The sequence below is a fragment of the Sphingomonas sp. Leaf23 genome (assembly GCF_001421585.1).
Lineage (GTDB): Bacteria > Pseudomonadota > Alphaproteobacteria > Sphingomonadales > Sphingomonadaceae > Sphingomonas.
This window is the reverse complement of record NZ_LMKR01000007.1, coordinates 1-107,569: the sequence shown is the minus strand read 5'-3', so window position 1 is coordinate 107,569 and position 107,569 is coordinate 1. Positions and strand designations below refer to the sequence as shown.

The window sequence follows — 107,569 nt, the reverse complement described above, 5'->3', positions numbered from 1 at the left end:
GCCTATGATCTGATCCTCGGTAAAACGGCCTCGCCGCATCGCTCGTCTCCATCTGACGAGCTAACTTACCAGTGGCATGATTCCCGGGGAGCACGTCAGCGACACTGAACGTTCAGACCCATGTCGGTTTCAAAGATAGGTTTCGTTACATATTCACGCGAAAAGGAGATGACTGGCGCCTCTCCAAAAGACAGATATTTGACGAAATTTCTGACGGTTGGAAATCGCATCATATTTGATAGGGCAGATACGCCTGACGTATTTTCCATATCCGATCGATAATGGCATCAATCCGGGAATATATCGTGGCGGACGCTTCAGCAGCACGAAACAGGTTCGTCGAATTCCAAACGGTGATGAACCGGTGGGAACTTTATTATTTCCCGCTCATCCAATCCGATTGGTCGCAGCATGCGGAGCAGGCCAGACACGATCTTCGCGCGATCTTCGACGAATATGTCCACGGCTACCGCTCCGATGCAGGGCGCATGGCCGGGCCCGATGTCGGGTTTCCGCCCGATCACGATCCGCAGTGTGACCTGATCGAGAGGGTCGAAGCCGGTCGTTCGAACGTGACGATCCATGTGCGGAAGCAAACGCAGTTCGGCGACAGATTCCGTCACATCCTCAGCCTGCATGATGGCCGCTGGATGATCGAGAAAAGCCATATTTTCCGCGACCAGACCGGGAAATGGGAAAGATACCTGCTGTAGATAGGCATCGGCCGACATGTCCCGAGTTATAGCGGGTCCCGGCCATGGGATTACACCGCTAGCCGGCAACGATAGTCACACTTCGCCAGATGTCCTAAATCGACAGGTTAGCTCGTCGATTTCCTTCGCTGCACCGCCTGCAACATTCCAGAATGCCGGAGATTCTACCGTACCTCGTATCGAGAAGTGGGAAGCATGGCTTTGCACACCACATTCGGCTCGTCGTCGCTGTCCGATCACGACGTCATGTCCACCGAACGCGTGATAGGCCCGATCCCGGATACCCTTCTCGCAATCTACCGTCGTCAGAATGGTAGTGTCATGGAACGATCGCTGTTCGTCAGCGATGCCGGGGATGACTATGCCATGGACTATCTCTTCCCCATCCCGGAAGAAGGATTGGAACCCGCCGGACAGGATATCGTGCGCGTCAACACCGCGTTGCAGCAGCAACAGCTGATCCCTGCCGATCATCTGGTGTTCGGCATGGATGGCGGCGGCAACTATTTTTCGGTTGCTCGCTGTGATGGCAGTGTCTGGTATCATCCGCTCGACACTTGGGAAGAAGACCAGTCGCCCGCGGAAAACCATGCCCGCACCATGGAGCGGCTCAGCGATCAGGTTACCGATTTCTTCGACAAGCTGACCGAATAGTGAGGGCCCCCGCCACCCTCACCGCAACAAATTCGCCCGCGCCAGCTCGATCACCTCGTTGCCGCGCCCGCTCATGATCGCGCGGAGCGTGTAGAGGCTGAAGCCTTTCACCTGTTCCGCCTTGATCTTGGGCGGCATGGCCAGTTCCATCGTCTCGGTCACGACATCGACCAGCGCCGGGCCGTCATGGGCGAAGGCGGCGCGCAACACGTCCTCCAGTTCGTCCGACCGGGTCACACGGCGTCCGAAAAAGCCCATCTGCGCCGCGATCGCCCCGAAATCGGGGTTCTTCAACGCGACATTGGTGTCGACATAGCCCGCCGCCTTCTGCTCCAGCTCGACAAAGCCCAGGGTCGAATTGTTGAAGACGACGATCTTGATCGGCAACCCCATCTGCACCGCGGTCAGCATGTCGCCCATCAGCATGGTCAGCCCGCCATCACCCGACAGCGACACGACCTGCCGCTGGGGAAACGCCGCCTGCACGCCCAGCGCCTGCGGCATCGCGTTCGCCATCGACCCGTGGTTGAACGAGCCCGTAAGCCGCCGCTTGCCGTTCATCGTCAGATAGCGCGCCGCCCACACCGCCGGGGTGCCGACATCGACGGTGAACGCCGCATCGTCGGCAGCGACCGCATCGATCACCCGCGCGACATATTGCGGATGCAGCGGCTTGTCGCCGTCGCGCGGGGTGGCGAGGTCGTCCAGACCCTTGCGCGCATCGGCATAATGGGCGCGTGCCCTGGTCAGAAAACCCTCGTCACGGCCGGGCGCGATCAGCGGGGTCAGCGCCGCCGCCGTCTCTGCCACATCGCCGACGATGCCGATGTCGATCTGCACCCGCCGCCCCAATGCCGAGGGGTCCCGGTCGACCTGCGCAACCTTCGCCTTGTCCGGATAGAAGTTGCGATAGGGGAAATCGGTGCCGAGCATCAGCAGCGTGTCGCATTCCATCATCGCGTGATAGCCCGACGAAAAACCGATCAGCCCGGTCATGCCGACGTCGTAGGGGTTGTCCCATTCGATCCATTCCTTAGCCCGATAGGCATGGACGATCGGCGCCTTCAGCTTCGCCGCCAGCGCGACGACCGCGTCATGCGCCCCCGCCACACCCGCGCCGCACAGCAAAGTCACCGCCGCTGATCCGTTGAGCAGTTCGGCGAGGCGCTCGATTTCCCCCGCCTGCGGCACGATGCGCGGGGGGAGGGGGGCCGCGAAGTCGGCGCGCGTGCCCTTCGGCGCGTCCTTCAGCGCGACATCGCCGGGAATCACCAGCACCGCCACGCCCTGTTGCCCGATCGCGGTGCGCAGCGCCCGATGGAGCAGTTCGGGCAACTGTTCGGGGGTCTGCACCATCTCGCAGAAATGGCTGCATTCGCGGAACAGCTCGGTCGGGTGCGTCTCCTGGAAATAGTTCAGGCCGATCTCGCTCGACGGGATATGCGCGGCGATGGCCAGCACCGGCACGCGGTTGCGCTGGCAATCGAACAGCCCGTTGATGAGGTGCAGGTTGCCCGGCCCGCAGCTGCCCGCGCACACCGCCAGCTTCCCCGTCGCGGCGGCCTCCGCGCCCGCCGAAAAGGCGGCGACCTCTTCATGGCGGACATGCATCCAGTCGATCTGGCCCGAGCGGCGCAGACTGTCGTTGATCGCGTTCAAACTGTCGCCGGTCACGCCCCAGATGCGCTCCACGCCGGCGGCGACCAGCGTGTCGGTGATGAGGTCGGCGATCTGCATGGGATGTCCTTCGCGAAACGGGTTCGGGAGGGGAAACCGGCGAGCACGCGATTGGCTTCGTGCGAAGTGCGCAAGATGGGTTGCGAAACCAACGCAACGCCTTCGCCGCCTCGACGGTTCAGCGCGTGCGGCAACCACAGCGGGGGTGGAATGGACAAGCGACAATTAGGTTGGGAACGTCATTCGATCGACCTGACCGGCCCGCAGAGCCATGTGCTGGTGAGGGAGCCGGGGGTCGGATCGCTGTCGATCGGGCCGGCATCGCCCGGCCGGCAGGTCGACCTGGTGGTCGCGGCGGACGATCGGATCGACTGGCACGTCTTCGACCCGTTTCGCACGCTCTCCGATTATCCGTGGCCGCGCTTCATCACCTATACCGGCAGCGATGGCGGGCTGTTCGACTGGGCACGCACCCGCAGCATCGAGGATGCGACATGGGTCCCGCTGCTGACCGGGGACCGAACGATCGATGCGCGCGATTCCCGGCTCCACAAGCTAAGGCTGCACCTGACCGAACCGGGCGGTCGGCTGCACCTGATCCTGCCCGACCGGTCGGCATCGCCGCATTTCACGCTGGAGCTGGAAGGCGATCTTTCGCGCTTTTCGTGCGAGGGGGTGGCCCCGAAATATCTGACCCTCGCCCCCGCCACCCGGCGACGCGACGCGAACCGGCCGGTCGATCTGCCGGCGCGGGGGGTGCTCGAGCAGGTCGAGCGCCTGACGCTATGGAACGACCCGCTGGCGCAGCCGGTGTCGTTGTGCTGCCTTGCCCACTTCCCGAACCTGCGCTCGCTGACGCTCAGGGGCGCGATCGCCGATCTCGACCGGCTTGCCGATCATCCGCAGCTGACGGGGCTTGAGCTTCGCGACATGCCCGACCTCAGCGGCCTGCCGCCGCTTGCCACCTGGCCCGATCTGGACGGCTTCATCGCGATCGATATCGACGATGGCGTCGGCAAGCGCCTGCGCCGCGAACTGAACGCCCGCGCCAGGCAACGCCCGTTCGCCACCCACGCCCGGATCGCAAAGCTGCGCCAGCCCGACTGGTGGGCGCGCGAATATGGTCGGCCGTTCGCCGCCTGGCCGCCCCGCCGGGCGAAAGCCGCCAATGCCGCGTTCGACACCGCACAGGCCGCGATCGCGGCGGCGACGGCGCTGGCTGAGGTTCAGGCGGCGATCACCGCCTTTACCCTGCATTTCAACAAGGTGAAGGGGATCGAAACCACCGAGCGCGAGACGCTGGCGGACGCGGTGTGGCAGCTGGGCCGTGCCGATGCGGCGACGGCGCTGGGCACCACCGATGCGCTGGCGCTGCAATGGTTCGACGCCGCGCGGGACTATTAGCGCCCGGCCGTCACCCCAGCGTGCAGACCTTCTGCACAATGCCCTCGGGCGTGCGATAGGTGCGGAAGCCCATCGCCTCGTAATAGCGTAGCGCGCCGGCGTTGTCGGCCGCGATATAGGCGTCGATCTTGGTCAGCCCTGCCGCCTGTGCCGCCGCGTGGGTAGCGCGGAACAGCGCGGCTCCCACGCCCTGCCGGTGGGCGTGCGGGGCGATATGGGTGCCGATGATGCCCCAGCCCGGCGGCACGGCGTAACGGTTGCCCGCCTCCGCCCGGACCAGCGACTGGAACCCCATGACCTCGCCCGCCGCATCGATCGCCACCGTGCAACATATGCCGGCCGGGTTGGCGATATAGTGGTTGGTCACGAACGCCACGTCGCTTGGCCGTTCGCGCCCGGTTCGGGCGATGATCGCGCGCAGCACGCGGTGCATCCCCTCCGCATCCGCGATCGCTGCCCTGCGTGTCTCCATATGCCCTCCCGATACGCGATGTATTACAATGGTGTGTCGTTCGGGCAACATATCGTTACAATATGTTAGGACTTGTATCGGCCTGCTTTACTCGGGTGAGACACTCGAACATCTGTCGCGCATGACGCGGCGGTTCGGGGGGGATCGTTCGCCTCGACCGGAGGGAATACAACCTATGAAGATCGTTTTCGGTCGCTCGCGCTTCGTCGCGGGTGCCGCCACCTGTGCGCTTGCCACCGCGTTGATCGCCGGCCCCGTCGCCGCGCAGACCACGCCCGCCACGCCCGGCACCCTTGATGCGCGCGACCAGGCGACGAACCCGACGACGACGCAGGGCACTGCCGACCAGGGCGCCGACGACACGATCGTCGTCACCGGCTCGCTGCTGCGCCGCACCGACAGCGAAACCCCCTCGCCGGTCACCGTGCTGACGTCGGACACGCTGGCGAAGGCCGGCATCACCAACGTGTCGGACGCGATCCGCTCGATCTCGGCCGATGGCGCCGGTTCGATCGGCACCGGCTTCCAGAGCGGTTTTTCGGCCGGCGGTTCGGCCGTGTCGCTGCGTGGCCTGGGCGTATCGTCGACGCTGGTGCTGATCGACGGGCTGCGTTCGGCCAATTTCCCGCTGAACGATGACGGCCGCAACGCCTATGTCGACCTCAATTCGATCCCGTTCAGCCTGGTCGACAAGGTCGAAGTGCTGAAGGACGGCGCATCGTCGACCTATGGCGCCGATGCGATCGGCGGCGTGGTCAACGTGATCCTGAAGAAGCACTTCACCGGCATCGACGGCCTGGTCGAAGGCGGCGTGGCGGAACGCGGCGATGCCTCGCACCAGCGCGCGCACCTGACGATTGGCACCGGCGACTATGACGCCCATGGCTGGAACGTCTTCATCAACGGCGAATATCAGCGCGACGGCCGGGTTTCGAACCACAGCCGCGGCTTCCCGTACAACACGCAGGACCTGACCTCGATCGGCGGTCTCGACAACAACCCGTCGGACAATTCGCTGACGGTCAATGTCCCCACCGCCTATGTCACGCGCGTTCGCCAGACCGACCTGAACAACCCGCTGAGCGGTGCGGCCGGTTCGCCGCTGACCAGCCAGTATCGCGCGCTGGGCCTGGGCAACTGCGCCCGCGACACCTTCACCCTGAACACGACCGCGGTCCAGGGCACCGGCTGCAAGTACGACCTGGTCGACCTGTATCGCCAGATTCAGCCGCTGCAGGAACGCTATGCGCTGAACGCGCGCCTCAGCGTCCGCCTGAGCGACACGACCGAAGGCTATGTCACCGCCAGCTACAGCCGCAGCGACGTCAGCATCAACGGCACGCCGTCGGTCATCCGCGCGACGCAGCCCTTCGGCGCGGCACCGTCGGTCGCATCGGCGAACCCGGGCATCGTCCTGCCGATGTACATCTGCTCGGCCGGCACCAACTGCGCCACCGCCGCCGATCGCCAGCTGAACCCGAACAACCCGTTCGCGGTGGCCGGTGCCGATCCGACGGCCAGCGCCGCGCGCATCTATTACATGTTCGGCGACATCGCCGGTGGCAGCGACCGCAAGAACGAAGTGTACCGTGCCGCCGCCGGCCTGACCGGATCGTTCGACGACGAACGCTTCGCGTGGCGCGTCGACGGCGTGTACGCCCGTGACGAGATGCAGATCACCCAGCACGGCCTGCTGAACATCCAGCAGCTGCTGCGCGCGATCAACACGGGCTCGTACAACTTCGTCAATCCGCAGGCGAACAGCCAGGCGGTGCGCGACCTGATCGCCCCGGACAAGGTCACGCCGTCCTTCTCGACCATGGCATCGGCCGATGCGTCACTCAGCGCGCGCCTGCTCGACCTGCCGGGCGGCCCGCTCCAGCTCGCCATCGGCGGGCAGGTGCGGCGCGAGACGCTGGAAAACAACAACCAGAACGTGAACCTCGACACGTACGGCCTGACGACCGCTTCGGCGTTCGGCGCGCACACCGTGTCGGCGGCGTATTTCGAACTGGGCGCCCCGATCGTCAAGCAGCTCGAAGTGAACGCGTCGGGCCGCTACGACCATTATTCGGAAGGGTTCAGCCACTTCTCGCCCAAGGTCGGGGTGAAGTTCACGCCGATCCGCGAACTGGCGTTCCGCGGCACCTATAGCGAGGGCTTCCGCGCGCCGACCTTTGCGGAATCGGGCGCACGCAGCCAATATGCCGGCTTCGTCACCACCACGCCGCCGTGCAACTTCATCCTGCAGCATGGCGGGACCGGCACCACCACGTCGTGTTCGGCCAACGGCAACCCGTACAACCTGCAATATTCGCTGGGTCGCGGGTCGGCGGGCAATCCCGACCTGAAGCCGGAAATCTCGCGCAGCTTCACCGCCGGCATGATCTTCCAGCCCGTCCGCTGGTTCAGCTTCACCGTCGATTACTATAATGTGCGCAAGAAGGACCTGATCGTCAGCGGCCCGTTGGTCGGCGATGCGGTCAAGGCCTATTACAACTCGGCCAACCTCGCCGCCGCACAGGCCGCGGTCGCGGCGATCGGGCAGGGGTATTCGGTCAACAGCGTCGATGCGGTCGATCCGAACTTCCCGAACGCGCTGCCGCGCGTGCTCATCATCAACGTGCCCTATGTGAACGCGAATTACTCGACCACGTCGGGCATCGATTTCGCGGCGACGCTGACCGCGCCGATCGCGGACGACGCGAACTTCACGAGCCGCGTCGAGGTGACCCACATCCTCGAATACAACCTCAATGCGGGTGAGGCGAACGGCAACGTCCAGAACTATGCCGGGACGATGGGGCCGTACAACCTGTCGTCGGGCAACGGCACGCCGGCATGGCGCGGCAACTGGCAGAACACGTTGCAGGTCGGGCCCTACGCCCTGTCGGCGACGACCTATTATGTCAGCCGGATCAAGGCGGTGTCGGAGGACCAGAACCTGCCGCGCGATTGCGCTACCGGCAATCTCTACACCCGCTCGGCCCCGCAGAACCAACAGTTCTGCTACGTCAAATCGTTCATCAACGTCGACCTGAACGGCACGGCGAAGGTCAACGACAACTTCTCGTTTTTCCTGAACGTGAAGAACCTGTTCGACGTGAAGGCTCCGCTGGCCCCGGCCGCCTATGCCAGCGCGCCGAACTTCCTGACGACGTGGCATTATGCCGGCCTGATCGGCCGTCAGTTCCGCGCAGGCGCGAGCTTCCGCTTCTGATCGGTTTGCTTTAGCCAACAGCGAAACGGCGGTCCTCCCGACAAGGGAAGGCCACCGTTTTGCGTTGCGAGCATTACTGGAGCGTACCCCCGCGCAGGCGGGGGTCCAGGGCCACAAGCGTGTCCCTTACCCGATGCGGTGCGCCCGTGCCTCGCCGAACAGGTCGGCGGTCATCAGCTTGTCCCATGCGCCCACGAAGTCGCGCACGAAGCGTTCCTGCCCGTCCACCGCCGCATAGACCTCGCTCACCGCGCGCAGCTGGTTGTTGGCGCCGAAGATCAGGTCGTAACGGGTCGCGTCGTAGCGTTTGTTCCCCGATGCCCGGTCGTTGACCGCGAAACGCTGCCCGGCCTCGTCGGCCTTCGCCCACACATGGTCCATGCTGGTGACGGTAACGAAGAAGTCGTTGGTCAGCGTTTCGCGGCGATCGGTGAACACGCCCGCCTCGCTGCCGTCCCAGTTCGCGCCCAGCACGCGCAGGCCGCCGGTCAGCGCCGCCCATTCGGGCACGCTCAGGCGCAGCAACGCCGCCTTGTCGAGGAACAGCTGTTCCGGCGCGACACGGCCCGCCGTCACCTCGGCGAAATGCGGGTCGGTATAGTTGCGGAAGCCGTCGACGACCGGGCGCAGCCATTCGAAGCTGTCGGCATCGGTCAGCTCGTCGGTGGTGTCGCGCCGCCCGGCGGTGAACGGTACTTCGACCGCGTGGCCGGCATCGGCCGCCGCACGCTCGATGGCGACGACGCCGCCCAGCACGATCAGGTCGGCGAGCGACACGCGCTTGTCGCCCGCGCCACCGTCGAACGCGGCCTTCACGCCCTGCAACGCCTCAATGACCGGGCGGGTACGGGCGTTGATGTCCCAGTCCTTTTGCGGGGCGAGCGCAAGGCGCGCACCGTTCGCGCCGCCGCGCTTGTCGCTGTCGCGATAGGGGAGTGCGGCCGACAGCGCGGTATAGGCGAGGTCCGACACCGACAGGCCAGTGCCCGCAATCGTCTGCTTCAGCGCGGCCACGTCGCCCGCATCGATCAGCGCATGGTCGCGCTCCGGAATCGGGTCCTGCCACAGCAGGTCGGGGGCGATCGTCGCCTCCGGCCCGATATAGCGCTCACGCGGCCCCATGTCGCGGTGGGTCAGCTTGTACCACGCCTTCGAAAACTGCTCGGTGAAGTAATCGAAGTCGTTCAGGAACCGCTCGCAGATCGCGCGGTAGACCGGATCGACCTTCAGCGCGATGTCGCTGGTCATCATCATCAGCGGATGGGTCTTGCCCGGAATATGCGCGTCGGGGGTCTGCGGCGCGTTTTTGTCGACCGGGGTCCATTGCAGCGAGCCCGCCGGGCTGCGCGTCTGTTCCCATTCGTTGCCGAACAGATTGTGGAGATAGTCATTGTCCCAGCGCGTCGGGTGCTGGGTCCAGCTGCCCTCAATGCCGTTGGTCATGGTGTTTTCGGCGTTGCCGCTGCCTTCAGGGTTATGCCAGCCCAGGCCCATCGCCTCGACCGGGGCCATTTCGGGCGGCGCGCCGATGCGATCGGGCGGGACCATGCCGTGGCTCTTGCCGAACGCGTGACCACCGGCGATCAGCGCCACCGTCTCCTCGTCGTTCATCGCCATCCGGGTGAAGGTCACGCGGATATCGCGCGCCGATGCTTCCGGATCGCCCTTGCCATACGGCCCTTCGGGATTGACGTAGATCAGCGCCTGGTTCGACGCGGCCAGCGGCTGTTCGAGGTCGTAATCGGCATCGCCATTCTGGCCCCGCCAGCGCTTGTCGCGCATCGTCATCGAATCGAACGATTCGATATGCTCGGGGTCCCACACTTCCGGACCCCAATAGGTCGCGTCGTCGGCAATCCACGCATCCTCGCGCCCGCCGGCAAAGCCGTAGGTCGGAAAGCCCATGATCTCCAGCGCGCAGGTGCCGGTCAGCACGATCAGATCGGCCCACGACAGCGACGCGCCATACTTCGCCTTGATCGGCCACAGCAGGCGGCGCGACTTGTCGATATTGCCGTTGTCCCACCAGCTTTCGATCGGGGCGAAGCGCTGCATCGCCTCACCCGCACCGCCGCGCCCGTCGGCGATGCGGTAGCTGCCGGCCGAATGCCACGCCATGCGGATCATCTGCGGCCCGTAATTGCCATAGTCGGATGGCCACCAGTCGACCGAGCTGGTCAGGAAGCCCTTGATTTCGTCTTTCAGCGCGGCGAGGTCGATCTTTGCGAACGCCGCCGGATAATCGAAATCGGCGCCCAGCGGGTTGGCCGAGGGGGCATTGCGGGCGAGCAGCTCGATGCGCAGCCGGTCGGGATACCAGTCGGCCAGCGTCGGCGGGGTGCCGATGGTGCCGCCGATCCGGTCGCCGCCAAAGGGGCATTTGCCAGCCAGCACCGTCTTGTAATCCTGCATGTTCGGCCTCGTTCTCGCCATGGTCGCGGGCGCTTGTCGGATGGGGGCGCCCCGAACCGCGAAACCACGGCGGCGGGACACAGGGGTCGACCGCCGGGCAGAACGTATAACCTACGCGCAGGTTGCGGATGTTGGCGGACCAACGCGGCACCTTGCCCGCACCGCCCGCTTGCGGCTATGGGCGCACCATTCGCAAGGACCCGGTGCAATTCCGGGTGGCTATTCCGGCCGCCGATCCGCCGGACAACATCCCCCGCAGCCATGATCCGCGCCCGAGTGATGCGCGCTGCGGCCCGATGTGGAATTTCCATGACGTTCCATTTTGCAACCTACCGCCGCCAATGGTTCGGCGGCGCCGTCCAGATCCGCCGCGACGTGCTCGCAGGGGTCGTCGTCGCGCTGGCGCTGATCCCCGAAGCGATCGGCTTTTCGATCATTGCCGGGGTCGACCCGCGCATCGGCCTGTACGCCTCGGTCGCGATCGCGATGACGATCGCGTTTCTGGGCGGCCGGCCGGGCATGGTTTCCGCCGCGACCGCCGCCGTCGCGGTGCTGGTGGGGCCGCTGGTCCGCGACCACGGCGTCGAGTATCTGTTCGCCGCCACCATCCTGATGGGGCTGATCCAGATCGCCGCCGGGCTGCTCCGGCTCGACCGGGTGATGCAGTTCGTGTCGCGCTCGGTCATCACCGGCTTCGTCAACGCGCTCGCCATCCTGATCTTCCTGGCGCAGCTGCCGCAGCTGACCGGGGTCAGCTGGCACAGCTATGCGCTGATCGCACTCGGCCTCGCCATCATCTACCTGCTGCCGCGCATCACCCGCGCGGTGCCGTCGCCGCTGGTCGCGATCCTCGTGCTGAGCGGCATCAGCATCGCGATGGGCCTGCCGGTCAACACGGTCGGCGACATGGGGCAATTGCCCGAGGGGCTGCCGAGCTTCGCGCTGCCGCAGGTGCCGCTGACGCTCGAGACGCTCTGGATCATCCTGCCCACGTCGCTGACCATGGCGGCCGTTGGCCTGCTGGAATCGCTGCTGACCGCGCAGATCGTCGACGACATGACCGACACCGACAGCGACAAGGCGCAGGAATGTGCGGGCCAGGGCGGCGCGAACATCGTCGCCGCGCTGTTCGGCGGCATGGGCGGCTGTGCGATGATCGGGCAGTCGGTCATCAACGTGACCTCGGGTGGTCGCGGGCGGCTGTCGACCTTCGTTGCGGGCGCGTTCCTGCTGTTCCTGCTCGCCGTGCTCGGCCCCTGGGTCGGGCGGGTGCCGATGCCGGCGCTGGTCGCGGTGATGATCATGGTGTCGATCGGCACGTTCAGCTGGAATTCGATCGCCAATCTGCGGCGCCACCCGCCGACCTCCTCGATCGTCATGCTGGTGACCGTCGCGGTCGTCGTCGCGACGCACGACCTGTCGCTGGGGGTGCTCGCCGGCGTGCTGCTGTCGGGCGTGTTCTTCGCAGGGAAAGTCCAGCGGATGTTCGCGGTCGAGCGGACCGAGGATGCGGCCGGCGTGACCTACCGGGTGAGCGGGCAGATCTTCTTCGCCTCGGTCGACCGCTTCCGCCGCGCCTTCGCCGTGGAAGCGCCGGGGCTGGTCATGATCGACGTGTCGGCGGCGCATTTCTGGGACATTTCCGGCGTCGATGCGCTCGACAAGATCGTCGCCCGCCTGCGCCAGCAGGGCGCGACCGTCACCGTCATCGGCTATAACCGCGCCAGCGCCGATCTGATCGACCGCTTCGCGCTCCACGACAAGACCGGCGTCGAACTGGGCGTCGTGCCGCATTGATCCACCGGCACTGGCCTTCGCAATGGCCACCCCCGAAGCCACCTGCTCTCGCCGGAGAGCATCGCGCCGGCGCAAGCCGGTGCGCCCCGCAGGTTCCGCTGGCGGTCGGCTTTTGGATGCGTGCTGCTCTTTCCTCATCATAGCCGTCAGGCTTGGTGCCGTTGGCCGGCAAGGCCAACGACATTTGTCGTCCTATGATAAGACTCTGATAGCGGTTGCGGATCGGAATGAGACTCGCACGCGGCACGATCGATAGCTGCGCCGAGGGAAGCCAACACCCGACCAAGCGCACCACCCAGCGTGACTTCGGCCAGCTCCTTGCAACTGAGCGTCGCGCGCATCGCCGCGAGCTCGGCTACCGCTTCCGCCTGATGCACGATCGCGTCGCACGGAAGCGGTGCTGGGTGCAGGCTGCGCGGCAGCAAGCGCAGCAGCTTGCCCGGCAGCAGTGCGCGATAGATGTTCGAGGTCTGGCGATAGCGCGGGCCGCTGCCAGTCGTGCGGCAGAAGCGCCGCTGGCGGATCAGGAACCCCGCCGTCTCCAGCGCCGACAGCGCCCGCGCCACCGTCGCCCGGCCGAGCGCGGTCGCCCGGGCCAGATGGTCATAGGTCGGAAAGACCTTGCCGGCATTCAGCCGGGCGAGCGTGCAGATCTCCTCGAACACACGCACGGCGGCTGCGGTGAGGCCGGCCAGCGCCGCCTCGGCTGCGTCCAGCATCCGCCCCTCCGCGCGCGCGGTGCGACGGGCACGGCGACCGGCATCCAGCGCGGCGCGCGCGGCGCGCAGCAGCCGGTCGGTCTCGCCCTTGGCCGGCACCGCAAAGAAATTGTCCTCGACCGTCCCCGCCTCGACGCTGCCGCGCCGTACCGGCATGCCGGTGCGATGCAGGCCGCCGCGGCGCGGTGCCCGCGGTTCGGTCGCCGTACCGCTCCCCACCACGCCGATGCGCGCGCCCTGGTCCAGCGCGCCGATGCGCGCAATCGCCTGCGCCAGAATGAGCGCCATCATCGTCCCCCTTGTCCGGGGCCGGGACCATTTTTGCAAAAAAGGGGCGTGGCGCGAAGCGCGCGTCCTTGAACCGGCAAGCGATCGGGGGTATTTGGAGAACCTGTTGAGATGAGTTCGACGTTTGGCGACGTCGCTCCAAATACCCTTGGGACGCCCGGCCTTCGTGCCGGGCTTTCCTTTATGTGGTCACGGCTATTCCCTCATCTGCCGGCCCCGCTGCCGACTGCTGACGCGACCTTTGCAGATGAAATCCAACATCGGAAGCGTTCCCGGTTCGTGCTTTCGAGTAAGAAAGCCGAAATTGCACCCGTTTCGGCGCAAACTCCGCCGTTCGATTCGTGCTTTCGAGTAGGAAAGCGCCTGTCGATTCGTGCTTTCGGATAGGAATACGCCGCGCAACTTCGTGCTTTCGGGTAGGAAATGCGCCGCTCAACCAGCGGGTGATTCGCCGGCTTCCGAATCACTGCCGCCCAGCTGCGCCGGACGCCGGGTCAGCACCACCTGCACCGGTGCGCTGCGCCGCCCACGCCGGGGGGCATCGCTCTCGTCCATCGCCTGTTCGATCAGCTCGAGCCGATAGTCGGGGATGCTGTCGGCCGCCGCTATCTGCTTCAAAGCATTGCGGAAATTAGGAAGGGGGTTCTGGTAGCCGATCTGCAGGCGGAACGTCGCGAGGTCGGTTTCCAACCGCTCCTCACCGCTCGATCGCGCCACTTCATAGATGCGCCGCTCGATCGGGCCGAGCTGGAAATACGCCGCGGCATAGTCGAGCACGTGCCGGTCGAGCAGGATCGCGCGGAACAGCCAGTCGCACAGCCGCACCTTGACCGCCTTCAGCCGCCGCTCGCCGCCGCGCGTGCGCGAATAATGCAGCTTGGCCTCGGACAGCCACGAGAAGAAGCCTTCCTCGCCCTCACCGCCCGCTTCGATGTTGGTCTTGATCTGCGTACCCTGCAGCCGCTCCAGCGCCTCCGACAGTCGCCCGTACGACCGGGCCGAGTGATTGGCCCCGGTCACCGTGAACAGATCATGCGCGGTGAAGACGAAATCCTGGGTGACGCTCTCACCCACCTCGATCTTCGCCAGCATCAGGCTGGCGATATAGAGAACGATTTCCTTGTCATAGATGGTCGCGACCCCGCTCGCCGACGGGCGGACCTCGATCGTGACGTTGTTCGCCTGATAGGTCAGCGGCTTCATCCACGCATTCTTGGCCAGCGCGAAGAACGGGAACGCCATCAGCGACCGCTCGCCCCGAATTTCGGCGGTCAGCGGGCTGTCGAGCCGGAACAGGTCGCCTTGCGGACGGGTGGGGGTACGCGGAGCGGGAGGCTTGCGGGTCATGGGGTATTTCTACTCGAAAGCACGAAGATGCGACGGAAAACCGGGCCTGTCCGCACGGGGTGCTGGCAGACGACCGCGCCCATTCGTGCTTTCGAGTAGGAAATGGTCGGACGGGCACCGGCGGCCCGCCCGGACGATCACCGCCGCGACCGCCCGGCGGCACGCGCCTGTTCACCGGCGACCTCGAACGGCGATGCCGCATTGGCCTGCGGGTTGTAATAGCGGTCGATCCGGTTGCGTATCCGCGACTGCACCCGGTTCTGAATCCGCCCATTGATCCGCGCCATCGGTTCGATGCCGGCATCCTGCGCGATCTGCTCGCGGGTCTGTCGCTGACCGGCCTGGCCGGCCGCCGAGCGGGCCGTTTCACCCTGGCGGGTTTCGGGGAGCGGCTGCTGGACGGGCGGTGCCTGATCCTGCTGGTCTGAATAGCGGTCCTGCGCCATGGCAGGAGCAGCGCATAGGAACAAGGCGACAGACAGGATCGAACGCATCGACGGCGTCATACACCGATCGGTGCCTTTCGCATAGCGCACCCATGGCCACCCGACGGCGGTCATGGGTGAAAAGGGTTCAGCGTCCGGCGGTTGCCACATGGTCGAGGAACCAGCGATACGTCTCACGTACGCCATCCGCGAGCGCGACCGATGGCTTCCAGCCCATGGCCTCGAGCCTGCTCGAGTCCATCAGCTTGCGCATCGTACCGTCGGGCTTGGTCGCATCAAACACGATCTCGCCTTCGAATCCGGTAACCTGCGCAACGAGCCGCGCCAGATCAGCGATCGTCACATCCTCGCCATAACCGACATTGATGTGGCTCAGCATGGGTTCGGTGTTGGCCTGATAAAGCTCGGGCGGTAGATCGAGGATAAACAGTGACGCCTCTGCCATGTCGTCGACATGCAGGAACTCCCGGCGCGGCGTGCCCGTGCCCCAGATCGTGACCTGCTTGGCTCCTGCCTCGGTCGCCTCATGAAAGCGCCGGATCAGCGCCGGCATCACATGGCTGTTCTCGGGGTGGAAATTGTCACCGGGCCCATAAAGATTCGTGGGCATGACGCTGCGATAGTCAGTCCCATACTGTCGGTTGTAGCTTTCACACAGCTTGATCCCTGCGATCTTAGCGACCGCGTAAGGTTCGTTGGTCGGCTCTAGGATGCCGGTCAGCAGGGCGTCCTCGCGCATCGGCTGAGCAACCGCACGGGGATAGATACACGACGAACCGAGGAACAGAAGTCGACGAACCCCACTCGCGAACGCCTGATGAATGACATTACATTCGATCATCAGATTTTCGTAGATGAAGTCGGCCGGATAGGTGTTGTTGGCATGGATGCCGCCTACCTTGGCCGCCGCAAGCACGACCCCATCAACCGCCTCGGCCACGAAGAAATCACGCACCGCATGCTGATCGGTAAGGTCGAGCTCGGTCCGCGTACGTGTCACCACCTCGACGCCGCGTTCGGTCAGCTTGCGCGCGATCGCACTGCCGACCATGCCGCGGTGTCCGGCCACGAAAATCCGCATGGGTATTCCTTACGATTCGAGCGAGACGGGCAGCGCATAGCCGTGCTGCTTGAGCAGCGCGTGGCGCTTCGCCGACTTCAGATCCTCGGCGACCATTTCCTCGCACATCTCCTGCACGGTGATCTCGGGAACCCAACCCAGCTTGTCCTTGGCGCGCGTTGGATCGCCCAGAAGCGTATCGACCTCGGCCGGGCGGAAATAGCGCGGATCGATACGGACGAGAACGTCACCCGTCTTCACCGACGGCGCATCCTCGCCTTCGACCTTGTCGACGATACCGATCTCATCGACACCTTCACCCTCGAACCGCAAGGTGATCCCGAGGTGCGCGGCCGACCAGGTGATGAACTCGCGCACCGAATATTGCACGCCGGTGGCGATGACAAAATCCTCGGCCTGGTCCTGCTGCAGCATCATCCACTGCATACGGACATAGTCCTTGGCATGGCCCCAGTCGCGCAGCGAGTCGATGTTGCCCATGTACAGGCAGGGTTCTAGGCCCTGTGCGATATTGGCGAGGCCGCGGGTGATCTTGCGGGTCACGAACGTCTCGCCGCGGCGCGGGCTCTCGTGATTGAAGAGCACACCGTTGCAGGCATACATGCCGTACGCCTCGCGGTAGTTGACCGTGATCCAATACGCATAGAGCTTTGCGACGGCATAGGGCGAGCGCGGATAGAAGGGCGTCGTCTCGCGCTGGGGGATTTCCTGCACCAGGCCGTACAACTCCGAGGTCGATGCCTGATAGAAGCGCGTCTTCTTCTCAAGGCCCAGGAAACGGATCGCCTCAAGCAAGCGCAGCGTACCAAGGCCATCGACATCGGCGGTATATTCGGGCGCCTCGAAGCTTACCGCTACATGGCTCTGCGCGCCGAGATTGTAGACCTCGTCAGGCTGGATTTCCTGGATGATGCGCGTCAGGTTCGACGTGTCGGACAGGTCGCCGTAATGCAGCTTCAGATCGGGCGAGGGCGCGTGCGGATCCTGATAGATATGATCGATGCGCTGGGTGTTGAACAGCGACGCGCGCCGCTTGATCCCGTGCACCTCATAGCCTTTTTTCAGCAGCAATTCGGCCAGATACGAACCGTCCTGGCCCGTGATGCCGGTGATGAGTGCGACCTTCTTCCCGCTCAACGTTATTTCCCTTGTATCTCAGACGATCCGCAGCGCCGCCTGATCCGATGCGGATCCGGCGACACGAACAAATCTGTGCGCTCATTCTGCTCGATAGCGCCAGCGGTACGATTAGCAATAACTGCCTTTTTGATTGGAACAGCCAAGCCCTGCATATTCATGCGCTTGACGCCACACCCATGCAATTGACGATGCGGCTAACTGGCCAGACATATTTCCAGCATGTTCACGGACAAATGCACACGGTCTTGGAAATTTTCTGCCACTGGATCATCGGCAGTAGTGGATTAGCGCCCCTGTATAGCAGGAACGAGTTGCACGCGCTCGATTTGACCGCTCACCCCACCGATATTGGACGATGGTCGTATGACCAGACGCAGCATCTGAGCAGGGCAATCGGCCCCAACGGCCATGTCGCCAGCGAAGCGTCCGCCGTTTTGATCCGAAGCGGGCATCTCCACATGCCCTATTTCACGGCCATCAGTGCAGATAAGCTGCCAATAGGGCCGCTCACCCAGCGCCTGACTAATCCCAGCGCTCACACCTTCGAGACGGTAACGTCCGGAAGGCAAGAGTTGAGTTTGTTGGAGGACTGCACCTCCTACAGTTGAGGAAGCGGCAAAATCAAAAACCCCACCCTTTGCCAAACTTTGGATCGACGCGCTGATACCAGTATCGTTCGCAACCGGAACCCAATCAAATGCTGCAGGCGTCTCGACGCTTGAAACAAATTCAGGGTCGCGCGATCGATCGCGCGCTACACCCTTATGAAACGAAGCATAATATGCCCAGCCATCCTCGAGCTTCCCTGAGTTGACAAGGGCATTGACCATGCTGATCTGCGCCGCCTGGGAAATTGGTACGCCGCGTTCGGCAAGACGACGAAGAAAGACCGAACTGACAACAGGCGCCTTGTTGACTGCAGCAAGATACCCGATGAATGCTTCACTCCACGGCGGACGAGCCGCAATTGTGGTGCTCAATGCCTGCGCCAGTGCAGGATCAGAAATTGCTTCGGAAAGTATCGGAAAAAGAAGCGCAGGTGCCGCTTTTTCCGTCCGCAACGCGATATCGTAATGGTGCAGAGCGCCGGCAACGTCGTTGCGGCCGACAGCATCTTCGATCAGCCACAAACGCGTGCCGAGTTCACGGCGTGACAGGGCATCCGAATGGACGAACAGCTTGCGCGCGGCAGCGGTGTCGCCACGAAGCTGGACGTTAAGAGCAAGGGCAGTCAGCGCCGGAACTGCGAGCGCTTCGTCGATAAGCGCTTGCCGGGCGAGCAGGGTCGAACGCGCACGCTGGTCGGCAAGCGGAGTACCCGCCGCAATCTGCTCAGCTAACTCGCCCGCAATTCGACCGTCGTTAGGCGCTAGAGCATATGCTCGCTCAATATTCGACTTGCGGATGGCAAAGGCCGCTGTTTGCATCGTTGAAACAACGCCAAGGACACCAGCAAGGGCAGCAAGCCCACCACGAAGCGCCCATTCAGCAAGCGGGCGCTTCGTTGACCGACGGGGGGACCGAGCCGCTGACATCATCCTTTGTCACGACCATAGCCATAGCCATAATCATAACCATAGCCGTAATGGGCTTTGCGTGCCTCGAACTTGGTAAGAACACCACCCAGGATATGCGCATTTGCACCGAGCAATCGCTGAAGCGCCGTCTTGACTAGACTGGAGCGAATCCCGTGCGATTCCACAGCGTACACTACGCCTTCTACCCGGCTCGCAATCAACGGGGCGTCGGCCAGTCCCATTACCGGCGGGCTGTCGATCACGACATGATCGTAGGTCTCAAGCAATCGGGCGATCAACAATTCTAGGCGATGACCAGTAAGCAGTTCGGCAGCATTCGGCGGGATCGGCCCAGCAGACATGGCCGTGAACCCCAAGTCGCGCATATCAAACGTGAGTTGGTTGATATCATCTTGGCCGGCAAGGAAGTTCGACAAGCCTCGATCATGATCGACACCACCCAGATGATGCACCGACGGAGAGCGCATATCGCCATCGACCAAAATAACCCTCTTGTGCGAGCGCGACAGGAGCGTCGCAATGGCAAGGGCTGTAGTCGACTTGCCTTCAGCCGGTCTTGTAGACGTAACCGATAGCGACCGCGGCACCCCATGCTCGGTGGTAAAACCAAGGCTCGTTTGGATCGCGAGATAGGCATCGACAAGATCGGACTTCCGATCCATCAGCGCTTCACGCGGCTCGACATCGTCAACTCTTGGCACGGAACCAAGCAGCGGCAGACCAAGCCGGCGCTCCACTTCACCAGGGTCGGCAATTGCTTCGTCCATTTGCTCAAGCGCGAAAGCAAGAACTGCGCCGAGTACCAGCCCCGCCAGGAGGGAAACAGCCAAATTCAGCAGCAAACGCGGGCTAGACGGCTTTTGCGGAACATCGGCAGGATCTACGATCGCAACGTTGTTTACACCCACACCGCCAGCAACGCCGATTTCCTTGAAGCGCTGAAGCAAGCCATCATACAGCGCGCGATTGGTATCTACCTCCTGCTGATAGATATTATACTGAATGCTACGGCGACGAAGGTCTAGATAGCTGGATTTCAGCCCTTCAACGCGCTTCCGCAGAACATTCTCCCGCTCGGCGGCCTGACGGTATTCGGCTTCAACTGTTCCCGAAACCCGACTTTCTTCACGGCTAATCGAAAGATCAAGCTGATTGAGCTGCGACTGAATCGCACGCGCCGGTGGATAGCTGGGCTCGAACTGCACCATCAGCCGCTGATACTCGGCAGCCAGTTCAGCGCGGCGCTGGCGCAACGAATTGATCGCTTGGTTCCGCAAGGCTTCACTCGACTGACCGCCCCGCCCAGCCTCTCGGAAACGCGCCTCAGCAGCGATCCGCTCAGCAATCGCTTGGGACAGCGCACTATTTAGCGAGGCAAGTTCGTCGGCTACGATCGACCGTTCACTGGTCTGATTGTCGCCAGTCCCCTGCGCGGGCAGATTGATGATCCGCTGCTGCTCGGCATAGGCCACAAGCTGCCGTTGCGACTGGTCCAGGCGCTCCTTGGTCTGAGCCAATTCACGCTGAAGCAGATTCCTGCCGTACGAAGTTGCCTGAACCTTTCGCTCTAGATTGGTCTGGATGAAATTTTCCGCCCAAGCGTTTGCAACGCGTTGCGAAAAGACCGGGTCCGGACTGGTGAAATGAATTTCAACAAGGCGTGACAAACGTGCCGGAGCAATAACAAGGCTGTTCAGCAGAATTTCGCCGGCAATGCGCTGCCGTTCGGCACGGCCCGCCGCAGCATAGCGGCCATTAATCTGCTTGAACGCTGCAGCATCCTGATTAACACCAAATCGTTCGAAGAACGCTTTGTCATCAACGAAGCGAAGCTGCGTAGCCACGCGTTCGGAAAGCATTCGCGAACGCAACAGGCCATATTGAGTCTGATAGAACTCCTGATCGGCAACGCCGGCCTCTCGCTCAACGCCCTGGAAATTAGTAACCTGACTCGATTCTCGTGAAATTTCGATCGTCGAGGTTGCGGTAAACTTGGGCGTCATCAGCAATGTAGCGATCAGGCCGAGAATACCGAACGCAGCCATCGCGCCTAGGATAACGTACCGCCAACGTAACGCGATCCGCAAATACTGACGTATAATGGGCATCTTGTCGTTGTTTGCAGACGCCGAAAGCGCACTTGGCGATAGACCAGGGCGAAGCGTAGGACTGAGCGTGTTCATCGGTAGGCCTTACTGCAGCACGGCGATCAGCGGCGCCGCAATCAGCGGCGACACCGAAACAAGGTCGCGGAAAAGTCGCCGCTGCGGGGAGTCGCCGACGATAATGACATCATTGGCGTAGACGGACGGGTCGTCATAGGCGCCACGGCGGATCGCTGCGATGTTATAGAGACCGGCCATGCGACGCTCACCCACGGTTCGCAGGATAACAACGTCGTCCTGGCGGGCAAACTCGGTAAGTCCCTTTGCAGATGCAACTACGCGCATGAGGGTCATCTGATTTGTAACCGGATAAAGACCCGGCTCAACGACCGAGCCATCAATTGTCACGACTTGACTAACCGAACTTTTGATATTCACGGTCACTTGCGGATTGCGGACGTAGTGCGCGCGCAGCGCCGCCTCGATCAAGCCCGCCAATTCGGCGGCAGTCTTGCCACGTGCATCGATGGTGCCAGCTAACGGCATCGCAATACGACCGCTGGCGTCTACCAGCATCTCCCGATCCAATTCGGTAATGCCGAACACGCTGACTTCGATCGTATCCAGTGGCCCGATCAAAGCGGGCCGGTCGGCGGCGATAAGGTCGCCACGGTTCGGTGGCGGCAGAACACCCGTGCCCTCGATAACGGTCAGGCTGCCGGTCGACTGCAACGGCTCGTGAGAGGCGCAGCCAGTCGCCACGAGCGCAAGGCACAAGGCAGGGATTGTAAAGCGCATGCGCGTGAGGGTTCCGCAGAAGAGGGGAGAATGCCACCGCTCTATAGTTTTAGGGATCACAACGGTAAAGCGGCCTGCGAACGGATTGGACGAGCTCGTGCCAACCAGACTGCCGCGATGACAATGGCAGCCATGAACGTCGGTGTCCGTGCCGGATAATCAGTAACGCTGGCAGCGAGGATCAGGAAAATAATCGCCGAACCCAAGCGCCCCAAGAGCGCTCCGTCGTTATCCGATCGCCAGACACGGATCGTGGACACCAGCCACCACATGATAGCTGCGGCCAGCACAGCAACACCAAAAATGCCCGCGTCCAACAAGATGCCAAGGAAGTCGTTATGTGCTTGGTTGAAATATGTGAGCTTGAGAAGGGCGAACGGTTCGTGGATGCGGAATACGGGATCAAAGCCGCCTAGGCCTGATCCAAACGGGAAGTACAGGCCGATCATCGACAGCAGGGTCGGCATCGCCCGCGACCGCATGTCCTGATCGCTTTCGAGCGCGATCAGGCGGTTGATTGCATCAGCACGGTCGGCTGCAAAGCTCAGCATAACAAAACCAGCGACAATTATGATCGCCAGCACAGCCAGTGCCGGCAGGAGCCAACTCGGTCCCCCTCTTAGCCGTCGCCGCAAACGCCTGCCGACAAGCACGAGCGCCAACGCCAGGGCCAGACCGCCCAGCAGCATGCCGCTACGCGATCCTGTTGCGAGAATCGTAAGCTCAAAAAGCAAGACTAGCCCGGCGGCCAACGGACCACGCCAGCGCAATGCGTCACGATTAAGAAACGCCCAGACCGGAGCTATTAGGCAACCGATTGCCAAGAAGAGCGCAAAATGATTGCGATTGGCGAAAATGCTACTGACGATCCCGGGCGTATCGTTGAGAAAAGGACTATTAAAGCCCGCACCCGAGAATTGCAGAAGCCCTAGGATAACCGCAGCGCCGATCATGGTCAGCAGCATGCCCGGCATCCAGCGATTCACCCGGGGGTCTGCACTAACCAGCAGTGCAAACATCGTGACCGGTACGACCAGCGAGAAAAGGGCGTTACGCGTTGCACCTGGCGTCATTGTCAAAGGGCGCCACGGCACGGCTTCACCCGGAATCAGGAGGATCTGACGACCAGGCAGCGCTTGCCACAAGGCCGGCGGTAGCGGAACCAACTGAAGCATCGGCAATGCGATCGCAGCAAGGATCAGGAGCAACACTGGACGCAGGCCATCCAATGCAGGCCGCGGGCTTGCAAAAATCAAAGTGGCAAGGATCACCCACGAACCTGCTCGTACCACGACTTGCCCCATGGCATCAGCACGCGAAGCACCGCCTGCAACCCAGAGAAGCACTATCATCACTATCGCGAGCATGAGCGATAGGCTGGGTTTAGAAAGTGGCCGCTGGGCCGATCTCGAATGAACCATGCCCGCCCCGTTAGTCGATCGTCACGAAATTCAAAACCGCGAAGGTGGCTTTCGAAAGCCCCTAAGCCTCCAGGCTTAGCGAAAAAAAATTGCCTTGAGTTGAACCCGCAAGATCGGGCGGGTCTCTCGAAAACAGGCATTAAGCACTAATCCGGTTGCTAATTGCGTCAGCACAGCTGCGAAAGCTGCACCAATCACACCGAATGCCGGAATCAGGAGAAGGCACGCGCCGACATTCACAGCCGCCCCAACCAGAGCTTGATAGACACCGATGTGCAGCAACCTGCGATTGACCAGCGCACCGCTGACCGCTTGGCCGAGTGAGCTGAATACGGTCGCCCAACCATGGACCATCAGCACCGGGCCTGCGGCGACAAAGGCGCTACCATACAGAATGTTGACTGCAGTCGGCGCCACCGCCGTAACAATCAGCGCCACCGCAACCGACCCCCAGGTAACGACCCGGACCACAAGAACGAGCGCAGTGTCATAGCGATCGTTGTTGAAATGAAACGTATGCGCCAAGCGCGGCGTTACCGCCAACATGACGGCTGTTATCACGAGATACCAAGCTTCGATCAGCCGGGTGGCGGCGGTATAGATGCCAACCTCGGCATCCCCCAGCATCTGGCCGATCAGCAGCTGGTCGGCGCGCATATATACTCCAATGATGGCAAGCCGCAGGATTTGGGGTGCTACCTCCCGAAAAAGACGCCTCATCTCCTCAACCCGCGCGTCGCTGATTGAAAAGCCATAGCCGTCATGAACGGCGGCAGCATACATCAGCGCAGCTACAACAAATAGTTCGAGCGAATATAGCAGAGCGAAGGTGACTATACCGGCGCCCATCAGGATAGCGCCGACTTTTATTACCGAGAAGAGAAGGAAATTGAGGTTGCGTAGCAGGACAATACGGCTGACTTTACCACGGCTTTGATACTCGGAATCGATGACATCCATCGACTGCGCAATTTGCGCGCTCGCCAAAAACGCCATGATGACCCAAGTCGATGGCTCAGTCGGGCGGGTCACGATGATGAACATCATCGACAGCAGCAGCACCAACACCGCGCCTCCCACTCGGAGGATGAAGGCGCTAGCCAGGATCAGCCGCTTCCGCTCGGGCCAACCCACCAAATCCCGCATCAGGATTTCGGGCAATCCCAGCGTCGACGCGAACGAAAACATGGTTGCAATCGCTTGAGCGTAGTTGAACAATCCGAACTTCGTCGGCCCTAAATAGCGGGCAATCCAGATATTGATGAATAGTCCTACACCAAGCCGGACCACACGATCGGCAACCAGCCAGCTCGCATTGGCCGCAAGGCTACGCAGCACTGCGCGTTCCTTGAGCGTTGCCCGCAACGCGCTTGGGCTGAACCTGGCCAACTGCGCGGCAAATCCCTTCGGAGATGCACCCGCTTCCTCATCAGGTACCGACATTGCGCACCGTATCGATCATTCGCAATGCCTCTGCACGGGGGGACAACACCTCTTCGTACCAGCGCAGGCCTGCCCCCTGTAGCGCCTGAAGGCGTTGCGGATCACGCAGCAGCGTCTCCACATGCAGCAATCCCTGATGCCAGTCGTCAATGCACTGGATAGGGGCATCCCGGTACAGGAAAGTATCGGGTAGGCGTTCGGAGACGACCACCGCCCCCGCGCGCAATGCCTCAAGATGGCGGAACGTCTCGGCACTAACGAACCCACGCGGTGCAAGGACGATCCGGCTATCGGCAAGCAGGCTGCCATAGTCGCTACGGCTCAGTCCCTGACCAAAACCATTTGTAAAAGTGACAATGCGCCGACCTGTATCGGCCGCGCTGAAATCCTGCTGCAACAGCCCCCGCAAAGGCGATCGCATAAAGAGATGAAACAAACGATTCCGGGCCAGCGCTGGAAATCTTCGCAGCAGTGGATGAAAGGCAAAATACAAAGGATATCGGTTACGGTTCAAATTTCCGGTAAACAACAAATCGACCGAACGTTCAGCCATAGGCTTGGGAAACGATGCCGGTACGCCATTCGCCAATCCAAGGCTCATGGTAAATATGTTGGAGCCAGCTATTTCCGTGCGCATGCTGGGCTTGAAGATGGCAATATACTGCGAGGATAATGCGGTCGGCGTTACCGAATCCGCCTCATCCGACAGAAAAATCAGAACCTTGCGCTCATCGACGAAATCCGCGGATGCGGGACGCTGCTTGGCATCGAGCGGACTGAAAACGTAGAAGCGGACATCCTGCAGTTCCGGCGGCAGTCGCTCGGTCAGAACCTGGAATATTTCCGCCAAGAAATCCCGCTGGATGAGATTGTCCCACTGATGACCCGAATTCGGATCAAGGAACACGGGACCAATAATATGGGCTGACTCGGCAGGCATGTCCAATGCCCTATGCCGTCATCGCTTATCGAGGCAAGGCGTATGACGACCTTTGCCGGCCGATCAGGCGATCTTTTAGCCCAGGTAAATCTCCTGCCGAGAGAACCCTCACAGCGGCGCAAGCGCAATCAACGCAGGAGGCTGCTCCTCAAGACCGACCAATGACACGCGTTCGGAGGACTGGCCGTCGAGGATCACAGGGCCGGCGGCTTCGACATGCCATATGATACGCGGCTTGCCTTGATAACGGACGATCTGGCCCGGCCGGGGCATTGCACCACTGCGCCCCCATCCCCCCATCGGAGCAATCGTACCCCCTCCTGCCTTCGCCACACGCCAACCCGCAGGTTGCCCGCGGACGACGTCGCTGTTGTCGATGAACGTTCCCGCAGGCCACGTTCCCGATCGTGGCTGTCCCGATGAGGACAGGCGCAATGGGCCCCCTACGACCTGTGGCGTCCGGATTTCAGTACCGCGTACCATGCTGGCATTGATCGCACCCAGTGCGATGAGGGCTCCGCTATCCGGCGCGGCTTGCGCATCAATGTCGCAATGGTCGATCAGATAGGCGTAGAAATCGACACCATCAACGCCTGGAGGCGTAGACGGCGACTGCCAGGACCAACCGCGTAGCACGGGTTGGCGCCGGGGATTGCGACGATCGAAATCGACCTGTGCGATACCCGAACTGACAACCATCGAACCGCCTTGGCACTGCAGGTTCTGAAAATACGAAGTGCCAATCGGCGCATCAAGGAAATGGACGACACCGCTAGGCCCGAACACTTCGAAGTGGCATCCAAACCACCCAACCGGCCCATTGAATATACCCTTCTCGGGTGCATAGGTTACCAGACGGGTGTTAGCTGCTTCCCCGGCAATAATGGTGCAGCCAAAGAACATTGCTCCCGCACTACCGCGCAGATGTACCGGAGCAGCGTCGGAATAAGGCGTGTAGAAATCGCAGCCGAAGAAACGGTTATCGGTATTGGGGCCCTCTACCCAGTTCTTATCATCGCCGAGACCTGCGAGTTGCGGCGCATGGCTTGAGATCAAACAGGCATGCCGGGCGGGCGCATGGGAGTTATGGAAATGACATTCGCTCCACACCATGCTCTCAGCCGCCACGGACACGACAGCCGCATGAGCAAACGCCCCCTGCACCCGAACATCGCGTAGGTGCGTGCCGTTACAATTGGGACTTTCACGCCGCCGCGCGAGGAGCAGACCGATCCGCGACAGCCGTGTCGTACTGTCGATCGAGATTGATTCCATTCGAAAACCCGAACGGCCCGAAGCATCTATGAGCACTGCATCCGTCATCATCGGTATGATGCTGGATACCGCCGGACCAGCCCCGAGCAATCGCAGAACCGAATTAAAACTAGCGGGATCACGATTGACGCAGGACAGGGTACGCACCGCATAGCGCCCAGGGGGAAACCATATGGTTCCACCGTCATGCTGGGCTGCAGCACGATCGATGGCGCGCTGGACGGCGGCCGTGTCGTCACTCTTTCCGTCGCCCACCGCGCCCATATCCCGGACGGAGATTAGATCGCTTGCCGTGGATTGCGGCACAGACTGGGCGCAAGCCGTAGGCACTCCGGCCAAGCCCGCACCCGACAAGGCGGCTCCAAGCGCGCGACGGCGGGTCAGAAAGAAGTTGGTCATCGCGGGCCTGCTACCATACCCGCCGATCCAAGCGAACGACTAGTGTTGCCGGTTGCACCCCCCGAACCCCTTCGGCTATGCGCCAAGCACCAGTTTGTCGCCAACAAGGTTGCCCAGTATGTTAACGGCCAGTCTGGCGCTAGCCGTAGCGCTGATCTTCCTGTCGCGCAGCGTAAGGGGACCAATCTGGGCAGCCGGTTTTGCGTGGGCCGTCTGTATTGCTCCTATCGTCTTGGGCATCATCGATTATCGCTATCTCGATTATAGCGACTCTAGCCTAGGCTTGGTCCTTTCGATGGCAATGCTCGCCTTTGCCGCCGGCGCCGGAATAGAGCATTTCTATCGCGGGCCAATCGTTCGCCTAAGCGTGCCTACCACCGTAGCGCAGCAGGATTTTCAGGCGATGATGCCGATAGCCCGTGTCTGCTGGCTGATCGGCATGATTGGCGGCACCTGCCTGGTCCTGGATTTCGTTATGAACGGCGGCGGCAGCCTGTTGAATCTGGCAGATCTTCGTGACAGTTTCGTTAGTAAGGAGTCAGCAAGCGCACTCTCACGTGCTGCATCAGTCATGACATGGGCATGTCTTTTTTCTTATCTGTTCGCGTTGATATTTCGCCGAGAACTGGGTGTTGAAAGAACAATATTCTTTGCCTTGCCGGTAATAGGTTTCCTGTTGAATGCCGTTCTAGCTGCCGGCCGCCAAGCCGCGCTTCAGATGATCCTAGTAACGGTTATCGGGCAGATATTCTGGAAAATACGCACTCCCGATGCCCCATCTACTGAAACAAAAAACAAGAGCGGTTCTGGCTTTGTTCTTGCCATTTCGGGCCTGATGGTAGCCTATATGGGCTATGTAGCGATTGCCCGAAACGATAGCAGAATTTCCAGTGTTAAATCGGAAGTTTTAGCACGATTGTTCGACTTTGATCTTTCTGGGACCTTTGACGCAATCATTAGCCTTTTTGGAAATGGCGTAAGAGAAACAGTCATCGAAGCGCTCGTATATTTTTCCAGTTCGATAGCTTTGTTCGATCGATTTTTAAAGACTGATCTTTTCGGCATTTCTAAAGGTGCAATGAACTTTCCGTTCTTGTATCGTCAGATCGAACCACTGACGCATATTAACGTCGCAGACATGTATCAGCTCCGCGTAGCGGCACTAGACTCACAATTCGTGATTGGTGTCGGCTGGACCACCGCGATCGCGAATATCATTATGGATTTCGGATATGTCGGAATGGTGATTTTTTTGATGGCTCAAGGGTTTTTGAGCGCGATCGCTTGGCGGGCAGCGGTAAGTGGAGGATCTTTCCTTGACTGCGTACTTGCGACACTAGGATTGATTGGTGCAATCTACTTACCATTGATTCCCGCTTTTTCGGATAATAATATCTTTTTTCTCTTATTGTTTTGCTTGGCAGTGAAATGGTTTGATGTGCGGCGGTCAGGGCTTATCCAACCGAGCAAGGCAACGTTCTAATGCTGCGTCACCTGATCAACCTTTTACTGTGGGCAATGCCACCGAGCCGGCTTTTCGCTCTTCGCCGCATCATGCTTCGCATGGCCGGCCTCAATCTCGATGAAGGCGTATCTGTTTGCGGCCAAGGCTGGTTCTTTGGTCCTGGCCAAGTGTACATCGGCAAGGACACCTGGCTCAGCCCAAGGGTTCTTATCTACACCCATGCTGACGCTCCCGTGCGTATCGGCCCTTCGTGCGATATCGGACCCTTCGTGCGCATTCTCACGGGCGGGCACGAGATCGGCCCTGCCGATCGTCGCGCCGGTTCCGGTACGGCGCGCGCCGTATCCATCGGTCCTGGCTGCTGGATTGGCGCAAACACTTTGATCTTGGGAGGCACTACAATCGGCGCAGGTACCATCGTGGCTGCAGGATCGGTCGTTACCAGCGACCTTCCTTCAAACTGCCTTGCCGCAGGGGTTCCTGCTCGCATCAAACGCATGCTTGACGCATGACCAAACCCGAACTGTTCATCCTGTGCAACGCCGTCGCCGATGAGGTGAGGCTGGAACGTGGCATCACCACCGACAGCCCCGCGGCGACGCGCAAGGTATCAATGATGGCAGAAGTGCTTCGTACGGTTGGCGTCCGCACAATCCTGCTCAGCCTAGGCCGAGGGCGCCAGGATGGCTCGGGTCGATACTTCCGCCCGCGGATCGGCAGACAGCGTGGCGTAGCGACTGTTTACGGGGGAATGCTACACCGCCCGATCCTGTCCGAGTTGCTATCCTGCTGGGCACCGTTACCGATACTCTGGCGCAGGCGTCACAAAGGGCAGGGGAGCTTGTTATTGCTCTATAACCGGATGCCGGCCTATGTGCCGGCGATCTGGCTTGCCCGGCTACTCGGCTATCGGATTGCACTAGACCTTGAGGACGGTGAAACGGTTCTGAAGGGCTGGAGTATGCGGGCAATCAAGGCGCGAATGCTGATTGCGCTCACCGATAGTGCCTGCAACGCCGGCGCGCTACTCGCATGCGAAGCACTGTCGCTCGCAACGCGGTTACAGCCTCAAGAAGCATATTATGGTGTCAGCAGTAAGCCAGGATCGACCAGGCTTTTTGACAAGCGCGAAATTCACCTTCTGCTAGGGGGCACAATAGCGCCTTCGACCGGTGCCGACATGCTGGCCGCAGCGATTGAACACCTACGCCATCATTCGTCATCAAAGGCACGCCCTCTTCACTTGCACGTTACCGGTACCGGCGAGAGTCTTGCGCAGTTCACACGACTATCGACAGACAATTCACATGGTCCAACGGTGACCGTACACGGTAGACTCGACAATACGGGCTATACAGGTCTTCTTGCGAAGATGGACGTCGGCCTAGCCTTGAAACCCAATAGCGGGCCATTGGCACACACTACCTTTCCTTCAAAGGTGGTAGAAATGGCGAACGAAGGATTGCTGGTACTAACAACCGACATCAGCGACGTACGGACCGTACTTGGTGCTGGCGCCCTGTACCTTGAGCGCGACGATCCTGTTTTGCTTGCCGAAAAGTTGCGCTGGATTGCCAACAATCCGGCCGAGGCGGCAGCAATCGCACGCGGCGGTATGATCAATGTGATTGATCAATGCAGTCCTGCGCGCGCGGGCGCCAAGCTGCGTCGTTTCCTGTTTCCGGAGATCGTGTGACAATACGCTATATCTGTTGGCAGCCATTACTGACCGATCATCAGGCATATACCTATTCGGCATTGCGTGACGAAGCGGATGGACAGCTATCCGTTAATGTCAGTCGTACACACGACTCTATCCGTGACGCGCAAGGATGGATCAGTACGGGCGGCAGCAATTTTGAAAAACGCCAAATTCCCGAGAAAAACTGGCAAGAATGGGCTGAGGATCAATTTAACCGCCATCCCGATGCAATCCACCTGTTTGGCAGCCCCTTTGAACAGCGTCGACAGATACAGATCATGGCAATGGCCTGCCGAAAGGGGTGCAAGGTCGCCATCATCTCCGAACCGTTTTCGACGAATCATGTTGGTTATCTGGCGGATAGTGGAAAAATCCGCGGATGGTTGAAGGCAAAATTACGACCACTGTTGTACCGGGCGTACGGCTTTTATTTCGGCCGCCGAATCCATGCTGTGTTCGGTATTTCCCCTCTCGCTTGCGATCAGTATGCTACAATGGGAGTAGCGCCCAAGCGTATTTTTCCCTTTGGCTATTTTGTACCCTCTTTGTCCATTACACGGATTGCCCCAGAACCTAGCCCAACAGCCTCTTTGCGACTGATCTTTGTCGGCGCGTTGATCGCTCGAAAGGGTTTGACGATTGCGATCGACGCCGTTCAAAGATTGCGTCACGAAGGGCACGACGTGACGCTTGATGTATATGGCGCCGGTGACCCTGCAGGCTATTCGCTTGACGATGCGGTACGCTACATGGGCGTCATTCCATTTGGCCGCGCAGGTGAGACTATAGCTGGATACGACGCTTTGATCGTACCTAGCCTTTTCGACGGGTGGGCAGTCGTTGTTAACGAAGCGCTTCAGAGCGGCACGCCAGTTTGCTGCAGTGATTCCGTCGGTGCGGGGGCATTGGTACGGACACACGGCGCAGGCGCGACATTCCCGGTCGGTGACTTCACAGCGCTCAGCGCAGTGCTACGGCAGTGGATGAACGATCGCGACGCACTGGCCGCTGCACGAGCGGGTGCCCGGACAGTGGCCCCGCTGCTGGAACCGGTCGTAGCCGCACGCTACATCCATCAGGCGCTCATAGCACTGGAGGGCGAAGCCGCACGCCCTGAAGCTCTTTGGTATCCGTGGCGCGATGGAACACCGGCGTGAAGGTCAGCAATAGCAGAACGTTGCGGATCAGCCTTACCAACGTGACCGGGCTTGGTGCCACGCAACTTGTTCAATCCCTTCTTCCCGCTCTAGAGCGGGCGGGATTGGTCGGTGACATTCACCTTCCGGCGACTGGCCCCTTGGCACACTACGAGCGGCATTCGCCAGGCCCTGCCCCGCTACCGATCCGTCGTCGCTTACCCAATGCGTTGTCGCGGCTTGTAGAGTGCACGGTGCAGGCCGGTGCCTTCGATGGCGATACGCCGCTACTCGTACTTGGGGACCTACCCTTGCGCATTCGAGGACGACAGATCGTTTTTGTGCACACCCCACACCTCTTGCTGGAACCGGCGGGTGCCTCGCCAGCGCAACGCATCAAATTCGGCATCGCCCGAACCATCTTCCGCATGAATGCCAAGCGCGTGACCGCTGCCATTGTCCAGACAGAGACCATGCGCATCGGACTTGAGGCTGCATATTCCGCTCTCAAGGGGCGCGTTCATGTCATCCCACAACCTGCGCCGGAATGGCTCCTCGAATCCGGACTACGTCGAACGGGACGGGTAAGATCTGGCAAGCTACGGCTCTTCTACCCCGCAGCAGGCTATCCGCATAAGAACCACGCACTTCTGTACGATGCCGCCACCCAAGCGACGTGGCTGAACCTTGTTGAAACCGTTGTCGTCACCCTCCCCCGGACGATCGATCGCCAAGGCGTCTACCCAGCAGGACGGCTAGAACCAGCTGCAATGCGTAACGAATATATGCAGGCCGACGCACTGGTTTTCCCCTCGCTCGCTGAGAGCTACGGACTGCCCCTGGTCGAGGCAATGTGGCTAGGGCTTCCGATACTGTGTGCAGATCTGCCCTATGCGCATGACCTATGCGGCGACACCGCCATATATTTTTCTCCCAACGATGGGCGATCATTAACGGCCGCCGTCATCGAACTTAATCAACGCCTGGCAAGGGGGTGGTGGCCCGATTGGATGGAACGGTTGAAGAATATACCGAATGGATGGGACGGAGTTGCAACTCGTATGACTGAGCTTGCCCATTATGCCGGACAACCATCCTCGTGATCATTTGCTTACATCGCCCAATCGCTGCAGGACCCATGGCATGAAGATTAGCATCGTCACCGTAAGCTATAACGCCGCGGCTACGATCGCTGACACGATCGCTTCGGTCCAAGCGCAAGATCATCTCGACATTGAACACATAATCGTCGATGGCGCTTCGTCCGACGGTACTGCCGAAGTCGTAGCGCGCATGGCGGATGCACGCACCCGGTGGATCTCCGAACCGGATCGTGGACTGTACGATGCCATGAACAAGGGCATCGCCCTGGCAACGGGCGACGTCATCGGCATTCTCAATGCGGATGATTATTTTGCCAATACCCGCTCGGTGTCTGCCATTGTCGACGGTTTCGCCAACAATCCGGATCGTGACGCGATACTGGGGGACATTGCGTTCGTCGATGAACACCAGCGGATAACACGCCATTATCGCAGCAGCAGATTCAGGCCGGCACTAACTCGATGGGGGTGGATGCCAGCGCATCCTGGCATGTATCTGACCCGTGAAGCATATGATCGGGTCGGTTCTTATCGCACAGATCTCAAGATCGCAGCCGACTTCGATTTTGTAGTTCGCGCCTTCAATGTAATCGGCTTACGCTACGACTATCTACCGCGGGTACTTGTCCATATGCGCCTTGGCGGCGCGAGCACAGATGGGTGGCGCGCAAAGCTGACAATTAATCGCGAAGTCGTTCGCGCATGTCGAGAAAATGGCATCTACACCAACCTTGCCATGATCATGAGCAAATACCCGTTGAAGGTGCTGGAGTTTCTTCAATGAAGATCGCATTGACCGGAGCAACTGGCTTTGTCGGACGAACGCTTGTGCGTCGCCTTGAAGATGCTGGCCACGATGTCGTGCGGATCGTCCGTCATAGCACAGGAAATGCCGGAGATATCATTGCAGGCCCGCTCGAAAGAAGCGATCCTAATTTTTTGTCGACGAGCCTGAGTGGAACTGACGCTATCGCGCATCTAGCTGCGCTGACGCATGTGGCCACAAATGCGAAAGACGCGCGTGAAGCATTCTGGCGCGTAAACGTTGAAGGTACGCGGCGGCTACTCATGGCCGCGACTAGCGCCAAAATTCCGCGGTTCGTGTATATGAGCTCAGTCAAGGTCAACGGCGAAGCAACTCTGCCTGGACAACGATTTTCTGGCGCAGATGTACCACAACCCGAAGATGATTATGGTCATACGAAGCATGAAGCGGAACAATTGGTTCGTGCCGCGAGCATCGAAAATGTCGTATTACGCCCTCCAATGGTATACGGCGCTGAGGTCGCAGGTAATTTCGCACGCCTTGTGGATTCAGTCCGCCGCGGCGTTCCATTGCCATTAGGACGGATCGACAATCGCCGGAGCCTGATTTCGGTCGATAATCTTGCCGCTGCGACGGCATGCGCGCTGACACATCCAGATGCAGGGGGAGCAGTGGTAACGCTCAGCGATGGTGAAGATTACTCCACGGCCACACTGGTACGGGCGATCGGTGATGCTATCGATCGCCCTGCTCGACTGCTCCCTGTTCCCGTTGCGCTACTGCAGCTTGCAGGGAGGTTGACGGGCCGCACTGGAGTTGTCCGACGGATCGTAGGCAATCTACAAGTTGACAACGAGGAAGCCTGCCAACGTTTGGGCTGGACGCCAAACGACACCATCCACACAGCATTGCCACGCATGCTAAAATCTTATGACCCAGCAACGTCGTAAAGAATTTTCTTTGCCAAATAATATTCCGGCGCAGCTTCAAAGATTTCCGATGATCTAGGATATTGCTGTTCGTTCGCGACGCTCCAGATACACATGATCCACAATCCCGGCATTCGGACTAAATTCTTGAACCGCATCACACAGGATCGCACGGACCTGTTCCGGTTGGCCTGATCGAACTGCACCGCGTAGCCGATCGAGCTGTTTGTGCAGCTCATCAGGGGCCAAGAATCCCTCGATAGCTTTGCGGATACGCGGATGTTCCGTAACGATCGGAGCATCTTTAATCAAAAGCTCTTCGTAAAGCTTCTCACCTGGCCGCAAGCCAACCGTCTTTAGTTCGATGTCACCAAACGGATTGGATGCATCACGTACTGTCAGCCCGGACAGTTCGATTATGTTGCGAGCAAGGTCGATGATGCGGACGGGCTCACCCATATCCAGCACGAAAACTTCGCCACCCGACGCCATTGCTCCTGCTTGGATGACAAGTTGCGCCGCTTCGGGAATCGTCATGAAAAACCGGGTTATACGCTCGTCGGTAATCGTCACAGGGCCACCCGCAAGAATTTGCTGGCGAAATAGCGGAACAACCGATCCCGAAGAACCAAGAACATTTCCAAATCGGACCATTGATAGGCAGGTTTCACTGCTATCCTGCGCCAATGCCTGCAATACCATCTCAGCAAGTCGCTTCGTAGCTCCCATGATATTGGTCGGACGCACCGCCTTATCTGTACTAACAAGAACGAAATGTGGAATCTTATATTCTACGCATGTCCGGGCAACCATCATAGTCCCGAAAACATTATTCTCTACGCCTTGTATTGGATTATGCTCAACCAGCGGTACATGTTTATATGCAGCTGCATGGTACACTTGGCTGGGTAGCCAAGACGATATTACCTCCTCTACCCGGCGCTGGTCGTAGACCGAACCTAGCAACGGGACCAATTCGGTCGCCCAGTCCACTCCCTCATCCCGATTTTTTTCGAGAAGCAACTCCAGTTCGCGATGAATACTATATAATGCGAATTCGTTGCTATCAAACAATAGGAGCTTACTGGGCCGGGCTGCAATAATCTGACGACACAATTCTGATCCAATCGACCCGCCAGCGCCGGTAACAAGGATTTTTCGACCGTGAACATGCCTAATCATTAGTTCGGACTGCGACTGCACAACGTCGCGTCCAAGCAAATCATTAATATCTAGATTGGTGACATTGCTTGACTGGTCACTAAGCGCCAGTTCGATAATATCGGGAAGCGTACGAACACGTACTCGCAGCGCTCGCAAGACTGACAATATTTCATTTCGACGTTGCTGGGTAGCCGAAGGGATTGCAAGCAAAACTTCATCTATAGGGAGTTTTTCGGTCAGCTTTAGTATTTGGCTTGGTGGATATACCCGGATGCCGTTTATAGATGCGCCGTGCAACTCGCGAGCATCGTCAAGGAAACCAGCAACTTTCATTTCGCGCCGGCTCTGTATTGCTGCAGCTAGCTGTCTACCCGATACCCCGGCACCATAGATCAATACACGCGGCCTATCTCGGAAATTATTGCCAAGATCGAGCATGCCGTTAAGGATTTGATGTGCGCTGATACGCGCCAGAACCATAAAGACAAATAACAGTATTGGCTGAATTACTCCAACCGTACGCGGGATCCCGGGCACACTCCATGCTGTAAATATCGAAATATAAACTAACGCGTATATCAGAGAACTGAATAAGATTTTCAGCGAAACCGCACTTTCGTCGTGGCGAAACACAGGCCGATATACACCGGCCAGTGCAAAAATTGGCAAGGCCAACCCGATTGATCCGAATACGGCAAATCCTGGCGCTCCATACAGTGGAGTCCATTCGCTGAGGCGTAAAAAGTAGGCAATCCAGACGGAAAGGACGCAGAGGCTTGCGTCGACCATTATGATCAGAGTCCGTTTCATCCACCTGGGCAGCCCAATGGCCACGTGCGCTAGAGTTACCAACGGCATGAAAATTCTCGGTCTTTCATCTTAACGCATATAACGCGCGTATCGGGGACGCCTTATCGCGGACTGCTTCGCTTGACCAGTCGATGACATACCACGTACGGTCCCAGCCATGCAGCGGCATCCGTCACAATCCATCGCAAAGCGCGGCTTCGATCTGGCATTGGCGCTGGCGTTGGCGATACCCGCAATAGCGATTTCCGTCCTAGCGATGTTTTTCATCTGGGTTGATGATCGGGCAAATCCCATCTTTGTCCAGAAGCGGCTAGGTCGGAACGGCGCACCTTTTCACTTGGTGAAACTGCGGACGATGCGCGTTGGCACAGGTGACCGCCCCTCCCATGAGTCACAGACGACGAACATCACGCGGATCGGCGCGTTGCTGCGACGCACAAAGCTCGACGAGTTACCACAGCTATGGAATGTCTTGCGTGGCGAAATGAGCTTTGTCGGCCCTCGACCTGGCCTGCCCAGCCAGACAATTCTCGCGGAGGCGCGTCGTCGCCATGGCGTAGATCGTCTGCTGCCTGGTATCACTGGCGTTGCGCAAGTGGCAGGCGTTGACATGTCCACGCCTGAATATCTCGCGGAAGTCGACGCCGGCTATTTGGGAAAATGGTCCCTCGGCAGAGACCTTGCCCTGCTATTGCGTACCGCTAGCGGCAGCGGTCGCGGTGACGCCATAGGGCGATAGGCATCATGGCGGCGTTGACCAGTTGTCTGTTTGCTGGGCCGCTTAGAGCTAGAAAATTCCAGTTATGCAGGATGGTCTTGGTGACGTGACCCCCGTTTCTTCATCCAACTAGAACTAGAGACCGGCTCCTCGAAGGGACGGACAGATGAAGCGGAAGCAGTTTTCGGAAGAGCAGATTATCGGCATCCTGAAGGAGGCCGAGGCGGGCGCGGTGGTGACGGAGCTGTGCCGCAGGCACGGCATGTCGAGCGCGACGTACTACGCGTGGAAGGCCAAGTTCGGCGGTCTGGAGGTATCTGACGCGAAGCGGCTGCGGGCGCTCGAGGAGGAGAACGCGCGGCTCAAGCGACTGCTAGCGGATACGATGCTCGACAACGCGGGTCTGAAGGATCTGCTATCAAAAAAATGGTGACGCCCGCCGCGAAGCGGGAAGCGGTCGCGCATCTCCAGACGACGCTGGGGATGAGCGAGCGGCGGGCGTGCATGGTCGTCGGGGCGGATCGCGCCAGCATGCGATATCGCTCGTGCCGGGATGATGATGGCGACCTGCGGTCGCGTTTGTGCGAGCTGGCGCAGCAGCGCCGGCGGTTCGGCTATCGGCGGCTGCACATCCTGCTGCGCCGGGACGGCATCATGATCAACCGCAAGAAGACCCAGCGGCTATATCGCGAGGAGGGACTGACCGTCAGGCACCGGAAGGGACGCAAGCGCACCGTCGGCGCGCGGGCGCCCGCGCCGGTACTGGCACTTCCCAACCAGCGCTGGAGTCTGGACTTCGTGCACGACCAGCTCGCCACCGGTCGCCGGTTCCGGGTGCTGAACGTCGTTGATGACGTGACGCGCGAGTGTCTGGCAGCGGTAGTTGATACGTCGATCTCGGGCCGACGGGTCGTGCGCGAGTTGGACGATCTTATCGCCAGGCGGGGGGTGCCCAAGATGATCGTTAGCGACAACGGCACCGAGCTGACGTCGAACGCGGTGCTGGCATGGTGCGGCGATGTCGGCATCGAGTGGCATTACATCGCACCCGGCAAGCCGACGCAGAACGGATTCGTCGAGAGCTTCAACGGTCGCATGCGCGACGAACTGCTCAACGAGACGCTGTTCTTCACGATCGGTCAGGCAAGGGCCATCCTCGCCCGCTGGGTCGATGACTACAACACCGAGCGCCCACACTCCTCGCTCGGCTACGCCACACCGGCGGCGTTCGCCGCCGAACTAGAAAAGCAACGGGCGGGGTTAACCCCGCCCGTTGCTTCACCTGCGCTCATGCGCGACAACACCCGTCGGTCTCTGGTTGCCGCTGGATGAAAGGCGGGGGTCACGTCACCGGCGGCATCCAGTTCCACGGCATGAGTTCGTCCCAGCGGCTCGCAGGCCAGTCGCCCGCGACCCTGGCGATGACGTCGACGCCATTGGCCTTGCAGGTCTGGATGACGGTGTAGATGGCCGCGGCGCGCTCGCCGCCTGCGCGAGAGCCGGCGAACAGCCAGTTGCGGCGTCCGACCGCGACACCGCGCAGCGCACGCTCCGCGATGTTGTTGTCGATCTCCAAGCGACCATCGCCCAGGAAGCGCGACAATGCTGGCCAGCGCTTCGTGCCGTAGGCGATGGCCCGGGCCATGTCGGACTTCGGTGACAGACGGCGCAGGGCGGCGTCGAGCACCTCGCGCAAGGCGTCGACCAGCGGTCGACTTTTCTCCTGTCGGGCTCGACATCGCATGTCGGGTGCTTGGCCGCGGATCTCGGCCTCGACAGCGTAAAGGGTGCCGATCCGCTCGAGGATGTCGGTGGTCAGCGGCGTGGGCGACCGCTCGTGCAGGTCGAAGACCTTGCGCCGGAAATGTGCCCAACACGCGATTTCGGTCACGCCGCTGCGGTAGAGCCCATCATAGCCGGCATAGGCATCGGCCTGAAGGAAACCGCGAAAGCCGGTGAGATGGGCCATCGGGTGCGCGGCGGTGCGGTCGGGCGTGAAGCGATACCATGTCGCGCGCGGTGCCGTGCTGCCGGATGCCTGGTCGTCGACGGCGTAAACCCACAGCCGCCCGTTGGCGGTCTTGCCCCGGCCGGGGTCGAGCACCGGCACGGGCGTGTCGTCGGCATGGATCTTGTCGGCCTTGAGGACTTCGTCGCGGATGCGGCTGACGATGGGGTCGAGGAGTGCCGCAGCCTGTCCGGTCCAGCCCGCCAGCGTCGAGCGGTCGATGTCGACCCCTTGCGCAGCCATCATCTCGGCCTGGCGGTACAGCGGCAACTGGTGGTCGAACTTGGAGACGACGATGTGTGCCAGCGTGGCGAAGGTCGCCTTGCCCCTGGCTACCGCGCTGACCGGCGCCGGTGCCTGGACGATCTTGTCGCAGGACCGGCAGCTGTATTTCGGGCGGATGTTGCGCACGACCCGCCAATGTACCGATACGATGTCGAGCATCTCGTGCACATCGGACCCAAGCGGACGCAGCGCACCACCACAGTCCGGGCAGGTGCAGGCGCCCGATGCCGGCTCGTGAACGACTTCCTCGCGCGGCAGATGTCCGGGCAGGCTGCGGACGGATGCCGGTCGCGCCGCTATACCGGGGTCGGCCGCCTCAGGCCCAGGCGCATCGCGCTCCGTCTCCAGTTCCTCCAGCGCCAGTTCGAGCTGCTCGATCTCGCGGCCCAGCTTCTCGGACGAGGCGCCGAACTGCATCCGCCGCTTCCAGCGCGTTCATCTTGTCGGCAACTTCGGTTGGGACGCCAGCGCGCTTGCCGCCGTTCACCTCCGCCTTCTTTACCCACTCATGCAGCGTCTGCGGAACGCAGCCGATCTTCTCGGCAATGGAAACTATCGCTGCCCATCGCGATGGGTGATCGCGCTCGTGGTCCAGCACCATCCGTACCGCTCGCTCGCGGACCCCGGGCGCAAACTTGTTCGTCGTCTTGCTCATACAGGATCCACCTTCTCAGGAGTTGGAGCCTCCGACAAATCCAGGGCGGTTCGCAGGTCTATGCTGTCGTTATCCGTAAGGGTTATGTGTGTCCCTATTCACACGGTGGCATGTTGGTCGCTGCTGGACACTATCGATGAACCCAAAATCGTGTAACTCGACGAAAATGGCGAGCTGTTAGCAGCCGAATAGACGGATTCGTGCTGAGGCAATAAGGCAATTGCTACAAGGGATTTTACATCAATATGAATGGTCGGTTTAAAGCGCTTACTCGACGTGATGCCGTTCGATCTTTTGCAGGATTAGGGAGCGCTATTCTACTTTCGGGGTGTGGAGGAAGCAAGGAAGGGGGGACAGTACAAGTTCCCACGCCTACACCCACGCCCACGCCCACGCCCACGCCCACGCCCACGCCCACGCCCACGCCCACGCCTACGCCTACGCCTACGAATAATGCACCGTTCACCATTGCGGTTGCGGGTTCCAGTAGTGCTCAGCAATATCTCGAACTGTACGACGGACCTGCATCGGACGCTCCGGTGAGTATTCTTAATCCCGATGGAAGCTTTAGCCCGCTGATAAGGGGAGCTTTTGGCAAAACTGCTGGCGCGTTGATTCATGCCGCTACCGGGCGCCCGGTACGATTCGTAGGTGGGGGCATAGGAGGCACCACGCTGGCTGCATGGGCCAGTTCGGAATCTCCCCAACGCGCTGCGTTGGTTGCAAAAATAAAGCTTCTCGACAGAGTTGACTGCGCACTTATCCAACTAGGCAGAAATGACGCCGGCGCACGTATAATAAAGAACACGGAAACGCAGGTCGATTTATATAAGAGCCTCGTTTCGGCGATACGCAAAGAGACGGGATATCCACAACTTCCAGTATTTATCGGCACATCTCAAGATGTTAGAGCTGGTGATATTGTACAAATTCAACAGTTGGGATGGCAGCGTACGGCTGAACTGTTACTAGTTCGCGATGATTCTACCGTAAAAATAGGGTTTTCGACATACGATCTGGCAACTTTTGATGGACTACATCAAACAGAGCAAAGTCAGATTACATCAGGTACCCGGTTTGGTAAGCGAATCATTTCATATCTAAACAATACAGAGCCATATATTGGACCAAATATTGGCAGAGTAGAAACCATAGACGATTCAAGCACAAGGTTCTTTATTCAAAGCGAACAGACTAAAGATATTGAAATAATTCAAGCTACGACTGCTTTCGTATTTTACGCAAACGGAAAACAGTATCAAATTAACAATGTGTATAAAGAATCCAATAGATCGTTTATTGTGCAGCACGAAAAGCGGAACGGCGTAAACTTAGAGTACACTTATGCAATATTTTCTGTTACAGAACCGTTGCAAGGGGTTCGTGATAGCTTGGGCGATAAGCTGCCACTGCAATCCTATTCGTCGACTGTGTAAGGTTATAGGAATTGAAAGTAGAGCCTGCATTTGTTAGTCGTATTAGAGGGCTAGACCTTTGGCGCAGCATTTTGCTGCTCATGGGTGTTTTTTTGCATGCTTCTTTAGCAGGCCATCCATCCGAATGGGTTGGTGTTGTGACACGTAAATTCCGGATGGAAACATTTTTCCTGATATCTGGTATTTTGTCGCAGATTTCTTTCTCGAAAAGAGGAAGAAATCTGTGGCTTAAAGAGCGCTCATTGCAGCTTGCGGTGCCAGCGATCTTTGGGGTTTTGGTACTCAATCAATTGTGGCTAATATTGCATCGTATAAATACAGGTATTAATCCAGAAAATGTAAGATTCTGGTATCAACCACCTGTGATGCATTTCTGGTTCTTGTTTGTACTGCTAGGTTGTAGCATACTTCATGGCTTTTACTATGAAAGATACGCAGGAAATATCTTTTTTAATAAAGTATTTAACCGCCCACATATAGCATATATTATGATTTTCTCGTTTTTAGGACTGCTACTGCAGGCAAGCGGGATAGGCTTAGCTGCAAAGCTAGAAGAAAATCTAATAATCGAAAGATTAATACGTGACTTCTCGGCAACATTTTTAGCAATGCCGTATTATTCAATATTCTATTTTTGGGGTGTCGAGATAGCAAAATCCCCAGTAGAGCATAACATTGTATCAAGAATAAATTATAAATATATAATTTTATTAATATTAGCTTTTGTAGCTATATTTATAGTTTCTGCAAAATATCCTATATTTATACTAAATCGGGAAACTTACGAAAGCCCGTTTTACTCAGAGAACATTTTTGAAATCACGACTAGAGCGATATTAGCTCCAATACTATCTATTTTGATAGTACAGTTTGCTTATAGCATGAAAAAAACCAACTCTTTTTATAAGTTTTTGGCACGCGCAGGGTACACATTATATGTTACCCATTTTGTATTTATTGCTTTAGCAATATGCGTAGGCCAAGAATTATATGGGAAGGCAGGTTTTTCCTATTCAACAATAGTGTTGGTTACTATATTTTCATGTTACGCGATGCATTATTTTATTGTAGAGCGCTTTAAAACTGCGAAGTTTCTTCTAAATGGAAGCACGAAGTCCGTCACGCAAATGACTGCATTCGCAATAATATCTAAAGCTCATAGAAAGAAATTTTAGAAATAATCGGCTATTGCAATTGGCGTTCGCCCTATTCGCCATTCATAGCTGAAGATACCGGTTGAATTGCTATTCGGTGGTATGTCGGAAAGAATTATCATATAGGATAATGATGCTTGGTGCTATGGTCAGGACTCGTTGATTACAGCCAGAAGATGATGGTGGCAGCGAGGGCGATGGCGGAGAAGAAGGCGGTCGGGCAGCGATCGTAGCGGGTTGCGACCCGGTATGCAGGGCTGAATGCCCTTGCCCTGGAGAGCGTCGCGGAACCAGTCGGCGTCGTAGCCGCGATCACCGAGCAGCCACTGTGCCGCAGGCATGTCATCGAGCAGCGCAGCCGCCCCGGTGTAGTCGCTGACCTAGCCTGCGGTCATGAAGAAGCTCAAGGGCCTCCCGCTCGCGTCGGCGATGGCATGGAGCTTTGTGTTCATGCCGCCTTTGGTGCGCCCGATCAGGCGGCCGAGACCCCCTTTTTAACCCGCAGGCTTGATGCCATGCCGTGCGGTGCGCCTTCAGGTAGGTCGCGTCGATCATCAAGGTCTTGGGCTCCGCATCGACCGCCGCCAGCCCCTTCATCATGCGCGTGAAGACGCCTCGCTCGCCCCAGCGCTTCCACCGGTTATACAGCGTCTTGTGAGTACCATACGCGCTTGGCGCGTCTCGCCAGCGCAGCCCGTTGCGGTTGACGAAGACGATGCCGCTGAGCACCCGCCGGTCATCGACGCGCGGCTTGCCATGGCTTTTGGGAAAGAACGGCCGCAGCCGCTCGATCTGCTCATCCGTCAGCCAAAAAAGGTCGCTCATTCGGGTCTCCTCGCAGAGCCTGAATCAGATCGCGATCCCCATATCAATGGGTCCTGACCCTAGAGGGGTTTCCGCTCCTTTTGAATCGTTGAGGATTCACACGGGCGAGGTTTTCTGATTCAGGCTCCGGGCTAGGTTAGGCGGCCAGCAGGATGCCGCTGGTGCTGTCACAGGATCTTCGGAAGCGGGTGGTCGCCGCGATTGATGGCGGGATGTCGTGTTAATTTGCGGCAGCGCGGTTCGGGGTGAGCGCAGCGAGCGCGATCCGTTGGCGGCAGTGGGTCGTCTGGCACGGCACGTTGGCAGCCAAGCCGCAGGGCGGCGACCGTCGCGCGGGCCGGATCGACGCACATGCGACTTTCATCCTAGGCGCGATCGAGGCGAAGGACGACATCACGCTGGTGGGGTTGCGGGCGTTGTTCGCCGAGCGCGGCACGCCCATCGGGATCGAGACGCTGTGGCGGCTCTTCGACCAGCATCGGATCAGGCACAAAAAATGATAGTGCATGCCACCGAACAGGACCTCCCCGACCTCCTGAAGAGCTGGGAAGAGTGGTTCGATGGCCAGCTCGATCTCGATCCCGAACGCCTGATCTTCATCGACGAAACCTGGGCGTCCATTAACATGGCACGTCGCCATGGTCGCTGCCGACGCGGCGAGCGGCTGCGCTCGGGCGTGCCCTGTGGACACTGGAAGACGACGGCCCTTGTCGCCGGCCTACGCCGCACCGGCATGGTGGCGCCGATGGTGCTCGACGGCCCGATCAACTGCGATGCATTCGTTGCCTATGTCCGCCAGGTGCTGGTGCCCGATCTTTTACCCGGCGACATCGTCATCATGGACAACCTGTCGAGCCATAAGGCGTCCACCGCACGCCACGCCATCGAAGCGGCGGGCACGAGCCTGCTCTTCCTCCCGCCCTACAGCTCTGACTTCAACCCGATCAAGCAGGCCTTCTCCAAGCTGAAGGTCCATCTGCGCAAGGCCCCCGAGCGCACCATTCACGGCATGTGGGACGCCATCGGCCGCATCCTCGATCTCTACCCCCCGCATGAGTGCGCCAACTACTTCGCCAACGCTGGCTACGATGCAGACTGATCGGAAACCGCTCTAATCCCGGTCTTGCGGCACACCTCACCAACGCTCGTGCCGTCCTCGGCCTGCTTCGGCACCAAGACGATCTGCGCCTCCGAAAACTTCGACCTCTTCATCGCTCGCCCCGCTTCCAAGACCATCCTTCATACCTGAAATTTCCCGGCTGAAAGCTGGCCCAGGAAACATGCAGCTGGTCAACGATAACGGTCTCTGATTGCCGCTTGATGAAAAACTGTGGTCACGTCGGGCCGTTACTCCGCCTGATCCTTCGCCGCGCGCTTTACCTGGCCTTCGCCCATGGCCGATACCAGCACGTCGCCCTGCACGGTGAAGTTGTCGGCCGGGAGGGTGGCGACGCGCTTGCCGACGGCCATCGTCACCCATTCCACCCGGCCGGCAGCACCCCGGCGGATCGACTGGATGCGGCCGATCGCTTCGCCCTTTGCGTCGCGGACGGTCTGGCCGGGGTTCAGTGCGGGGATCGCGCCACTGCCCATCAGCGACAGCGCGCCCTCGCCCGATCCGCTGCCCGAGGCGGAGCCGCCCCCGACCGCGCCGTTCGCCATGCCCGAGGCGCTACCGCTGGCGGCACCGGTCAGGGTGCCGGCACCGTCGCGAACCTGACCGATCGCGCCTTGCGCCCGGTCGCGGGCCGTGCCGACCGTGCTGGCCGCCCGGTCGCGGGTGGTGGCGACGCCGCGACGAACCCGGTCACGCGCCGCGCCGGCGGTGTCGCGGACGGCATCGGTGCCGATCAGCTGCGCATCGACGCTGCCACCTGCACTGCCCGATCCGCTGCCCGAACCGCCGATCGTGCCGCCCAGCGCCTGGGCGGTGCCGTCGACCGCGCCGTCGCCGCGTGCCGATCCGCCGCCGCGCACCCGGCCGCTGCGCCGGTCGACCTGCCGTTCGGTGGTCACCTCGCCGCCGCCGCGCCGCGCGGTGCGCGCGGTGGTGTCGGCGCGGTCGCGAACCGGGGCGACGGTACGGTCGATATTGCCACCGAGGTTGCCGCCGATCCCACCGCTCAGGCTCCCGCCCAGCCCGCCGGTCAGCCCACCGCCGCCACCACCACCGCCCAGCAGCTGGGCCGAGGCGGGGGTCGCGATCGCGGCGGCAAGCGCCGCACCCATCAGGAACATGGTCTTCATCGCTGTTCTCCTGCGTTCGTGCGCCGCGAGGGGCGCTTCGGGAAGGAGAACGGGTGCCGGTTTCGCTTTAATCCCGATGAGTGCGATTTTTTTCGGCGGGGAAGTGCGACGCCCCCTATCGCGCCGCCGTCACCGCCGACGCGCCGCGCACCTTCTTCGCGACATATTCCGCGAATCCCCGGGCATAGGCGTCGCGCAGGTTGGCCTTTGCCGCGTCGGCCTGATCGGGCGTTTTCGCCGGAAAGATCGCCAGCGGGTTCTTCACCTGTCCGGGGAAGCTGCGCGGCCTGGCGCCACCATCACGCCCGAAATCGCGAAAGGTCCATCTGGCGAACAGGTTGGTGCCGACCAGCGGTTTCCTGACGTAGAACAGCTCACCCCCGACCAGCTCGGCATAGCAGGGCGTGGTGGCGGCGCTCAGCCGCCTGCCCGCCTTCAGGCTGGCCTGCATCGTGCGCAGCGCCTGCTTGACCGCCGGATCGGCCTTGGCCGCCGCATCGGACGGCACCGCCGGTTCGACGACGATGGTATAGCCGGTGAGGCCCAGCATCCCCGCCGCATCGGCGGCACGCAGCGCCGCCACCTGCGCTTCGGGCGACAGGTCGTCGTGCATCCGATCGGTGATCGTCGCGACCTTGCCCTTGTTCGCCGCCTGATCGATCACCCCGCCCAGGGCCCCGCCGAACATCCCCAGGCCGCTCATCTTCATACCGCGATAGGTTTCGCTCGGCCAGATATGCAGTTCGCAGGTCTGCCCCTGTGCGGTGCCCGACGCGAGCAGCGCCAACGCGCCCATCCAGAATGTCATGTGCCTTCCCCCGTTTCCCTACCGAAACGTATAATCCTCGGGGAAGCGGGCGGAAGGGCGCTGCGGTGGAGTTGCCTCCGAAACCGATCTATCCCTACCGCACCGGCGTCCGGCACGCCCCGCACAGCACGCCGCGCCCGGTGCGGCCGCCGCGCTTCGCCTCGCGGTCGAGCGCCTTCATCGCCGCCGCCGCATCCCCGCCCCACACCGCCGACAGCCGCGCGGCGACCAGCGGCGCGGCGAACGATGTGCCGCGCACGCCCAGCGCCTGTCCCGCCGCGTTCAGCGCCAGCATGTCCGCCCCCGGTGCGGCATAGTCGAGGTGGCTGGCCCGCCCCGCCTCCAGCAGCACCCGCCCGCGCCCGTCGACGCCGGTGACGGCGATCGCCTGGGGATAGCTGGCGGGATAGGCCGGCGGGGCGGCGGGGCCGTTATTGCCGACCGCCGCGACGACGACGGTCCCCCGCGCCCGCGCCGCCGCGACGAACCGGCCGAGCAGCGCATTGTCGGGGCCGGCAAGGCTCATCACCACCACCGGCACCTTGGTCTGCACCATCCACGCCAGCGCGCGGGCAAGCGCACTGGCGCTGCCGCCCGCCGGGTCGCTGCCATAGACGTCGGCGACGTGCAGCGCCGCGCCGGGCGCGCTGGCCCTGATCCCGCCGCCGCCGGTCAGCAGCGAGGCGACCGCCATGCCATGGTCGCTGGCGCGCGGGGCGCCGCTGGCAAAGCCCTGTTGCGCGGCAAGGCCGGCGGTGCCGGCCGAAACCCCGCCGTCGATGATGCCGATACGCTTGCCGCCGGTGCCGGGGGCCGGGCCATCCCCGCCCCGTACCCCGGCCTCCGCCGGGATGCGGGCGGGCACGACCTCCCCGCTCGCGCTGTACAGCGGGTCCAGCGTCACCCGGTCGGTGCCGGCGATCTTGCCCAGCACCCGCGCCGCCGCGACCGCCGACAACCCGGCCGGCGCACGCAGCCGGGCAAAACCGATGCCGAGATCGTCATAGCGTTCGTTCACGATTACCGAAAACCCCGCGCGCTGCGCCAGCGCCAGCAGCGCCGGATCGGGATCGGCCAGCGTCACCTCGCCCGCGCGGACGGGATTATCGTCGCGGTCCAGCTCGATCCGGTCGGGAAAGCGCCGCGCCAGGTCGCGGGCGCGCGCGACCGACTGCCGCACCAGCTGGCGCGTATCGGCCACCGCATCGTCGATCGGGAGCGCGCCGCGAAGGTCGCCCACCGCCTCCCCTACCCGACCGGGCAGCTGGGGGAGCTGCGGCACCTGTGGCAGCAACTGCGCCGACGCCGCCGTCGGCAGGGCCAGCGCCAATGCCACGCATCGCAGGAATTTCGATCCTGTCATCACACTCCGCCTTCCCTGCCCGCGCCTTGCGTCCCCGCCGACATCACCCGGCGAATCCAATCGCAGCTAGGTTTTTCGTGCGCCATGCCGGATGAAACGGGCGACGCCATCCGTTTCATCCCCGAAGCCCGAAAGGACACCGTTGCGCTTCGAAAACGAATTGCTGACGCATCTGCCCCGGCTGCGGCGTGTCGCCCATGCGCTCGCCCGCAACCCCGCCGATGCCGACGACCTGTTGCAGGCGGCGGTCGAACGCGCGCTCACCCGCCGCGACCAGTGGCAGGCCGGCACCAAGCTGGATGCATGGGCGATCCGCATCCTGCGCAATTTGTGGATCGACACGGTTCGGGCACAGGCACGGCGGCGCGAGACCTTCGTGCCACCGGAGGCAGGCGACGCCGTGGGACGGCAGGGCGAACAGGAAATGACCGTGGAAATGCACAATATCGGCCGGGCGATGGGCAAATTGCCGCCCGAACAGCGCGAGGTGATCGCGCTGGTGATGGTGGAGGGCTTTGCGTATCGCGAGGCGGCGGAGATCCTCGATATTCCGATCGGCACGCTCACCTCGCGCCTGGTGCGCGGGCGGGAAGCGTTGCTGGGGCATCTGGGGGAAGCGGCATGACGATCGATCCCGAAACGCTGGCCGCCTATGCCGATGGCGAGCTGGACCCGATCGCTGCGAAGCGCGTCGAACGGGCGATGGCCGACGATCCATCGCTCGCCGCCGAGGTCGAGCGCCACCGCGCGCTGACCGCCCGGCTGCGCGGCGGCTTCGCCGGCCTCGACACACAGCCGATGCCCGCCGGGGTCGAGGCGCTGTTCGCGCGCGCCGACAATGTGGTGCCCTTCCCGACCCGCAAACCCGCGCCGAAGCCACAGCGCTGGTGGGGCGCGGTCGCCGCCAGCCTCGTCGCCGGGCTGCTGCTCGGGCAACTGGTGCCGCGGTCGGGCAGCGATCTGGGGTTCGAAGGCGGCACGGCGGTCGCGCAAGGCAGCCTTGCCCGCGCGCTCGACACGCAGCTCGCCTCGACGCAGGGGGCGCAGGCGCCGGTCAGGATCGGCATCACCTTCCACGACCGCGCCGGCGCGCTGTGCCGCACGTTCGAAACCGGCACCACCGGCGGCATCGCCTGTGCCGGCGACAGCGGCCCATGGCGGGTGCAGGCGCTGCAGGGCGGTGCGGTGGCCACCACCACCACCTATGCCCAGGCCGGATCGCCGATGGCGGCGGTGCTGGAACAGGCGCAGGCGATGGCCGCCGGCGACCCGCTGGATGCGGCGGGCGAGGCGGCGGCGCTGAAAGGGCGCTGACGTCCGTCATTCCGGCACAGGCTGGGATCTCCCCGTTGGGACAGGTTACGCCCGCCACAGGGAGACCCCCGCCTGCGCCGGGGTGACGAAGGGGGGATGCTACTGCCCCCCCACCCCGTTCGGTTCGAGCAGCTTCGAGCCTGTCGAGAAGCGTCGGTCGAGAACCCTCGCCGCTTACACCCCCGGCCGCAACTGGCACAGCCGCTCCCTTGCCCCTGCCAGCACCGCCGCATGGATCGCTTCCGGGAAGCCCGCCGGCAGCCCGGCCTCCACCGTCGCAAAGGCCGCATCGAACCCGGCACAAAGCTCGTCCATCGCCGCTTCGACCGCCGCCGCCGACAATCCAGCGGCGCGGCCGGTCTCGACAAAATGCCGCCCGTGCAGGTCGCCGATGCGATATTTGCGCGACACCCCTACCGCCATTGCCAACTTATACTGTCTGCGCTCGATTTGGCCGGCGGCAAGGCTCGGCTGCGCGGTCAGCACGTCGTAGAGCGGGGTCAGGCGGAACCGCCCGCCGGGCGACAGGAAGATGCTGAAATTCTTGGCATGACCATCGGTCGCACCGATCAGCCAGAACAGCATCTGCGCCTTCAGGAACGTCCGTCGGTCGCCCCCCGGATCGTCGCTGCCCGCCAGCAGCCTGGCGACGTCGACGATCCCCGGCCCACCCTCGCTTTCATATTTGGCGGTCGGCGGGACCGACAGCGCCTGGCACATATCCTCCTGCGGCAGGCGCAGCAGCCGCCCATCCTGGGTCCAGCGCCGATCGAAGCGCTCGACCGCCAGTACGGCGGCATCGCCGAAGCGCACGATCTCCGCCGCATTCACCGGCAGGCCGAACGCCGCCAGCAGCTTCAGGCAGTAATATTCATTCTCGACACTGTCCGTCAGGTCGATGCCGTTCGGCAACGCGCCTATCCGGGGTTTCAGGATATGCGTCGTCGGCGTCGTGCCGATCGGCTTCATCCAGCGCCCCTCATGGTACAACAGCGCGGTCTTTTCCTGCGTCCCCGCCACCGAGATGCGGAACGCGGCATCGCGGTCGAGGCCCAGCGGCGCGCGCGCCAGGTCGGCGATGATCGCGGCGACCTCCGCATCGTCGACCGGCACGCCGGTCACACCCATCGCATCAGGCGGCTCGATATCGTCGGGCACGAACTGCAACGCGCCGACGCAATCGCGGCCAATTTCGCTCAGCAGGCTGAACGCATCGGTTCCCTTGGCCCCCACCCGTTCGGCGACGCGGGTGCGGATCGGGCGGGAATCGGGCAGCAGGTTCTCGAACACCGCCAGCACCCGATCGCCATGATAGCCGCCGGGACGCAGCGGCAGCGACAGCGACACCGGGATCGCATTGGGCAGCGCCAGCCAGTCCTCGGCGTAGGCGAATTCGATCGCCCCACTCGCCTGCCGCGTCAGCCGCCCGACCTGGCGATTGTTGAGAAACACGTTGAGCGGCGCCCGCGCCGGCCGGCGCGGCATCAGAACAGGTCCTCGATATCCTCTGGCCCGCTGCGGGTCCGGGGGGCCACCATCAGTTCGAGGTCGAGTGCCGCCAGCACCGCGCACAGCGTGTCGATCCGGGTGGCACCATAGCCGTTCTCGATCTGCGAGATCGTCGCCTGCCGCAACCCGGCCTGCTGCGCCAGCTGCGTCTGGCTCCACCCGCGCGACAGCCGGGCGCGGCGCAGCGCTTCGCCGAATTGACCGGGGGTGCGCGCAAGCTGGGACATGGGGATACTATACGCCATCCCGCATATTCCGACAATATACCTGTTGGCGTATATCTTCGAAATATACGCTAGATTCGATAGGATTATCGCCCCCAGCGCGCACTCACCGCCACCTCGTCGAACAGATGCCGCCCCAAGATCACTAGCGCCGCGCCGCTGCTCGCCCCGACATAGGTGACCGCACCCAGCCCGTACGCCAGCAACCCCGCCGATTGCGGCGGCACGTGGAGCGCGTAGAGCCAGTGCAGCGCCGCCCCCGCCACCATCAGCAACACCAGCCCCATCAGGCGCAAGGCCAGGTCGCCCCGGCGGGTCAGCCACTGCTCCATGCCACGTCTCCCTTGCAAACGTGGCACACCAGCTATCGGGCGCGGCATAGCAAGACGAGAGCGATTTCCGCCTTTCGCATAGCGCCGGCATAATCGCGCCCGGTCACTATGCGCGCGCTATGCAATTCCCTGGAATCGCTCTCGAAACCCAATGCGGCGGGGCATAGCTGACGGTGGCGGGTGCAGGACGCCCGACCTTTGGAAGACCGATTGCATGTCACGCGAACCCAATCCGGAGCCCGACGAACCGGCGACCATCTATGTCGGGCAGGACGCCGCCGGCCACTGGCTGGTGCAGGACAGCGGCCACCGTCTCGAAGGACGGTTCGTGTCGCGCGATGCCGCGATCGGCTATGCCCGCGGCGAATGCCGGATGCACCATGCCTGCCTGTGCATGGCGACCGCGCCGCTGGTGCCGTTCGTGTCCTTTGCGCCGCTGACCGATGGCGAACGGGTGGCGGCATGAGGACCGCCGCCCGCATCGCTCCCGCCGCGCACCGCATCGCGCCGCGCCCGGCACCCATTCGCCGCGCCGTGCGCGCCGACCCGCGCTGGCCGCACATCGTCGCTGCGTTGCAGGCATTGCGCGACGCCCATCGCCATGCGGTGCGGATCGTCGATGCCGATTGCGCCTGCGGCACGCTGCTGATCGAGGTCGCGCGCCATGCCCGCGCGATGGGCTTCACCGCGATCGAGGGGCGCGGCATCGACGGGTCGCCGGCGATGATCGGCCGCGCCCGCGCCGCCGCGGCGCGGATGCACGACCCGGCGATCGGCCTCGCCTTCGACATGACCGACATGCGCGGCGCGCTGTTGCAGGAGGCGGAGGCCCCCGCCGACCTGCTGCTGTGGCATGGCGGGCGCGATGCCGATGCGACCGGCATGGCGGCGGCGCTGGCCGCAGCCGCTACGCGGGTCATCGCCGATGGGGACAGCGCGCCATGACCCGCCGCGACCTGCGGTGGAAGGCGGCCGGGCTGGCGCTGCTCGCGCTGTCATGCGCGATGGCGCCCGCGCTCGACGGATCGCTGCTGGCGCTCGCCTTCCTGCCGCTGGCGCTGCTCGCGCTGCCGCTGCTGCTGCACGGCAAGCGCGTTGGGCAGATGGTGCGCGCCGGATGGCGCGGCCATGGCCGCACCGTGGAGGTCGTCCATGCCGCCCGGCTGCGGCGGCACCGTTAAGGGAGCGATAAGGGCTGTCCCTTTCCCCCGCCGCCCGCTAGGCCATGAAAAAATGCTGGGGGGCGAATAACATGCGGTTCCGTATCTGGATTTCCACGCTCACGCTGCCGCTGGCGGCATGCAGCGGTGGCGGTGGTGCCGGCGGGATCGTGTCCACCCCGGCTCCCGCCCCGGCATCCACCAACACGACGATCACCGACCTGCAGGCCAGCCAGAGCTTCGCGAACGACGCGACGCAGAGCGACGTGTCGTTCAATACCGTCTCGAACACGACCATCTCCGGCCGCGCCGCCAGCACGCCGCTGACCGTCCGCTACGACGCGGCGAGCGGCAGCTACACCATTTCGGGCGGCAGCTTTTCCGAAACCTTCGGCGCGGCTGACAAGCAGGCGACCTCGGCGCCCGGCGAAACCCGCTATGTCCGGACGAACGGCAATGAATCCAGCAGGCTGACGCTGGTGACGACGCCCTATAACGGCAGCATCAGCAACCGCTATGTCGGCATGGGCTATCTGCAGCGCAACGTGCGCTCCGATGGGCGGCAGGATACGCGCTACACCGCCTTCACCTATGGTCTCGATACGCCGGCCAGCGGAATGCCGCGCACCGGCACGGGCAGCTTCGCGACCGATGTCCTCGGCCTGTCGTCGGTGCCAGGCGAGGAACCCGAAAGCTTTCAGGGCCGGGGACGGTTCGACGTCGATTTCATCAACGGCATCTTCTCGACCTCGACCTCGGTCGTGCGAACCGGGCTGGTATCGGGCAAGGGCGCCGTCGGCGGCGGGATCGACCTGGTCGGCGGCGGGCGGCTTGCCGCGACCGACGGCACCTTTGGCGGCGACATCGTCTACAGTTCGGGTTCGCGCCAGATCGGGGGCAAGCTCGCCGGGCGCTTCTATGGTCCCAACGCCAGCGAACTGGGGGCCAGCTTCTCCGGCTCGGCCAGCGACGGCAGCGCGTTCAACGGCGCGATGACCGGGCAGAGCGACACCAGCCTCAATGCGGTCAACCTGTCGTTGGCGCGACTGGTCACGCCGCAGCTCTTCTATGCCGATACCACCACGCTGACGGTTCGCGCGCCGCGCAACGGCACCGCTCCCTATGTGTCGGATTATCCGGGCAGCATCGGCTATGGCGTGTCGCGGTCGCAGTTCACCGACAAGACCAGCGGCAATGTCAGCTATGGCCCGCCCACTTCGGGGATAGCCGGCGGCGACTATACCGTCACCTCGATCGTCGACGGGAACGCCAATTTTACCACCTATGCCCGCACGATCGCCGATCAGCCGACCCGGCTCGAACTGTACAAGACGGGATCGGACAATCGCGAACTGGCGCTGACCTATGCCAGCTTCGGCAAGCAGACGTCGTTCCGCAATGACGATCCGTTCGCGACCGACACCAACCGCTCGTTCTTCATCTATGGCTTCGCCACGCCCAGCGGCCTGTTCGCCAACCGCACCGGCACCGCCAGCTATGCCGGCGTCGCTTATGGTGCAGCGGCCGATCAGCAGGGCACCTTCTACGACGTGACCGGGACGTCGCGCCTGAATGTCGATTTCGGTAGTCAATCGATGTCGGGCGCACTGGCGCTGACCGGACGCAACGGGTCGACCCCAATCGAATTCGGCAGCTTCGATTTCGGTGGAAAGATCTTCAGCTACAGTTCGTCGGGTGTCGCCGACATCCGGCGCGGGTCGGGACAGTCGATCGGCGCGATGCTCGTCAATTTCTATGGCCCTGCCGCCGATGAAGCCGCCGGCATCTTTCGCCTGCGCATTCCCGATGGGGTCGGGGCCAACATGATCGTCAACGGGGCGATGGTCGCAAAGAAGCAGTGACGATGCGACAGCGTTGGGTTGCGGGCCTGCTGGCGGTCGCCACGGCCTGCGCGCCGGGGATCGCTCCCGCACAGGAGCGGCGCGTCGATGCCGTCGACCTGTTCGCACTGGCCGGACAGGCGGCGGACGGCGGCCGCACCGAAGAGGCGCTGCAGCTCTACGACGCGCTGTCACAGGACCCCGATGTTGAAGTGCGCAGCGAGGCGCGGTTCCGCAAGGGACAGCTGCTGGCGGGCCTGCACCGCTATCGCGAAGCGGCGCAGGTCTATCGCAGGCTGCTGGACGACAAGCCGCAGGCGGGGCGGGTACGGATCGAACTGGCGGCGATGCTGGCGCAGATCGGCGACGAACCGGGCGCCCGGCGGCAGTTGCGCCTGGCGCAAGCCGGTGGCCTGCCCGCCGAAGTCGCCGAACAGGTGTCGCAATTCTCCCGCGCGCTGCGCAGCCCGAAACGCATCGGCGGTTCGCTCGAAGCGACGCTGGCCCCCGATACCAACATCAACCGCGGCACGCAGTCGCGCACGCTCGACACGGTGATCGCACCGCTGTTGCTGAGCGGGGATGCGCGCGAAACGTCGGGGATCGGCCTCCGGCTGCGCGGATCGGGCTTTGCCAAGCAGCCGCTGACCGATCGGCTGTCGCTGACCGCACGGACCAGCGGATCGGCCGACCTGTATCGCGGCGGACGCACGAACGACGTGCTGGCATCGGCATTGCTGGGGGGCGAATGGCGGGGCAGCGGGGACCAGTTGTCGGCCGCCTATGGCGTAACCCGACGATGGTATGGCGGCGAAGCCTTTGCCGACAGCCGATCGATCACCGGCGAATGGCTGCACCAGGTCGACCGGGTGACGCAATTGTCGACCAATGTCAGTCGGGGGACGATCCGCTATCGCCGCAACCCGTTGCAGGACGGGACGCTGTACGATGGCAATGTCAGCGTCGAACACGCGCTGTCCGCCCGCACAGGCTTCGCGATCGGCATCGGCGTCACGCGACAGGATGCGACCGACCCCAGCTATGCCTCCACCGCCTTTGGCCCGCTGGTCTATGGCTGGCGTGAAATGGGGCGCATGACGCTGTTCGCATCGGCCACGGTGCGGCGGCTGATCGGGGACGAACGCAATTTCCTGTTTCTCGACAAGCGGCGGGAACGGTTCCTGTCCGCGCGCGGCGGGGTGATCCTGCGCCAATGGGCGGTACGCGGCTTTGCGCCGACCCTGCGCGCCGGATATGAACGCAACCAGTCGACGGTCGCGATCTTCGACTATCGTCGCGCCTATGGCGAATTCGGGCTGACGCGCAGCTTTTGATTCACCCGATCGATCGAACCGTGTCGCATTGATTCAAACAATCCATGCGACACGCCCGTGCGCCCGCGCGATAACGGGTCCATGGAGCTGCCCTTCGTGCCCATCGAGCTGACCGCCCGCAATCCCGCACGGGGGATCGCACGGCGTTGGCGCGTGGTCGTCTATCGCGACCTGTTCGGGATGCTGCTCGTCGAGACGCAATGGGGCCGGATCGGGCGCGCGGGGCAACGACTGGTGCGCGCGTTTGCCGACGATAGCGCCGCACTGACCCATGTCCGTCGTCTGCTCGCCCGGCGGGCCGGCGCGCACCGTCGGATCGGGGTCGGCTACAAGCCAAACTAGGGCGCGCTAAATTCCTACGCTGTTGCTGGACATATAGCCCTGCGCCATTCTCCTAGCGAAGACAGGGAGATTACGCATGGCATTGTCGTTGGCGCTGATTCTGGCGCAGGTCGCCGCGCAAGGATCGCCGCCCCCCGAACCGGTCGTACAGGCACCGGAGGAGGACGCCCGCGCCGACACCGGCCGCCTTGCCCCCGCCGCCACCGGCGAGATCGTCGTGACCGCCAGGCGGCGTGCGGAAACCGTGCAGCAGGTGCCGATCGCGATGTCGGTGATCGGCGGCACGACGCTGGCGGACACGGGCGCGTACAACGTCAACCGCCTGACCCAGCTGCAACCGACGCTGCAATTCTATTCGACCAACCCGCGCAATTCGGCCGCCAACATCCGCGGCCTCGGTGCGCCGTTCGGGCTGACCAACGATGGCATCGAACAGGGCGTCGGCATCTATGTCGACGGCGTCTATTACAGCCGCATCGCGTCCGCGACGTTCGACTTCACCGACACCGAACGCATCGAAATCCTGCGCGGGCCGCAGGGCACGCTGTACGGCAAGAACACCACCGCCGGCGCGATCAACATCACCACGCGCAAGCCCAGCTTCACCCCCGAAGCACGCGTCGAGCTGACCACCGGCAATTACGACTTCATCCAGGCGAAGGCGTCCGCCTCCGGCCCGCTCGTCGGCGACACGCTGGCCGCGCGCATCTCCGCCTCGGTCACGTCGCGGCGGGGCACGATCCGCAATACGGTGCTGGGCGGCTATGCCAATGCGCAGGATAACCAGAGCGTGCGCGGGCAGCTGTTGTGGAAGCCCGCCGCCAACCTCGATATCACGCTCTACGGCGATTACGGGCATCAGAACCCCGATTGCTGCGCGCAGATCTATGTCCGCACCGGCACGACGCAGCGCCCGCTTGCCCGCCAATATGCCGCGCTGGCCGGCGCGTTCGGCTATCGGGCGCCCTCGACCGACGCGTTCGACCGGCTGACCGACCTCGACACGCCGCTCAGGGCACGACAGGAGCTGGGCGGCGTCTCGCTGGTCGGCAATCTCGATCTGGGCGCGGCGACGCTGACCTCGGTCAGTGCGTGGCGCTTCTGGAACTGGGACCCGTCGAACGACCGCGACTTCACCGGCCTGCCGATCACCACCGTGTCGGCCAACCCGTCGCAGCAGCGCCAGTGGAGCCAGGAACTGCGCATCGCGTCGAACGGCAAGCGCGCCGTCGATTATGTTGCCGGCCTGTTCTATTTCCACCAGACGATCGATACGCAGGGGTTGCAGGTACAGGGGCCGGCGGCGTCGCGCTTCCTGCTCAATCCCGGCAACCCGCCCTTCGGCAGCAATGGCTGCGCCACCGCCACGGCCAATGCGTGCAACCCGGCGGTGCTCAACGGCCTGACCGCGCGCAACACGATCGGCTTTTCGAACACCAGCGCGGCGGTGTTCGGCAAGCTGACCTGGCACCTGACCGACGCGCTGTCGATCGCGCCGGGCGTGCGGGTGAATTACGACAAGAAGACCGGCGATTACGTCTCGGTCGTCACCACCGGCACCGGTGCGCTGCTCAACTGTTCGGCGGCATTGCAGGCCGCCAGCAGCGTGACGCGCGACCGCTGCGGCGTGCTGGCGCCGCAGTCGTACCGTCCGGATTTCGACGACTGGAACGTGTCGGGCGACGTCACCATCGCCTATGACGTGGCGCGCGACGTCCATGCCTATGCGACCTATGCCCGCAGCTATAAATCGGGCGGGATCAACCTGTCGGGCCTGCCGCTCGATGCCAACAACAACCCGATCCTGGCGGCCGCGCAGGTTAAGCCCGAACGGGTCAACCATTACGAACTGGGCGTAAAGACGCAGTGGTTCGACCGGCGGATCACCGCCAACCTCGCCGCCTTCTGGACCGATATCGGCGATTATCAGGCGACGGTGACCAACGGCCAGCTCGGCGTGCTGCGCGGCTACCTCGCCAATGCCGAGGCGGTGCGCACGCGCGGCATCGAGCTCGACACCGCCTTCCGCCCGACCGAGCGGCTGAACCTCTATGCCAACGCGGCGTACACCGATGCGAAGTACGTCCGCTTCGTCGACGCCCCCTGCCCGCCCGAACTGGCCGGTGGCACGGCAGCGGCAGCGGGGCAAAGCCCCAGCGCGCCGGGCACCCCCGGCGGGATCAGCCCGACCGCCTGCGATGTGTCGGGGCAGCGGCTGCCCGGCATCTCGAAATGGGCGTTCAGCTATGGCGCCGAATACACCCTGCCGGCAAAGATCGGCACGACCGACGGCAATACCTATCTCGGCTTCGACGGCAGCTATCGCTCGCGCTTCTCGTCCAACCCGTCGCCCTCGGCCTACACCTATATCGACGGCTACAGCATCGCCAATTTCCGCCTCGGCTACCGCGCCGACGACGGATGGAACGCGTTCCTGTGGCTGCGCAATGCCTTTGACCAGAATTACTATGAGCTGCTGGCGACCCAGTCGGGCAATACCGGCCTGATCGTCGGCCAGCCCGGCGATCCGCGCACGTACGGGGTGACGGTGTCGGCGTCGTTCTGAGGGATGCGCGGCGGGCGTGGGATCAATCGTCCCACCCCGCCACATCGCCCCCGGCGAACGACGCCAGCAGCGCGGCACCCGGTTCGCGCAGTGCCTTCGGCACGGCGGCCAGCGCCGGATCGTCGATCCGCATCGCCGGCAACCGCGTCGCCAGCATCCGGGCCAGCGTCTCCGCCTGAAGCCGGTCGCGGCGCTGCTTCATCACGTCGCGATCCTCGCGCTTGGCAATCCACAGCTTGTGGCAGAGGAACGCGCGGGGATCGGGCACCGCCATCCACAGCGGCAATCCCCGTTCATCGATGACGATCCGTTCGACCACCGGCACGTTTTCCAGCCACGCCAGCCCGGCGATCTCCACCGCCACCAAGTCGTCGGCCGGATCGCCGATCCGCGCCAGGGACCGCGCCTCGGCGGGAAAGCGCGTCGTCGGGGTGATGAGGTCGACCATATAGCCCGCATCGTTGACCGCCCGAAAACTGCCCGGCGCGGTGGCGTGGAAGCTGCCGTCCAGTCGCTGCAACAATCCGATCAGCCCGTCCGCCCGCATATCGCCCACGATCTTCAACGATCGGCGCGCATCGTACAGGATGTCGATGTCCATCGTGGTCATCGCCTCCGCGCCCAGCTGCACCCCGCCCATCATTTCGTAGGCGTAGAGCGCATGGGTCCCAACGATCTTCAGCCCTCGGCCCAGCATCCCTTCGCGGTCGAGCCGGCGGAGGATCCGCGCCGACATGACCGGCACCCGGCCCAGACGCAGCGCCCGGTTGACCGGCGCCATTTCGCGCAACCGCTGGTCGAGCCGGTCGCGCCGGTCGCGTAACGTATCGCGCCCGGCATGGAAGGCGGCATGGGCTTCGCGCGTACGATCGTCCTCGCCCCCCAGGCTTTTCCAGACACCATCGGTCTTGCGGTACAGATAGGTCCGCTCCTTGACCGTCTTCCACGCCATCGACCCGGCATAGCGCGTGGCCAGCTCGCGGATCGTGTCGCGATACGTCGCGTAAAGCTGCTCGCAATCGATCAGCTGCCGAGTCTGCTGCGCGCTCAGGTCCAACATGGGCGCGAGCGTTATCCCTTTTATGGGAACAATCAATGCAAAAGGGATAACCTGGTTTCAGGAAGGATCAATAGGCCCGATCATGGTCAGCACCGGTCCCGGTCCCATGGACTGCCGGGCGCGCCCCCCGCGATGCATATCCACCCAATGGCAGGTCGAGAATATCGCGCATCGCCGGGTCGCGTTCGACGATATTGCGCAGCGACACGGCCCGCGCCTCCGCCATGTCCGCCGATTCAGGGCCGGCATCGTGAAACTGCCATGCGCCGTCCTCCACGTCATGTAACACGGATGCGATCCACGCCCCATCCTCGACGATCGCCCGCGTTGTGAACACGGCGACATCGGGCGGATCGGCGAACGGCCAGTCGGTCATTCCTGCGGCGTACCATCCGCCAGCCAGTAGCACCATGCACCGACCTTCTCGCCCTTGTCATAGGCACCCTCGGCCGCCAGCTGGCCGTTCGGATGGAAATCCTGCCACGCCCCCTGTTCGCGCCCATGGTCATAGGTCCCGCGCGACGCTGGCGTGCCGTCGGGATGATAGGCCAGGAACGGCCCGTGCCGGACCCACCGATCCCCGGTCTCGGCCAGATAGCGCGCATATCGAAAGCGCACCGTTCCGCTTGCATCCGGAATTTCGGCGATAGACAGGTCGCGCCCCGGCCCCGCCGTCATCGACCGGGACGGTCCGCTACATGCCCCAGCTCCAATGCCGACAGCTGCGTCGCACGCTGCGCGATCCTGCGCCCAAGGGTCACCTGTTCCATCCAGCGTTCGGGAATACCCCGCAGTCCGTGGATCGCCCCGGCCAGCTGCCCCGCCACCGCCGCCACGCTGTCGGCATCATCGGCCAGATTGGCTGCCAGCAGCACGGCTTCCTCGAACGTTTCGCCATGCCATACCGCCCATAACGCCGCCTCCAGCGTATCGATCACATAGCCCGACGACCGAATCTGATCGCGTGTCTTGTGCTTATATTCGCCTGCGTTGATGATCTGGGCACGCGGGCTGAGCGTGGCGATCCATGGAGACATCACGACCGCGCGCGGGGCACCGCGCAGCGCGTGATGCAGGCGCATTCCCAACAGCTGGCAGGCAGAGATCGCTTCCAACGCGGCATGGGTCGCGCGGCTTTGCCCACCCGACAATCGCCACGTCACGTCCAGCGCGCTCCGCGCCGCGATCGCGACCGGCGCGACGCGCACCAGCGATCCGTTCCCGGCGGTGTGATCGCTGGCATTGCCCTGCCACCGGCCGTCCTCGGCCTCGTGCCCTTCGATCGCGGTACGGGTCGCGTTGCCGATGTCGAAACAGCGCCCGTTCGATGCGTTATACCCCTCGCGATACCAGCGGACGAGGAGGCGGGCGAAGGTGCGCGGCTGATACCTGCGATCGGCCAACAGCGCATCGGCAAGGCACAGTGCCATGCTGGTATCGTCGGTCCATTGCCCCGCATCCAGTCGGAACGGGCCACCACCAACCATGTCCTCGACATGGCGCGCGTCACGCGGTTGGAATTCCAAGGTGGTGCCGACCGCATCACCGATCGCCAACCCCAGCAGCGCCCCTTGCGCCCGGTCATCGGCGTCTTCCGGCGACAGCATGTCGTGCGGCGTGGTAAGCCAGGACTGCACATCCCCCCGGTCGCCGACGCTGCCCCGACCGGACTCGTCACCCGCCATGCGGCCGCGTAATCCGGGCGACGCCGCCGGCGACAGATGCCGATATCGGGCAAACACATATTCGGCGATGGCCGCGTCGGAAGCGTGAAGGTCGATCAATGCTCCCCTCCCTTCACGTGGCACGCGGACATGCAGCGCTATACCATCGATGGTCGCGCCGGATTGCAATAGTCTAGGCCGCCCTCCTCGAACTGCGCCTCCAGCGCTTCCAGCCCGTGCCGCGCCTTGTACGCCTTCTCCGCCGCCGTGATCGGCACCAGCCAGTAGAAGTGAACCGTATCCCTGCCGATCGTCCCGATCTCCAGTTCCGGTCCATCGAGATACGGCAACGCGATCAGCCCATGATCGCACGTCGCTCCCGGCAACCACGGACGACCGAAATTCACGCTGTCGCCCAGGCCGAGGCGCGTTCCGGTTCGATGATAATACGCCACGGCATACAGGATCTCGGCGATCGCTTCCGAACGATCGGGCGAGAATAGGTGCAGTTCGATCGGCGCGTCGTCGCCCGGCTGCGCCATGCCGACCGTCGCATAGGTCCACATGGCTCGTTCGCCATGGGGCGGGAACACCACCACGTCGAAGTCCGCGGGAAGCTCGGACACGGGGCCCAGATTGAACGAGCTGGCTTCCCCGGCGCGGCCCCAGCATGTTTGGTAATGGCGGCGGATCGACCCGCTCCACGTTACGATGCTTCCCCGTCACGTCGGCGTATCGCCCCCGCCCAGCAACCGTTGCAACAGGCCCATCATGCTCCTCCTCGCGTCGGGGACATGGGGGACAATACGCAGCAACCGGCGGGGACGATGCAACGCCACCGCTATTTCGGCAGCCCGACCGCCAGCATCCACGCCCGCGCCTCGTCGATGTCGAGGAAGGTGCGACAGTTGGGTGCACGCAGATAGCGTTCGGTCTGCATCTTGCCGAGATTCGATCCGGCGACGGCGGCGATCGGCGCCCTAGTCAGCTGCAGCGCGCGCGGCATCATCGCCGCCAGCGTGTCGATGACCCCGGCGGGCTGGATCGGCGCGGCGCGCAGGTCGACCAGCGTGTAGAAGACCCCGTGGCGCAGCCGCAGCGTCGTCCCCTTCGCCAGCAATTCGGCCGCAAAGCGCGTGGTCAGCGCGACCGACCAGAACCCCGTGCTGGTGATCGTCAGCAGGTGGGCGGCCGGGTCATGGTCGATGGTATAGCCCCCGGCCATCGCACCGGGCGTCGCTCCGCTCATGGCCGCTGGCGCAACGACAGGGCGGTCAGCGCCGGATACAACAGCGCCTGTTCGCGCCGCACCCGGTCGGCGATCCCCGCCGCCACCCGCGCCGATGCCGCGCGATAGCCGGCCCAGTCGGCGGCGATCCGGTCGAGCGACCAGGCCGCGATATGGCCGCTGACCGCAACCCGCTTTTCCGCCAGATCGCGGTCGAGCGCGGCGATCCCCGCCGCCACGCCCGGCAGGTCGGCCGCGCCGAGCGCCGGAAACACCACGTCCTTCAGATAGGTGGATCGCCGCATGCTGATCGCCATCAATTGGTGCCGGGCATGGGCAAGCCGCGCGCAATCGGGCACGCCCGCACGGCACAGCGCACGCATCGCGTCGATTTTCGACTGCAGTTCGACATAGTGGCCATCCAGTGTTTCGATCATGATACCCGACACGTAAGTCGGCCGGCGCTAAACCTGGCTTGTATAATATCCCGTTACGGCAACGGGTCCGGTACGTCCCTGTGCACAGCCTTGGCCGGGCTGCGGCGCCGTCAGCCCTTCGCCGTCGCGTCGAACAGCGCCGGCCCGAGCCTGTCCGGGTCGATCGGATCGCTGCGGCACACGATGTCCGCCCCCTCGCCGCGTTCCAGCAGCGTGATGAGGTCGGGCGCGATCCATGGCGCGTCGTCGTCGAGGAACAACGATCCGGTCGCCACCAGATATAGCCCCAACCCCGCCATGCCCGTGCCATGCACGATCAGCTCGCCCCCGCCATTGTCGCCAATCGCGACTGCGCCGGGCAGGTGGGCCGAGACGCCATAGGCATCGTCCATGCCGATCGCCTCATCCGGGCCCCACAGCCGCAGCTCGCCGCGCCGCTGCCACAACAGCACGATGCCGGTCGCGCGGCCCATGATCGCCAGGTAACCGGGCGGCAGGGCGGGATAGCGCGCCAGAACCCGCGCGATCGCCGCCGCCGTCGCGGGCGAACCATAGGCGTAAAGGTGGTAGTCGGGCGCCAGCGACAGCATCACCCGAACCGCTGCGCATCGAAGATCGTGGCGACTTCCACCCCCGCCATCCCCGGCAGCGCAGCGCAGGCGGCGGCGGCGGCATGATAACCGGCAAGATCCGCCGCCTTCCCCAGACAGCGCTTCTCCGCATCGAAGGCATTGGCCTGCGCGATCAGGAACCCGGTAAAGTCGCGCGCCAACGCCCGGATGCGCGGCCGTGCGGTGATGTCGAGCAGCCCGATCCCCTGTGGCGACACGAACACCGGCCCCGCACCATGATCGCCGACGAACACGATATCCGCGCCCGTGTCGAAATCCTGCCGCACCCGCGCGTCATGGGCCGCAATCCGCGCGCGGGCATCCGCACCGTCCGCCGGCGCGAAGCGGAACGCGCCGATCTCCTTGCTGCACAGATCGACCACCGCCAGCGCCGCATCGACCCCGGCGGGCAGCCCGGTCGCGACCGGGTGGACGGCGGGCGCGATCACGATCGTTTCCGCCAGCTCGGCGTATAGTTCGGGATCATCGTCCCTGAGCGGCGCGAGCCAGCGTGCGGACAGCGCCGGCAGGTCGGACAGCGCATCGATCATGCCAGTTCGCCGATCGTCACGCGGACGAATACCGCGAACGACGTCGCGACCGGGCGGACGCCGCCATCGGTCGCATCCAGTTCGACCACCTGCCCGTCCGGCAGCGCGAAGCCGTGGCCGACCCCCCGCAGATCATCGCCGAACAGCGCGACCGCCGCGTCGCTGTCATACAGCTCGCCTGCCGGGACCAAGCCGTCATGGAGCTGATAGCCACCGCGCAGGCTGCCCGCGCCGATCGTGCCGAGAAACGTCAGGAAATCGCCGGGCACCCCCGGCCAGTCGCGCGCGATCGCCGCGATCCGCGCCCCCGGCACCGGGACCAGCGCGTCATACGGCGTTCCGCTCCCCCTGGCGGCGGCAAGGTCGCCGAACCCGCTCATGCCGTGCCCGTCACCAGTGCCCAATAACCGGCAAAGTCGGGCGCGACGGGCGTGATCCCCGCCTCGCCCTCGATCTCATGGTCGATGAACACCACCGCCGGTCGTTCGGGGTCGAGGCGGAAATCGAATGCCCACACATCGCCACCGGTATCGTCGGAAAAGGGCAGCAGCCCTGCGGGATAATAGTCGCGCATCGCCCGCCAGCACTCCTCGATGCAATAGCTGCGGTCGCCATCGCCCACGCGGTCGGGGGCATTGGCCAGCAGCAGCACGCCGATCGGCGGTGGATCGCCCTCCCCTCCCTCGGGGACCTTGCCCTGATGCGCCACGACCAGCGCCCAATAGGCATCGGGCAAGCGGCCGCCGATCGCCGCCTCGATCCGCGCCCGGTCGCGGTCGTCGGGGGGCGGCACATCGTCCGCCACATAGGCTCTCCACAGCAGCATGGTCACCCAACGCGGACGGCCCGGCCTTGCTCCCCCCACCCCTTCGGGCACGTGGCGGAACCACAACCCCGCCCGCTCGCTCCACTCCCATGACCGACGAACCCCTTCGCCCCGGCCGCGCCGTGCCCAGCGGCCGTTTGTCGCGCCTGTCCGGCTTCGGACGCCTTGCCGGCGGCATCGCGGGCGGGATGCTGGCCGAGGGCGCGCGCCGCATCGCCAGCGGGGAGCGGCCGCGCATGGGCGACCTGATCCTCACCCCTGCCAATGCGAAACGCATGGCCGACCGGCTGTCGCACCTGCGCGGGGCGGCGATGAAGCTAGGGCAGATGATCTCGATGGACGCGGGCGACCTGTTGCCCCCGGAACTCGCCACCATCCTCGCGCAATTGCGTAACCAGGGGCAGACCATGCCCCCGGCGCAGCTCGACAAGCTGCTGATCGCCGAATGGGGGCCGGACTGGCGCGGCAAGCTGGCGAAGTTCGACGCGAACCCGATCGCCGCCGCCTCGATCGGGCAGGTCCATCGTGCCGAGCTGGCCGATGGCCGGCGCCTCGCGATCAAGGTGCAATATCCCGGGGTGCGCGAAAGCATCGATGCCGATGTCGACAACGTCGCCACGCTGCTGCGCGTGTCGAACCTGTTGCCGCGCGAACTGGACCTCAAACCCCTGCTCGCCGAGGCGAAGCGCCAGCTGGCCGACGAAGCCGATTACGCGCGCGAGGCCGACGCGATGCGCCGCTATGCCGATCGGTTGGCGGGCGATCCGCGTTATGCCGTGCCGCGCCCGGTCGAGGCGCTGACCACCACCCGCATCCTCGCGATGGACTATATCGACGGCACCCCGATCGAGGGGCTGGCGACCGCGCCACAGCCGACCCGCGACGCCGCGATGACCGCGCTGATCGACCTTTGCCTGCGCGAACTGTTCGACTTCGGCGAGATGCAGACCGACCCCAATTTCGCCAATTACCGCTGGCAGGCGGATAGCAGGCGCATCGTCCTGCTCGATTTCGGCGCGACTCGGGGCGTGCCGGCGGACACCGCCAATGCGTATGCCCGCCTGATCGCCGCCGGCCTTGCCCACGACCGCGATACGATCCGCGACGTGGCGGTCGAAACCGGGTTCCTGGGCGCGGCGGCCGTGCGCGCCCACCGCGCCGCCGTCGACCGGATCATCGCCGCGATCGACGACGCGATGGCGCGGCCGGGCCCATTCGACTTCGGCGACCGCGCCTTCGTGCCGGTGGTCCGCGAAGAGGCAAAGGCCCTCGCCGCCGATCGCGCGACGTGGCACGTACCGCATGTCGAAACGCTGTTCGTCCAGCGCAAGATCAGCGGGACAGCGCTGCTCGGTGCCCGGCTGAAGGCGCGGGTCGATGTGCGGGGGATGGCAGCAGAAGCGACAGGTCGACGTGTCGACATGTAGAAGATGTTAGTTACCGAGGATTTCCGGATAATCCCGCGCGCCATGCAGCACATGGACGATGACGACCGCATCCTCCTCCACCCGATAGAAGATCAGGTAATTGCCGTGGAGACAGCGGCGCAGTCCCGCCGCTGCATAGCGTTCGACCACGGGAAAGCGGTTCGGAAACTCGGCCAGGGCCAGGCAGCGATCGCGCAACACACGCACGAAGCGAAGCGCCGCGCCGGGATCGTCGATCGCGATATGATCGCCAATCTCCTCCAGGTCGCGCTCGGCCTCATCGGCGAAGCGAACGATCATGCGGGCCGGTCGACCATGGCGGCATATTTCGCTTCGAGCCGGTCAAACACCTCCGTGGCGGGCGTCGTCCGCCCCGCATCGGCATCGGCGATCCCGCGGGCGATCGACGCATCGAGCGCGGCCAGGCGCGCCTCACGGTCCTGGATCAGCCTGACCCCTTCGCGCAGCACCTCGCTCTTCGAATTATAGCGCCCCTCCGCGACCAGCTTCGCCACGAACCCTTCCAGCTGCTTTCCCAGATCCGCGCTGATCATCGCCATTCTCCTTAAGCGTGGCAGCCTAAACGCTTATCAACAGTTGATAAAGCGTCCAATGATGATTGCTGCATCGTCGTCTGCGAACGGCCACCCTTTCACCCGATGACAATCTTTGCCATACTCCACCCGGAGGCTCCCATGGCATCGATGAACATCTCGCTCCCTGACCCCTTGCGTGCCCAGGTGCAGGCCCGGATCGACAGCGGCCAATATGCCAGCGCCAGCGATTATGTCCGCGACCTGATCCGCCGCGATCAGCATGCCATCGAGGACGAGGCACGCTGGCTGCGCGATCTGGACGCATCGATCGCCGACAGCCTGGTCGAGATGCGCGCCGGTGGCGGCGTCGATCTCGACACCGCCTGCGATGCGGTGCTGGCCGACGTGGCTGCCGACGGGCGCCCTGCGTGACACGGGTTGTCCTGTCGACCCGTGCCCATGCCGACCTGACCGCCATCGGCCGCTTCATCGCACAGGATAATCCGCCACGCGCCGCGACCTTCGTCGCCGAACTGCGGAAGATCATCGCGGGGCTGGCCGACCTGCCCCACGCATTCCCGCTGGTGCCCCGCTACGAACGCGACGGAATCCGCCGGCGATCGTGGAAAGGCTATGGCATCCTGTATTCCGCGCTCCCCGATCGGATTTTCGTGCATCGCATCCTGGGGCCGGGACAGGACCATGACCGCGCGCTCGGGCTGCGCTGACAAACCGCTTTCCTACACGCCACGCCCCCATCACTGTCGTTCCGCATCCCTCTGCCCCCGCCCCGTCCCGCACCGGGGACAGGCCCGGAACCGCACGGCACACAAAAACGTGGCGAGTGTGAACTTTGTGAACTTTGGCGTGCCGGCGCATCCGGCACCGCCCGGCAAGCAACTGACCATGAGAGGATTTGCAGAAATCATATCGATATTCGACCACGCGGCAGGATGTTCCGCGACATGGCGGATTTGTACCAGATCGTACCCCTGATACCGCTATCGCAAGAAAATAACATTTCGTTTAGAAACGTAAGCGTAACGGCCGGACGAATGGAGTCCGCCGTATGCGTTTCATCACCTGCCTGACCGAAGAACATGACCTGGCCCTGGTCGGACTTGCCGCATGGTTCTGCCTTGTCGGATCGCTGATTACGATCCGACTGCTCGACCGTATCCGCCATGCCGAACGCGGCACGCGCATCGCGTGGGTGTTCCTGGGCGGGGCGGCGACCGGGGCGACGATCTGGTGCACCCATTTCATCGCGATGATCGCCTATCAGCCCGGCGTCGAGGTCGCCTACGAACCACGGCTGACCGGTATCTCGCTGCTGCTCGCCATCTTCGGCAGTGCGGGCGCGCTGCACCTCGCCACCCGCCGCTGGCTCCCGATGGCGGCGGTCGGCGGCGCGGTGTTCGGCGTGACGGTCAGCGTGATGCACTATGTCGGCATGCAGGCGTTCGTCGCGCACGGCATGGTGCGCTGGTCGCAGGGGCATGTCGTGATGTCGGTGCTGTTCGCGGTGGCGCTGGGCGCGCTGGCGTTCGATCGCGCGCGCAGTACCGGGCGCTTTGCCGGGCCGTGGTGGGCCAGCGGATGGATGGTCGCCAGCATCGTGCTGCTGCACTTCACCGGCATGGCGGCGATGGTCGTCACCCCCTTTGCCCCCGTCGCCGGCGAAACGGGATCGAGCACCGCGACGATCGTGATGGCGATCGCGGTCGCCGGGGTCGGGACATTGGTCGTCGGCACGGGCCTGGCCACCTATATCCTTGACGCACAGGCGCGCGCCGATACCCGCCGCCGCCTGCGCGAGCTGCTGGAGAGTAACGTCGACGGCATGGTGATCGTGCAGGGCGGCACGGTGCTGGCGGTCAACGCCGCCTTTACCGCGCTGGTCGGTGGCGACGCGGCGGTGATCGGACAGCCGCTGGCGCGCTGGATTCCCGACATCGCCACCGCCGATCCCGACCGCATCGCCCAGCTGACGCTGCACGCGCACGACGGCAGCGACATCCCGGTCGAGATCACGATCCGTTTCGACCAGCGGCGCGCCTGTCCGCAGACCATCTATTCGATCCGCGACCTGCGCGCGCGCATCGCGCAGGAACGCCGCATCGCCCATCTGGCGCGCAACGACAGTCTGACCGGGCTGCCCAACCGTACCTCGTTCCTCGAATGGCTGACGCGCCAGACCGGCCCCGACAGCGCACACCGCGCGGTCGCGCTGCTGTCGATCGATCTCGACCGGTTCAAGGAAGTGAACGACATGCACGGCCATGCCGCCGGCGACCGGATGCTGACCCGGATCGGCGAACGGATGAAGGCCGCGTTGCTGCCCGGCGAGTTCGTCGCGCGCTTGGGCGGGGATGAATTCGTCGCGGTGCTGCCGGTTGCCGAACCCGACGATGCCGCACAGCTGATCGACAGGCTGCGCGATGCGATCGGCGCGCCGGTCCTCGTCGACCCCAGCGGGATCGAGGCGCAGTGCGGGATGAGCGTCGGCGTGGCGCTATGGCCGCGCGACGCCACCGAAATATCGACGCTCATCAACAATGCCGACCTGGCGATGTACCGCGCCAAGGCGTCGATCACGGTCGATGCGTGCTTCTACGAAGAGGAAATGGACAAGACGGTGCGGCTGCGCCGGCAGATGGTGCAGGAATTGCGCACCGCGATCGACCATGGCGAATTCGCGCTCCATTGGCAGGTGCAGGAATCGGTCGGGACCGGCGCCGTCATCGGGTACGAAGCGCTGCTGCGCTGGACCCGCGCCGATGGCAGCAGCGTGTCGCCGGCCAACTTCATCCCGCTGGCCGAGCAATCCGGGCTGATCCTGCCAATCGGCGAATGGGTGCTGCGCACCGCCTGTGCCACGGCGGCCAGCTGGGCCGAACCGCATCGCATCGCGGTCAACCTGTCGCCGGTGCAGCTCGGCCATGTCGACCTGCCCCGCCTGGTGCAGCAGGTGCTGCTCGACACCGGCCTGTCGCCCGCGCGGCTTGAACTGGAGATCACCGAAACCGCGATGATCACCGATCCGGTGCGCACGATCCACATCCTGCGCCAGCTGAAGGCGATCGGCGTGTCGGTGGCGATGGACGATTTCGGCACCGGCTATTCGTCGCTGTCGACGCTCCGGTCGTTCCCGTTCGACAAGATCAAGCTCGACCGGTCGTTCATGGCCGAACTGAACGGCGCGCCGCAAGCGGCGGCGATCGTCCGCGCGGTGCTGACGCTGGGCGAGAGCCTGAACATTCCCGTCCTCGCCGAAGGGGTGGAGACGCCCGAACAGCTCGCCTTCCTGCGCGAACAGGGGTGCGACGAGGCGCAGGGCTATCTGCTCGGCCGACCGGGCCCGCTGCCCAGGCAGGGACAGGCGGATGCTGCGCGGTTGGCGGGATAGGATCGGCCAGGGTTCGTCATTCCCGCGCAGGCGACGGTAGCGAACCTGCGCCCTCCGCCCCCGGCAAAAACCGGTAGACCGTGCCGCGCGAAATTCCCAGCTCGCGCGCGATATGCGCCGGGCGCACCCCTTGTGCCGCCAGCGTCCGTACCGCTTCCGGGTCGATGCGCGGCTTGCCGCCCTTGTAGACGCCGCGCGCCTTGGCCGCCGCGATCCCCTCTGCCTGGCGTTCGCGGCGCAGGTTCGTCTCGAACTCGGCGAATACACCCAGCATGTCGAGAAACGCCTTGCCCGCCGCCGTGCCGGTATCGATCGGCTGCTCGGTGGCCTTCAGCGCCACGCCCCGCCCCTTCAACTCATGCACGATATCCTGCAGATCCTTCATCGACCGCGCGAGCCGGTCGATCCGGGTAACGACCAGCGTGTCGCCGTCGCGCAGGAAGTCGAGCAGGATCTGCAACTCGCTGCGCCCGGTGCGGCCGGTCGCCGATTTCTTTTCCGACCGGATCGCCTGACACCCCGCCGCGCGCAGGGCGGCTTCCTGCACGCGCAGGTCCTGATCGTCGCTCGACACGCGGGCATAGCCGAACAAGGCCATCGCAGCCCCCTTTCTGTTCGATCAGGTTCTAGACCCTTTGCACGAACTGTTCAATATCGCTGCGAATGACCCTGATCGAACGGTTGCGGGTGTTCCAGTGTGGTGCGTTGTCAGGGTATACCCTTATTATGCAGATTAGATGGTAGGGTGACACCCCTATTCGATTTTGGTACCAATAATGCTGTTCGTACCCATTGAGGATCAGGGTCATGGAAGCGCAACGGGTTCGTATCGTCGAAGGGGGCAAGCTGGTGATACCGGCGGCAATGCGTCGCGAACTGGGTATCAGCGCCGGAGATACCGTCATGGTCGATATCGACCACGGCGAGCTGCGGGTACGCTCGATCAACAAGGCACTCGAAAATGCACGGTCTATTCTTCGCCGGTACATACCCGAAGGCGCGAGCCTGTCGGACGAGCTGATCGCGGATCGTCGTGCCGAGGCGGAACGTGAGTAATCGGATCGTACTCGATGCGTCCGCCCTGCTCTGCCTGCTGAATGAAGAGCCTGGCGCGGATCGGGTCGCAACCGTCCTGACCCGGTCAGTGATCGGCGCAACCAATTTGGGCGAGGTGGTGTCGAAGCTGCGTGAACATGGCCTGACGCTGGCCGAAGTGCAGGAAGTGCTGGGCGGGCTGCACCTCGACGTCCGGCCCCTGTCGACGGCACAGGCGATGACGATCGGCGACCTGCGCCCGGCCACGCGTCCGCTTGGGCTGTCGCTGGGCGATCGCGCCTGCCTCGCGCTGGCGATAGAGTTGGGTGCCGAGCTTTACACCACGGATGCCGCGCTAGTGCAGGTGGAGGTCGCAATCCCCGTTACGAACGTCCGTCACTGACCGGCGGGCCATCCCCCACACCATCATCGTGGCCAATGATCTTCTGGCATAGAAGGCTGTCAGTCTGCGGCGAGGCAGAAGGGCAGCCCTTTATAGCGTGGGTTCGGCTCAATAGAGGCCGAGAGGTTAGATCGGCCGATCCTGTTGCGCATCACCCTCCTGCGCCAGCCCGACATTTGGCGACGGCAGCGGTGCCCATCCCGACTGTCGCAATATCCGCGCGATCCAATCGGCGACGTTTCCGGATTCACCGCTGCAATACCAGTCGAAGCCGTCAGCTTCCTCACGAATCCACGCCACGACATCGCCTGCCTGCCGAAAGGAATAACGAACTTCCTGGCCGCCAGGTCCCTGCCACGTCACGCCGGCAATGGCACACCACAGATCAACCCCGCATGCTCCGTCCGCCCGAACCCTGTCGCCCAAAGCATCGTCGAGGAGCGCTTCGAACAGCTTGTAGGGCCGACGCACGCGACTGCTTGCCACGCCGCGCAGATCGTCCTTTCCGGAAAACATGGTCTATCTCCAGCGGGCCAGACGCGAACAGTAACATGAACCGGTCCATCCTGCCGCTCCGACGCAATATCCGGTCACAAACCAAGTCCTATGTCACGGGTGCGGCTCATTCCCGAAAGATCGATCGCGAGCTGTCGCTCTGGAACCTGCTTCTCCAGCGCCCGCTCAAGCGCAGGCTGCTGCTCCATCCGCTCGATCAGCCGCGCCATCTTGCGTTCCGCCTGACCGGTCGCCTCCTGACCGACCGCGGCGGCGCGGTCGGCCGCGGCGGCACGCCAGTCGGCGACGAAGCGGGCGGCATGATCGGGACCGCCGCCGCCCCGCACCCGTCCCTCCTCAACCCAGGCGCGCCACGCCCGCTCCGTCCCGCCAGTCGCGATCTCACGGGCAAGGTCGGGGGTCCGATCAATTATGACACGCACATCCTCGGCCCCGCCCCGCCGCAGCAGTTCGAGCATGTCGGCGCCGGCATGCATCGCGCGCACGTCGGCGCGATCGGGCCATTCGCGGTTACCGCGAGCCGTTTCGACGGCGATGAAGGCCCGCGCATAGGCGCCAATCGCCTCCGCGTCGCGCGACGGCGGGTCCGGCAGCCGGATCGGTGCTTCGGTTGAGTCCTGGGCACTCCCCTGCCCCGGCACATCGCTTGCCGCCGTTTTCTCGCCCGCTTGCCTGCCCGCTACCTTTTCCAGTCGTCGGCCATCGTCGACGACCAGCGTCACCCCCTCGCGCATGCGGGTGGCCAGCACCCGCAACAGGCTGGTGGTAATAAGTTTGCCCTCGCGACTGTCCGCCGCGACGATACCCAGATCGCTGGTCGCCCCCTGCGCAGCATGGGTGCTGGTCGCATAGGCGAGGTCGAGCCGCTTGAGCATCGGATCGCCGCGCTCCAGGCGAAACTCGCGCCCATCCGAAGTCATGATGGTCAGCGCGTCAGGAGCGATCCGCAGCAGCCGGGCGGTATCGGCATTGACCAGACCCCGCCTAGGGTCGTTGGCGGTCCAGCGTACCGGATCGCCGGCGTACAGGGTAATGTCCTGCCGCTCGTACACCCGCACGAAATCGTCGACGCGGTTGGCGGCCAGCCTTGCCGGGCGAAATTGCTCGTGCCGCCCATCGGGGCGGCGCAGGGTGACGGCGTTGCCCGTCACACCCGTCACCACCGCGAAGCCGGGGCGGATCCCTTGTGCGACCACACCACGGCTGAACTCCACAATACGATCACGCGAATAATGCTCAGGTAGCCGCTGCTCCTCGCGGGTCAGATGTACCGGCGACAGCACGCCGAATCTGGCAGGGGTGCGCCCAAGCTCACCCGCGGCCATCCGCCGCTGCTGGACTTCGCCGTTGATCGCGGCGCGCAACTGTCTGCCCGATGCATAGATGCCGGTGCGTTCACGGTCCTGCATCGACAACGCCATCCAGCGGTCGGCGACGACCGCGGCAGCGGTGCCCGGTGCCTCGATGGTGTCGGGTTTAAGCAATTGCATCAGCGCGGGCACGTCGCCGGCCTGTGCGGCGGCATGGATGTCGCGCATGCGCGGTGTCGTCGCGCGGACATTCTCGTCCATGACTGCGGTGAGGCTGCCGATGCGCAGGATGACGTCGAACGGCTTGCCCGCCTGCACCGCACCCAGCTGCTTGCGGTCGCCGACCAGTACGAGCCGGTCGACGGCGTGCGCCTGCGCGACGTCAATCAGGCGTTCCATCGTGCGATTGTCGATCATCGACGCTTCGTCGACGATCAGTACCGCGCCACGCAGCGACGTACCCGTCCGGAATTCATGGTCGCGCAGGAACGACGCGATCGTGCGCGTATCGACACCGGTATCGGCCCCGAGCCGGCGGGCGACGCTGTTCTGGACGGCAAGGCCGATCACCTGCCGCCCTTCGGATGTCGCGATCGCGACGACGGGTTTCAGCATCGAGGACTTGCCCGCGCCCGCCACACCCTGCACCGCGACGACGCGGTCGCGGGTGGTCAGGATGGTCGCCGCCGCCGCCAGCTGCCCCTTGTTGAGCCTGCGGTTCATCGCCTCGAGCGCCGCCTGCTGGATGCGTGGCTCGCCATCCTTCACGGCGATGATCGCAGGCACGGCATCACGACCGGCGTGAACGCCCGCGACGATGTTGCGCTCGATGCTCAGCGCCTGGGTCGTTGTCATCATCAGCCCGTCGTTGCCGGCGATCAGCAACCCGCGTGTCGCCAGCAAGGCGATGCGCTGCTCGACTGCGGTGACCGCGACCGGCGCACCCATGTCGAGCGCGGTCTTGAGCACATCGCGCGCCGGAAACGCCGCCTCGCGTTCGCCGAGATGGCGGATGGCGCTTGCCACGGCATGTGCCGCGACGAAGACGTCGGGACGCAGGCGTCCGGCACGCTCGGGCACCAGCGGATCGGGGCCGGGACCGATCCGGATGCCCAGCTTCTCCGCCAGCGCGATCCCCTGTGCCGCGATGCCGCCCGCCCCCCGAACGAGACGTTCCCACGCCGTTGCCCGGCCCGGACCATTTCTCTGTGCGACCGCCACCATCGCCGGCAGATCGATACCTGCTCCCCGCGCCCGCTCACCCCATTCCGCGCGTAGTACATCGCGGTCGATTTCGGCCGGTTTGGCTGCCCGCGTGCCGAGCGTCACCGCCGAGCGTGCCTCGGGCGTGCGATGCTGCATCGCTGCCATGCCGGCGTCGATTTCCGCCGAACGGATCGAGAACTGCTCGATCACATCGCGGGGCACGCCAGTTATCTCGAACTGGCCGTGCTTCGCGACGCGCTCGGTCCCATAGCCGAGCTGCTCGACGGCTGCGCGCAACGTCGCGTTGTAGACCGATGCGGCAGCGGTATAGCCTGCCCATAGCGCATCGTTGTGCAGCGCCCGCCAGCTACCATCGGGTGCCTTGGTCGCATTGGCGATGATCGCATGAATATGGGCCTGCGGGTCGAGTGCGCGACTGGTGTCGTGCTGGAACAGTGCGACGACCAGATTGCCGCTTCTCACCACCTCCTGCCGGCCGTCGCGACTGACCCGCGTTTCGGCGAGGTTCGCCTCCATCCATCCAAGCGTCGTCCGCACCGCCGCCATGTGCGCATCGAGCAGCCGGACATCGCCACCGACATAGGCCAGCAGCGACATCGATTTGGGCGCGGAAAAGGTGAAGTCGAGGCCGGCGCGGTGCTTGCCGTTGGCACCCGCCGGAATGGTTTCGCCATCCGGCAGTCTGCCTGCCAGTATCGCCTCGAACTGCTGATGCCCGACCGGTCCGTCCAGTCCCAGCGCCTCGGCCCCCTGTCCCGCCCACAGACTGGCCTCGGCGGCCTGTCCGTCGGTGTAGTAATTGTCGGCGGCATAGTAGCTGGCGGCACCCGATGCGGAACGGACGACGGCCGGGGTCAGCATCAGTCGACGATACCCTGCCCGATCTCGATCGCGCGCTTGCGCCCCGAGACGAAAATCTCACACGTCGTCAGCCGCCGATAGTCGGCGAACCGGTCGGCGCGGTCAACGCAGGCCTTCACCCGGGCAGCGTTGTCGGCCACCCGTGCGGTGGAATTCCAGTGGCGCAACGGCCCTGCCCGCTTGCTGTACCGTTCGAACAACAGGTTGGAGGCGGCGATACCATCGCCGGGCGTGCCGAGCGCCACCTGGCTGACCGCCGCCGCGGCCACGCCGTTGGCGGGGATGAGCATTAGCGCCAGCAAGGTCGATAGGACACCGACCCCCGCCCATCGCGCCCGGTCCGAACCGACCGGGGCTGCTGTTGCGGGTATCGGCATCCACCACGGTAGTTCCGCCGACCGGTCATGACGGCGCGGAATGGCACTGCCGACGATCGGTTCGTCACGCGGGCGAAGCGGGGCGGTGACGGCCGTGGCGGGAGATGCCGTTGCGAAAAGATCGGTGGACGGGATCGCAGCGGTATTTGCCGGCAACCGCGGCACCGGCTCGCCGCCCGTCAGGCCGTGCGGCAAGGCGGCTGCCGGCGTTACTCCCTGTTGTGCCAGACCGAGCTTGGCGAGGCGCAGCATCGTCGCGGTGAGATGCTCGCCCGCCCGCTGTGATTCCGCCTCGAAGATCTCGCGATCCTCCCAGCTCATGGTCACCGAGATCATCGGCTTGCGAGGGGCGGCGCTCATGCCGCGTCGATCGGCGTGACGATGGCCGTCAGGGTTGAGGGATTGTTCATGCTGCTGCTCCCGGTTGCGATGCCCGCCATCCGAACGAGCGGCGGTGACACGATACGGAGCCGATAGAAAGACGGTCATGCGACGCAGCACAAGGTCGTTTTCGCGCTATTCAGGCGTCATACGGCGTAGGATGTCGTACCGATCGTGCCTACCTCCGTATGACGGGATCATATCTGTTGTATATCAGCAGCTTACCCTTGCTGAACACAGCGTGATGTGTGCCTCCTGAACCTTGGAAAATCGTGATTGGCCGCTGTGATCCAATGTGGATTCCGGTACCTGTTACGGCTGTCCGGTGGGGTACCCGGGCCGGCGTGACAGTCGGCCAGCAGATCATGACCTCCAACCGCGCTGTATCGATTCTTTGCCGATAACCGGCTCCCACCGGGAAAGGGCAACCAGCATCACCGCGATCATGCTACGGATAAAAGGTGGGCGTGGCCACCAACCACGCCCCACCCCCCTTAATCGTGCCGCAGCGCCCAGGCCGGGGCCGCCCGACTGGCGCGCAGCGACTGGCCGAGCACGGTCAGCACCGCGACCGCCACCGCCACCACGCTGGCCCCGATAAAGAACAGCGGCGACAGCGCGATCGCATCCTCGAACCCGGCCAGCCAGGTGCGCATCGCAAGGAACGCCAGCGGCCAGGCGACGAGGTTCGCGATCAGCACAGGGCGCAGGAACTGCCCGACCAGCAGCTTCACGATATCCCCCGACGACGCGCCCAGCGTCTTGCGGATGCCGATCTCCCGCGTCCGCCGCGCGGTGTTGAACGAGGCGAGGCCCCACAGCCCGACGCAGCCGATCAGCACGGCAAGCCCCGCGCCGATCCCGAACAGCCGCGTCGCACGGTCGTCGGCTTCGTAGAAGTCGGCGAGGCGTTCGTCGGCGGTCTGTCCGGCGAACGGTACCTGCGGCACCATCCGCTGCCACAGGTCGCGCACCGCCGTCAGCGCGGTGCGCGGGTCGCCGCTTACCCGGATCGCGATGACCGAGGTTTCGATCGCCTCCGGCGAACGGTAATACAGGTAATAGGTCGGCGAGACCGGGCTGCGCGGCGTGTCGAAGCGCAGGTCGTCGACCACGCCGATGATTGTGCGCGGCCGGTCGCCGCCCACCGTCTTGCCGATCGCATCCTGTGCCGATGCGAAGCGCAGCGGGGTCAGTGCCCGGCGGTTGATGACGATGTTGGTCGGATTGGTCGGCTTGCGCCCGGTGATGTCGTCCGCGCCATGCGCGTCGTCGAACCACCGCCCGGCGATCAGCCGCGCGCCATGCGTTTCGAAGAAGCGCGGGCTGACCCGTACCCACGTCAGCGATGGTCCCGATCCGGCGACGCCGGGCAACGGCACGTTGGTATTGTTGCCCTCGCCGCTGCCGCCGGGCGTCGCATTGGCGATCGTGGCGTCCTTCACCTGCGGCAGCGCGCGGATAGCGGTGAGGATGGCAGGCTTGCGCGCCGCCGGCACCGCCGGGTCGGTACCCGACGTCACCAGCAGCAGCCCATCGCGCTGGAACCCCAGGTCGGCAGCGCGGACGTGCCGCGTCTGCGCAACCAGTACCGCGGTCCCGATCATGAAGGCGATGGCAAGGCCGAACTGCCCGATCACCAGCGCCTCGCGCACCCGCGCCCCCGCCCGTCCGCCACCGGGCGAGCGCGCCGATGCCAGCACCGAAGCGGCGGGAAAGCGCGACAGCAGGATCGCCGGATATATCCCCGCAGCCATGCCGACGACCACCGTCAGCACCGCCAGCGCCGGCACTACCTGCGCATAGGGCATCGTCAACGACAACCCGCCCGCCGCATTGACCAATGGCAGCCCCAGTTCGGCAAGGATCAGCCCGAACAGCGCCGCGATGGCGACGGTCAGCACCGCCTCCCCCAGAAACTGGCGCACCAGCGTGGCACGGTCGGCGCCCAGAACCTTGCGCATCGCGACTTCACGGGCGCGCAGGCCGGCGCGGGCGGTGGCGAGGTTCACGTAATTGACCACCGCGATCAGCAGCGTCAGCACACCCACCAGCCCCAGCGTGACGACGGTCGTCTTCGCGCTGCTGCTGTCCTGCCCCTGCGGTTCAAGGTGCAGGTCGGTCAGAGGCAGGAGTTGCAGATGTTGGAAATCCGATGGCTTGCCACTGCCGTCGCTCAGTTCCTTGCCGCGCCGGTCGACGAACGCGGTCAGCTTGCCTTCGAACGCACGCGCGGCAGCAGGGGTGTCGAACCGCAGGAAGGTGGACAGCGACGCGCTGCCCCAATGATACCAGTATCGGCTCGCCATATCCTGCGTGATCGGCATCAATACCGACAGCTTCAGGTCGCTGTTGTCGGGCAGGTCGCGGAACACGGCGGCGACGCGGTATGTCCGCACCTTGTCCATCGACACGACCAATGTCTGCCCGATCGGATCGCGGGTACCGAAATAGGCGCGCGCGGTCTTCTGGTCGATCGCGACATTGCCCGGTTGTGCCAGCGCAGTCGCCGCATTGCCCGCGACCATCGGCAGGGGAAAGACGTCGAAGAACGCCGCATCGACCTGTCCCGCATCGACCTTGGTCGCGCGGCCGTTCATCAGGATGGAGCCGGCCCCCTGCCCACCACTGATCCGCGTGCCGACGACGCCCGGAAAATCCTCATGCATCTGGTCTAGCAGGCCACCCATCGTCGTTGCATAGGCACCGTCCGCCGGGCTGTCGGGCATGGTCCACACCGTCTGCACGACATAGACCTTGTCGTGATCGGGCAGCCATTTTTCATAGCTGGTCTCGTACCGGACATAGAGGCCGAGGATCAGGAACACCGCGATCCCGACCGCGAGGCCGCCGATGTTGAGCGCGGCATAGAGCTTGTGGCGCACAAGCGAGCGATAGAGCGACAGCAAAGCGAAGCGGTTCATGGCGTGTCCCCTCTTTCCCGTGTCAGCCGCAGGTGACGCGGGCCATGCCGCTCTTGCTCACCGAACAGGCCGGACGGCCGGTAACGGTCACGCGCGCGATGCCGCTGGCGTCGATCCCCGCCGGGCCGTCGACGGCGGCGCGCACCGATCCGGTGCCGCTGGCGCGGATCGACAGCGCCTGCGTTCGAATTGTCGACGTGTCGACATTGCCCGTCCCGCTGGCCGCGATCGCCAGCGCATCGGCCCGGCCGGCGGCGGTGATCGTGCCGGTGCCGCTCAGGTCCAGCGACAGCCGGGCGGCCTGCACGCCGTTCAGCTTTGCCGTGCCCGTCCCCGACAGGGTGACGACCGCGCGATCCGATCGCAGGCCGTCGATGGTCAGGCCGACGGTACCGCGCATCGTTGCGGCAAAGGTCGGACTGTTCAGCGCGGCGATGCGTACCGATCCGGTGCCGCTCGCCTCGATCGCCTGCAGCCGTGGCAGGGTGATGGCGATGGTCGCGGCGGGCTTGCCCGCGCGGCTGTCGCAGGTGCCCTTCGCACGCAGCAGCGTCAGCACCCGACCGCGCACTGCGACGCCGATCGCGGCGAGCGACCCGGCCTGCCCCTGTGCCCGGACGGAGAACCCTGCGCCGAAGGTGATGGCGACATGATCGCAGCCCTGCACGGCGATGCGGTCGAACCCGGCGGCGGCGAAGCTGCGGACGTCCTGCGCCATGGCCGGGGTCGGCAGGAGGGTGGCGAGCAGCGCGAGAGGGAGGAGTTTCATGGGGAGGTCTCCGAAGAGGAAATGGGGAAGACTGGGTTCGTGGCCCTGGCCCCCCGCCTGCGCGGGGGTACGTACGGGTTGGGGGCGGACCACGGGAAAGCTCACATCGCCCGCATGGCGCTGGCGACGATCCGCCCATCGAGCATGTCGATCCGCCGCTTCGCCATGTCGGCATGCGCGGGCGAGTGTGTGACCATCACGATCGTCGCGCCTTCGCCGTTCAGGCCCATCAGGATGTTCATCACCTGCTCGCCATTGGCGGTGTCGAGGTTGCCGGTCGGTTCGTCGGCCAGGATCAGCTTCGGATCGCCGACGATCGCGCGGGCGATGGCGGCGCGCTGCTGCTGCCCGCCCGACAGCTGGTGCGGGAAATGACGGGCGCGGTGGGCGATGCCGACCTTGTCCATCGCCGCCGCCACCCGTCCCTTGCGCCCTCCGCTGCTGGCGCCGACATCGCCGCGATAGGCGAGGCCCAGCGCCACATTCTCCTCGATCGTCAGCTCGTCGATCAGGTTGAAGCTCTGGAACACGAAGCCGAGCGTCGATCCGCGGAACTTGGCCAGTTCGCTCTCGCCCATCGTCGCGAGGTCCTGCGCGCCGAACAGGTACTTGCCCCCGGTCGGGCGGTCGACGGTGCCGAGCGTGTTGAGCAACGTCGACTTGCCGCAGCCCGACGGCCCCATGATCGCGACGAATTCGCCCGCCTCGACCGCCAGGTTGATGTCGGCCAGCGCGGTCGTCTCCACTTCGTCGGAAACATAGCGGCGCTGGATATTCTCTAACCGGATCATGGGCTTCCCCCCTTATCGGATGTTGATGGCGTCGCCCTTCACGGACGACAAATTGGTGGTGACGATGCGGTCGCCGGGGTTCAGCCCCGACAGGATCTCGACCGCTTCCGGATTGCGGCGGCCGACCTTCACCGGGCGGCGCGTGGCATGGGTGCCATCGGCATCGACGACGAAGGCGAACGCGCCATTGTCCACCGCCAGCCACCCGCCGACCGGGGCCACCACCGCCTTCGACGCGGCACCCAGCGTGATGCGGATGTCGAGGGTCTGGCCCCGGTTGAGGTTCGCGGGCGTGGTGTCGAAGGTCAGTTCCACCCGGAACCGCCCTTCCTTCACGGCGGGCAGCACTTTGCTGACGGTCAGGGTCGCGCCTTCCGCGCGTGCCTTCTGCCCCACCGCCACGCGGCCGAGATAATATTCGTCGACATCGGCGGTCAGCTTCCACGACCCTTCGCTGTCGACCTGCCCCGCCGGATCGCCGGGTTTCAGCGTCTGGCCGGGTTGCAACGTGAAGTTGGTCAGCCGCCCGGCCGCCGGCGCGCGAATGGTCAGCGCCGACAGCCCGCCGCGCACCGCCGCAAGGTTGCCCGACAGCCGTGCCTGCGTGTCCGCCAGGCGCTGCCCCTGCGTCGCGGTGATCCGCGCCTCGGTCCCCGCCCCGGCGCGCAGCTGCGCCAGGCGCCGCGCCTGATACTCCGCCTCGGCGCGATAGCCCGCGACCCCGGCCTCGGTCACGATCCCCTTGTCGAACAGCTGCTGGCGGATCGCCAGGTCGCGCCGCGCCTTGATAAGATCATATTCCGCCTGCGACACCTGTGCCGAGCGGTCGAGCCGGCTGCGCTCGATCCCCAGCCCTTCGCCGGCGATGCTGCCCAGCTGGCTGGCGATCGCCGCCTCGCGGGTCAGCACGTCCAACCGCAGTTCGGGATTGGCGAGCGTGGCGAGTGGCTGGCCGGCGGCGACCATCGCCCCGTCCTGCACCAGCAATTGTTCGACCTGCCCGCCCGACAGCACCCCGACCAGCGTGGTCAGCCGCGGCGCGACGGTGGCGCGCACCGGCAGGTAATCGTCGAACGCCCCGCGCGTGACCTCGCCCGTCTCGATCGCGCTGGCGGCGATATCGGTCGATCCGGCGGCGGGCAGCCAGCGCCACAGCGCCACCGCCGCCAGCACCGCCGCGACCACGATCCACGTCACGCGCCGTTGCCACCATGCACGACGGGGCCGCGCGATGCGCTTGTCCATCGCCGCGCCGGGGGGTGTTTCGGTGGTGCTTGCGCCCTGTGTCGCTTCGGTCATCATGGACCCAGTGTCACCGATCGGGGCGGAAAATCCTAAGTGTCTGAACTATCGCCATATTCCACCGACTGTCCGCCGGGTGACCGTCCGGTCGTGGACAGCCTGTCCGGAAATGGACAGTCGCCGGCAGCGTCAAGCGGCCTGTCGGTGCTGCTGATCGACGACAATGCCAGCATCGCCGAATCGATCGCGCTGGCGCTGCGGCTCGGCCGGCACCGGATCGACTGCGCGTCCGGACCGGAGGAGGCGCTGTCGCGCCTTGCCGCCACGCGCTACGACGTGATCCTGCTCGATATGAACTACGCCGCGAACCGCACCGACGGGGCAGAGGGGCTGGCGCTGCTGGCGCGCATCCTATCCGACGATCCGGGGGCTGCCGTGGTGGTCATCACCGCGCATAGCGGGGTGCGGATCGCGGTAGAGGCGATGCGCGCCGGCGCGCGCGACTTCATCATGAAGCCGTGGCGCAACGCCGACCTGCTCGCCCGCATCGCCGCCGCCGCCGCGCCACGCGCGGTGACCGCGACCGCCCCGGTCGCGGCGGAACCCGCCCGGCTGCTGGGCGACAGCCCCGTGATCGAGCGGCTGCGCGCGCTGATCCGGCGGATCGGCCCGACCGAAGCCGGGGTGGTCGTCACCGGCCCGGCGGGATCGGGACGCGGGCTGGCCGCCGCCGCGCTCCACGCCGCATCGCCCCATGCGGCGACGGCGATGCCGGTGATCGACCTGCGCGACGATGCGGCGTGGGGGCTGCTCGACAATCCCGCGCCGACCTTCCTGCTGCGCCATCCCGACCGGTTGGGGGAGGTGGCGCAGGCCCGGCTGCTCGCGCGGATCGCGCCCGCGACGCGCTGCATCGCCATCGCCGACAGCGCGGCCGGCATTTTGCCCGCGCTCGCCCGCCGCATCGCCACCGTCGAGATCGCGGTGCCGCCGCTGGCGACGCGGGCGGGCGACGCGCTGCTGCTCGCGCGCCATTTCGCGCGGATCGCGGCGGTGCGCTATGCCCGGCCAATACCCCGTTTCACGCCGGCGGCGGAAGCGCGCATCCTGTCGGGGCCATGGGCGGACGAGGTGCGGGGGCTGGGCGCGGCGGTCGAGCGCGCAATCCTGCTGGGCGAGGGCGATACGATCGATGCGGCGCTGCTCGCCCCCGATCCCGTCGTGGCGGTGGCAGAAAGCCCCGCCGCCCGCTTCGACCTCGACGAGAACGAGCGCGCGGTGATCGAGGCGGCGCTGCGCGAACATCGCCACAATGTCAGCCACGCGGCGGCCGCGCTGGGTCTGAGCCGGGGCGCGCTGTACCGCCGGATGGCGCGCCATGGGTTGTAGGGGAGGCCGGCTTCGGAGGTGGGGCGGTCGGGCCCGACCATCCCCGTCCCGTATCCCCGCGCAGGCGGGGATTCAGATCCCCAAGGAATCCCCTGCGTTCAGGACCCTGGCCCCCCGCCTGCGCGGGGGTACGATGGAGGCCGGGCGGGTCGGTCGTTCCTTCGCCGGGGTACGAGGGGGCTTGGAGCAATCGGCCCTGCCGGCGCTGTCACCCGTATCGAGCCGCCGACCATGCTGACCCCCGAGCGTCGCCGCACCCTTGCCGCGTTCGGGTCGGGCGTCCTCCTCACCGCCGGCGGGGCCGCTGCTCTGGCCGCTGCGCAGGCGGGGATGTGGGGTACATTGCTCGGCGCGGGCGGCGTGGTTGCGTGGGCGCTGGCGCTCGGCTGCTGGATCGCGGCGCGGCGGGGCGTCGCCCCTGCCCCGACCCTTGCGCGGGCGAGCGACGGGCCGATCGCCGCGCTGCTCGACCAGGTGCCGGTCCCGCTGCTGCGGATCGAGGGCGATCGGGTCCGCGCGATCAACCGCGCCGCCCGCGCGCTGTTCGTCGCCGACGACCGCATCCCCGCGCCGCCCGCCGCCCTCACCGATCCCGCCCGGCACCATCTGCGCCATGCCGGGCGGCGCTGGCGGATCGATGCGGTGACGCTGGGCGACGCGCACCGCCTTGCCGCGCTGATCGATGTCGATGCCGAGGAACATGCCGCGCAGGAGCGCGCGCAGGACGAGATGATCGATATTCTCGGCCACGAACTGCTGAACGGCCTGTCGCCGATCGTGTCGCTGGCCGACAGCGCGGTGACGGCGGCGGCACAGGGCGATGCGATGCTGGGCGATATCCTTGCCACGCTGGCCCGCCGGGCGGAGGGGCTGGAGGGCTTTACCCGCGCCTATCGCGCGCTGGCGCGGCTGCCCGATCCGGTGGTCGCCCCGGTCGCGCTGGACGAACTGGCCGATGATCTGGCGCGGCTGTTCGCCGGGCGCTTCGGCGAAACGGTCGCGCTGGCGGTGCGCGCGGACGGCACCGCGACCCTCGACCGGGGACAAGTCGTGCAGGCGGTGTGGGCACTGCTGCAGAACGGTGCCGAGGCCGCGCTGACCGCCCCCGCCCCGCCCCCCACCCCGCCCAGCGTCACGCTGTCGATCACCGGCGGCGCGCGGCTGACGATCGAGGTCGCCGACAGCGGCCCCGGCATCGCCGCCGCCGACCGCGCGCGGATCTTTCGCCCCTTCCACACCGACAAGGCCGGCGGATCGGGCATCGGCCTGACGCTGGCCCGCCGCATCGCCCGCGCGCATGGCGGGGAATTGGTGCTGCTCGACACCGGCGAGACGCGGTTCCGGCTGACGGTGCCAGCGTGATCGACATGTCGACAGGTCGAGCGGTCGACGTAGGTGGCGAGCGTCCGGAGTTGGCGGGGAAGCAGCCTTGCCGCCCCCGGCCGATGCGATCTGTTCGCACGATAGCTGCTTCGTCCCGCCCGGTACCCACGCCGTACCCCCGCGCAGGCGGGGGGCCAGAGTCCCGAGCGGAGGCCGCTGTTCTGCTTGGCCATGGGCCCCCGCCTGCGCGGGGGCACGGTGGTGTCTGGGCGGCCGGTCGGACCATCATGCCAACGCGACATCTTAACCATCCGACATGTCGACACCTCTACCTGTCGGAACGTCGATGAACGACCCTACCCATGGCTGGGAGGCGGTTGCCGGGCGGTTCGCCGCGATCCGCAGCGATGTGGGCGTGGACGTCGTGCGCCGCTGGGCGGTGGACCTGCCGCCGGGGGGTAGCGTGGTCGATATCGGGTGCGGCAGCGGACGTCCGGTCGCGCTGGTGCTGGCCGGGGCGGGGTTTGCGGTGTCGGGCATCGACCCCTCCCCGACCCTGCTCGCCGCGTTCCGCCGCGCGCTGCCCGGTGCACCGGCGGCGTGCGAGACGGCGGAGGCGAGCGACTATTTCGGGCAACGCTTCGATGGCGCGGTGGCGATCGGGCTGTTGTTCCTGCTGCCGCCGGCGACGCAGGCGGTGGTGATCGGCCGGGTCGCGCAGGCGTTGCGGCCGGGTGGGCGGTTCCTGTTCAGCGCGCCGTCGGTTGCCTGTCGCTGGACCGACACGCTGACCGGGCGGGAGTCTCGGTCGCTGGGCGAGGCGGGGTACCGCGTGCTGCTGGAGGAGGCTGGATTGCGGTTGATCGACGGCCATGAAGACAGCGGCGGCAATCATTATTTCGCGGCGGTCGGATAGGGCGGCGGTGGAGCGGGACCGGTGGGCAAACTTACCATGCTCGCCGTGCCCCCGCGCAGGCGGGGGTCTAGGGTCCCGAGCGCCGGCCGCTGCTCTGCCTGGCCCCGGGGCCCCGCCTGCGCGGGGGCACGGCGAATGGACGGGGTTTGTGAAGGCTTCGATCGGGTCCGGGGCGGCAATCGGCGTGGCCGACACTCACCCAAGAAACGGCGGAAAACCGCCAAAGGTCACTAAGTTCACACTCGCGCGCTATTTGCAGCGGCGCGCGCGGGGCGTGGTGGGTGCCGACGATGGGACAGAGCGTCGGGCGAGCCTGTCACGGTATCGCAATGTAGGAAAGGGGAGCCCGCGCGACGTCCGTCAGTGGCCGTAGCGCTTGACCCCGCGCTGGCGCAGCTTGCGGCGTTTGCGGCGGTGCAGCACGACGCCGAGCGCAGGCCCGCCGATCAGCAACACGATGCCGATGATGGCATAGGCAAGAAGTTCGCGGGAGACGTCCATGCCAGTTTCTTGCAATCCGGTGACCGGATTGTCCATGCCGCACATTAACTTTTGTTCATTTGCACGCGTCGTTCACCGACAAAATATGCCGCACCACCGCATGACGCGTCGACAGGTCGACAACCCGACAGGTCGACGCCTCAATCGCCGATGGGACTTTCGCCATATTTCCGAAGGACATCGTTGAACGCCTCCGCCATCAGCGCCTGCAGGCTGCGGTCCTGTCGCCGGGCCAGCATGTGCATCGCCAGCGACATGTCGGGGGTGAAGAAGCCGGCGATCTGCTTGCGGCCCTGCCGGCTTGCCGGGCCTTTCGTGTCGGCCGCAACGGGCGCGGCAGGTGTCGGCGCGGGAGTTGCCGCCGGGGCGGGAGTGCGGTCGCGCAGATTGGCGAAGGACGGCTTGCGGCTCATGACGCGACCTTTCTGAAGCGGGGGGCAGGCATGTCGAGCTGTCGACATGTCCACTTGTATAGTTCGCGGACTTCCTCGGCGGCCTTGCCGGCGGGTTCGCTTTCCATGACCGTCCGCCCCTCGGCGCTGGCATGGCGGTAGGCGGCGCGATCGGGCAGCAGCACGGGGCACGGCGGCGTGCCGAAGCCATCGACCAGCTCGCCCGCCTCCTGATAGATGCGCGGCGCATTGGGCGGGCCGGCGGTGAACACGACAAAGGCCGGGCGACGCAGCAGCTGCACCAGCTTCGCCGTCGTCTGGATCGCCGACAGGTCGAAGGCGCTGGGCCGGCACGGGATCAGCACCAGGTCCGCCGCCTCCACCGCCGCGCGCGCCGCGCTGTCGGCGTGCGGCGGCGTGTCGATCACGATCACCTCCGCGCCCTGTTCCTTCGCCGCCGCGATCTTGGCGGCCAGGCGGGGCGGGGGGCTGTCGATCACCTCGGGCGGGGCTTCCTGCCGCCACGCCGCCCATTGGCTGGCGGTCGCCTGCGGATCGGTATCGACGACCAGCGCGACCCGGCCCGAAGCCTGTGCAGCGGCGGCCAGATGCAGCGCGAGCGTGGTTTTCCCCGCGCCGCCCTTTTGCGAAATGATGGCGATGGTCGGCATGTCGGCGCTTCTACGTGTCGACATGCCGACAGGTCAAGCTGTCGGATGATCGACATGTTGCATCGACCGCAAAGACACAGTGCCGATGTAATCGTCGTCAAAAAGGTTGCCGGGCGGTGATTGAACGTTTGACAACGCGAGAAATTATTTAATATCAATTTTATTAAATAGAAGCGGGGTGCCACGTCGCGCCACCGCAGCATGGGGAGGTTTTCATGCGTCACGGTTCGTCGTCGATCGTCCGTTCGATGCTGCTCGGGGCAGTGTCCGTCCTGGGGCTTGCCACACCGGCATTGGCCCAGAGTGATCCCACCGCCACCGCCGATCAGGCCGAGGCACCCGCCGACGACATCGTCGTTACCGGCATCCGCGCCTCGCAGGCCCGCTCGGTCGAGATCAAGCGCAATGCCGACAGCGTGGTCGAGGCGATCAGCGCGCAGGACATCGGCAAGCTGCCCGACGTCACCATCTCCGACTCGCTGCAACGCATCCCCGGCGTGCAAATCCGGCGTGAGGCGGGCGAGGGCGGCGCGGTCAACATCCGCGGGCTGCCGCAGGTCACGACCCTGATGAACGGCGAACAGTTCCTCGGCGCCAATTCGGTGACGACGGTACAGCCGAACTTCACCGACATCCCGTCGCAGCTGTTCTCGGGCGCGACGGTGTTCAAATCGCCGACCGCATCGCTGCAACAGGCGGGCCTGTCGGGCACCGTCGACCTGCTGACCCGCCGGCCGATGGACCTGAAGCAGGGCTTCACACTGTCGGCCGCTGCCGAGGGGCAATATGGCGACAAGACCGAGAAGTGGAGCCCGTCGGCCAACGGCCTGATCGCCTATCATGGCGACCGGTTCGGGGTGCTGGTTTCGGCGGCCTATAGCGACCTGACGCTCGGCAACAGCTTCCGGGGCATCCAGGACTATGGCGTCGCGCTCAACACCGAAGCCGGCAGCGCGACCAACCAGGGCGCGTTCGCGACCGGCAACAACGGCGTCAGCCGGGGGCGTGCGGTGCGTAACGGCGCGGGCACGATCATCGGCTATGACGTGAACGGCGACGGCGACGCCAATGACGCGTTCATCACGCCGCAGTCGCACACCGCGTGGAACCGCATCACCAACCGCGAACGCTTCGGCGCCAACGCCTCGCTGCAGTTCGAGATCAACGATGCACTGAAGCTGACCGCCGACGGTTTCTACACCCGCCAGACGCAATATGACCGCACCGCCGGGTTTCAGTTCCAGAATGTCGACTGGCTGTCGTCACCGTTCCTGCCGACGAAATCGCGCGATACCGGCGCGGTCGTGAACGGCTACAACGTCAACACGGTGCAGCAATATACCTATAGCCTGCCCAGCTTCGACAGCTATTCGGAAACCTTCCGCACCAAGAGCGAGTCGCAGAACTACAATGTCCAGCTCGACTGGCAGCCGAGCGACCAGTTCAAGGGCACGATCCGCGGGATCTATGGCAAGGCATCGCGCAAGCGCGACCAGGCCTACACCCAGTTCAGCCTGACCAACGGCACGCAATGGGCGTATAACGGCGTCGGCAACTATCCGGCATCGGTCGGCGGCGACCGCCAGTTCAATCCGACCGGTTACCAGATCTACAGCCAGACCGCGACCGTCGACTATTCGAGCGGCGCGCCGGTGTTCGGCTTCTCGCCCGCGTTCCTGGCACAGGCGTCCGATCCGTCGCGCTATGGCCTGAAGACGATTTCGTCGGAGGGCAACCAGTATCAGAATGGCGACCTGTGGGCGGTGCGCGCCGACGGCGAATACAGCGCCGACAATGGCGTGAAGCTGGCGTTCGGCGGACGCTATGGCGAACGCAGCGTCGACCAGTTCACGTTCGATCGCGTCTCGCCCTTCTATGCCGGCAACACCGACAATGCCGCCAATCCGGCGGGCGGGTGCCTGGTCAAGTGGAAGGCGTTCGACGTCAACCTGAACGACAACAAGTGCGCGGTGCGCGATGCGCAGGGCAATGCCTATACCGCGGGCTATACCCGGCAGGCGAACGACCCGATCTTTGCCGGCCTCATCAAGCAATATGCCCTGCCCGCCGGCGGCGCGCCCGCGCTCTATGCGCTCGACCCGCACGCGATGGACGACAGCGAGGCGTGGCAGAATAAATTCTATCCAGGCAGCCAGAACCTGGTGAACCCGGCCGACAGCTTCACGGTCAATGTCAGCCAGATTTCGGGCTATGGCCAGGTGTCGGGCGAAGGCGTGCTACTGGGCATGCCGTTCCGCGCCAATGGCGGGTTGCAGGTGGTCAACACCCGCCTGAACGTGCGCCAGAACATCGTCGGCGCGCCGCAGCCTTACGGTGTGTCGGGGGTCGATGCCGGCGACGTCGTGACGAAGCGCGAGTTCACCGACTTCCTGCCCGCGTTCAACGTCGCGTTCGACGTGACCGACAAGCTGCGCGCCCGCGCCGCCTTCTCCAAGACGATGACGGTCCTCGACTTCCTGCAATGGGGCGGCGGCCTGAACGTCAATTACGCGATCAACACGCAGGTGAACCCGGCCCGGTTCGAGGCGCGGACGGCGGATTCGCGCGGCAACCCGAACCTGAACCCGTGGCGCGCGACCAATGCCGAGGCGAGCCTGGAATATTATACCGGGCGCTCCAGTCTGGTCGCGGTCGGTGCGTTCTACATCTCGGTCGACAGCTTCATCACGACGACGACCGAGACCCGCACCGACATCCCTGACAATGACGGCGTGATCCGCCGCCCGGTCATCACCAACACGCTGGCACAAGGTGAAGGCGGCACGCTGAAGGGGATCGAGGCATCGGCGCGCCAGTCACTGGCCGATTATGGGGTGAACGGCTTCCTCGGCGGGTTCGGCGTCGATGCCAACTACACGCTGTCGCTGGGCGATGCGGGGCAGGTCGACCTGGCGGGCAACAAGATGCCGTTCCAGGACAACAGCAAGCATCAGGTGAACGCGGCTTTGTGGTTCGAGAAATACGGGTTGCAGGCGCGCGTCGCCTATAACTTCCGCTCGAAGCGGCTCGCCTCGTCCAACTATGGCGGTATCCAGGGCCTCGCCCAGTATCAGGAGCCGACCCATTATCTCGATGCCTCGATCAGCTACGACATCACGCCGCAGTTCAGCGTGTACGGCCAGGCATCGAACCTGACCGGCGAGACCGAGCGCTATTACCTGACTTGGCAGGATCAGGTGTTCAACGAGAATATCTATGAGCGCCGCTTCATCGCCGGCGTGCGGGCGAAGTTCTGATCGGGATGGCGACGTGTCGAGGTGTCGACATGTCGCCACACCTCACGCGTCACCCCCGCGCAGGCGGGGGTCCAGGGCCTCATACGCCAACGCTGTTCTGCTTGGCTCTGGACCCCCGCCTGCGCGGGGGTACGGTGGTGAGCGATACGAACGCCACGGGCGACACGGGCGAACAGGGGGGAACGATGCCGCACGAACCGGTTCGATCGATCGTCATCGTCGGCGGCGGCACCGCCGGGTGGATGGCGGCGACCTATCTCGCGCGGCGGCTGACCCATCTGAACCTGTCGATCACCGTCATCGACAGCGCGGCGATCGGCACGGTCGGCGTGGGGGAAGCGACGGTGCCCGCGATCCGCGATTTCCTGTCGGCGATCGAACTGGGTGAACCCGATGTGCTGCGCGAGACCGGCGGCACGATCAAATACGGCATCCGCTTCGATGGCTGGGGCGGGGAGGCGCATCGCTTCTTCCACCCGTTCGGCCTGTACGGCGTGGGCGCGGGCGGGGTCGCGTTCCATCAATACTGGCTGAAGCTCCACGCCGCCGGGCGCGCCGGGCTGATCGGCGATTATTGCCTCGCGACGCAGCTGGCGCGCAACGGGCTGTTCCTGCCGCCCGCCGACCGGCCCGCCAACGACCTGGGCGTGTTCAACTTCGCGCTGCATTTCGATGCGGCGAAGTTCGCGGCGCTGCTGCGCCGCCTGGCACTCGCCAACCGCGTCGCGCATCTCGACGGGCGGATCGAACAGGTCGCGACCGATCCGGCGCGTGGGCATGTCACCCACGTCACGCTCGACGACGGACGCGAGATCGCCGGCGACCTGTGGATCGACGCGTCGGGGTTTCGCAGCCTGTTGCTGGGCGAGGCGCTGGGCGTGCCCTATGTCGACTGGCGCCACTGGCTGCCGTGCGACCGCGCCGTCGCCATTCCGTGTCAGGCCGCGCCGGGCGATCCCGTCCCTTATACCGTCGCCACCGCGCGCAAGGCAGGGTGGCAATGGCGCATCCCGCTTCGCCACCGCATCGGCAACGGATCGGTCTATTGCAGTGATTTCCAGTCGGACGGCGATGCCGAGGAGGCGCTGATCGCCAGTCTGGAGGGCGCACCGCTGGCCGACCCCAACCGGCTGCGTTTCACCACCGGCCACCGCGAGCGGTTCTGGTCGGGCAATGTCGTTGGCCTCGGGCTGGCGTCCGGCTTTCTGGAACCGCTCGAATCCACCAGCATCTCGCTCATCCAGTCGGGCCTCGAACGCTTCGTCGCGCTGTTCCCCAACAAGGACTGCGACCCGCGCCTTGCCGCAACCTATAACCGGCAATCGGTGCTGGAGTTCGAACGGCTGCGCGACTTCCTGTTCCTCCATTACCTTGCCAATGGTCGGGACGAACCCTTCTGGCAGGCGATCCGCGCGGTCGAACCGCCAGAACCCTTGCAGATCAAGCTGGACGCATGGCGTTCGGGAGGAGAATTCGTGCGCAACGAGTGGGATACGTTCCAGGACCCGAGCTGGCTGAGCCTCTATGCGGGGTTCGGCGACCTGCCGCAGCGCCATTCGCCGCTGGCCGATGCCATCCCCGCCGACACGCTGGCCGACAGTTTTGCGCGGATGCGCGAGGCGATCGGGAAGACGTTGGCCCATGCCGAACCGCATGGGGTGTTCCTGAACCGGGTGGCGGGCGCATGAGCGGCGCCACCCACACCCGCGCCGTCGTCGCGATGAGCCTTGGCGGGCTGTTGTTCGGGTTCGACACCGCCGTCATTTCGGGCGTGACCGATGCGCTGCGCAGCAACTATGCGCTCTCTGAAGCGGGGCTGGGCCTTGCCGTGTCCGCAGCACTCTGGGGCACGCTGGTCGGGGCGTTGTTCAGCGGCGCGCCGGGGGACCGTTGGGGCAGCCTGGCCGTGCTGCGCGTCATCGGCTTCCTCTATGTCGTCTCCGCGATCGGGTGCGCCATCGCCACCACGCTGACCGGCTTCGTCGCGTTTCGCGTGCTTGGCGGTCTGGCGATCGGCGCGTCGTCGGTGCTGGTTCCGGTCTATATCGCCGAGATCAGTTCGGCGAAGCGGCGCGGGCTGCTGGTCGGGCTGTTCCAGTTCAACATCGTCGCGGGCATCCTGATCGCCTATCTCAGCAACTATCTGGTCGCGCAGGCGGTCGCGCCTGACATCGCGTGGCGGTGGAAGCTGGGCGTGGCGGCGGTGCCGGCGGCGCTGTTCCTGATCCTGCTGACCGGCCTGCCGCAGAGCCCGCGCTGGCTGAGTGCGCGCGGGCGGAGCGACGACGCGGACCGCGCCGCCGCGCGGCTTGGCCTCGACGCCATTCCGGCGGGGGAGGGTGGCGGCACCGGGCGGCTCGACTGGCGGCTGCACGCCACGCCGATCCTGCTCGCCATCGCCATCGGGCTGTTCAACCAGCTGTCGGGGATCAACGCGATCCTCTATTACCTCAACGACATTTTCGCCGCCGCCGGGTTCACCGGCGTGTCGGGTGACGTACAGGCGATCGCGATCGGCGTCGCCAACCTGATCGCGACCGTCATCGGCATGGGCGTGATCGACCGGGTGGGGCGCAAGCCGCTGCTGATCGGTGGCGGCCTCATCACCGCGATCGCGCTGGGCGGGGTCGCCTTGGTCTATATGGGGGCGGCATCGCCCGCACTGCTGCTGCCGCTCCTCATCCTGTTCATCGCCGCCTTCGCCATGTCGCAGGGTGCGGTGATCTGGGTGTATTTGAGCGAAATCTTCCCGACCGACGTGCGGGCGCGCGGACAGGCGATCGGCAGCGCGACGCATTGGGTCGCCAATGCGGTGCTGTCCTTTGCCTTCCCGCTGGTGGCGCAGTGGGACCGCGCCTTGCCCTTCTGGGGCTTTGCCGCCGCGATGCTGGTGCAGGCGCTGCTGGTCTGGCGCTTCTTTCCCGAAACCCGTGGCCGCGATCTCGAAACGATCAGCGCCGACCTGACGAAAAGGACTTCCGCATGAAACTGGGCATCATAGCCGCGCTGCTGGCCAGCGTCGCCGGGGCAGGCATCGCCGGGGCACAGGTGCCGGTGAATCGCGGGCCGTACAATGCCAGCTTCCTGCCCGGCGGCATCGGCATCGAACGCCCGGTCGAGGGGCCGGTGACGCAGGCCGGTGCGCCGTACAGCGTGACATTGTGGGTGAAGGGCGATGCGCGACAGGCGGGTATGGTGCCGCTGGTGGCGCTGGGCGACGCACGGGTGTTGGCGCTCCGCGACGGGCGGCTGACGCTGACCGATGGCAGCGCCACGCTGACCGGCCCGGCGATCGCCCCCGGCCGCTGGACGCAGGTTGCCGCCGTGTCCGACGGCACGCGCGCGACGCTGTATGTCGACGGTCGCCGCGTCGCGACCGGGGCGGCGCGGTCGGCTGCGACCGCCGGCGTGCTGCACGTCGCGCGCGCGGTGCCGGGCCAGCCCCATTTCGGCGGTACTTTGGTCGGCGTGACGCTGCACGACCGCGCGCTGTCGGCCGCCGACATCGCCGCGATGCCGCGCCCCGACTTCGCCAATGTCCAGCTATGGGAGGTCGGCGTCAGCTGGCCGTTCCAGAAACAGGCCAATATCGGCCTGACCCAGCAGCAGGACGCATGGACCCTGCCGCAGACCAAGGGCGACGCCTATAGCGCGCCCACGTCCAAGCCGCTGCCGACCGCCCCCGCCATGCAGCCGACCGCGCCAGGCCGGTGGCAGATCAATGGCTGGCAGCTCGCCGCCGCGCCCGATGTGGCGGGCGACGGCGCCACGCTGTCGCGGCCGGGCAATCCCAAGGGCGACTGGCGCGCGGCGACGGTGCCGGGCACGGTGTTGCAGACGCTGGTCGACCGCGGCGTCTATCCCGATCCCTATTATGGCCTCAACAACCTGAAGATCCCGGAGAAGCTGGCGCGGCAGGATTACTGGTACCGCACCCGCTTCACCGTGCCGGCGGAAGCGGTGGGCCGGAAGCTGACGATCGTGTTCGGCGGCATCAACTATGCCGCCGACATCTGGCTCAACGGTGCGAAGCTGGGCAGCACGCGCGGCGCGTTCATTCGCGGCCAGTTCGATTTCGTGCCCCAGGCGGGCGAGAATGTGATCGCGGTCAAGGTCTCGCCGCCGCCGCACCCCGGCATCCCGCACGAACAATCGGTCAGCGCGGGCGTCGGCGAAAATGGCGGGCAGCTGGCGATCGACGGCCCGACCTTCGTCGCGACCGAGGGGTGGGACTGGATTCCGGGCATCCGCGACCGCAATACCGGCCTGTGGCGGCCGGTCGAGCTGGTCGCGCACGGCAACGTCCGCATCCTCGACCCCCATGTCGTCACCGACCTGCCGCTGCCGCGCACCGACCGCGCCGACGTGCTGGTGACCGTACCGATCGACAATAGCGGCCCGGCGACGCAGGTCACGGTGAAGGTCGCGTTCGAAGGCGTCGCGGTCGAAAAGAGCGTGACCGCGCCGACCGGGCGCAGCGAGGTGCGCTTCACCCCCGCCGATTTCCCCGCGCTCCGCGTCGCCAATCCGAAATTGTGGTGGCCCAACGGCTATGGCGACCCGCATCTCTATCACGCGACCTATCAGGTCAGCGACGCCAGCGGCGTGTCGGACAGCAAGGCGCAGCGCTTCGGCATCCGCGAGGTCAGCTACGACCTGTCGCTGTTCGATGCCGCCGGACGCTTACGCCGCGTCAACGTGCAGACCACCGATGGCGGCCTGTCGGGCCAGAAGCTGATCGACGTCCGCCACGGTGCGATCAAGCAGTCGCCGACCGGATGGGCGGAATCGCTGACGCCTGCGGGGGAAGTGTCGCGCGCGGTCACCCCGATCGCCGAAACCCTGCCCGAACCGCATCTGGCCATCCGGGTGAACGGCGTGAAGATTGCCGCGCGCGGCGGCAACTGGGGCATGGACGATGCGATGAAGCGGGTGAGCTATGCCTGGCTCGCCCCCTTCTTCCGCCTCCAGCGCGAGGCGCACATGAACGTCATCCGCAACTGGATGGGGACCAATACCGAAGAGGAATTCTACGACCTGGCCGATGAGAACGGCATGATGGTCCTGAACGATTTCTGGCAATCGACCCAGAATTTCCAGATCGAGCCGGACGATGCATCGCTGTTCCTCAGCAACGCGCGCGACACCATCGCCCGCTATCGCAACCACCCGTCGATCATCCTGTGGTTCGGCCGCAACGAAGGCGTGCCCTATCCGGCGCTGAACGAGGGGCTGGACGATGCCGTGTTCCAGCTGGACGGCACGCGCTGGTTCACCGGCAGCTCGAACGTCGTGAATTTGCAGGGGTCCGGCCCGTATAACTACCGCGCACCGGAGGGGTATTTCACCGATCTCGCCACCGGTTTCTCGGTGGAGACGGGCACGCCGTCGCTGTCGACGGCGGAATCGATCGCGTCCTATGTGCCCGCCGCCGATCGCTGGCCGCTGGGCGACGTGCTGGCCTATCACGACTGGCATTTCGCCGGGAACGGCGACACGAAGACGTTCATGCAGACGCTGGCGACGATGTTCGGTCCCGGCCGCGACTTCGCCGATTTCGAGCGCAAGGCGCAGATGATGAACCTCGAAACGCACAAGGCGATGTACGAGGGGTTCCTGGGCCATTTGTGGACCAAGAATAGCGGGCGGCTGCTGTGGATGACGCACCCGGCCTGGCCGTCGAATGCGTGGCAGATTTATTCGTGGGATTACGACACCCACGCCGCCTATTACGGGGCGAAAAAGGCCGCCGAGCCGCTGCATGTCCAGCTGAACCTGCCGGGCAATGAACTGGTGGTGCTGAACACGACGCAGGCCGATGCGAAGGGGTTGACCGCGACCGTGCGCGTCGTCGGGCTGGACAATGCGCAGCTGTTCACGCGGACGGACCGCGTCGACGCGCTGGCCAACCGCGCGACGCCGCTCAGCCCCGTGCCGCTCGACCGCCTCTATACGGCGCATCCGGTGGTGCTGGTCCGGCTGACGCTCAACGATGCGGCGGGCCGGCGGGTGTCGGACAATTTCTACTGGCGCGGGCGCGATGCCGCTTCGTACCAGGCGCTGAACGGCCTTGCCCCCGCCACCCTCACCGCGCGGATGGCGGCCCCGGTGGTCGACGGCAGCGACCGGATGGTCACGGTCGACCTCGCCAATGACGGCCAGGTGCCCGCGCTCAACGCCAAGCTGACGCTGCTCGGCCCCGACGGCAAGCGCATCCTGCCCGCCTTCTACAGCGACAATTACGTGGCCCTGCTGCCGGGCGAGAAACGGACGATCACCATCCGTTATCCGGCCACCGTCATCGCCGCACCCGGCGTGACCTTGCGCGGGTGGAACATCGCGGAGGTACCAGTCGCGCGCTGATCCTGCCGGGCAGACCCGGCCTGCTTCCATGACGTACCCCCGCCAGCGCGGGGGTACGTACCTTGGGGCAGCGATCACCGCGATCGTTACGCTCCCGCTTGCATCCTGCGAATGCTACTGATAACTACTCTCAACATCATTTGATGGGGGAGTTTCCATGTCGTTTCCGTTCGTCGTCGCGGCACTGGCCGCGGCGGCTCCCGTCGTCGTGCCCGGCATGCCCGAGGCCGATCCGCAGGAGATCGTCGTCACCGGCACCGCCGGCGACAACGGCTATGTCCCGCAGGACAGCGCCATCGCCAAGACGCCGGCACCGCTTCGCGACCTGCCGCAATCGGTGGCGGTGGTGGGTGCCGAGGTGCTGCGCGACCAGCGCGCGCTGTCGGTGCAGGACGCGCTGAAGAACGTCGCCGGGGTCGGCTTTGCATCGGGCGACGGCCAGCGCGACCAAGTGACGATCCGCGGCTTTTCCGCGATCGCCGACCAATATGTCGACGGCTTCCGCGACGACGGCCTGTATTTCCGCGACCTGTCGAACGTCGAGCGGATCGAGGTGGTGAAGGGCCCGGCGGCGGTGCTGTACGGGCGCGGATCGTCGGGTGGCCTCATCAACCGCGTGACGAAGAAACCCGATGGCGACGTGACCAGCGCGGCGATCAGCGGCGGGTCGTTCGGCAATGTGCGCGGCGAGTTCGATATCGGCCGGGTCGATAGCGACAGCGGCGTCGGCGTGCGGGTGACCGGCGCGTACCAGGACAGCGACAGCTTCCGCGAACAGGGCCTGCTGCGCCGCACCGCCATCGCGCCGTCGTTCGTGTTCGGGCGGGGCAAGGCGACGTCGCTGCTGGTACAGGCCGATTACCTGGCCGACCGGCGGGTCAACGACTTCGGCATCCCGGCGGTGAACGGTCGCCCGGTCGCGGTGAACCCCCGGACCTATTATGGCGCGGCCAATGCCCGCACCGCCGATGCCGTGCGCTCCGAAGTGCTGGGGCAGGGGGCGACCGTGCTCCACCGCTTCTCGGACAGCCTGAGCTTACGCAACGGCTTTCGCCACTATGGCTACCGCCTGCGCCGCCGCAATACGATGCCGAGCGCCGTGAACGCCGCCGCGCGCACCGTGACGCTCAGCCATGGCGGCATCGACCGCACCGAGGATGGCTGGTCGAACCAGACCGAGCTGACCCAGCGCGCAACCATCGCCGGCATGGACCACAGCATCCTGTACGGCGTGGAGATCGCGCGACAGGTGAAGGATGCCCGGACCATCGCCACCCGCGTCGTCGCGGTCACCTCGCTGCTCGACCCGGTCAACCCGGTGGTCGACAATGCGAGCTTTACCGCGCTGTCGGCGAACCAGCGCAACCGGCTCGACACCACCGGCCTCTATGTCCAGGACCTGATCGATATCGGGCATGGGTTCAAGGCACTGGTCGGGCTGCGCCACGACATCTATCGCCAGCGCACCGATCAGCGGCTTGCGGGCCAAGCCGATTTCGCCCGCACCGATCGCAACTGGAGCCCGCGCGCCGGCCTCGTCTTTCAGCCCGACGATGCGCAATCCTATTATGCATCGTGGAGCCGCAGCTTCCAGCCTTCGGCCGAGCAGTTCGGCCTGGCGGCGACCACGGCCGACATCGCCCCCGAAGAGACGACCAACCGCGAGATCGGCGCGAAATACACGCTCTTCGGCGGCCGGTTGGGGCTGCAGGCGGCGGGCTTCATCCTGCGGCGTACCGGCATCAAGGGCACCGATCCCGTGACGCAGGCCGTGCTGCCGATCGGAACGCAGCGCACGCGCGGCATCGAGCTGTCGGGGCAGTTCGACCTGGGTGGCTGGCGCGCGGTCGCGGGCTATGCGTATCTGGATGCAAAGATCGTCGCCTCGGCCACGCCGTCGCTCATCGGGCGCGGCGCGACGCTGACGCCGACCCATCAGGCGAATGTGTCGCTGGTGCGCGATTTCGGCCGGTTCGGCCTTGGCGGCGGCGGCAATGTCGTCGGCGATCGCTGGGCCGACCCGGCGAACACGACGACGCTGCCGGGCTATGTCACCGCCGATGCGCTCGCCTGGGTCGATGTCGCCCCGGCGATCCGGGTGCAGGTCAACGGCTACAACCTGTTCGACCGCCGCTACATCGTGGCGGGCCATGGCAGCTCGCCGCTGCTCAACATGCCAGGTAGCCCGCGATCGGTGCTGGCGACGGTGCGCCTCACGCTATAGCATCGCGCGCCAGACAGGTCTGTCCACCGGCGGGCCAGGGGTGTCGATGTGTCGACATGTCTAATGATCGAGGTGACGCTATGGCAGGCAGCGCGCGTATCCTGGCCCTTCTCCTCCTGCCCCTGCTCGCAGCGGCACCCGCCCCGGCGACCAGCGTCCGCTGCCGCATCGCGGTGGAGGGCGGGCCGGTCATGGGGGGCTGGGCCGGCGGATGCCGCGCCGGGCTGGCCGACGGACTGGGCGCCGGGCGGGTGCGCTTCGCAGATGGCGAGACGGGCGTGCTCGCCGGGCGCGCGCGAAAAGGCCAAGGGGTCTTAGGGATCGCCCTGCTGGATGAGGGCGGCTTCAGGCTGGTTGCCGCCGTACCGGAGCCGGCAACCCCGATGATGGATCAGGCCTCGGCGACATCCGAACGCGCCTTCCAGAACAGCTTCGCCGGCGCCGCCACCGCCGCCGAGGCGCACCGCCGCGCGGGCAATGCCGCGTCGGCCCGCTATTACCGGCAGTTGCGGGTTCGGCTCATCAACGGTCAGCCGGAATAGCGCGTCAGTGCACCGTCCCTGCGGCACGGTCGACACCGATCAGCTTCGGATCGATATCCAGATGGCGCACTGCCTTCTCGACGATCTTGGTGGTGAACGGCGGGAACTTGGTCGACAGGACGGGGTACCGCGCGATCTCTTCCTCAGTTGCCGGCCGCTTGCTCCGACCATTCGCAAGATCGATAAGCTGATATACCGGCCGTGACCGCATAATGAACAACGCGACGTCGGGATGGACGTCGTTGGGCATATGGTGCGGTGTAAGCTTCCATTGCTTATCGGGCATCTCCTTCAAGCGACTGAATTCGGCACCGCTGACTAGCATGTCACGCAGCACAATGGGTACTGCCGATATATTGGCTGGCACGTCATTCATATCACAAACCAAGTCGAACAAATTGACGATTATCCCTGCCTGCTTGTCAATCAGCGTAACGTAACCGAATGCATACCCCCCTTCGTATAGCGGGACGTAGAAAATCTGCCCCACGACCGGCCGGTCCCTACCGCTCATCCGCAACCTCCATCCACGTGCATCCGGTCCAAATCAGGCGGTTATTTGCAACAAGGGTAGGCGCAGCCGGTTCGAGCCGCTACCTAGACGTGTAACGATCGACAGCGGAGAGAGACCACGCATGGCGTATCGGATTGCTGAAGGATCGCTCGCCGCGCCGATGCCGTGGCAGGATCAGAGCATCAACGTGCTGCTGCCCCGCGACGCCAAGGTCATGGGCACCAGCCTCGTCATCGCCCGCGACCGGTTGCCGATGGGGATGACGTTCCAGGACTATGTGATCCAGCAGCGCCAGAATTTCGCAGCGCAGCTTGCCGGGTTCGAGGCGATCGCCGACGCCCCCGGTCGCATCGACGGGCATGAGGCACATTTCATCGAACTTGCCTGGAAGACCGACGGGAAACCGATCCATCAGGTAATGGCCATGGTATTGCACAGCGACAATGCGATCCTGAACTTCACCGGGTCGATCCCGGGGGGGCTGGAGGTCGAAACGCGCGACGCGCTGATCGCCGCGATCACCTCGTTCAGCTTCGCCGCCGCATAACGGACGCGACGGCGTGACGGGACCCGCGACCCCCGCCCCGACGCCCACCGCCGACGCGAAGCTCAGCGACCTGCGCGACCGGACGGCGGCGTCGAGCAACGCCGGCACCGTATCGGCGATCGCCACCACCGGCCATGTCGTATCGGGCGGGATCGTCGCGGCCGGCGCCGCATCGGCCGGCATGTCCGGCGGGATGGCCGCGGTTAAATGCTTCGCCGGGCGGATCGCCGCGCCGATCGCAGGGGCAATGGCGGGGGCGGCGCTTGCCGAAGCGGTCCATGCGGACGAGGCAGCCTTCTGGGTAGCAAAACAATTCGGCGCGAAACGCATCGCATCGCCCGGACCACAGCCCGCGCATATTGAACACCAGATCGCGCACGACAATACCTTCAACGGCCTGCTCGCCGGGATCGCGGCCGGGATCGTCGTCGGCGCGGTGGTGGCGGTCAGCGCGGCGGCGATCATCGGCACGGCGGGCATGGCGGCACCGCTGGTGGGCGCGGCGGTCGCGTTCGGCGCGGGCGCGGCGGGCGGCTTCGTCACCACCGCCATCGCCGGTGCCGGTGCCAAGACCGCCACCCTGTCCGGCCCGATCAACACCGGGTCCCCCAACGTGTTCCTGGAGGGGAAGAAGGCCGCGCGCGTCACCGACACCGCCGCCTGTACCAAGCATCCCGGCACCCCGCCCTCCGCGATCATCGAGGGCAGCGAGACGATCTACATCAACAGCCTGCCCATGGCGCGGATCGGCCACAAGCTGTCGTGCGACGCCGTGGTGCAGGAAGGGTGCACGACGATCTTCGCCGACAATACCACCGGCAGCTATGGCACGCCCGATGCCGCGCTGTCGGTCGCCGAACAGCTGCTGCTGTCGGTCGCCGAGGTCGCGGGCATGCGGTCGGCGACGCGCAAGGGCGGGCTGCTCGACGGCCCGCTGCGCCGGCTGTTCGGTGAGCCGGTCGATGTCGTCACCGGCGACTATGCCGATGCGCGCACCGATTTCGAATATCCGGGGCTGCTGCCGCTGCGCCTCGATCGTACCTATCCGGGCAGGATGCGGGTCGAAGGGGCGCTGGGCCCGCGCTGGATCTGCAACTGGTCGCAGCGGCTGCTGCTCGACGCGGCGGCGGGGACCGTCCTGCTGGAGGATGCCGGGGGACAGCGGCTGCTGTTCGCGATCGGCGACGACGCCCATGTCGATGCCCGCCACCTGAAAGCGCCCTATTACCACCTGACCGGCACGCACGATGCCTTGCGCCTCTACGACAGTCGCAGCCAGCAATTCCTGTTGTTCGCGCCCACCCGCGATCCCGCGATGCTGTTGCTGGCCGGAATCGAGGATCGCAGCGGCAACCGCATCGCCTTCGCCCGCGATGCCGAGGGGCGGCTGCGGCAGGTCCGCGTTCCCGACGGCACGACCTTTCGCATCGACACCACGCCGCAGGGCTGGATCAACGCGCTGTGGATGGAGGGCGAGCGCGAGCCCGTCGTCCGCTATCGCTATGACGCGGGCGGGCAGCTGCTCGACGTGCTGGGCAGTTTCACCGGCGAATTCCATTATCGTTATTCGCGCGAAGGCTGGCTGAACGGGTGGCAGGACAGCGGCCCGACCAGGGTCGAGATCCTGTACGATGCGGCCGGGCGGGTGACCGGCACGCGTACCGGCGACGGCATGTTCGACGACCGGTTCCTCTATTTCCCGGAACAGCGCCTGTCGCGCTATGTCGATGCGACCGGCGCGGTCACCAGCTTCCGCTACGACGCGAACAACCTGGTGGTCGAGGAGGTCGATCCGCTCGGCGCGCGCACGATCAGCGAATGGGACGCGCTGGAGCGGTTGCAGCGCCGCATCGACCCCGCCGGCCGCGAAACCCGCTTCGCCTATGACGGTGACGGCCGGCTGATCGCGCAGACCGACTGGGCCGGGCGCAGCGCGGCGTGGCGCTATGATCGGTGGGGGGCGCTGGTGGCGTTCGCCGGGCCGGAGGGTAGCGCGGCGTGGACGCGCGACGCCGCCGGCAACATCACGGCATGGACCGGCACCGACGGCATCCGGGGCACCGCCCGCTACGACGAACGCGGCGCGCTGGTCGAGGAAAGCGTCGTCGGCGCGGGCACCACCCGATATGAAAACGATGCGGCCGGTCGCCCGGTCGCACGTCACGACCCGCCGTCCGCCACCGGCGCGGCGCGGGTCACCCGCTATCGCTGGGACCGGTTCGGGCGGCTGCTCGACCACACCGATCCGGCCGGGCGCACCAGCAACTGGTTCTATGACCGATCGCCCGACAATCCGCGCGGCGCGGTCAGCCGCACGCGCATGCCCGATGGCGGCGAAATCCGCTTCGCCTATGATGGCGAAGGGCTGCTCGCCGCGCGCATCCGGGGCGACGGACAGACGACGCGCTTCGTCCATGGCGCGTTCGATACGCTGCGCCAGACGATCGATCCGATGGGTGCCACTACCCGTTTCGGCTATGACGGCACCGGCCGCCTGACGATGATTACCGATGCGACCGGGCAGGCATGGCGCTTCCGCTACGATGCCGCCGGCCGGCTAGAGGCGCAGCTCGACTGGGCCGGGCGCGAGACGCGCTATACCCGCGACGCGGTCGGCCGGGTGCTGGGCAAGCGGATGCCGGATGCGACCGAGCAGCATTTCGAATGGGACGACCGCGACCGCATCGTCCGCGTGATCGCCGGCAGCGACGCGATCACCTATCGCTACGACGATGCCGACCGGCTGACCGGGGCCACGACATGGCAGCTGGCGGAGGACACCCCCCGCCGGATCGCCGACGTCACGCTCCGCTATGACGGCAAGGGCCGGCTGATCGCCGAAGAGCAGAACGGCATCGCCGTCACCTATCGCTATGACGATGCCGGGCGCTGTATTGGCCGGACCAGCCCCAGCGGCGAAACCGCGATGCAGTTCGACGATGTCGGGCTGCTGCGCCGGTACGACAGCAACGGCCACACGCTGCGCTTCGCCCATGACCCCAGCGGGCTGGAAACACTGCGCGAAACGGCAGCGCTCGGCACGCATACCGCGTTCCAGCTGGCGCAATCCTATGACCCGGCCGGTCGCCTTGCCGAACAGCGGGCCGGGGGCGTCGCGGTCTTTTCGGGCACGCGCGAGACGCCGGACGCGCTGCTGCGCCGCTATGACTGGGATCGCACCGGGCGGCTGACCGGGATCGCCGATGGCGGATCGGTGGCGGGCACGGGCGAGACCCGCTTCCACTACAACCTGCGCGACCAGGCGGTCGGCGTCGAGCGCGGCGGGATGCGTGAGGCGTATCGCTACGACGCGCTGATGAACCTTGCCGAAGGATTGGCGGGCGAGCACCGCTACTGGCACGACTGCGTGGTCGAGGCGGGCGCCAACCGCTTCCGCTACGACGCGCGCGGGCGGATGGTCGAACGCATCCTGTCCGAACATGGCTTTCGCCCGCGCTGCTGGCGCTATCGCTGGGACGGGTTCGACCGGTTGGTCGGGCTGGAGACGCCCGACGGCGCGCGCTGGCGCTACAGCTACGACGCATTCGGCCGGCGCGTGGGCAAGGCGCTGGTCGGCGGCGGCGACGCTCCGGGAACCCGGCGGGTCGACTATGTGTGGCAGGGCATTTCGCTGGCCGAGGCATGGCACCATGCGGGCGGCGAGGACGGGCAGGACCGCCTGTCGATCGAACGCTGGCATTTCGAACCCGGTGGCCTGCGCCCGCTCGCCAAGGAGCTGGTGCCGGCCGGAGCCGATGCGCAACCGCTTGCCGCCGAGGGCGAATGGCTCCCGATCGTCGCCGACCAGCTGGGCGCGCCGCACGCGCTGTTCGGCGAGGACGGTGCGTGCCGCTGGCGCGCCGAGCCCGAACTATGGGGCCGCACCCGCACCGCCCGCGCCCTGCTGCGCGACCGGCAGGCGGGGGGCGATGCAGACGAGGCGACACCCTGCGCGCTGCGCTTTCCGGGGCAATGGGAGGACGCGGAAAGCGGGCTGCACTATAACCTCAACCGCTATTACGACCCCGATACCGGCCAGTATCTCTCCCCCGACCCGATCGGCGTGGACGGCGGGCTGCGCACCCATGCCTATGTCCATGATCCGTTGCGGTGGATGGACCCGGAGGGGTTGGCGGAATGTAATTGGGGTGCATGGTACGCGCGTCAAACCAATACCCGACCCCCGACCGGTATGCCGCGACCCCATGCCCACCATATCGTTTTCAAGGGAGATTTCGATAACATTCCTCCAATGCAAACCGCTCTAGGGCGTAGCAGGGCCGTAATGGCAAAGTACAATATCGATCCGGTCAATGATCCCGATGCCCTTATGTGGGCACCAAATCGGGGACATAGTGTCACCAATGCAAGACAGGTGGCCGACGGATTGGAAGCTGCAGATACCCGTATTTCCAGTCAGAACTTATCACCCGCCGAAGCAACCAGTGCCATGAAGGGCGAACTACAAAAAATTGGCTCATCCGTATTTGGCTGGCCTTGAGGAAGGAAGATCAATGGATTGGGAAGCTATCGAGAACCAGCTTGTACAAGCTGTCAGGCAAGCATTTGACGATTTCGTGGCCGAGAACGGGATCGATGGGCTGTATGCTCTTTGCCTATCTATCTCCGAAGACGGTATGGGCCTTGGCCTGAACGCCACTACCGAGTCCTGCTTTAACGAAAAGCTATCCAGCGAAAGCGCTATTGAAGAAATAACGCCGCAATACAAAAGTTATCTGCGCTGGTCTCCGGCGGAATGGTGTTTTGAAGGGGTTGGCGATGATATTTTTCAGCCGATAAATGATACATTTACGCAAGTCGCATTAAATGACGAAATAAACGACTCTGACTTTCTCCAATTGATCAATATTATGATTGCTTCGCTTCGTAAGCTCCGTGAATCTCAAGCAAAATTATTGCATGACATTACGCTGTTCGTTACCGTAACGGATAGTGATGAAGCGAAAGAAATAGAAAATCGCTCTGCTATCGAGATAAATCCTCCAGAATTAACTCAAAACTTCGTTTCACGCATTAGCTAAGATATATTAGAATAATAATTACAGGGAAGCATTGCTCTCTGGAATTATACTATTAAGATACGTTGCCATATAAAACTTACATCTCGAGAGTTAGCAGCAGGCTCATCTCATACAGCATTTAACACAGGCAGGTATGGGGGACAGCGCCATGAACCTGATTGAAGATATAAATTCCTTTGTGGAAGGCAAAATTTCAGCAAAAGGGCTCTGCGAAAAGGTTACGTCAAATCCCGAGGCAGAAGATAATTTCGAAGGATTTTATTCCAAGCCATATACCAACGACGGATCATTGTATTTATACATAATCAGTCAAAACTATGACAACCCAGCAACAAGCGTCAACCTGCAGGATGTTCTTACAAAATTTCTAGATTGGAAGGGTGTTTCCTACGCCCAAGACAATTCTACCCTGCAGGAATATGAGCTTATACTAAAGGCAATGCCGTCCTGGCTGAACCCTCCTGAATCCTACGTAAAAAAGATGCAGGCTAAAATAAGCGGAAACAATGCCAAAAAATCACGCGGCATCGTGAAGGATGCGATAGCACAGGATTTTATATTTCTGGGCAAACCACCAAAATGGCTGCAGTCCCCCACGTGGCTTTTCGAAGGGGAAAGGCCCCTGATATTTGTGGGGCAGTTAAGTCTGAATGGCTTAAAGCACGATACATCTCAACTGTACGTCTTTATCGATCCGGAAGACGATACGACACGTTCCATCGTTCAAACCGCGTGATGCAACACATGCACCTGCTGCCGGTGGCCAGGATGCATTGGCGGCAGGCGCAGCGAAATACGCAGGAACCCGGCACGACCCGATGACCTACGCCGAAGCAGCCCAGAACCTCGTCCGCGCGGGAGCGGAGACAGGCGTGGCGATCGCCTTGCCTCGTCCCGACCAGGCGGTTGATTGCGCCATCTTCGGTGATGCCCTTGCTCGGGAAATCGAGGCAACAGGCTATCCTGCGGGCGCCGAACTCCCGTTCATCGTGGAAGAACTCTATTTCTATCCGCTGGATGAACTGGCCGGACGTCAGGCAGGCTATCGGTATGATGCCCGCACTGGCGAGGCGTCGGCGAACTGGGACGCGAGCCATCATGTGATCGCCGACTGGACCGCCAATCCGATCAGCATCGGTGCGAACGGCGCGATCCATTATGCCCGCCACGGCGAGGGGGACTGGACCTACGCCCTGATCGCGCCCGATCTTTCCGGCTTCTTCGATCTTCTGGCCGCCTGGCTACGCTATTTCATCGTCGAACGCGGCGGCAACCTGTTCGACGACGATTTTAGCATCGACGCCGCCACCCGCGACGCGGTTCGCGATATGATACGGAAGACCACCGGACTGGACGCTTCCGATGCGGCACTTGCCCTTCTGCTGGGAGAATGATGCATTGCCCGTGGCACGCAGCGGACACTTGCAACGCTCCACCCCAGGGAATCCAGTATGACGGAAGAAGAGATTTGCCTGATATATCGCGCCTTTTCTTCGGAAATGAAAAAATGGAACGATAAATTCTATCCTCTTATGGAGGAAAATATCGCAGCGGTTAGGGGTCAGGCCATTGACGAACTCCGACCTGTTTTCGACTGCTATGTGTGGGATGATGCGACCCGGCGGGAGGACATGCTACATGCCCCTTCTGCCTGCTTTCCTTCCGACTATGATCCCGAAACTGAAACGATCGAAAAGGTCGACCTTACTCGTAGCAAGGCGATGACGTGCTCCCCATTTTCAGGCCGTTGATAAGTTAGCTTCGGTGTCCTCATGCCCGTGGCTGGGGCGGTTCGTGAACTCGGCGGGCGCCATGCCG

Annotated in this window: 94 protein-coding genes, 5 pseudogenes and 1 other annotated feature; of the genes and pseudogenes, 48 read left to right on the top strand and 51 right to left on the bottom strand. The window is 64.3% G+C overall.

From position 1 onward, the window contains the following. Positions 1-104: 104 nt before the first annotated feature. From ASE67_RS18875 to ASE67_RS17285, 3 genes are all read left to right on the top strand, one after another. Entirely contained in the window at positions 105-239 is a 135-nt protein-coding gene (locus tag ASE67_RS18875; protein ID WP_443025614.1) for an NTF2 fold immunity protein, read from the top strand. A gap of 42 nt (positions 240-281) precedes the next feature. Then, the gene (locus tag ASE67_RS17290; protein WP_082457245.1) at positions 282-713 is read left to right on the top strand and encodes an NTF2 fold immunity protein; all 432 of its coding nucleotides are present in this window, start codon (positions 282-284) and stop codon (positions 711-713) included. A 195-nt stretch (positions 714-908) separates the two neighbouring features. After that, complete coding sequence (locus tag ASE67_RS17285; protein WP_156348701.1) at positions 909-1,367, top strand: SMI1/KNR4 family protein; 459 nt, start codon at positions 909-911, stop codon at positions 1,365-1,367. An 18-nt stretch (positions 1,368-1,385) separates the two neighbouring features. Here the strand turns inward: ASE67_RS17285 and poxB are convergent, their stop codons facing one another. Then, entirely contained in the window at positions 1,386-3,104 is a 1,719-nt protein-coding gene (gene poxB / locus ASE67_RS17280) for a ubiquinone-dependent pyruvate dehydrogenase (RefSeq protein WP_055764174.1), read from the bottom strand. A 150-nt stretch (positions 3,105-3,254) separates the two neighbouring features. Here poxB and ASE67_RS17275 point away from each other — a divergent pair, with 150 nt between their 5' ends. Next, positions 3,255-4,448, top strand: coding sequence for a hypothetical protein (locus ASE67_RS17275; RefSeq protein WP_055764173.1), 1,194 nt, complete (start codon positions 3,255-3,257; stop codon positions 4,446-4,448). A gap of 10 nt (positions 4,449-4,458) precedes the next feature. On the opposite strand, the gene ASE67_RS17270 is transcribed toward ASE67_RS17275, so the two are convergent. Next, positions 4,459-4,920, bottom strand: coding sequence for a GNAT family N-acetyltransferase (locus ASE67_RS17270; protein WP_055764170.1), 462 nt, complete (start codon positions 4,918-4,920; stop codon positions 4,459-4,461). Positions 4,921-5,095: 175 nt separating this feature from the next. Here ASE67_RS17270 and ASE67_RS17265 point away from each other — a divergent pair, with 175 nt between their 5' ends. Then, entirely contained in the window at positions 5,096-8,140 is a 3,045-nt protein-coding gene (locus ASE67_RS17265; RefSeq protein WP_055764167.1) for a TonB-dependent receptor plug domain-containing protein, read from the top strand. A gap of 126 nt (positions 8,141-8,266) precedes the next feature. Here ASE67_RS17265 and katG read toward each other — a convergent pair whose 3' ends face one another. Continuing rightward, a complete protein-coding gene (gene katG / locus ASE67_RS17260; RefSeq protein ID WP_156348700.1) occupies positions 8,267-10,552 on the bottom strand; it encodes a catalase/peroxidase HPI in 2,286 nt (761 codons plus the stop codon). 193 nt (positions 10,553-10,745) lie between these two features. Continuing rightward, positions 10,746-10,801 (top strand) — a sequence feature (sul1 is cis-regulatory element that is thought to sense ions involved in sulfur or methionine metabolism; They are found in Alphaproteobacteria). 60 nt (positions 10,802-10,861) lie between these two features. On the opposite strand from katG, the gene ASE67_RS17255 reads away from it, so the two are divergent. Next, a complete protein-coding gene (locus ASE67_RS17255) occupies positions 10,862-12,349 on the top strand; it encodes a SulP family inorganic anion transporter (RefSeq protein WP_055764162.1) in 1,488 nt (495 codons plus the stop codon). Between the two features lie 146 nt (positions 12,350-12,495). Here ASE67_RS17255 and ASE67_RS17250 read toward each other — a convergent pair whose 3' ends face one another. From ASE67_RS17250 to ASE67_RS18340, 12 genes are all read right to left on the bottom strand, one after another. Next, positions 12,496-13,356 carry a helix-turn-helix domain-containing protein gene (locus tag ASE67_RS17250; protein WP_055764160.1) on the bottom strand — a complete coding sequence of 287 codons (861 nt, stop codon included), beginning with the start codon at positions 13,354-13,356 and terminating at the stop codon, positions 12,496-12,498. Between the two features lie 432 nt (positions 13,357-13,788). After that, the gene (locus ASE67_RS17245) at positions 13,789-14,703 is read right to left on the bottom strand and encodes a replication initiator protein A (RefSeq protein ID WP_055764158.1); all 915 of its coding nucleotides are present in this window, start codon (positions 14,701-14,703) and stop codon (positions 13,789-13,791) included. Between the two features lie 137 nt (positions 14,704-14,840). Beyond that, complete coding sequence (locus tag ASE67_RS17240) at positions 14,841-15,209, bottom strand: hypothetical protein (protein ID WP_156348699.1); 369 nt, start codon at positions 15,207-15,209, stop codon at positions 14,841-14,843. 67 nt (positions 15,210-15,276) lie between these two features. Next, positions 15,277-16,230: a GDP-L-fucose synthase gene (gene fcl / locus ASE67_RS17235; RefSeq protein WP_055764153.1), complete on the bottom strand. Its 954-nt coding sequence runs from the start codon at positions 16,228-16,230 to the stop codon at positions 15,277-15,279. Positions 16,231-16,239: 9 nt separating this feature from the next. Further along, positions 16,240-17,367, bottom strand: coding sequence for a GDP-mannose 4,6-dehydratase (gmd, locus tag ASE67_RS17230; protein WP_055764151.1), 1,128 nt, complete (start codon positions 17,365-17,367; stop codon positions 16,240-16,242). A gap of 287 nt (positions 17,368-17,654) precedes the next feature. Then, positions 17,655-18,797: a hypothetical protein gene (locus tag ASE67_RS18345; protein ID WP_156348698.1), complete on the bottom strand. Its 1,143-nt coding sequence runs from the start codon at positions 18,795-18,797 to the stop codon at positions 17,655-17,657. Positions 18,798-18,904: 107 nt separating this feature from the next. Beyond that, the gene (locus ASE67_RS17220) at positions 18,905-21,091 is read right to left on the bottom strand and encodes a polysaccharide biosynthesis tyrosine autokinase (RefSeq protein ID WP_200922254.1); all 2,187 of its coding nucleotides are present in this window, start codon (positions 21,089-21,091) and stop codon (positions 18,905-18,907) included. Between the two features lie 9 nt (positions 21,092-21,100). Continuing rightward, entirely contained in the window at positions 21,101-21,811 is a 711-nt protein-coding gene (locus ASE67_RS17215) for a polysaccharide biosynthesis/export family protein (protein ID WP_082457241.1), read from the bottom strand. 56 nt (positions 21,812-21,867) lie between these two features. Continuing rightward, positions 21,868-23,232: an O-antigen ligase family protein gene (locus ASE67_RS17210; protein WP_082457240.1), complete on the bottom strand. Its 1,365-nt coding sequence runs from the start codon at positions 23,230-23,232 to the stop codon at positions 21,868-21,870. 75 nt (positions 23,233-23,307) lie between these two features. Beyond that, positions 23,308-24,675 (bottom strand): flippase, encoded by a 1,368-nt coding sequence (locus ASE67_RS17205; RefSeq protein WP_082457239.1) that lies wholly within the window; start codon positions 24,673-24,675, stop codon positions 23,308-23,310. Then, a complete protein-coding gene (locus tag ASE67_RS17200) occupies positions 24,662-25,582 on the bottom strand; it encodes a hypothetical protein (protein WP_156348697.1) in 921 nt (306 codons plus the stop codon). Before ASE67_RS17200 ends, ASE67_RS17205 begins: the two co-directional genes overlap by 14 nt. Positions 25,583-25,723: 141 nt before the next feature. Continuing rightward, positions 25,724-27,289: a glycosyl hydrolase family 28-related protein gene (locus ASE67_RS18340; RefSeq protein ID WP_156348696.1), complete on the bottom strand. Its 1,566-nt coding sequence runs from the start codon at positions 27,287-27,289 to the stop codon at positions 25,724-25,726. Positions 27,290-27,407: 118 nt separating this feature from the next. Between ASE67_RS18340 and ASE67_RS17195 the strand changes: the two genes are divergently transcribed. From ASE67_RS17195 to ASE67_RS17945, 7 genes are read left to right on the top strand one after another with little or no spacing between them, the layout of a single operon-like run. Next, on the top strand, positions 27,408-28,772 hold the full coding sequence (locus tag ASE67_RS17195) for an O-antigen polymerase (protein ID WP_055764141.1): 1,365 nt from the start codon (positions 27,408-27,410) through the stop codon (positions 28,770-28,772). Further along, positions 28,772-29,266 (top strand): acyltransferase, encoded by a 495-nt coding sequence (locus ASE67_RS17960; protein ID WP_082457238.1) that lies wholly within the window; start codon positions 28,772-28,774, stop codon positions 29,264-29,266. Before ASE67_RS17195 ends, ASE67_RS17960 begins: the two co-directional genes overlap by 1 nt. Beyond that, a complete protein-coding gene (locus ASE67_RS17190) occupies positions 29,263-30,450 on the top strand; it encodes a glycosyltransferase (protein ID WP_055764139.1) in 1,188 nt (395 codons plus the stop codon). Before ASE67_RS17960 ends, ASE67_RS17190 begins: the two co-directional genes overlap by 4 nt. Further along, complete coding sequence (locus ASE67_RS17955; protein WP_162236358.1) at positions 30,447-31,613, top strand: glycosyltransferase family 4 protein; 1,167 nt, start codon at positions 30,447-30,449, stop codon at positions 31,611-31,613. Before ASE67_RS17190 ends, ASE67_RS17955 begins: the two co-directional genes overlap by 4 nt. Beyond that, complete coding sequence (locus tag ASE67_RS17950) at positions 31,610-32,695, top strand: glycosyltransferase (protein ID WP_156348695.1); 1,086 nt, start codon at positions 31,610-31,612, stop codon at positions 32,693-32,695. The genes ASE67_RS17955 and ASE67_RS17950 overlap by 4 nt, the downstream gene beginning before the upstream one ends. A gap of 40 nt (positions 32,696-32,735) precedes the next feature. Beyond that, the gene (locus ASE67_RS17185) at positions 32,736-33,479 is read left to right on the top strand and encodes a glycosyltransferase family 2 protein (RefSeq protein WP_055764137.1); all 744 of its coding nucleotides are present in this window, start codon (positions 32,736-32,738) and stop codon (positions 33,477-33,479) included. After that, entirely contained in the window at positions 33,476-34,411 is a 936-nt protein-coding gene (locus tag ASE67_RS17945; protein ID WP_162236357.1) for an NAD-dependent epimerase/dehydratase family protein, read from the top strand. Before ASE67_RS17185 ends, ASE67_RS17945 begins: the two co-directional genes overlap by 4 nt. Before the next feature lie 54 nt (positions 34,412-34,465). On the opposite strand, the gene ASE67_RS17940 is transcribed toward ASE67_RS17945, so the two are convergent. After that, a complete protein-coding gene (locus tag ASE67_RS17940; RefSeq protein ID WP_200922253.1) occupies positions 34,466-36,343 on the bottom strand; it encodes a polysaccharide biosynthesis protein in 1,878 nt (625 codons plus the stop codon). A 178-nt stretch (positions 36,344-36,521) separates the two neighbouring features. On the opposite strand from ASE67_RS17940, the gene ASE67_RS17935 reads away from it, so the two are divergent. Further along, the gene (locus ASE67_RS17935) at positions 36,522-37,103 is read left to right on the top strand and encodes a sugar transferase (protein ID WP_082457234.1); all 582 of its coding nucleotides are present in this window, start codon (positions 36,522-36,524) and stop codon (positions 37,101-37,103) included. Between the two features lie 145 nt (positions 37,104-37,248). Beyond that, positions 37,249-38,414 (top strand): IS3 family transposase gene (locus ASE67_RS17175; protein ID WP_156348694.1). Its coding sequence is split into 2 segments (ribosomal slippage): positions 37,249-37,510 and positions 37,510-38,414, totalling 1,167 coding nucleotides; the frame shifts between segments, so codons are not numbered across the junction. Positions 38,415-38,424: 10 nt separating this feature from the next. Here ASE67_RS17175 and tnpC read toward each other — a convergent pair. Continuing rightward, positions 38,425-39,798: pseudogene (gene tnpC / locus ASE67_RS17170) on the bottom strand (IS66 family transposase); the annotation flags it as partial. Further along, positions 39,767-40,030: pseudogene (locus ASE67_RS17930) on the bottom strand (transposase); the annotation flags it as partial. The pseudogenes ASE67_RS17930 and tnpC, both read right to left, overlap by 32 nt. Positions 40,031-40,569: 539 nt before the next feature. Between ASE67_RS17930 and ASE67_RS17920 the strand changes: the two are divergent. Together ASE67_RS17920 and ASE67_RS17915 are read left to right on the top strand one after the other, a co-directional pair. Continuing rightward, positions 40,570-41,466 carry an SGNH/GDSL hydrolase family protein gene (locus ASE67_RS17920; protein ID WP_200922252.1) on the top strand — a complete coding sequence of 299 codons (897 nt, stop codon included), beginning with the start codon at positions 40,570-40,572 and terminating at the stop codon, positions 41,464-41,466. An 11-nt stretch (positions 41,467-41,477) separates the two neighbouring features. Then, complete coding sequence (locus ASE67_RS17915; RefSeq protein WP_156348691.1) at positions 41,478-42,641, top strand: acyltransferase family protein; 1,164 nt, start codon at positions 41,478-41,480, stop codon at positions 42,639-42,641. A gap of 142 nt (positions 42,642-42,783) precedes the next feature. Here the strand turns inward: ASE67_RS17915 and ASE67_RS17910 are convergent. Next, positions 42,784-43,445, bottom strand: a pseudogene (locus tag ASE67_RS17910) (IS5 family transposase). Between the two features lie 152 nt (positions 43,446-43,597). Here ASE67_RS17910 and ASE67_RS17905 point away from each other — a divergent pair. Continuing rightward, positions 43,598-44,544 (top strand): annotated as a pseudogene (locus tag ASE67_RS17905) (IS630 family transposase). A 14-nt stretch (positions 44,545-44,558) separates the two neighbouring features. Here ASE67_RS17905 and ASE67_RS18680 read toward each other — a convergent pair. From ASE67_RS18680 to ASE67_RS17135, 4 genes and pseudogenes are all read right to left on the bottom strand, one after another. Beyond that, a pseudogene (locus tag ASE67_RS18680) lies at positions 44,559-44,657 on the bottom strand (transposase); the annotation flags it as partial. Positions 44,658-44,792: 135 nt separating this feature from the next. Further along, positions 44,793-45,692, bottom strand: a complete 900-nt coding sequence (locus ASE67_RS17145) for a hypothetical protein (protein ID WP_055764130.1) — start codon at positions 45,690-45,692, stop codon at positions 44,793-44,795. A 115-nt stretch (positions 45,693-45,807) separates the two neighbouring features. Continuing rightward, positions 45,808-46,500, bottom strand: coding sequence for a hypothetical protein (locus tag ASE67_RS17140; protein ID WP_055764128.1), 693 nt, complete (start codon positions 46,498-46,500; stop codon positions 45,808-45,810). Between the two features lie 94 nt (positions 46,501-46,594). Continuing rightward, positions 46,595-47,863, bottom strand: coding sequence for a S8 family serine peptidase (locus tag ASE67_RS17135; protein ID WP_082457231.1), 1,269 nt, complete (start codon positions 47,861-47,863; stop codon positions 46,595-46,597). A 142-nt stretch (positions 47,864-48,005) separates the two neighbouring features. On the opposite strand from ASE67_RS17135, the gene ASE67_RS17130 reads away from it, so the two are divergent. Then, on the top strand, positions 48,006-48,488 hold the full coding sequence (locus ASE67_RS17130) for an RNA polymerase sigma factor (protein ID WP_055764124.1): 483 nt from the start codon (positions 48,006-48,008) through the stop codon (positions 48,486-48,488). Beyond that, positions 48,485-49,177, top strand: a complete 693-nt coding sequence (locus ASE67_RS17125; RefSeq protein WP_055764122.1) for an anti-sigma factor family protein — start codon at positions 48,485-48,487, stop codon at positions 49,175-49,177. The genes ASE67_RS17130 and ASE67_RS17125 overlap by 4 nt, the downstream gene beginning before the upstream one ends. Positions 49,178-49,351: 174 nt before the next feature. Here the strand turns inward: ASE67_RS17125 and ASE67_RS17120 are convergent, their stop codons facing one another. The 3 genes from ASE67_RS17120 to ASE67_RS17110 form a co-directional block, all read right to left on the bottom strand. Next, positions 49,352-50,662: a type II toxin-antitoxin system HipA family toxin gene (locus tag ASE67_RS17120; RefSeq protein ID WP_055764120.1), complete on the bottom strand. Its 1,311-nt coding sequence runs from the start codon at positions 50,660-50,662 to the stop codon at positions 49,352-49,354. Then, entirely contained in the window at positions 50,662-50,913 is a 252-nt protein-coding gene (locus ASE67_RS17115; RefSeq protein ID WP_055764118.1) for a helix-turn-helix domain-containing protein, read from the bottom strand. The genes ASE67_RS17120 and ASE67_RS17115 overlap by 1 nt, the downstream gene beginning before the upstream one ends. A gap of 83 nt (positions 50,914-50,996) precedes the next feature. Continuing rightward, complete coding sequence (locus tag ASE67_RS17110) at positions 50,997-51,242, bottom strand: hypothetical protein (protein WP_055764116.1); 246 nt, start codon at positions 51,240-51,242, stop codon at positions 50,997-50,999. Positions 51,243-51,456: 214 nt separating this feature from the next. Between ASE67_RS17110 and ASE67_RS17105 the strand changes: the two genes are divergently transcribed. The 7 genes from ASE67_RS17105 to ASE67_RS17075 all read left to right on the top strand — a co-directional run bounded on the left by ASE67_RS17105 (position 51,457) and on the right by ASE67_RS17075 (position 58,485). Beyond that, entirely contained in the window at positions 51,457-51,708 is a 252-nt protein-coding gene (locus ASE67_RS17105; protein WP_055764114.1) for a hypothetical protein, read from the top strand. Then, on the top strand, positions 51,705-52,187 hold the full coding sequence (locus ASE67_RS17100) for a hypothetical protein (protein ID WP_055764112.1): 483 nt from the start codon (positions 51,705-51,707) through the stop codon (positions 52,185-52,187). The genes ASE67_RS17105 and ASE67_RS17100 overlap by 4 nt, the downstream gene beginning before the upstream one ends. Then, complete coding sequence (locus tag ASE67_RS17095; RefSeq protein WP_055764111.1) at positions 52,184-52,423, top strand: hypothetical protein; 240 nt, start codon at positions 52,184-52,186, stop codon at positions 52,421-52,423. The genes ASE67_RS17100 and ASE67_RS17095 overlap by 4 nt, the downstream gene beginning before the upstream one ends. A 71-nt stretch (positions 52,424-52,494) precedes the next feature. Beyond that, positions 52,495-54,264 carry a transferrin-binding protein-like solute binding protein gene (locus ASE67_RS17090; RefSeq protein WP_055764109.1) on the top strand — a complete coding sequence of 590 codons (1,770 nt, stop codon included), beginning with the start codon at positions 52,495-52,497 and terminating at the stop codon, positions 54,262-54,264. Positions 54,265-54,266: 2 nt separating this feature from the next. Next, complete coding sequence (locus tag ASE67_RS17085; RefSeq protein ID WP_055764107.1) at positions 54,267-55,577, top strand: surface lipoprotein assembly modifier; 1,311 nt, start codon at positions 54,267-54,269, stop codon at positions 55,575-55,577. Between the two features lie 81 nt (positions 55,578-55,658). Beyond that, positions 55,659-55,919, top strand: coding sequence for a WGR domain-containing protein (locus ASE67_RS17080; RefSeq protein ID WP_055764105.1), 261 nt, complete (start codon positions 55,659-55,661; stop codon positions 55,917-55,919). A 76-nt stretch (positions 55,920-55,995) separates the two neighbouring features. Further along, complete coding sequence (locus ASE67_RS17075; protein WP_055764103.1) at positions 55,996-58,485, top strand: TonB-dependent receptor; 2,490 nt, start codon at positions 55,996-55,998, stop codon at positions 58,483-58,485. 22 nt (positions 58,486-58,507) lie between these two features. Here ASE67_RS17075 and ASE67_RS17070 read toward each other — a convergent pair whose 3' ends face one another. The 11 genes from ASE67_RS17070 to ASE67_RS17020 all read right to left on the bottom strand — a co-directional run bounded on the left by ASE67_RS17070 (position 58,508) and on the right by ASE67_RS17020 (position 64,862). Further along, positions 58,508-59,545 (bottom strand): GSU2403 family nucleotidyltransferase fold protein, encoded by a 1,038-nt coding sequence (locus ASE67_RS17070; protein ID WP_082457230.1) that lies wholly within the window; start codon positions 59,543-59,545, stop codon positions 58,508-58,510. Positions 59,546-59,612: 67 nt separating this feature from the next. Continuing rightward, positions 59,613-59,921: a hypothetical protein gene (locus ASE67_RS17065; RefSeq protein ID WP_082457229.1), complete on the bottom strand. Its 309-nt coding sequence runs from the start codon at positions 59,919-59,921 to the stop codon at positions 59,613-59,615. Continuing rightward, a complete protein-coding gene (locus tag ASE67_RS17060) occupies positions 59,918-60,223 on the bottom strand; it encodes a toxin-antitoxin system YwqK family antitoxin (RefSeq protein ID WP_055764101.1) in 306 nt (101 codons plus the stop codon). Before ASE67_RS17060 ends, ASE67_RS17065 begins: the two co-directional genes overlap by 4 nt. Then, positions 60,220-61,329, bottom strand: a complete 1,110-nt coding sequence (tri1, locus tag ASE67_RS17055) for an ADP-ribosylarginine hydrolase Tri1 (protein ID WP_055764099.1) — start codon at positions 61,327-61,329, stop codon at positions 60,220-60,222. Before tri1 ends, ASE67_RS17060 begins: the two co-directional genes overlap by 4 nt. Positions 61,330-61,367: 38 nt before the next feature. Continuing rightward, complete coding sequence (locus ASE67_RS17050; protein WP_156348690.1) at positions 61,368-61,835, bottom strand: suppressor of fused domain protein; 468 nt, start codon at positions 61,833-61,835, stop codon at positions 61,368-61,370. 215 nt (positions 61,836-62,050) lie between these two features. Further along, a complete protein-coding gene (locus tag ASE67_RS17045; protein ID WP_156348689.1) occupies positions 62,051-62,458 on the bottom strand; it encodes a hypothetical protein in 408 nt (135 codons plus the stop codon). Further along, positions 62,455-62,874, bottom strand: coding sequence for a hypothetical protein (locus tag ASE67_RS17040; protein WP_055764092.1), 420 nt, complete (start codon positions 62,872-62,874; stop codon positions 62,455-62,457). Before ASE67_RS17040 ends, ASE67_RS17045 begins: the two co-directional genes overlap by 4 nt. A 110-nt stretch (positions 62,875-62,984) precedes the next feature. After that, positions 62,985-63,464, bottom strand: a complete 480-nt coding sequence (locus tag ASE67_RS17035; protein WP_055764090.1) for a hypothetical protein — start codon at positions 63,462-63,464, stop codon at positions 62,985-62,987. Continuing rightward, complete coding sequence (locus tag ASE67_RS17030) at positions 63,464-64,036, bottom strand: hypothetical protein (protein ID WP_055764088.1); 573 nt, start codon at positions 64,034-64,036, stop codon at positions 63,464-63,466. Before ASE67_RS17030 ends, ASE67_RS17035 begins: the two co-directional genes overlap by 1 nt. Continuing rightward, positions 64,033-64,416, bottom strand: a complete 384-nt coding sequence (locus ASE67_RS17025; protein WP_055764085.1) for a hypothetical protein — start codon at positions 64,414-64,416, stop codon at positions 64,033-64,035. The genes ASE67_RS17030 and ASE67_RS17025 overlap by 4 nt, the downstream gene beginning before the upstream one ends. Continuing rightward, positions 64,413-64,862, bottom strand: a complete 450-nt coding sequence (locus ASE67_RS17020; protein WP_055764083.1) for an SMI1/KNR4 family protein — start codon at positions 64,860-64,862, stop codon at positions 64,413-64,415. Before ASE67_RS17020 ends, ASE67_RS17025 begins: the two co-directional genes overlap by 4 nt. An 89-nt stretch (positions 64,863-64,951) precedes the next feature. On the opposite strand from ASE67_RS17020, the gene ASE67_RS17015 reads away from it, so the two are divergent. Then, a complete protein-coding gene (locus ASE67_RS17015) occupies positions 64,952-66,289 on the top strand; it encodes an ABC1 kinase family protein (protein WP_055764082.1) in 1,338 nt (445 codons plus the stop codon). Positions 66,290-66,295: 6 nt separating this feature from the next. Here the strand turns inward: ASE67_RS17015 and ASE67_RS17010 are convergent, their stop codons facing one another. Together ASE67_RS17010 and ASE67_RS17005 are read right to left on the bottom strand one after the other, a co-directional pair. Continuing rightward, entirely contained in the window at positions 66,296-66,589 is a 294-nt protein-coding gene (locus tag ASE67_RS17010) for a type II toxin-antitoxin system RelE/ParE family toxin (RefSeq protein ID WP_055764080.1), read from the bottom strand. After that, a complete protein-coding gene (locus ASE67_RS17005; RefSeq protein ID WP_055764190.1) occupies positions 66,586-66,843 on the bottom strand; it encodes a type II toxin-antitoxin system ParD family antitoxin in 258 nt (85 codons plus the stop codon). Before ASE67_RS17005 ends, ASE67_RS17010 begins: the two co-directional genes overlap by 4 nt. Positions 66,844-66,984: 141 nt before the next feature. Here ASE67_RS17005 and ASE67_RS17000 point away from each other — a divergent pair, with 141 nt between their 5' ends. The 3 genes from ASE67_RS17000 (at position 66,985) to ASE67_RS16990 (ending at position 70,234) form a co-directional block, all read left to right on the top strand. Beyond that, positions 66,985-67,257 carry a ribbon-helix-helix domain-containing protein gene (locus ASE67_RS17000; protein ID WP_055764078.1) on the top strand — a complete coding sequence of 91 codons (273 nt, stop codon included), beginning with the start codon at positions 66,985-66,987 and terminating at the stop codon, positions 67,255-67,257. Next, positions 67,254-67,553 carry a type II toxin-antitoxin system RelE/ParE family toxin gene (locus ASE67_RS16995; RefSeq protein ID WP_055764076.1) on the top strand — a complete coding sequence of 100 codons (300 nt, stop codon included), beginning with the start codon at positions 67,254-67,256 and terminating at the stop codon, positions 67,551-67,553. The genes ASE67_RS17000 and ASE67_RS16995 overlap by 4 nt, the downstream gene beginning before the upstream one ends. Positions 67,554-67,894: 341 nt before the next feature. Further along, the gene (locus ASE67_RS16990) at positions 67,895-70,234 is read left to right on the top strand and encodes a bifunctional diguanylate cyclase/phosphodiesterase (RefSeq protein WP_055764074.1); all 2,340 of its coding nucleotides are present in this window, start codon (positions 67,895-67,897) and stop codon (positions 70,232-70,234) included. 16 nt (positions 70,235-70,250) lie between these two features. On the opposite strand, the gene ASE67_RS16985 is transcribed toward ASE67_RS16990, so the two are convergent. Further along, positions 70,251-70,832, bottom strand: a complete 582-nt coding sequence (locus tag ASE67_RS16985; protein ID WP_055764072.1) for a recombinase family protein — start codon at positions 70,830-70,832, stop codon at positions 70,251-70,253. Positions 70,833-71,041: 209 nt separating this feature from the next. On the opposite strand from ASE67_RS16985, the gene ASE67_RS16980 reads away from it, so the two are divergent. Continuing rightward, positions 71,042-71,290: an AbrB/MazE/SpoVT family DNA-binding domain-containing protein gene (locus ASE67_RS16980; protein ID WP_055764071.1), complete on the top strand. Its 249-nt coding sequence runs from the start codon at positions 71,042-71,044 to the stop codon at positions 71,288-71,290. Further along, on the top strand, positions 71,283-71,672 hold the full coding sequence (locus ASE67_RS16975) for a type II toxin-antitoxin system VapC family toxin (protein ID WP_055764069.1): 390 nt from the start codon (positions 71,283-71,285) through the stop codon (positions 71,670-71,672). The genes ASE67_RS16980 and ASE67_RS16975 overlap by 8 nt, the downstream gene beginning before the upstream one ends. Positions 71,673-71,798: 126 nt before the next feature. Here the strand turns inward: ASE67_RS16975 and ASE67_RS16970 are convergent, their stop codons facing one another. The 7 genes from ASE67_RS16970 to ASE67_RS16940 all read right to left on the bottom strand — a co-directional run bounded on the left by ASE67_RS16970 (position 71,799) and on the right by ASE67_RS16940 (position 82,127). Next, entirely contained in the window at positions 71,799-72,188 is a 390-nt protein-coding gene (locus ASE67_RS16970; protein ID WP_200922251.1) for a hypothetical protein, read from the bottom strand. A gap of 74 nt (positions 72,189-72,262) precedes the next feature. Then, positions 72,263-75,586 (bottom strand): MobF family relaxase, encoded by a 3,324-nt coding sequence (mobF, locus tag ASE67_RS16965; RefSeq protein WP_055764067.1) that lies wholly within the window; start codon positions 75,584-75,586, stop codon positions 72,263-72,265. Further along, positions 75,586-76,323: a hypothetical protein gene (locus ASE67_RS16960; RefSeq protein WP_156348688.1), complete on the bottom strand. Its 738-nt coding sequence runs from the start codon at positions 76,321-76,323 to the stop codon at positions 75,586-75,588. Before ASE67_RS16960 ends, mobF begins: the two co-directional genes overlap by 1 nt. Positions 76,324-76,838: 515 nt before the next feature. Then, on the bottom strand, positions 76,839-79,268 hold the full coding sequence (locus tag ASE67_RS16955) for an ABC transporter permease (protein WP_055764063.1): 2,430 nt from the start codon (positions 79,266-79,268) through the stop codon (positions 76,839-76,841). 22 nt (positions 79,269-79,290) lie between these two features. Further along, positions 79,291-80,037: a GIN domain-containing protein gene (locus tag ASE67_RS16950; RefSeq protein WP_055764061.1), complete on the bottom strand. Its 747-nt coding sequence runs from the start codon at positions 80,035-80,037 to the stop codon at positions 79,291-79,293. A gap of 101 nt (positions 80,038-80,138) precedes the next feature. Next, positions 80,139-80,828, bottom strand: coding sequence for an ABC transporter ATP-binding protein (locus tag ASE67_RS16945; RefSeq protein WP_055764059.1), 690 nt, complete (start codon positions 80,826-80,828; stop codon positions 80,139-80,141). Positions 80,829-80,840: 12 nt separating this feature from the next. Continuing rightward, positions 80,841-82,127: an efflux RND transporter periplasmic adaptor subunit gene (locus tag ASE67_RS16940; protein WP_235511977.1), complete on the bottom strand. Its 1,287-nt coding sequence runs from the start codon at positions 82,125-82,127 to the stop codon at positions 80,841-80,843. A 93-nt stretch (positions 82,128-82,220) separates the two neighbouring features. Here ASE67_RS16940 and ASE67_RS16935 point away from each other — a divergent pair, with 93 nt between their 5' ends. The 3 genes from ASE67_RS16935 (at position 82,221) to ASE67_RS16925 (ending at position 85,698) form a co-directional block, all read left to right on the top strand. Further along, the gene (locus tag ASE67_RS16935) at positions 82,221-83,459 is read left to right on the top strand and encodes a sigma-54-dependent transcriptional regulator (RefSeq protein ID WP_235511976.1); all 1,239 of its coding nucleotides are present in this window, start codon (positions 82,221-82,223) and stop codon (positions 83,457-83,459) included. Positions 83,460-83,690: 231 nt separating this feature from the next. After that, positions 83,691-84,821, top strand: coding sequence for a sensor histidine kinase (locus ASE67_RS16930; RefSeq protein WP_055764056.1), 1,131 nt, complete (start codon positions 83,691-83,693; stop codon positions 84,819-84,821). Between the two features lie 307 nt (positions 84,822-85,128). Beyond that, complete coding sequence (locus ASE67_RS16925; protein ID WP_055764054.1) at positions 85,129-85,698, top strand: class I SAM-dependent methyltransferase; 570 nt, start codon at positions 85,129-85,131, stop codon at positions 85,696-85,698. Between the two features lie 360 nt (positions 85,699-86,058). Here the strand turns inward: ASE67_RS16925 and ASE67_RS18335 are convergent, their stop codons facing one another. From ASE67_RS18335 to parA, 3 genes are all read right to left on the bottom strand, one after another. Further along, positions 86,059-86,235: a hypothetical protein gene (locus ASE67_RS18335; protein ID WP_156348687.1), complete on the bottom strand. Its 177-nt coding sequence runs from the start codon at positions 86,233-86,235 to the stop codon at positions 86,059-86,061. 104 nt (positions 86,236-86,339) lie between these two features. Further along, on the bottom strand, positions 86,340-86,612 hold the full coding sequence (locus ASE67_RS16920; protein ID WP_055764052.1) for a ribbon-helix-helix domain-containing protein: 273 nt from the start codon (positions 86,610-86,612) through the stop codon (positions 86,340-86,342). Then, the gene (gene parA / locus ASE67_RS16915) at positions 86,609-87,262 is read right to left on the bottom strand and encodes a ParA family partition ATPase (RefSeq protein WP_055764050.1); all 654 of its coding nucleotides are present in this window, start codon (positions 87,260-87,262) and stop codon (positions 86,609-86,611) included. The genes ASE67_RS16920 and parA overlap by 4 nt, the downstream gene beginning before the upstream one ends. A 215-nt stretch (positions 87,263-87,477) precedes the next feature. Between parA and ASE67_RS16910 the strand changes: the two genes are divergently transcribed. From ASE67_RS16910 to ASE67_RS16885, 6 genes are all read left to right on the top strand, one after another. Then, positions 87,478-90,519 (top strand): TonB-dependent receptor, encoded by a 3,042-nt coding sequence (locus ASE67_RS16910; protein ID WP_055764048.1) that lies wholly within the window; start codon positions 87,478-87,480, stop codon positions 90,517-90,519. Between the two features lie 137 nt (positions 90,520-90,656). After that, on the top strand, positions 90,657-92,207 hold the full coding sequence (locus tag ASE67_RS16905; RefSeq protein ID WP_235511975.1) for a tryptophan halogenase family protein: 1,551 nt from the start codon (positions 90,657-90,659) through the stop codon (positions 92,205-92,207). Continuing rightward, complete coding sequence (locus ASE67_RS16900; protein WP_055764046.1) at positions 92,204-93,505, top strand: sugar porter family MFS transporter; 1,302 nt, start codon at positions 92,204-92,206, stop codon at positions 93,503-93,505. The genes ASE67_RS16905 and ASE67_RS16900 overlap by 4 nt, the downstream gene beginning before the upstream one ends. Then, the gene (locus ASE67_RS16895; RefSeq protein ID WP_055764044.1) at positions 93,502-96,882 is read left to right on the top strand and encodes a glycoside hydrolase family 2; all 3,381 of its coding nucleotides are present in this window, start codon (positions 93,502-93,504) and stop codon (positions 96,880-96,882) included. Before ASE67_RS16900 ends, ASE67_RS16895 begins: the two co-directional genes overlap by 4 nt. Positions 96,883-97,039: 157 nt before the next feature. Continuing rightward, positions 97,040-99,106, top strand: coding sequence for a TonB-dependent receptor (locus ASE67_RS16890; RefSeq protein ID WP_055764042.1), 2,067 nt, complete (start codon positions 97,040-97,042; stop codon positions 99,104-99,106). A gap of 80 nt (positions 99,107-99,186) precedes the next feature. Then, positions 99,187-99,648 (top strand): hypothetical protein, encoded by a 462-nt coding sequence (locus ASE67_RS16885; protein ID WP_055764040.1) that lies wholly within the window; start codon positions 99,187-99,189, stop codon positions 99,646-99,648. A gap of 4 nt (positions 99,649-99,652) precedes the next feature. Here ASE67_RS16885 and ASE67_RS18330 read toward each other — a convergent pair whose 3' ends face one another. After that, entirely contained in the window at positions 99,653-100,162 is a 510-nt protein-coding gene (locus ASE67_RS18330) for a hypothetical protein (protein WP_156348686.1), read from the bottom strand. A 121-nt stretch (positions 100,163-100,283) separates the two neighbouring features. Between ASE67_RS18330 and ASE67_RS16875 the strand changes: the two genes are divergently transcribed. From ASE67_RS16875 to ASE67_RS18320, 6 genes are all read left to right on the top strand, one after another. Continuing rightward, the gene (locus tag ASE67_RS16875) at positions 100,284-100,709 is read left to right on the top strand and encodes a DUF1795 domain-containing protein (protein ID WP_055764036.1); all 426 of its coding nucleotides are present in this window, start codon (positions 100,284-100,286) and stop codon (positions 100,707-100,709) included. A 13-nt stretch (positions 100,710-100,722) separates the two neighbouring features. Next, a complete protein-coding gene (locus ASE67_RS16870; protein ID WP_055764034.1) occupies positions 100,723-105,210 on the top strand; it encodes an RHS repeat-associated core domain-containing protein in 4,488 nt (1,495 codons plus the stop codon). Positions 105,211-105,223: 13 nt separating this feature from the next. Then, positions 105,224-105,751, top strand: a complete 528-nt coding sequence (locus tag ASE67_RS17900) for a DUF4303 domain-containing protein (protein WP_082457228.1) — start codon at positions 105,224-105,226, stop codon at positions 105,749-105,751. Between the two features lie 148 nt (positions 105,752-105,899). Beyond that, a complete protein-coding gene (locus tag ASE67_RS18325; RefSeq protein WP_156348684.1) occupies positions 105,900-106,487 on the top strand; it encodes a hypothetical protein in 588 nt (195 codons plus the stop codon). Positions 106,488-106,569: 82 nt separating this feature from the next. Beyond that, entirely contained in the window at positions 106,570-107,145 is a 576-nt protein-coding gene (locus ASE67_RS16865; protein ID WP_055764032.1) for a hypothetical protein, read from the top strand. A gap of 57 nt (positions 107,146-107,202) precedes the next feature. After that, a complete protein-coding gene (locus ASE67_RS18320; protein ID WP_156348683.1) occupies positions 107,203-107,502 on the top strand; it encodes an NTF2 fold immunity protein in 300 nt (99 codons plus the stop codon). Positions 107,503-107,569 lie beyond the last annotated feature (67 nt).

Bases quoted from the DNA above. Each gene is read 5' to 3' on its own strand.
- ASE67_RS17290 (WP_082457245.1), top strand. From the start codon at position 282: ATGGCATCAATCCGGGAATATATCGTGGCGGACGCTTCAGCAGCACGA.
- ASE67_RS17285 (WP_156348701.1), top strand. From the start codon at position 909: ATGGCTTTGCACACCACATTCGGCTCGTCGTCGCTGTCCGATCACGAC.
- poxB (WP_055764174.1), bottom strand. From the start codon at position 3,104: ATGCAGATCGCCGACCTCATCACCGACACGCTGGTCGCCGCCGGCGTG.
- ASE67_RS17275 (WP_055764173.1), top strand. From the start codon at position 3,255: ATGGACAAGCGACAATTAGGTTGGGAACGTCATTCGATCGACCTGACC.
- ASE67_RS17270 (WP_055764170.1), bottom strand. From the start codon at position 4,920: ATGGAGACACGCAGGGCAGCGATCGCGGATGCGGAGGGGATGCACCGC.
- ASE67_RS17265 (WP_055764167.1), top strand. From the start codon at position 5,096: ATGAAGATCGTTTTCGGTCGCTCGCGCTTCGTCGCGGGTGCCGCCACC.
- katG (WP_156348700.1), bottom strand. From the start codon at position 10,552: ATGCAGGATTACAAGACGGTGCTGGCTGGCAAATGCCCCTTTGGCGGC.
- ASE67_RS17255 (WP_055764162.1), top strand. From the start codon at position 10,862: ATGACGTTCCATTTTGCAACCTACCGCCGCCAATGGTTCGGCGGCGCC.
- ASE67_RS17250 (WP_055764160.1), bottom strand. From the start codon at position 13,356: ATGGCGCTCATTCTGGCGCAGGCGATTGCGCGCATCGGCGCGCTGGAC.
- ASE67_RS17245 (WP_055764158.1), bottom strand. From the start codon at position 14,703: ATGACCCGCAAGCCTCCCGCTCCGCGTACCCCCACCCGTCCGCAAGGC.
- ASE67_RS17240 (WP_156348699.1), bottom strand. From the start codon at position 15,209: ATGACGCCGTCGATGCGTTCGATCCTGTCTGTCGCCTTGTTCCTATGC.
- fcl (WP_055764153.1), bottom strand. From the start codon at position 16,230: ATGCGGATTTTCGTGGCCGGACACCGCGGCATGGTCGGCAGTGCGATC.
- ASE67_RS18345 (WP_156348698.1), bottom strand. From the start codon at position 18,797: ATGCAAACAGCGGCCTTTGCCATCCGCAAGTCGAATATTGAGCGAGCA.
- ASE67_RS17220 (WP_200922254.1), bottom strand. From the start codon at position 21,091: ATGAACACGCTCAGTCCTACGCTTCGCCCTGGTCTATCGCCAAGTGCG.
- ASE67_RS17215 (WP_082457241.1), bottom strand. From the start codon at position 21,811: ATGCGCTTTACAATCCCTGCCTTGTGCCTTGCGCTCGTGGCGACTGGC.
- ASE67_RS17210 (WP_082457240.1), bottom strand. From the start codon at position 23,232: ATGGTTCATTCGAGATCGGCCCAGCGGCCACTTTCTAAACCCAGCCTA.
- ASE67_RS17205 (WP_082457239.1), bottom strand. From the start codon at position 24,675: ATGTCGGTACCTGATGAGGAAGCGGGTGCATCTCCGAAGGGATTTGCC.
- ASE67_RS18340 (WP_156348696.1), bottom strand. From the start codon at position 27,289: ATGACCAACTTCTTTCTGACCCGCCGTCGCGCGCTTGGAGCCGCCTTG.
- ASE67_RS17195 (WP_055764141.1), top strand. From the start codon at position 27,408: ATGTTAACGGCCAGTCTGGCGCTAGCCGTAGCGCTGATCTTCCTGTCG.
- ASE67_RS17960 (WP_082457238.1), top strand. From the start codon at position 28,772: ATGCTGCGTCACCTGATCAACCTTTTACTGTGGGCAATGCCACCGAGC.
- ASE67_RS17190 (WP_055764139.1), top strand. From the start codon at position 29,263: ATGACCAAACCCGAACTGTTCATCCTGTGCAACGCCGTCGCCGATGAG.
- ASE67_RS17185 (WP_055764137.1), top strand. From the start codon at position 32,736: ATGAAGATTAGCATCGTCACCGTAAGCTATAACGCCGCGGCTACGATC.
- ASE67_RS17945 (WP_162236357.1), top strand. From the start codon at position 33,476: ATGAAGATCGCATTGACCGGAGCAACTGGCTTTGTCGGACGAACGCTT.
- ASE67_RS17940 (WP_200922253.1), bottom strand. From the start codon at position 36,343: ATGGTCGACGCAAGCCTCTGCGTCCTTTCCGTCTGGATTGCCTACTTT.
- ASE67_RS17935 (WP_082457234.1), top strand. From the start codon at position 36,522: ATGCAGCGGCATCCGTCACAATCCATCGCAAAGCGCGGCTTCGATCTG.
- ASE67_RS17145 (WP_055764130.1), bottom strand. From the start codon at position 45,692: ATGAAGACCATGTTCCTGATGGGTGCGGCGCTTGCCGCCGCGATCGCG.
- ASE67_RS17140 (WP_055764128.1), bottom strand. From the start codon at position 46,500: ATGACATTCTGGATGGGCGCGTTGGCGCTGCTCGCGTCGGGCACCGCA.
- ASE67_RS17135 (WP_082457231.1), bottom strand. From the start codon at position 47,863: ATGACAGGATCGAAATTCCTGCGATGCGTGGCATTGGCGCTGGCCCTG.
- ASE67_RS17125 (WP_055764122.1), top strand. From the start codon at position 48,485: ATGACGATCGATCCCGAAACGCTGGCCGCCTATGCCGATGGCGAGCTG.
- ASE67_RS17120 (WP_055764120.1), bottom strand. From the start codon at position 50,662: ATGCCGCGCCGGCCGGCGCGGGCGCCGCTCAACGTGTTTCTCAACAAT.
- ASE67_RS17115 (WP_055764118.1), bottom strand. From the start codon at position 50,913: ATGTCCCAGCTTGCGCGCACCCCCGGTCAATTCGGCGAAGCGCTGCGC.
- ASE67_RS17110 (WP_055764116.1), bottom strand. From the start codon at position 51,242: ATGGAGCAGTGGCTGACCCGCCGGGGCGACCTGGCCTTGCGCCTGATG.
- ASE67_RS17105 (WP_055764114.1), top strand. From the start codon at position 51,457: ATGTCACGCGAACCCAATCCGGAGCCCGACGAACCGGCGACCATCTAT.
- ASE67_RS17100 (WP_055764112.1), top strand. From the start codon at position 51,705: ATGAGGACCGCCGCCCGCATCGCTCCCGCCGCGCACCGCATCGCGCCG.
- ASE67_RS17095 (WP_055764111.1), top strand. From the start codon at position 52,184: ATGACCCGCCGCGACCTGCGGTGGAAGGCGGCCGGGCTGGCGCTGCTC.
- ASE67_RS17090 (WP_055764109.1), top strand. From the start codon at position 52,495: ATGCGGTTCCGTATCTGGATTTCCACGCTCACGCTGCCGCTGGCGGCA.
- ASE67_RS17085 (WP_055764107.1), top strand. From the start codon at position 54,267: ATGCGACAGCGTTGGGTTGCGGGCCTGCTGGCGGTCGCCACGGCCTGC.
- ASE67_RS17080 (WP_055764105.1), top strand. From the start codon at position 55,659: ATGGAGCTGCCCTTCGTGCCCATCGAGCTGACCGCCCGCAATCCCGCA.
- ASE67_RS17075 (WP_055764103.1), top strand. From the start codon at position 55,996: ATGGCATTGTCGTTGGCGCTGATTCTGGCGCAGGTCGCCGCGCAAGGA.
- ASE67_RS17070 (WP_082457230.1), bottom strand. From the start codon at position 59,545: ATGTTGGACCTGAGCGCGCAGCAGACTCGGCAGCTGATCGATTGCGAG.
- ASE67_RS17065 (WP_082457229.1), bottom strand. From the start codon at position 59,921: ATGACCGACTGGCCGTTCGCCGATCCGCCCGATGTCGCCGTGTTCACA.
- ASE67_RS17060 (WP_055764101.1), bottom strand. From the start codon at position 60,223: ATGACGGCGGGGCCGGGGCGCGACCTGTCTATCGCCGAAATTCCGGAT.
- ASE67_RS17045 (WP_156348689.1), bottom strand. From the start codon at position 62,458: ATGAGCGGAGCGACGCCCGGTGCGATGGCCGGGGGCTATACCATCGAC.
- ASE67_RS17040 (WP_055764092.1), bottom strand. From the start codon at position 62,874: ATGATCGAAACACTGGATGGCCACTATGTCGAACTGCAGTCGAAAATC.
- ASE67_RS17035 (WP_055764090.1), bottom strand. From the start codon at position 63,464: ATGCTGTCGCTGGCGCCCGACTACCACCTTTACGCCTATGGTTCGCCC.
- ASE67_RS17030 (WP_055764088.1), bottom strand. From the start codon at position 64,036: ATGATCGATGCGCTGTCCGACCTGCCGGCGCTGTCCGCACGCTGGCTC.
- ASE67_RS17025 (WP_055764085.1), bottom strand. From the start codon at position 64,416: ATGAGCGGGTTCGGCGACCTTGCCGCCGCCAGGGGGAGCGGAACGCCG.
- ASE67_RS17020 (WP_055764083.1), bottom strand. From the start codon at position 64,862: ATGCTGCTGTGGAGAGCCTATGTGGCGGACGATGTGCCGCCCCCCGAC.
- ASE67_RS17015 (WP_055764082.1), top strand. From the start codon at position 64,952: ATGACCGACGAACCCCTTCGCCCCGGCCGCGCCGTGCCCAGCGGCCGT.
- ASE67_RS17010 (WP_055764080.1), bottom strand. From the start codon at position 66,589: ATGATCGTTCGCTTCGCCGATGAGGCCGAGCGCGACCTGGAGGAGATT.
- ASE67_RS17005 (WP_055764190.1), bottom strand. From the start codon at position 66,843: ATGATCAGCGCGGATCTGGGAAAGCAGCTGGAAGGGTTCGTGGCGAAG.
- ASE67_RS17000 (WP_055764078.1), top strand. From the start codon at position 66,985: ATGGCATCGATGAACATCTCGCTCCCTGACCCCTTGCGTGCCCAGGTG.
- ASE67_RS16990 (WP_055764074.1), top strand. From the start codon at position 67,895: ATGCGTTTCATCACCTGCCTGACCGAAGAACATGACCTGGCCCTGGTC.
- ASE67_RS16985 (WP_055764072.1), bottom strand. From the start codon at position 70,832: ATGGCCTTGTTCGGCTATGCCCGCGTGTCGAGCGACGATCAGGACCTG.
- ASE67_RS16980 (WP_055764071.1), top strand. From the start codon at position 71,042: ATGGAAGCGCAACGGGTTCGTATCGTCGAAGGGGGCAAGCTGGTGATA.
- ASE67_RS16970 (WP_200922251.1), bottom strand. From the start codon at position 72,188: ATGTTTTCCGGAAAGGACGATCTGCGCGGCGTGGCAAGCAGTCGCGTG.
- mobF (WP_055764067.1), bottom strand. From the start codon at position 75,586: ATGCTGACCCCGGCCGTCGTCCGTTCCGCATCGGGTGCCGCCAGCTAC.
- ASE67_RS16960 (WP_156348688.1), bottom strand. From the start codon at position 76,323: ATGAGCGCCGCCCCTCGCAAGCCGATGATCTCGGTGACCATGAGCTGG.
- ASE67_RS16955 (WP_055764063.1), bottom strand. From the start codon at position 79,268: ATGAACCGCTTCGCTTTGCTGTCGCTCTATCGCTCGCTTGTGCGCCAC.
- ASE67_RS16950 (WP_055764061.1), bottom strand. From the start codon at position 80,037: ATGAAACTCCTCCCTCTCGCGCTGCTCGCCACCCTCCTGCCGACCCCG.
- ASE67_RS16945 (WP_055764059.1), bottom strand. From the start codon at position 80,828: ATGATCCGGTTAGAGAATATCCAGCGCCGCTATGTTTCCGACGAAGTG.
- ASE67_RS16940 (WP_235511977.1), bottom strand. From the start codon at position 82,127: ATGACCGAAGCGACACAGGGCGCAAGCACCACCGAAACACCCCCCGGC.
- ASE67_RS16930 (WP_055764056.1), top strand. From the start codon at position 83,691: ATGCTGACCCCCGAGCGTCGCCGCACCCTTGCCGCGTTCGGGTCGGGC.
- ASE67_RS16925 (WP_055764054.1), top strand. From the start codon at position 85,129: ATGAACGACCCTACCCATGGCTGGGAGGCGGTTGCCGGGCGGTTCGCC.
- ASE67_RS18335 (WP_156348687.1), bottom strand. From the start codon at position 86,235: ATGGACAATCCGGTCACCGGATTGCAAGAAACTGGCATGGACGTCTCC.
- ASE67_RS16920 (WP_055764052.1), bottom strand. From the start codon at position 86,612: ATGAGCCGCAAGCCGTCCTTCGCCAATCTGCGCGACCGCACTCCCGCC.
- parA (WP_055764050.1), bottom strand. From the start codon at position 87,262: ATGCCGACCATCGCCATCATTTCGCAAAAGGGCGGCGCGGGGAAAACC.
- ASE67_RS16910 (WP_055764048.1), top strand. From the start codon at position 87,478: ATGCGTCACGGTTCGTCGTCGATCGTCCGTTCGATGCTGCTCGGGGCA.
- ASE67_RS16900 (WP_055764046.1), top strand. From the start codon at position 92,204: ATGAGCGGCGCCACCCACACCCGCGCCGTCGTCGCGATGAGCCTTGGC.
- ASE67_RS16895 (WP_055764044.1), top strand. From the start codon at position 93,502: ATGAAACTGGGCATCATAGCCGCGCTGCTGGCCAGCGTCGCCGGGGCA.
- ASE67_RS16890 (WP_055764042.1), top strand. From the start codon at position 97,040: ATGTCGTTTCCGTTCGTCGTCGCGGCACTGGCCGCGGCGGCTCCCGTC.
- ASE67_RS16885 (WP_055764040.1), top strand. From the start codon at position 99,187: ATGGCAGGCAGCGCGCGTATCCTGGCCCTTCTCCTCCTGCCCCTGCTC.
- ASE67_RS18330 (WP_156348686.1), bottom strand. From the start codon at position 100,162: ATGAGCGGTAGGGACCGGCCGGTCGTGGGGCAGATTTTCTACGTCCCG.
- ASE67_RS16875 (WP_055764036.1), top strand. From the start codon at position 100,284: ATGGCGTATCGGATTGCTGAAGGATCGCTCGCCGCGCCGATGCCGTGG.
- ASE67_RS17900 (WP_082457228.1), top strand. From the start codon at position 105,224: ATGGATTGGGAAGCTATCGAGAACCAGCTTGTACAAGCTGTCAGGCAA.
- ASE67_RS18325 (WP_156348684.1), top strand. From the start codon at position 105,900: ATGAACCTGATTGAAGATATAAATTCCTTTGTGGAAGGCAAAATTTCA.
- ASE67_RS16865 (WP_055764032.1), top strand. From the start codon at position 106,570: ATGACCTACGCCGAAGCAGCCCAGAACCTCGTCCGCGCGGGAGCGGAG.
- ASE67_RS18320 (WP_156348683.1), top strand. From the start codon at position 107,203: ATGACGGAAGAAGAGATTTGCCTGATATATCGCGCCTTTTCTTCGGAA.